Origin of the sequence: Entomohabitans teleogrylli (assembly GCF_001484765.1) — a bacterium.
Taxonomy (GTDB): domain Bacteria; phylum Pseudomonadota; class Gammaproteobacteria; order Enterobacterales; family Enterobacteriaceae; genus Entomohabitans; species Entomohabitans teleogrylli.
Window position 1 is genome coordinate 115,343 of record NZ_LLXO01000012.1, and the last position, 114,422, is coordinate 229,764.

Genomic DNA, 114,422 nt, shown 5'->3' on the forward strand with positions numbered 1-114,422 from the left:
AGTGTTGGTAGTTATATTGATCTTTAGTGATCAAACCCTGGCGTAAATAGGTATCATAGCTAGCTAGGTTGTCACGCATTTTTTTTAACCCTGTCTGGGTATTCGCCAGCATACGAGTTGTTTCCCGCATGGAGTCATTGAATTGCCGGAGTTGCTCGTTTAGTGCATCCAGGGTTTCATCTTTGTTGTGAGCTATTTTTTCAATGATCTCTTCAGCATTAGTGATCTTTTCTGTAATCACTTTTGCCATAGCATCGCTGACATTACCTGTTGAAGTATGCCTGGAAATGTCCAGTTCATATAGCGTGGCTCCTTTTTTAACTTTCTCTCCAGGCTGAACATATTGCTGGACTATGAATCCTTGCTGAGGAGCAAAAACGTTAATAGAATGCGGAAGAGTAATGATCTCTCCACGAACATCAATACGCTGTGTGTAACTACAAAAAGTTAAAGCAAGAATAAGCACGAGAAGAAATGTGAAAGAAAGCAAAGCGATTAACCAGGCAGGCATACCTGCAAGAAGTAACGCTTTTCCTTTCCAGTGATATTTCTTATATTCGATCGCTTCCCTGCGATAGATATTATTTGCCATTGAGTTATCACTTAAAATTTTGACAGGAGAAAGAAAGCCCCATAGGGCCTTTTATTTACTATGGGAGAATTACTGAGACCATGGAACAAATTTGCCGTTAATGGTGTTTTCCAGGGAAAGGATTACTATCTCTAATGCTTTATCCCAACCGACGGAAAGTCCTGCTGCTCCGGCTATCATTCCACCAGCGATAAAGCCTCAGATGGCACCCACAGCATTACCGATCAGACCGAAGCCCAACAGACCCCCGTTAGCGCCGGACTGAGTACCACCGATCAGCGTACCAAATACTGCTCCGGCGACTGCACCCAGAGCAGAAGCTGCAACATTTCCCAGAATACCATTCAGTGCCAGAGGAGCACCGCCAGCGATCTCTTCCATTTCAGACACAGTTAATTCTTTCATGTACTAGTCCTTTAATATATATTGAAATTACAGATGGATTTATAGATAAAGGTCGTTAAGGTCTGCTGTAATATATTGACAAATAATTCGCCACGCAATAGGCGAGCAGAGTAAATCTGTTTTATAGGAATAGAGAGTGATATTTATTTTTTGTATGAAAAAACGATAATAATATATTTTGTGAATTTTTTTAAGAATACTTAAATACTGCACTGAATAGGCTATGTGTGTTTTGATAAATCTGTCCTCCAGCAATCTCGGAGGACAGAGGGTAAAGAACAATATGATTTTATCAGAAGATAATGCTTCTTTAAAAATATTGTATTTATTTATTAGTTAGTGTGAATTTATTGAGACCATGGAACAAATTTGCCGTTAATGGTGTTTTCCAGGGAAAGGATTACCACCTCTAATGTTTTATCCCAACCGCCTGCAAATGCTGCAGCACCAGCAATCATTCCGCCGGCGATAAAGCCCCAGATGGCACCCACAGCATTACCGATCAGACCGAAGCCCAACAGACCCCCGTTAGCGCCGGACTGAGTACCACCGATCAGCGTACCAAATACTGCTCCGGCGACTGCACCCAGAGCAGAAGCTGCAACATTTCCCAGAATACCATTCAGTGCCAGAGGAGCACCACCAGCGATCTCTTCCATTTCAAACACGGTTAATTCTTTCATGTGCTAGTCCTTTAATATATATTGAAATTACAGATAGATTTATAGATAAAGACCATTACGGTCTGCTGTAATATATTGACAAATAAGTCGCCACGCAATAGGTGAGCAGAGTAAATCTGTTTTATAGGAATAGAGAGTGATGTTTGTTTTTTGAATGAAAAATCGATAACGATATTTTTTGTGAATTTTTTAAGAATACTTAAATACTGCACTGAAGGGGCTATGTGTGTTTTGATAAATCTGTCTCCCAGCAATCTCGGAGGACAGAGGGTAAATAAAAATATGGTTTTATCAGAAGATAATGCTTCATTAAAAAAATATTGTATTTATTTATTAGTTAGTGTGAATCTACTGAGATCATGAAACAAATTTGCCGTTAATGGTGTTTTCCTGGGAAATAACTACCACTTATAACATTTTATCTCAACCGACGGAAAGTCCTGCTGCTCCGGCTATCATTCCGCCGGCGATAAAGCCCCAGATGGTACTCACAGCATTACTGATCAGACCGAAGCCTAACAGACCCCCGATAGCGCCGGACTGAGTACCACCGATCAGCGTACCAAATGCTGCTCCGGCGACTGCCCCCAGAGCAGCAGCTGCAACATTTCCCAGAATACCATTCCGTGCCAGAGGAGCACCACCAGCGATCTCTTCCATTTCAGACACAGTTAATTCTTTCATTTGCTAAACGCGGAATAGTAGTTCACTTTGGGGGAACTCAGCCCGGATTGTGCGAACTGATCAATCGCCAGATATCCCAAACCACCAACCGGACTGAGTGATGCCGATCATAGTACCAATTTCCCGCGACGAATGACGCCAGATGTAGAAAACGATCCATAAAACGCGTGACAAAAACCATGCTCGCAGGTTGACAGCCCTGCTGATGTTGCATCGGGGTGACGGTGTCAGTGATGTTGCGAGAATACTTTGCTGCATCCGTTAATCCATAGGGCGCGGGATAAACTGGTTTACACATTCAGGTATTGAAGGTCTGAAATCTTTATCCGCAGGACGTTCACGTCGCAGGCCCTTTGAGCATATCTGCACACTGTTACGTGAACTGATAAAGCACTCTCCCGGCGATTTTGGTTATCAGCGTTCACGCTGGAGTATGGAACTGCTGGCTATAAAAATAAAACGAGTGCTCACACCGGGGCAGAATGAAAAATATTATCAGGCTGGCGTACTACACAGCGGTACGGGAAAAGTTAGCTACGTAGGTCATTAAGCTGCTCTACCACCTGAAAGCATCGTACCGTAGGGTAAGTGCTGCCACGCTCATCGTGGATAACTACATCATCCACAAAAGTCATGAAACCCAGCGCTGGCTGAAAGCAAACCCGAAGTTCATTATAATTTACCAGCCAGTTTACTCACCTTGGGTGAACCACCTTGAGCGATTATGGCAGGCGTTTCATGACACAATAACCCACAATCATCAGTGCCGTTTAATGTAGCAACTGCTGAGAAAAATTCGCCATTTTATGGAAACCGTCAACCGATTCCCGGGAGGGGAACATGGGCTGGCAAAAGTGTAGCGGTATCAGGCGCAGCTATTTAGCTGATGCTTATTATTTATGTTTCCGCATAATACAATATATAAGATGCAAGTAAGACCTGATGAGTTAAGTATAGAATGCATTCTGATGTTTATATGGCGAATTTTTCGAAAATTGGATGGTCGTTGGAGGATAAGAGATTTAAAATAGAATAAATTTGGCCTTTATGTGATTGTAAGGTTAATCATCCCCCGATAATCTTCGGGGGATATAATATTAAGAATGAATTCTTTCTGATATGCTATTTTTCTTGGACAACAACTTCCAGCAATGCCCTGACATCACCATGGCTAATATCATTAGATAACTTATAGTAATCAGCCTCAAGTTTTATTTCTTGGCTTGCTTTGGTATTAAATATTTGATAGGAGCTAAAGTCATAAAATTTTATGGGAGTAGTGCCAGTACTACCACCTTTAATGATGAACCCCACATTTTTTGCACCACCGGCTGATGGACTTAGCATATTGTTTAGTACACCATCACTAGAGGATGAGTTTCCTGATATTGGGTTGAACCAGTAAATATAGCTTTTGCCTTGTGAAGCGGAAGGGCAGGTCATATCCATAAAAAACTGTTTTTGTTTACCAGTCTTACTACTGCCACTGGAAGATGCTGCTCTTAGCTGAGCAATATCAATCTCCTTCAATTCTACCGGATTGCCCCCTCGTAATGAAATATTACAGGATGATGCTCTGTACTGAATGCTTTTAATCTGAAAATCTGCTCTCATCAAAATAGGTTCAAGCATGCCCGGACTCATAACCTGGTGCATGGCACCTACAGAAAAAACAATATTAACTAACCTTCCTGACGTTTGAGATGTGTTTATCGGTCCCGTTTTTATAAGCCAGACAGGCATCTGCCGCATATTACCATCATAGGCTTTTTTGGGAACAGGGCTTATTATTCCTGCTGCCGTAGGTACTGGGCGCGGTACGGTGCTATATAATAAGTCACCGATCTGAAAACCAATGCCATCGATACCTGTTTCATAGACGGGTCTTCCTTGAATACCTGTTATACCAGGGACTTCAGGGCTCTGTATCTGGACTCGATAAACATCAGGGTCGGCAGATACCACATCACAATCATAATAAGTTTTTACGAAATCAACACCTACGGCATTGGCATAAAGTACACTACCAATTGGAACGGTATTATCTGATAATATCTTTAGTTGAGTTGATGTAAATGATAAGTCAAGGTTTTTAATAGTGCTGCTTGGATATTTACAGTTACCTGCAACCTGAGTGCTAAATAAAAAGATACTGATTAAAAAAATGAGCTTATTCATTGCGTCGTGCTCCCTGAAAATTGATTAGCGGCAGACCGCGTTTGTTTGCTCTATTGCCCCACCGTTACTGGTCAGGCTATATGTCGCTTTACATTGCTGGCCGAGGCTTTTACCCCATTGAACAGAAAGTTCCCCGCTATCTTTTAGGCCAGACATATATACCAAACCACCGTCACTTACCATACTTGCCTGCATCTCCGGTGCATTTGTTGACACGACAGTTGCACCATAAGGCACATTTTTACCCGAAGACGTTTTCAGAATAATAAACGCACGTCGACCGATGTTGCCGCTAAAACTAGCTCGGGTGATAGCTCCACGAGTAGGAACGACTTTTTTACTGGTTTCTGGTAACTCCATATTTTCTGCCAGGGTGGTACTATCCAGAGTAATTGTAGAACGGCGATATGGCGTCAGATAAGGAACTACGGCATATCCCCGAAAATCAGTAGATATTGTTGGGTCGCTCGCAAGTCGGATATTATTTAATCCAGGAGCCTGAACCAGAGCTGCAGTATCAGACATTTCCTGTCCAAGCGTAACTCCATCAGCATGTACTAGTACACCACCATTAAGTCCGTAGTTAATTAGTTGGCTATCTTTATTGTAGCTATAACTGGCATTCATTGTACCGTGAGTACCACGGTAGGTACCTCGTATACCACCGCTGGTACTTTCGCGGTTGCTATATCCTTCCTGAATACTCCAGTCCAACTGATTGTTTTCCAGGGCAGTACCACTCAGGGAAACATATTGGTCTGTAGAGCCAGGATTACTGGAGTTTAACTGGTAGCCAACATAAGTATTCTGAATCCAGCTACCTAATGGGACAGTAATATTTAATGAGAACAAGTGATTGTTCTGTGATTCTCTGTCAGCATTTCCATTTTTCCATGAATAGCGGCTGTAACTATATCCCAAATAATAGTTAACATTACGCCAGCCACCGTTATAACCTACGCTAAAGGAATTGTTGCGGCGACCACCATCCCAATAATCTTCAAAAATACCACTTAAGGATAGACTACCCAGTCCGGCTCCAAGGCTTTGATTGATTGTTAGATTCGTTCGATTGCGTACTGAGCGCCATCTCGTATTTACATTATCATCATTATAAGTTTCTAATACTTCGGAAAGAGTATTAAACCCTTTGGTAGAGTAGCGGTAACCAGCGATAGAAATATTAGTTCCTGTCTGCAGAATATTTTTCCCATATCGAATTCGCCAGGATTGACCTGAGGTTTTTTCAGAGTTTTTTCTTGTTGACCATGCCTGAGTGACATCTGCGGAAACAGCACCAAAATCGCCCATGTTATGACCAAGGCCCATAGCCAGTGACTGATATTTCGAAGCTATCTGCATTCCTCCATAGGCTGTGATATTGCTATGCAGTCCATAGCTGATCGTCGCTTGGGTGAATGGCACTTCATCAGTATTATCGTCATAAGGGCGATATTGTCCGGAGGTTAATTCGTATTCTACCTGACCTTCTCTAAGCATAAGTGGTAAGGTAGCAAAGGGCACAATGAAGTTTTGTTTGGTTCCGTCTGACTCTTCTACAGTCACATATAGGTCGCCGTTACCCCCGGTAGGATACATATCGGCAATTTCAAATGCTCCAGGTGCAACAAACGCCTGGTAAATCTGGTAACCATTTTGCTTAATGACAACCCGGGCATTAGTTCTGGCAATGCCTCGAACTACAGGAGCATATCCCCGTAGACTATCAGGTAGCATTTCTGGATCGGTTGCAAGTTGTACACCGGTGAATGGAACACTATCAAAAATGCTTGATAATGAATTACTTTCACCAATAACTAAGTTACTTTTTAGGGCGACAATGTTACGTTGGGCATATAGATATACTGAGTCCCAATTGCTTTCATCCCCGTTAACTTTGCTCCATGTACTGAGATTGCGGAAACGCCATGGACCGACATTCAGACCCGACTGAAGGTTTAGACCATAATTTTCCCCCTCTGTTTTATAGTCTTTAGCACCACTAAATTGATAGTTAGCTATTAATGCATTAATACCATCATCATATTCTTCCGGAGAAATAAAGCCTTGTGCAACCGAGGTCAGTGCAGCCTGTGGGATGGAAACCATCAATTGCTGAGTGTTGAAATTAAGTTCAGTTTTGAAATCGGGGATAACATTTGTATTACTGCATCCATTGGTATTTTCTTTTAGATCAGGAAATGCACTGGTTCGAAGACCATAACTAGATAGTTTTTCCAAACTAAAGCAAGGAATCAGATTTGATTTTTTGTGTGTAGTATTCTTATCATCTGATGATTCGATAAATTTAATGTTTGTTGTTTCTTGATAATTCTGATTTAATAGTATTTCAACGCGATATTCTCCAGGCGCTTGCACATTCCTTGTTTCATATATTGATAAATCAGGTACTGATAAAGCATCGTTTTCTTCAATAGAACTTATAAATGCAGGGTCAAAAAACTCACGAGCGAAAGAGTTGCAGCTAATCCCTACCAGCAGCATCGGTGAAAGCGCAATGAATAAAGGGGATAAATTAAAAAAAATGGTCTTCCCTTTTCTATTTAATGTAGGCATATTCCTTTACCCTGCTAATTTACTAATTAAATGAAAATTAGATCCCGAAATTATTTAGGGGACCAGTACCACCATGATCGTTCACTATCTGCCATGATATGTTTGAACCAGTGATCCCTACAGGTAGGGTAAACTCTTTTGAAGACATTGCTTCAACATGCAATACTACTTCTCTTATCTCTTTACCATTAATTTTCACTGAATCGAAGTAAAAGAAAAAAGGAGTAGGGTTCTTTAGAGTTATTTTATTATTCGTTCTACGCCACTCTAGTTTTTTAGACTCTTCGTTAATAGATAATTCCTGTATTGCTTTAGGCCGATAAATTAATCTCATTCTATGACGGACAGCTAATTGCAATGTATTACTATCAGCGTGGTTATCATCCGAAGGGGGGATTGACATTACGTTGAAAAAATATACTGACTCCCTGTCTTTCGGTGCATTTGATATGTTTACTGTAGGGAATATACGAATAGTATTGTTTTGTTTCGCCTCAAGTCGGAACAGAGGAGGCGTTGCCATAAAGTTTGGTGCTTTCCCTTTTTCCGCTTCAATCCATGATTTTATAAGATAAGGCGTGTCGTCTTTATTATCTAATTGAGCACTGATCTCACGAGATCCTTCTTTGTAAAGGTAACGCGTCGATTCGATCACCACACCAGCATAGGCAGTTACACTAGTGAAAAGCACAATAACTGTTGCCAGTTTAAATAATGACTTACGCATAGTTCTCTCTCAAATAAATACAAATCAAAGGAGCCTGCAAACAGCAGGCTCTGAGTGCTAATTACTAATTACGGATAAGTAATAGTGAAGGTTGCTACACCTTTAACATCACCTTTAGTTACAGTTGCGCCTGGCAGTTTTACATAGCTGACTTTGTAGGTCAGAATGGTTGGAGTACCTACAGTATAAGCTTCAGTCATTGTTGAAGCTGCAGAGCCGTCAAATTTAACACGTGCGCTGTTACGAGTCATGCCCAGACCAACACCCGCAGCCGGAGCAGCCGCTTCGTTGTCAAGGATATCGTTACTGGTACTGTTAGTACCAGTAACCGTTACTTTCAGGCCAGTTGCCGGAACACCAGCATTCATACAGTTTTCTACTTTATAAACAATATCTTTAGCGTGAGCCGGAGATAATGTGTTATTCGCCAGTTGGTTTGCAGTTGCATCGGTAATATCATCCAGTACAACAGTACCACCAGTAATGGCGCCACCAGGTGTTACATCACAAGAGTTGTTTGCGTCAGTGACTTTACCATGGATAACTACCTGTGCTGTATTCAGAGCAAACGCTTGACCACTCAGTACCGCAGTTGCGGCAACCAGTACAGCAAGAATACTTTTTTTCATTTCTTTAGATCCTAAAAGTTTTAATTCGTCCTTAAAAGTAGACGCCACCGCCGCTGAAGGTTCGAATGGTCGCTACCCACTGGTGTCAGGATAGATAACATTTCTACTGATGAGTAAGAAAGATGCTTCCACCTTGAAACACGTTGCGCATGGTATTTTGTTTTTTATTCGTTTTCGTGTGAAATTTATTGAATTTTAACTTCATATTTTTATTTTAGTATGTGATTTTGTTTTTTATTTATTTTTTATATAATTTGTTTTCATGGTGTAATCACCTGGAGCACATAGTAACGTGACATGGATAAATAAGATAAGTGGTCATATTCTGAATGCAATTAAAATGTATGAACTTATTGATATCCATCCGTATAATAGTTTTATGAAATGCTTCATGCATGTATAAGTGAACCTTATCGTTCATGGATAGGGTTATTTTTAATAGATTTCTGGGGGATGAGATGTCATTAAGCAGTATTGTTATAGCTGATGAAATAATTTTTTATGTGAATGAAAATCGTCTGATTTCTCTGCATTCTGGCGGAGATGAAATTATCCTCAATGATCCTACGGCGCGCTGTTTTCAGTTGCTGATTGAACGGTATGGAAAGGTAGTTTCAAGAGATGATTTTCTTGAAGAGGTATGGATGTCGAAAGGTATTGTTGTTTCACACAATACTTTCTATCAGAACATCTCCTTGTTAAGGAAATCACTAAAGAAAGCAGGAGTGACGCAAGATATTATCATTACTGTTCGGCGTAAAGGATTCACCCTCGCGCCAGGGACAGTAGTAAACTATGTGAAGATGCTTTCACCTGAGCAACTGGAGAGTAATGCAGAAAAAAATGGTGATGTAGTTGTAGAACTATTCAGTGATGAATTAGTTAAAGATATGAAAAGCCTCCCTGTTGACAGCATAAAGAAAGGAGGAAGAGAATATCCCCTGTGTTTGGCGAAAGTAACGGTGTTGCTGTTAATTTTGTTTTCTTTTCTTGAAGTTATCTCATTGTATTTAAGACATTTTTAATTAAAAGTTTTTGAGGTTTTTGTGTTCAATCTCGTGTGGTTTATGATGTTTATTTATAATGAAAAGGCATGTTGATAAGCTAATGAATACATCAAAAAAATAGTTTTTTGCAGGATTAATTAAACATAAAAACAACAAATTTTTCTTGCTAATTGCTTTCAGTGAATTTTTTAATAGTCTGATCTTTATCATTATTACTGCTGTTTTAGTTTCAGATCTATAGGGGTTTTATTGGGCTCACCGCCTATTTCCCGCGTCAATGTGGGAACCAGGTAGCCTGAAATACGTGCCAGCAATTGTCGCATGATTTGTTGTGCTTCTTCATCGCTGACCAAAAAATGCGCGGCGCCCTGTACTTTATCGAGAACGTGCAGGTAATAAGGCAGTATCCCGGTATCGAATAGCGCATTGCTGAGGCGAGCCAGTGTATCAGCACTATCATTTACACCGCGCAGTAGTACGCTTTGATTCAACAGGGTAATGCCTGCCATCCGCAACATGCGCATTGCTTTTGTGAATTCATCATCAATTTCGTTGGCATGGTTGATATGGCTCACCAGTAAAACCTGCAAGCGGGACGCCGCCAGGCGATCCACCAGCGTTTGTGTGATTCTGGCGGGAATGACTACCGGAAGGCGACTGTGAATCCGCAGACGTTTAATGTGCGGGATGGTTTCCAGTTGTGTGATAAGCCAGTCCAGTTCATGGTCTTTCGCCATTAACGGATCGCCGCCGGAGAAAATGATTTCATCAAGTTCGGTGTGCGTTGTGATGTAATCCAGTGCTATCTGCCAGTTGCGCTTATTACCCTGATTTTCCCCATACGGGAAATGGCGTCGGAAGCAGTAGCGGCAGTTGACCGCACAACCGCCTTTCACAATCATCAGCGCGCGGTTGCGGTACTTATGGAGTAACCCCGGCACCTCATTGTGCTGTTCTTCCAGTGGATCGGTGCTGAATCCCGGCGCAGTAAGAAACTCCGAGCGAGAGGTTAATACCTGACGTAACAGCGGATCGCCTGGATTGCCTTTCTCCATTCTGGCGATAAAAGCTCGCGGCACTCGCAGGGGAAACAGCTTGCGAGCTTCGCGGCCTGCCTGCAGCTCCGGGTTTGCTTCTATATTTAAAATACGCAGCAATTCGTCCGGATCGGTTACAACATCGGCAAGTTGCGATAACCAATCTTCTCTGGATGGGGCGTTTAGGGTTACAATGTGTGCCATTTTTTGGCTTAGCTACCAGTTAACAATTTCAGAGGGCCTTATGGCGACTTATTCTAGCAACGATTTTCGTGCCGGTCTTAAAATCATGATGGATGGCGAACCGTATGCGGTCGAATCCAGCGAATTCGTTAAACCGGGCAAAGGGCAGGCATTTGCCCGCGTCAAACTGCGCCGCCTGCTGACCGGCACCCGCGTTGAGAAGACGTTTAAATCCACCGATTCCGCAGAGGGTGCGGACGTCATGGACGTCAACCTGACTTACCTGTACAACGACGGTGAGTTCTGGCACTTCATGAACAATGACACTTTTGAACAGCTGGCTGCTGATGCTAAGGCGGTAGGCGATAATGCAAAATGGCTGCTGGATCAGGCGGAATGTATCGTTACTCTGTGGAACGGTCAGCCGATCTCCGTGACGCCACCTAACTTTGTGGAACTGGAAATCATCGATACCGATCCGGGCCTGAAAGGCGATACTGCTGGTACCGGCGGCAAACCTGCCACTTTGAGCACTGGCGCCGTGGTTAAGGTTCCGCTGTTTGTCCAGATTGGCGAAGTCATCAAGGTTGACACTCGCTCCGGCGAATACGTTTCTCGCGTGAAGTAATTCGTGAGGTTTGCGGCGTGGCACTGTTCACGCCGCCGCTCATTCGAGGGCAGGGAAGATGAACCGAATCGTAACCTTTCTTTTTCTGGCGATGCTCAGCGGCGCGTTACTGAGTGGCTGCAACACGACACGTGGCGTGGGCGAAGATATTAAAGAGCTGGGTGGAATCATTTCCGACGCCGCCAGCTGATTTTCCTTTCTTTTAATAGCTCCTTTCGGCGCTGGCCGCAGTTTTTGGCTATGCTTTAAGAGGCATACACCAATAATCACGCCATAGAAGGAAGAGACTATGATCAAAAAAGCCATTGCCGCGTTTTTCTCTGTACTTGTGTTTTCATCGCTGTTGACCGCATGTAACACCACGCGCGGCGTAGGCGAGGATATTCAGGAAGGTGGTTCGGCGATATCCGGCGCTGCCACGAAAGCCCAGCAGTAATCGGGCTAAGCGGCACGGCGTCGTGCTGTGCCGTTATTTTATTGTGTTAACGTAACTGGCGGTTTTGGCCTTCGCTTGTTCTCTATTTTGCAGTAGTTACGTAATGTGAATTGCTCTGTTCATAGTCAATCAGGCAGCGATTGCGTTTGCTGGATGCTTGAAAATACCGCGCTGTCAGGTGAGAATCGAAACCTGCATTCAAACCTTACGGGACGACCCGTAAGCGTATCGACAAGCGGGGACGGCCCCATCTGTTCAGGGGAAACACTATGTCCTGGTTCATTCTTTTTATCGCTGGTTTACTGGAAGTCGTTTGGGCGATTGGCCTGAAGTATACCCATGGTTTCAGCCGTCCGGGGCCCAGCGTTGTCACTATCACCGCAATGATCATCAGTATTCTCCTGCTTGCCTGGGCGATGAAAACCCTGCCTGCGGGCACGGCTTATGCGGTATGGACCGGTATTGGCGCCGTAGGGGCGGCGACGGCGGGCATCCTGCTGCTGGGGGAATCCGCCAGTCTGGCGCGTATTGCCAGCCTGGCCTGTATCGTTGTCGGCATTATTGGACTTAAGTTAAGCAGCCATTAATCCTTTTCCTGCTTCACCCACCGTAATTGGTTAATAGCGAATCCCTGGCGGGCCGCCGCGCTGAGAAGCTCCTGTTTCACGTCTGCATTGATTGCCGGAGTGCGCGACAGGAGCCACAGATAATCGCGGTTTGGCCCGCATACCAGTGCATAACGATATTCGTTATCCAGGGCGATGACGTTATAGCCGCCGTAGAAGGGGCCGAAGAAAGAGACTTTCAGCGCCGCCCGCGTCGGTTTACCGGTGAATTTCGCTTTTCCGGTGCTTTGCTGCCAGCGCTGTTTATTCGGGTCGAAACCGCGATTAACCACCCGCAGTGTGCCGTCGTTGTTCAGGCTGTAGGTCGCGGTGACCTGTTCAAGACCTTTCTCAAAGCGATTTTCCAGCCGGGCGATTTCATACCAGGTGCCCAGGTAACGTTGCGCGTCAAAGTTTTCCACTACGGTAACGCCGCGTGGCGGCGTGGGGGACTGGCAGGCGGTAATCAGAACGGCGGCGCTAATCACTGTTACAATCGGCCATATTTTCATGGTGATTTCCCGGTTATTTTCTGGCTAAGTGTAGAACAGGATCCCGGCAGTCAGGGATCGGCAGTGAATTTATTATCATGATGTGCGTTTGAAGGAGAACAATGTGGCGTGTATTTTTTGTCAAATAGTCGCCGGGCAGGCTCCCTGCCATAAGATTTGGGAAGACGATCGCCATCTGGCCTTTTTATCTATTTTCCCCAATACCGAAGGGTTTAGCGTGGTGATACCGAAACAGCACCACCCCAGTTACGCCTTCGATCTTGACGATCGCGTTTTGACGGAATTAATGCTGGCGACCAAAAAAGTGGCCCGGCTGCTTGATAGCGCTTTTCCGGATGTTGGCCGCACCGGGATGTTTTTTGAAGGTTTTGGCGTGGATCACGTGCACAGCAAGCTCAGCCCTATGCATGGCACTGGCGATCTGGCGCAGTGGCAGCCGATTGAAAGCCGCCAGACCACGTTTTTTAGCCAGTATCCGGGTTATCTGTCGTCTCATGACTGTGGGCGGGCGGATGATGAGAAACTGGCTGCGTTGGCTGCTCATATCCGCGCTTGCGATTGCTGAACGACCGGTGACGTTAATAAAAAAGGCCCGCCGCGGCGAGCCTTTGACATCAATGAACAGATTAGATCGATACAATACCAATCAGCGTGACGACAGTCAGAATCGCTGCCAGTCCGTAGAATACCCACTTCCCGGAAGGGACATGGATTTTCAGGTCGTGCATACCATGGTGAATACGGTGCAGGCCGCACCACAGAGGCAGAACGATCATCAGGAAGATGAACAGCCGGCCGATCCAGCTCTGGGCGAAGGCCAGAACACGCTCATAGCTTAGCGCGTCTCCCGGATATAGCCCCAGTGGCAGCATAATGCCAATCAGCAGAACAATCACCGGCGCGACGATAGCGCCCCACATGCCGCCGGCGCCGAACAGACCCCAGAATACGGGTTCATCGGAACGTTTAGGATTTTGATTAATCACGGCGCCTCCTTACCAGAACAGAGCGACAAACAGAACGATTACGGTGACAAGAATCGTCACGGCCCACAATCCCTTAATGATGGGTTCCGGCCCCATCTTTTCATCTTTCACGATGATATTGGCCGCTTTCGGCGCCAGTTCAAACCAGGTTTTGGTATGCAGTAGCGCTGCCGCCAGAGCGATCAAATTAATGATCACCACGATGGGATTTTGCAAGAACCCGACAAACCCGGCCCAGGATTCCGGGCCATTCTTCAGGGAGAACAGTCCGCAGAGTAAAACAATACTGAACCAGACCGCCGGAACAGAGGTGCCTTCACGCAGCATATAGAAGCGATAGAAGCCTAACTTCTGCCACCAGTTGGGGGCCATGGTCCGTACATATGGCTTACGTTTCGTCATCATCATGCACTCCTTAGCGTGGTTTCAGGGTGGCGATCAGGAAATCTTTCGCACTTTCGACTTTACCCTGCTGAATGGCAGCGGCGGGGTCGACGTGCTTCGGACACACCTGAGAACAGAAGCCCACGAAGGTACAGGTCCAGACGCCGTTCGGGCTGTTCAGTTGCGGCATACGCTCTTTCTGACCATGATCGCGGCTATCCAGATTGTAACGGTGCGCAAGGGTAATCGCAGCCGGGCCAATGAATTCCGGATTCAGACCAAACTGCGGGCAGGCCGCATAGCACAGACCGCAGTTTATGCAGCCGGAGAATTGGTGATACTTCGCCATTTGCGCCGGCGTCTGCTTGTTTGGACCCTGATCGGGCGTGCGTGGATTGCCGATAATGTAAGGCTTGATAGTCTCGAGGCTCTCAATAAAGTGGGTCATATCGACCACCAGATCGCGCTCAATCGGGAAGTTGGCCAGCGCTTCCACCTTCATGCCGTTGGGGTAATCGCGCAGGAAGGTTTTACAGGCCAGTTTTGGCACGTTGTCGACCATCATGCCGCAGGATCCGCAGATTGCCATACGGCATGACCAGCGGTAACTCAGATCGGGCGCCAGATTGTCTTTGATGTAACCCAGCGCGTCGAGCAGAGAGGTCTGCTCATCCCAGGGAACATCATAAAAGGCGCTTTGCGGGGCGTTATCGGTTTCCGGATTATAACGCACCACCTCGATTTTCATGGTTTTCATCTCAGCCATTCGCCGTCTCCTTCTTCTCGGCTTCTTCTGCTTCAGCGCCGTAGACGCGTTTTGCCGGCGGCAGTGTGGTGATCTTCACATCGCTGTATTCCAGGCGCGTTGTACCATCCGCATCGCGGAAAGCGAGTGTGTGTTTCAGGAAGTTGACGTCATCACGCTCGGTACATCCTTCGTCCAGACGCTGATGGGCGCCGCGGGACTCTTTACGCGCCAGTGCGGAGTGTGCCATACATTCAGCGACGTTCAGGCCGTGGCCCAGCTCGATGGTGTACAGCAAGTCAGTGTTGAAAACGCTGGAGTTGTCGGTAATGCGTACGCGCTTAAAGCGCTCCTGCAATTCCGCCAGCTTGTCGACGGTTTTTTGCATTAGCTCCGGCGTACGGTAAATACCGCAGCCTTCTTCCATGCTGATACCCATTTCATCGCGGATCTTCGACCAGTTTTCGCTGCCTTCCTGGTTCACCAGTGCCTTCAGGCGCTGTTCAACATCATTAGCCTGGGCTTCCAGCGCCGCGTCATTGGCTTCCGGCGCGGTAGCAGCGCGTTCGATGGCCTGCTCACCGGCCAGACGGCCAAACACCACCAGTTCGGCGAGGGAGTTGGAACCAAGGCGGTTTGCGCCATGCAGCCCGACGGAAGAACATTCGCCAACCGCGAACAGGCCATTAATCCGGCTTTCACACTGCTGGTTGGTTTCGATGCCGCCCATGGTGTAGTGAGCGGTGGGGCGCACCGGAATTGGTTCTTTAACCGGATCAACGCCCACGTAGGCTTTCGCCAGTTCACAAATAAAGGGCAGACGTTCAAGCAGTTTTTTCTCGCCGAGGTGGCGCAGATCGAGATGAACGACATCGCCGCGCGGAGTGGAGATCGTGTTGCCTTTACGCCACTCGTGCCAGAAAGCCTGGGACACTTTGTCACGCGGGCCGAGTTCCATATATTTGTTTTTCGGTTCGCCCAGCGGCGTTTCCGGACCCATACCGTAGTCCTGGAGATAGCGATAACCGTTTTTATTCACCAGAATACCGCCTTCACCGCGGCAGCCTTCAGTCATCAGAATACCGGAGCCCGGCAGGCCGGTGGGGTGATACTGTACAAATTCCATATCGCGCAGCGGTATGCCGTGACTCAGCGCCATCCCCATACCATCGCCGGTAACAATGCCGCCGTTAGTGTTGTAGCGATAGACGCGCCCGGCGCCGCCGGTCGCCAGCACGACGGCGTTAGCGCGAATTTGCACCAGCGTACCTTCCATCATACTCATGGCGACCAGGCCGCGGGCGTGGCCATCATCTACCAGAATATCCAGAACAAAGTGCTCATCGAAACGCTGAATCTGGGGGAATTGCAGGGAGGTCTGGAACAGAGTATGAAGCATATGGAAGCCGGTTTTATCTGCGGCGAACCATGTGCGTTCGATCTTCATACCACCAAAACGCCGCACGTTGACAGCGCCATCCGGCTTACGGCTCCAGGGACATCCCCACTGCTCAAGCTGGGTCATCTCTGTCGGACAGTGGTGAACGAAATAGTCCACGACGTCCTGCTCGCAGAGCCAGTCTCCTCCGGCAACCGTGTCATGAAAATGGTATTCGTAGCTGTCGTGGTCCTGAGTGACAGCTGCGGAACCGCCTTCGGCAGCAACGGTATGGCTACGCATTGGGTAGACTTTCGATATCAGAGCAATTTTTGCCTGAGGGTTAGCCTGCGCCGCCGCAATTGCGGTTCGCAGACCAGCTCCGCCAGCACCAATAATGGCGAGATCGGCTTGAAAAGTTTGCACGACATTCCTCCAGTTTTTTTGTTGTTCCACAATGATGTTCTGCTCAAAGGTATAGACCACCGAGGAAGATGCTGCTCATTGCGGAATGGGTTCCACTGCTCCTTCATGGGGACAGTAGTATAACCGGGGGGATCCTGTGGAAATTTGACGCGTTCGATTATTTTGTTGTTCTCGATCCTGAATTATCACCTTTGTTGATGATTTTGTGGAATGAATCATTGTTTTGAATAAATGTATCTTTGTCGTTTGACTGTGCAAAATTTGTCTCTGTGGCTGGATCCGAGTAGACTTCCGGGCCTTGTCTGAATCAGGAGAAAAGATTATGAGCGAAGCGGCCCTCTGGCAGCCGAGCGCTTCCATCCCCAATTTACTTAAGCGCGCTCAATTGGTTGCGGAGATACGACGCTTTTTTTGCGACCGCGGCGTACTGGAGGTGGAAACCCCTTGCATGAGCCAGGCAACGGTAACGGATGTACATATGTTTCCGTTCGAAACCCGTTTCGTCGGTCCCGGTCACTCCTCAGGCATGAATCTCTATTTGATGACCAGCCCGGAATACCACATGAAGCGCCTGCTGGCCGCCGGATGTGGTCCGATCTACCAAATCTGCCGCAATTTCCGTAATGAAGAGATGGGGCGGCACCATAACCCGGAATTTACCATGCTGGAGTGGTATCGCCCGCACTACGACATGTATCGCCTGATGAACGAAGTGGACGATCTGTTGCAGCAGGTGCTGGAGTGCGATGCGGCGGAAAGCCTCTCCTATCAGCAGGCGTTTTTGCGTCACCTTGAGATCGATCCGCTGTCGGCGGACAAAACCCAACTGCGCGAAGTGGCGGCGAAGTTGGATCTCAGTAATATTGCTGATGTGGAAGAAGATCGCGACACGCTGCTGCAACTGCTGTTCACGATGGGCGTGGAGCCAAAGATAGGCAAAGAACGCCCTGCTTTTATATACCACTTCCCGGCCACCCAGGCGGCGCTGGCGCAGATCAGCGCGGAAGACCATCGTGTGGCGGAGCGGTTTGAGGTTTACTTCAGGGGAATTGAGCTGGCGAATGGTTTCCATGAATTGACCGATGCCCGGGAGCAGCAGCAGCGTTTCGAGCAGGATAATCGTAAGCGAGCGGCTCGCGGCTTACCGCAGCAGCCGATCGATCACCACTTACTGGAAGCCTTGCAGGCGGGAATGCCGGATTGTTCCGGCGTGGCGTTGGGTGTGGATCGCCTGATCATGCTGGCGCTGAATGCGGAACGCCTGTCAGAGGTGATTGCCTTTACGGTGGATCGCGCCTGATAACCGCGACCGCTGGCGATGTAAAAAAGTAAAACGCCCTCCGACCGGAGGGCGTTGCGTTTATAAGCTGCCAGGCGTACGGGTACGTCTTCCTGCCGAACTCAGCGTCTGGCCGCTTTTCTTGCCGCCGAGGCTTTCCAGGCGCATCTGGAAAGGCGGGAACGGCATATCGATACCGTGTTCGCGGAATCCCTGCAGAATCAACTGATGCATCTCATGGCGCAGCGGCATACGGTGCCCCATTTCCGCAGCATAAATACGCAGTTCGAAGATCTGAATCCCCTGCTGCAGATCCACCAGGAAGGCCTCCGGAAGCGGATTATCAATGACCAGCGAGCAGCGGCGTGCGGCGTTGAGCAGAATCCGGGTGACTTCTTCCGTATTGGCATCTGATGGCGCTGGTACGGTCAAGACCACACGAGTCACCGAGTCGGATAGTGACCAGTTGATGAACTGCTCGGTGATAAATGCCTTGTTCGGCACGATGATCTCTTTGCGGTCCCAGTCGCTGATGGTGGTGGCGCGGGTGTTGATTTTGGTCACGCTGCCAGTGAGATCGCGGATGGTAACGGTATCGCCAATGCGAATCGGTTTTTCAAACAGAATAATCAGACCGGAAATAAAGTTGGCGAAAATCTCCTGCAGCCCAAAACCAAGCCCGACGCCGAGCGCCGCGACCAGCCATTGCAGTTTTGACCATTCGATACCGATCATCGAGAAACCAACCAGACCGCCAATCAGCATCAGGAGATATTTGGTGATGGTGGTAATGGCATAACCGGTACCGGGCGTTAGATCCAGATGCTGAAGGATCGCCAGCTCCAGCAGCGCCGGAAGATTGCGCACCAGCAGCGTGGTGACAATAAACACCAGAATGGCGATCAGCACCGCCCCCAGCGTGATGGGTTCGAGGCTTTCCACCCCCTGCACGGTTGAGGTGACATCCCACAGCGAAATGTTCTCCAGGAAACCGAAGGCGGAGTGAATTTCCGACCACAGGAAAATCACCGACAGCAGGGCGATGAGTGTCAAAATGGAACGCACCAGGCGCAGCGACTGGGCGCTAATGACGTCGAGATCGACTTCCGGCTCTTCTATGGTCTCGGCGCTGCCTTCCGTACTGTGTTGATGGGCCGGTTCTTCTTCGCCCCTGGCGCGCTGGGCCAGCATCTCGGCGCGGCGGTGTTTGGCGCGATCGAAAGCCAGACGGCGTCGCTGAATCAACATCCAGCGACGAATAACATGATAAACCACCAGCAACAGGAACCAGATAGCGACCGATGTATCAAGGCGCGCCAGTAGCGCCTGCGCCGTGGCGAGATAGCCGACTGCCGCCGCCAGCAGCGCCAGTAGCGGCGCGCAAAGTATCAAATTCCACAGCAGGCGGTTAATCACATTGTCGCCGTTGCCTTCTTTGTCGAGATAGAGCGGAATACCAGCGCGTTTCAGGCTCAGCGTGACTATCGCCAGCGCGCCGCAGATCAGGATAAAGCACAGGCGCCCCAGGGTACCGGAGAACTCCCGATCGTTGAGGTTATCGAACATGATGAGCGCCATAATCAGCGGCACGATGAAAAAGATGCTCATCAGATAGTAACGCATCGCCCGGACCACCCGTTCGCGCGGCCAGCCAAAATGTACCACGAACAGGCCGTTGGGACGGGCGAAGGTGGCGCAGATCATCACCACCCACAGTAGCGGTACTGTGGCGGTGACGCCATTGCCGATGGCGACGGCTATCGGATACAGCCAGGATTCACCGAGACCGAACCCCAGGGTGGCCCACAATACCGGCAGCGGCGAGGCCACCAGAATCGACCAGAACAGGGTACGGATGGTCAGGAAAAAGTGATCCTGAGTGACTTTACCGACCCGGGCGCTGGAGCGTTCGAGGAACGCGGTGAAATGGCGCCGGGAACTGATGCTGAAACCCACCAGAATCAGGGCGCCGAACAGCGGCAGCAGCGTTTCCTGGCTGGTCAACATCATCATGGTGGCTTTACCCAACTGGCTGAATGTATCCAGCGACAGCAGGCTCTGGAGATCCTGAACCACCTCAACCGGCCAGCCGAGGGATAATGGACTGACATCGGCGGTCCAGAACAGATAGCGATGGGTGGCTTCATTCACCTCTTTGAGAGCGTCTTCCAGTTGGCTGTTGGCCACCCTCAGTTTAGTTAATTCCAGTATCAGAGTATCGCTGCCCTGGAGCAGCGAATTGAGCAATGATCGCTGAGTGCGCAACTGGGCGTCGAGAATCCGTTTTTGCTCGCTGGTCAGTTCCGTGCCGTCAGGTTGCCGCATTTGCTGGAGTTGGGTTTGTTTGCTGAGCTGCTCTTCATAACGCAGTCGCTCAACGCGTAACTGAGCCAGTTCGGTATCTAACTGCTGTGGTTTGGGCATTTCCGGCAATCGCGCCACCTGGGCGCGCAGCGCTTCGCCGAGCACATTGGAAACTCCCAGCCACTGCGACTGTTCGCGAAGCGTCGTTAGTGCCTGACGAACCTGCTGTGTCTGGCTGGCCGCCTGGCGCTGTTGAGAGGCGACCAGGTCCTGACGCTGGGATTGTTGATTCAGGGCCAGCGAAAGCTCACGGTTATTTTTGAATTGCTCGACAATTGCGGGCGGGAGATCGGCGCTGTTTTCAGCCAACAGCTCGGTACTCTCCAGCGCCCGCTCCGCCTCTTTCTGGCGCAGACTACTGAGCTGATTACGTAGCGCCTGAAGATAGGTATCCAGTTGCGCGCTCTGTTTCTGCGCTACGCCAGCGCGCTGGCGCGCCAGTTCCTGCCGGTTACTGGCGGAGAGTTGCGCCAGTTCCAGTTCATTGACCAGCGCCTTCAGGCGTGCCGATTCAGCCTGTTGCGCATAAAGTTGTGCCTGAGCGAGCGGGGTGGAGGCCGTGGCTGACAGGGCGGCGCGACGTTCGATTTCGCTTAACTGGCGGCGCGCGTCGGTTTGCTGCTGGGGGAGCTGAGCCAGAGAGTCTGCAATATCGCGTGCCCGCTCCTGCTCCTGTTGCGCCAGACGGCTTTTGTCCAGTAACTGACTGCTGACCTGGAGAATTTCCTGATTGAGGGCGTCAATCGTCAGGCCGTCCGGGACTTTACGCGGCTCTTCCGGCACGCCGGCCAGTTGCTGGCGCAGGGTTTGCGTCAGAGTGGGAAAATCGTCGATAACCTTCTGATATTGTTCGACGCGCTCCAGCGAGGCTTTACGCTCTTCCAGCGCGTTCAGAGCCGACTGCAGCGCATCGACAATTTCTGTTTGCTGGGGCTGGTTTTTGGCATTTTTCGCCTGCTCCAGCTCCTGGGTGATTTGTTTGGCGTCGGGGGCCGTCGCGGCATAGGCCCCCAGGCTGAGGCACCAGGCCATCAGGACAGTGATAATCAGGCGCACGTCAGTCTACCTTTATTATTAATTAAGGCGCCGGTTGCCCGGCAGGGGAGTCATCCGGTGTCTCCAGCGGCGTGGATACCGCAAAGGCCAACGGTTCGCCAAGCCGTGTGACGGACAGGCTTTCCAGATGGCTGGCCAGGGTTACTTTACCCGGCGTGAACAGGTTAATCACCGTCGAACCCAGTTTGAAACGTCCCATCTCCTGGCCTTTCAATAGTGCAATAGAGCCTTCTTCTTCGCCGGCCGGCCAGGTCCAGCGTTTGATAATACCTTCACGGGGCGGCGTAATGGTGCCAGCCCAGACCGTTTCGATGCTGCCGACAATGGTGGCGCCGACCAGAATCTGCACCATAGGACCAAATTCGGTATCGAACAGGCAGATGACCCGCTCATTACGGGCGAACAGATTGGGGACATTTTGCGCAGTCAGATGGTTTACGGAGAACAGATCGCCCGGGACATATATCATTTCGCGCAGAATGCCGTTACAGGGCATATGGACGCGGTGATAATCCCGGGGAGAAAGATATGTGGTGACAAAGGTGCCGTCGCGGAATTTTTCCGCCATCCCGTAGTTGCCCGCCAGCAGTGCCTCCAGGGTGTAATCGTGGCCTTTGGCCTGCATGATTTTGTCATGAGCAATGGCGCCCAACTGGCTGATGACGCCATCGGCGGGCATTACCAGCACATTAGGATCGGTATTGACTGGCCGCACCTCTTCACGCAATGGGCGGACAAAGAAATCATTAAAGGTACGGTAGCTGGCGGTGTCTGACCGCTGTGCTTCATCCATGTTGACCTTGTAGTATTTGACGAACAGGTCGATGACCAGTTTGGTCAGCCAGCCGGCGCGCTTTCTTGCTCCCCAACCCGCAAGGCGGGTAAGCCACAATTTTGGCAAAATGTACTGGAGAGAAAGTTTAATGTTGTTTAACAAGGTAGCCTCCAGGCTAAATGGTTTCTGTTATTCCGGGCCTGGCGTTACCAGCCAGACCCGGGATAAAGGTGGTGTTGACGTAACTCAGCTTAGTGATCAGTCGTCAGTTTCCGAAAAGCTTTTACGCGTTTTTACCTGCGCCATGCTTTCCAGAATGCGGTGGTAGTTTTCAAACCGGCTTTCGGCGATATCACCACGCTCGACGGCTTCGCGGATTGCGCAGCCGGGGTCGGTATCATGGCGGCAGTCGCGATATTTACAGTGGCCCAGATAGTCATGGAATTCGACAAAGCCGCGGGTAATTTGTTCCGGCTCAAGGTGCCACAGGCCAAATTCCCGTACCCCGGGGGAGTCGATAACATCGCCGCCGTGCGGGAAGTGGTAAAGGCGCGCTGCCGTGGTGGTGTGCTGGCCAAGACCGGACACGTCGGAAACATCATTGGTGAGGATCTGTTCGTCAGTCAGCCCCAACAGCGCATTCAGCAGGCTGGATTTTCCGACCCCGGATTGGCCCGCGAAAATGCTGATCCGCCCGGTAAGAGCGGCCTCAAGATCCTCCAGGCCATTATGACGGTGGCTGGAAACCATCAGTACCCGGTAACCGATATCGCGGTAGATATCCATCTGCTCATTGACGAATGCCATACCCTCGTCATCCAGCAGATCGGTTTTGTTGAGCACCAGCAGTGGTTCGACTTCCAGCGTTTCGCAGGCTACCAGATAGCGATCGATGATATTCAGGGATAGCTCAGGCAGGATCGCGGATACGATCACGATTTGATCGATATTGGCGGCAATAGGTTTTACGCCGTCGTAGTAGTCCGGGCGCGTCAGGACTGAAGTCCGTTCGTGGACGGCTTCGACAATACCGCTGATGGTTACCCCTTCCGCGACCTCTTTCGCTGGTCGCCAGACTACGCGATCGCCGGTAACCAGCGAGCGGATTGTACGGCGGATATTACAGCGATGGATGGTCCCGTCAGCGGATTCGATATCCGCATGCATACCAAAACGGCTGATCGCCGTACCTTCGCGCGGTTCACCAAACAGATTATCGTCGTAATCAGCCTTCTCCGCGGTGTGTTTAAGCCGGCGCTGGTGGTTTGCTTTCACACGGCGTTGCTGACCTTTGGAGAGTTTATTTTTACTCAATCGTGCTGGCTCCTGGTCGCCCCTGACGGGCAAAACCTCTATGATACACACAAGGCGGCCTCCCGCAATTGCTCATCACAGGTAAGCGGCGGGGACAGCATAACTTTATACGATTTCTCGATCATTACCGATGAGAAAGCCGCAAAAGAAGAGGGCGGAGTCTGATTATGAGTGCAAGTGAAAACAATCTGATCTGGATTGATTTGGAAATGACCGGGCTCGATCCGCAACGCGATCGCATTATTGAGATTGCGACGCTGGTTACTGACGCGAATCTGAATATTCTCGCGGAAGGGCCGGTGATTGCCGTGCATCAGAGCGATGAGCAACTGGCGCTGATGGATGACTGGAACGTTCGTACTCACACCGGCAGCGGTCTGGTTGAGCGGGTAAAGGCCAGTCAACTGGACGACCGCGCCGCTGAACTGGAAACGCTGGCGTTTCTCCGTGAGTGGGTGCCGCCGGGTATTTCCCCGATTTGCGGCAATAGTGTCGGCCAGGATCGGCGCTTTCTGTTCAAATACATGGCGGAACTGGAAGCCTATTTCCATTACCGCTATCTGGACGTGAGCACCCTTAAAGAACTGGCCCGGCGCTGGAAGCCGGATATTCTGCCCGGTTTTAAAAAGCAGAATACCCACCAGGCGCTGGACGATATTCGCGAGTCTGTGGCTGAACTGGCGTATTACCGGGAAAATTTCATAAAACTGTAAGTCACAGGGGGGCGCAGGGAATGCGGACCCGGGGACGTAAATGGCGGCTGAATTGCCGGTAAAATCGTCATTTTGTCGATTTTACCGGCAAACAGACAAAAAGCAGGAGAATTTACGTTTCAGGGCTTGCAGCGGGCATGAATTCTCGTATAATGCGCCTCCCGTAACGATGCAAAAATGCAGTGTTACGCTAAGCGGGAATAGCTCAGTTGGTAGAGCACGACCTTGCCAAGGTCGGGGTCGCGAGTTCGAGTCTCGTTTCCCGCTCCAGTCTCTTTTCATTGTCTACCGGGCAGTGCTACGTAAAATTTGACCATTCGCGTCAGTAATAATTTCCCTTGTGAATTCCATAACCTGTTCGTCGTTATGATTGGCTTTTTGCCGGCAGAATAACGCAGCGTTACTGCCATGGTAGAGAAAGGGGCCGGGATCGTCTCCGGCACCCATTTGGTTTGAGACTGCGCTTAGACTTCTTCTGCCTTCTTTATATATGTCTCAATACGGTCAAAATTCAGATAGCGGTAAGTATCCGCTTGTTCAGCATTCACCCCGGCCATTGCCTGGTGATACTGTTCTACTGTCGGTAGATGCCCGCCGATCGCCGCGACTGCCGCTAACTCCGCGGAGGCCAGGTAAACCTGGGCGCCGGTGCCCAGCCGATTGGGGAAATTGCGCGTTGAAGTTGAGACCACGGTTGCGCCCTCCGCCACTCGCGCCTGGTTGCCCATGCAGAGTGAACAGCCGGGCGGTTCGGTACGTACGCCGCTGCGTTGATAAATCGCGTAGTATGCTTCCTGTTCCAGTTGCTGTGCATCCATACGAGTGGGCGGCGCCAGCCACAATTTGCAGGGTAAAGCTTTCCGGTTCTGCGCCAGTAACTTACCCGCGGCGCGGAAATGGCCGATATTCGTCATACAGGAACCGATAAACACTTCGTCGATCTTACGTCCGGCGACCTCAGACAGCAAACGCACATCGTCGGGATCGTTTGGCACGCAAAGAATTGGTTCGTTAATCTGCGCCAGATCGATCTCCAGTACCGCGGCGTATTCCGCATCTTCATCACGTTCCAGCAACTGCGGATTTGCCAGCCACAGTTCCATTTCGCCGATGCGCCGTTCCAGCGTTTCGCGATTCTGATAACCTTCAGCGATCAACCACTTCAACAGCGTGACGTTAGAACGCAGATACTCTTCAACTGGTGCTTTATCCAGGCGAATCGTGCAACCTGAAGCCGAGCGCTCCGCTGATGCATCGGCCAGCTCAAATGCCTGCTCGACTTTCAGGTGCGGTAGCCCCTCGATCTCCAGAATGCGTCCGGAGAAGATGTTTTTCTTCCCCTGTTTTTCTACCGTCAGTAAACCTGCTTTTATGGCGAAATAGGGGATAGCGTGCACCAGGTCGCGCAGCGTGATCCCGGGCTGCATCTCGCCATAGAAGCGCACCAGTACCGATTCCGGCATGTCCAGAGGCATCACGCCGGTTGCTGCGGCGAACGCGACCAGACCGGAGCCGGCTGGAAATGAAATCCCCACCGGGAAACGGGTGTGCGAATCGCCGCCGGTACCGACGGTATCCGGCAATATCATCCGGTTCAGCCATGAGTGAATGATGCCGTCGCCAGGGCGCAGAGCGATGCCGCCGCGTGCGGTAAAGAAATCGGGCAGCGTTTGCTGCATGGTTAAATCCACCGGTTTCGGATACGCGCTGGTGTGGCAGAATGATTGCATGACCAGCGGCGCGCTGAAGGATAAACAGGCAAGGTCTTTCAGTTCATCGCGCGTCATAGTACCAGTGGTATCCTGTGAGCCCACCGAATGGATTCGTGGCTCGCAATATTGTCCAGGGCGCACGCCAGCTAAGCCGCAGGCGCGACCGACAATTTTCTGCGCCAGGGTAAAACCTTTTTGGTATTCCGGTGGCGACGACTGGCGAAACAGTAAGCCTTCCGGCATTTCTAATGCTTTACGCGCTCTGGCGGTCAGATGGCGGCCGATAATCAGTGGGATACGGCCTCCGGCGCGCACTTCATCCAGCAGCACATCAGTCTTCAGATTGAATGTGGCGATCGGCTCGCTTTCGCCGTGCCGGCACACCTCGCCGCGTAGCGGCCAGATATCTATCACATCACCGCTATTCAGGCGGCTGACATCCATTTCAATGGGCAGTGCGCCCCCGTCTTCCAGGGTATTAAAGAAAATCGGTGCGATTTTACCGGCCAGTACTACACCGCCGCTACGCTTATTCGGTACTGCGGGGATGTCATTGCCCATGTACCACTGCAGGGAATTAGTCGCCGATTTACGTGATGATCCGGTACCGACCACATCACCGACATAAGCCAGCGGATACCCCTTTTTTTTCAGTTCGTTGACTTGCCGGAGCGGGCCCACTTTACCTGGTTCATCCGGTTCGATACCGTCACGGGGAATTTTCAGCATCGCCAGGGCGTGCAGCGGAATATCCGGGCGCGACCAGGCTTCCGGCGCCGGGGAGAGATCGTCAGTGTTGGTTTCGCCAGGCACTTTAAACACGGTGACGGTGAGCTTTTCCGGTAGCGGGCAGCGGGTAATAAACCAGTCGGCGCGGGCCCACGCCTCCAGGACGGCGTGAGCATGGCCATTGCCCTGCCTGGCTTTTGCCTCTATCCGGGAAAAATTATCAAAGATTAACAGGGTATGCGACAGCGCTTTCACGGCGTCGGGGGCTAAACGGGGGTTGTCCAGGGCGTCAATCAGCGGCTGTACGTTGTATCCTCCCAGCATGGTACCCAGCAACTCAATGGCCTGTCTGGCGTCAATTAGCGGCGAACTTAGCTCACCGCGCGTCAGATGCGCCAGAAATTCCGCTTTTACCTGCGCGGCCTCATCGACTCCCGGCGGTACTCGTTGGCTAAACAGATTGAGGATAAACGCTTCTTCTCCCGACGGCGGCGTCTGCAGCAGCGCGGTCAGCGCCCGGGTTTGTTCTGCATTCAGCGGCGCTGGGGGTATTCCCTGCGCCTCACGCTGTGCCGCCGCGCGGCGATATTCGGTAAGCATGCTCCACTCCTTCAATAGTGTAATGAGGCCGGATAGCCGTTTGCACGCGCCATGCCCGCCGGAAAGTGTGAAAGAAACCAGGTGATTATCAGTAAGTCGGCGCTGCCGCCGGGGCTCAGCCGCCGGGCGATACATTGGCTGTCAAAATCGGTCAGTTTGCGCAGGGCATGTCGCTGACGCATGCCGCCAGCGGCGAGCAATTCTCCGGCACGGCGCTGTATCCAGCGCAGCCCTTCGATACCGCCGCGGGCGATAACGTTGGTGTCGTGATTGACGTGGATCAGACGTAATAACACTTCCAGGAGCGCAATATCCTCGCTGACCCCGCGGGCGCGAAATGCCCGCAGCGTTGGCAGGCCGACTGTCATCACGGTTTGAAAACCGGAGGCCGCCTCACCGCGTGCGCCGCTGATGCCATATTGATGATAAATCCGCTGTCCGGCGGTCTTGCGCTGGGCGCTGTGTTGCAGTTCGCGCTCCACAATACCGCAGCAAATCCGCGCAACTTCCTGGCTGAGACGCTGCTGAGTCAGCGTCTCACTGCGCCCGCTGAGTGCGCCGATTGCCGTACAGAGCAATCCCAGGGCGAAAATGGTGCCCTTGTGTGTATTGACGCCCGCGGTAGCGGCCAGCATCGCTCTTTCGCAGGAAAAACCCGGTACGCGTATGCGCGCCAGCAGTGTTTCTCCCGGCAATGTTGCGCCGGTTAATCCGGCCTGCATAAACGCCGGTAGCCAGTCGGCGATGACTGTGGCGCTGCGCTGGAAGTCATCAAACGACATGTCGCTATGCGCGCCGCTGTTGGCGCTGTCCACGAGTCCGGGTTTGGGCGTGAGGGCAACCTCAGTCAGCATGGCCTGTAGCCCAAGCGTTGCACAATGTGCCATCCATGCCGGTCGGCAATGACCTGAAGGGAGGGGATGTTCTATTGCTGATGGCGCAGTGATCATGCCGTCCTCTCTTTATGCCTGAACCTGGTACACCACATCAATCACTGAGCCATCGCGATAGCGCACCACCGCGACAGGACGTCTGGTAAAAGCGATGGGGTCAGGTTCTCCGGTTAGCTCTTGCGCGCGCCGTTCCAGCTCTTCAATGGCTACCACCGGTAGACCTGCACAGCTCAGGCGTTCCGCTAATTCAGGGCGGGCAGGGTTAACGGCGATACCCTGATCGGTGACCAGTACATCAACGCTGGTACCGGGTGTAATACAGGTAAGCACTTGCTTCACCAGGGTAGGGATCCGCCCGCGTACCAGCGGGGCGACAATCACTGCCATTTTGGCGCAGGCGGCGGTGTCGCAGTGGCCGCCGGAGGCGCCGCGCATCATCCCGTCGGAGCCGGTCAGTACGTTGACATTGAATTGGGTGTCAATCTCCAGTGCGCTGAGCACCACGATATCCAATTGATCCACCGCTGCGCCTTTACTGCCGAAATTGGCGTACTGGTTGGCGCTTATCTCTAAATGCCCGGGGTTGCGCGCCAGGGACTGCGCTGCCTCACTGTCAAAGCTTTGTACATCAAGCAGCTTCTCAATTAACCCCTGTTCATGGAGTTTCACCATGGTGGAAGTAATACCACCCAGTGCGAAGCGAGCGCGGATGTTCTTACGCGTCATCTTGTCTTCCAGAAAGCGGGTTACCGCCAGCGAAGCGCCGCCGGTGCCGGTTTGCAGCGAAAAACCAGGGCGAAAGTAACCAGAATGTTCAATGACGTCTGCGGCGTAACGGGCTATCAGTAATTCACGTGGGTTGGAGGTCATGCGGGTGGCGCCGGCGCCGATTTTCGCCGCGTCTCCCACTTGATCCACTTTCACCACCAGGTTGACCTGATCCTGGTGAATGCTGGCGGGTTTATGTGGAAAAGGTTCAATGGCTTCGGTGAGCATTACTACGCAGTGGGCGTAGGCTGCATCGGTTTGAGCGTACCCTAAAGAACCGCAGCAGGCGCTGCCCTGATAGCCGTTCGCGTTGCCAAATTCATCGCATGCGGGAACCCCGAGAAACGCGACATCAATTTTTAACTCGCCGGATTGAATTAAATGGACCCGGCCGCCGTGGGAATGGATTTGTACCGGTTCCGCCAGCGCGCCCAGAGAAATCGCTTCCGCCAGCGGCCCGCGCAGGCCAGAGGTATATATTTTTCTCACTACCCCGTCCTGAATATGCTTGATTAACGGGGAGTGGCAATCAGTGAGGGAACTGGAGGCCAGGGTGAGGTTTTTAAATCCCATATGCGCCAGGCGTTCCATCACCAGATTAACAGTTAAATCGCCGCCGCGAAAAGCATGATGGAAGCCAATAGTCATCCCATCACGCAGGCCGCTGCGACGGATGGCCTCTTCGAGTGAAGCGCATAACTTGCGGTTACGCGGTTTACTCGCCAGCTCATTGGCTTTGGAAATCGGCACCCAGGCTTCGGCCAGCTCATTACACATACCTACACGATCGCTGCGTGAAATTGTTTGATTACTCATACTTTTCCCTCACTCATTACGCATGCCGGACAACTGCGCACGCTGCAGTACCCACTGCGCACGGGCAATGATTGGGCTATCAACCATCTTGCCGTCTAATGACACCACTCCTGAGCCGGCACGCTCTGCGGCTTCTGCCGCTTCAATCACCCGACGGGCAAATTCGCACTGGCTGTGGGTTGGCGCAAAGATGTTATGTAACAGTTCAATCTGGCGGGGATTAATCAGCGATTTACCGTCAAAGCCCAGTTGTTTAATCAACTGCGCTTCGCGGATGAATCCCTCTTCGTTACTGGCGTCGCTGTAGACGGTATCGAACGCGGCGATACCAGCGGAACGCGCCGCCTGCAAAATGGCGCAGCGGGCGAACAACAGTTCAGTGCCTTCCGGGGAGCGTTCGGTACGCAGGTCACGTACATAATCTTCTGCACCCAGCGCGATGCCGATCAGACGTGGCGAAGCGTGGGCAATGGCGTTGGCCTGGGTGATGCCATGCGCTGATTCAATAGCCGCCAGTAAACCGGTGGAGCCAGGTTCACGCCCGCAGGCCTGTTCAATGCGGGTGATTTCCCGTTCTATATCTACAACGTCCTGTGCGCAGTCGGTTTTCGGCATACGCACTACGTCGGCGCCTGCCCGTACTACCGCTTCAAGATCCTGTAAGCCGAAGCTGGAATCCAGTGGGTTGACGCGTACCACGGTTTCCTGCGTCCGGTAGCGGGGGTGTTGCAAAGCGTGAAACACCAGCATGCGCGCTGCATCTTTTTCACGCAGAGCGACGGAATCTTCGAGATCGAACATAATGGCGTCTGCGTGGTAGATGAAAGCGTTGCTAATCATCGCGGCGTTCGCTCCCGGAACAAACAGCATGCTACGACGGACTTTGTCACTCATTGCAGTTTCTCCCATTCCGCTAATTCACCGCTGGCGCGCATCAATGCGGTTTGCAGACGCGCGCGCAGTATGCAATCCAGCGCGCCTTTGTCGTCTACCATGATCTGAACGCCGCTGACGTCCAGTGAATGGAGTACCTCCGTGACCGTCTGGCGGATCGCATTACCGAATTGCTTGATTACCAGACTGTTGATCACCACATCGATATAGTCGTGGTTCAGCGGCGCGACGCGGATCATCACGTCGCTGGACTCCAGCGTGCCGGCTACGGCTTCACGTATGATTTTCATGATTCTCCCGATAAAACAGGTCTGGACGTGGCGTGCCGCGACGTCCGTAGAGCCTGAAGTTGTTGTAATCGTTGCAGACTGCCTGGTGGCACCAGTTCGGCAATCGCCGCCATATCGTGCCGGGCCAGTAACTTGCGTACCCGGGAAGCGGAAATCGGCTCTCCGCCGCAGGTTTTGCGTGAAATTTCCACGACCTCAACCGGTGGGAAACGTAATTCCGGCGTTTGCAGCCAGTGGTACATATCCCGGTTATAGCGAGCCGTGAGCTGGCAGAACGGCTCTTCGCCGACAAAACGGTGAGTGATACCCAGTGCCGGGGCGATATAATGGCGGAAGATCTTAAGATCGATTTCGGTATGGCAGTGATTGATAATGCTTTGATCTTTAATGAAATAGCAGGGGAATGTAGCGCGCGAAATCAGATATTCCGAACCTGCATGTAGCGTTAAATTGGTGATATGTTGAGTACCGGCTTGCGCCATAGCCAGGCGATCTTCGTAGCTGAATGCGGAAGCATCTTCACGCACCAGCATCAGGTGCAACCAGTCGCAGCGTGCTGCGGCCTGTTCGACCAGATATTGATGGCCCAGGGTGAAAGGGTTGGCGTTCATTACGATGCAGCCGATGGTGTTACCCGGTCGGCGTAGCGATTCCAGTTGCTGTACGTAGCGGTTTAACCGGCAACAACTGTTTTCCATCAGAACGACTGTACCCGGCACGTCGACAATCGGGAAGAACCCACAGTCGCGGAATAAAGTCTCATTGCTGGTTTTGGTGTACAAAAACAGATGGCTGTGGCCGCGTTCATAGGCGAGATGGACTAATTCGGTAGCCAGTTTAAGCGCAATGCCAGCTCCACGCAGCTCGGGACTTATTGCCACGCACTTAATGATATTTCCGGCAATACCGCCGCACGCCACCATCCTTTCGTCATACCAGACCGTGATGAAGACATCGATCGAAATATCAATGCCCAGATCGCTGGCTTTCAGAAAATTGCGGATAGCGGTGAACTCTTTATGTTCACCGCGACCTACGTGGCGGAATTGATACTTATTACTGTTAAACATAAAACGTTTCCGGGAACAGAAATGATGTGGCGCGCAGAGCGACTATTTACTGCGTCGCCGGTTTTCATCACAAAAGATTGAGCGACATCAGGAACTCCCACCACCAGACGCCGAGCGTCATTTGCAGCGCAAAAGTGAGCAGCGTGATCACTAACCCGATAATCCACCAGGATTTGATATCGTTGTAACCTACGCCGAAAATCACCGGTCCCGCGGCCCCACCGTAGTGCGTGACACAACCGCCATAAGAGTTGGAGAACAGGAGCGCCAGAGCTGTCAGCATGACAGGTGCGCCGGAAGCGTTAGCCAGCAAGGCAAATACCGGTACCATGGCGACGATATAGGCACTGCCGGAAGCAAAGAAATAGCGCACAATGATGCTCAGGAAAATGATCACGATAAAGGCGATATCACCGTGATTGCCGAAAGAGATGTTTTGTTCCAGTACCTGCGCCAGCCACTTAAAGAAACCGGTTTTTGACAATAGCGAACTGAGACTGATGATGCCGCCGTACCAGACCAGCGTGTTCCAGCCGCCTCTGTTTTTGAGTACATCATCCCAACTAACAATGCCCAGCAGGATCATCAGACCCATTACGCATACGGCAATTGCCGACGCATCAAGCTTCAGAAAGTCACAACTGATCCAACCCAGCAGCGCCAGCACAAACAGAGCGGTGAGCAGCTTTTCCCGGCGCGACATGGGGCCGAGTTGCCGTAATCCTTCAGCGGCTATCGCTTTGTTATCTACCTTTTTCAACTCGGGCGGATTCATCTTGTAGATGATGTAGGGGATTAACAGCAGCATGATAAGACCCGGCAAACTGGCTGCCAGCGCCCAGCCGACCCAGGTGACGTGTACCTGCATCAGGTCTTCAATCATTTTCAATGCCAGGATATTCCCGGCCATTGCAGTGAAGAACATATAGCTGGTGGTTTTCGTCACCATGTAGACACACAGCATTAAATAGCGCCCAACTTTGCGCGGGGAGCTTTCTGGCTCGGAACCTAATGCAAGAGAAATACTGTTAATGATCGGCAGAACAATACCGCCGGCGCGCGCGGTGTTAGATGGTGTAGCCGGAGATAAGACAAGGTCAAGAAAAGCGGTAACATACCCTAAGCCCAGGGTAGTACCGCCGATTTTGCCGATCAGAATATAGGCGATACGTTTGCCCAGCCCGGTTAAAACAAAGGCGGCACTGATAGTGAAGGCAGAGAATACCAGCCAGGTGGTGCTGGAGGCATAACCACTCAACACCGCCGACATTTTTAATAAGCCATCGCCCATCACGCTCACCACCACCATTGAGGCTGCCACTGCCAGCAGTAAGAGCACAGGTTCAGGAAAGGGTTTAGTCACCAGCCCGACAATAGCAGCAAGGTAAATACCGGCTAATACCCAGGATAGAGAGGAGAGCCCTTCCGGGCTGGGAAATATCAGAGTCAAGAGCGGAATCAGAAACAGAATACAGAGATTCCGTAATTTAGAATGGTTCATGACGTTATCCTTAAAATAAAGCACACATGCAAAATTCGAAATCTTTACGACTTGTTGGCGGCTCCATGCCAAAACAGAACAACGTCAAATTGGTTGATTATTCAGCCGGTGTTGCGCGATACGTCCGGCAATCTCACTGAGTAATGCGTCAATGGGGTGATGTTTTCCACGTGCGCAAACGTGCCCTGGCTGTGAGCACAGCAAACAGCGACGAACAGGAAAACCTGATTGCGTACGACTTAGTGCCTCACCCTGCTGATTGAATACGTCAAAATCCCACAAACGCCCTAAGAAATGCGTTTCTTCCAATTCAACGGTTACTTTTTTTACTAATTCAGCCGGTGCGTCTATGACATACAACGCTTCCGGTCCGCCGGGTGATAATTGCTTTTGTTTTTCATCTAGGTGCCAGCCTGCATGACCAATCCGTTTTTCGAAAACACTGGTCGCAATTAAAAATAGATAGCGATAATCGGCGCTGTCTTTTTTCTCCCCGGGAATAACCAAGGTTAATGAAACGACGGTGTTACGCCATTTATTTAATAAATGCTTTTGATGTAATACGCGCTGCTCCCGACTTTCCAGTAATGCAGCCAGCGCGATGCTGTTATTTGTGTTCATAACAAGAGCATTGAATCACTCGGGACAATAATCGGGTAAATAAACTTCACCGGTTAATATTTTCCGTGCCGTACGCACTACCGATGCTCGAATATTTTCCGGCCGGTCCCCTGGTTGATCGAGGTTGACCTGAATTTGGCCGCTGGGGTGCTCCACGAAAATCTGTTCACGCCAGCCACCGCCCACCAGTTTTTGTGCTACGGTACCCGGTAATACGCAGGCAGTAGCCAGGCCGATAGCACCGGTGATGGCCAGGGCTTTGTGGCAGCTATGAGGCATAAAGTAACGTACGCTTAACGTCCCGCCATGCAGCGCGGGAGAGAGTAATACCGGTTTCGGGATGACTTTATCGCTGACATCGCCCAGGCCCATGGCTTTGCCCGCCAGGCGACGGATGGTTTCCAGTCTCTGAAGCCATTGCGGGTCGGCATCCAGGCACTTTGGTGTCTCCTGGCCGCTACGGCCAAGGTCTTCAGCGCGGATCATTACCATTGGCATCGCCATGTCCAGACAGGTGACCTCTACGCCGTCGAAAGTATCCGTCAGGTTGCCGGTTGGCAGTAGTTTGCCCGTTTTAGCGCCGGCGGCATTCAGGAAAGTCAGCCCTATTGGCGCCGCCCGGCCTGGCACGCCGTCAATGGCAGTATCTCCCTCATAGGTCACGTGGCCGCCGGGGGTTTGTACATCAGCGTCTACAAAAGTATTGGTATTAACGTTACGGATACGTACCCGGGTCACCGGGTCCTGTACCCTGACCAGCCCATGCTCAATCGCAAAGGGACCCACAGCGCACAGCATATTGCCGCAGTTGGGTGTGGTATCGACGTGGCGTTGTTGTACCGAAACCTGAGCAAATAGATAATCAATATCTGCATCCGGGTGTTTGGATGGTCCAACAATAGCCACTTTACTGGTCTGTGGTGAACCTCCGCCAATACCATCAATTTCTAATTCATGGCCAGAACCCATAATTGACGTCAATATTTCATCGCGCGCTTTCTGGTCCAGAGGTAAATGGTTTAATAACAGTAATACCCCTTTGGATGTACCCCCGCGCATTAGCACGCAGGGAATTCTGTGCATCATAATTATGCCCGCCAGACGATATCTAATAAGTAGGGAGAATAATTACACAACGGGAAAAAACATCTAATAAAAATAATGTTCCGGTTTATGCATGCTATGCATTAATCTGGGAAGATGGTCACAATGATTTTATTTCTCAGTAACATTAAAGGGCATGGAAAATGCGTTATGAATTACAAGGGATAGTGGCTTTTGTCATTGTTTCTGAATTAAAGTGTTTCACAAAGGCAGCGGAAAAGTTAAATATTAGCCAGCCAGCATTAACCCGGCGAATAAAAACCCTGGAAGAAAATTTTGGCATAGTGCTTTTTGAACGTTCGACACGTACTGTTAACCTCACGCCAGCCGGGGTGAAATTTCTTCCTGATGCTCAGAATCTCATCGCTACCTATGAGCAATCAATAATGAATGTACGCGGGCTATCGGGCCAGCAAAACGATCTTGTTACACTTTCCTGTATTCCTACCGCTGCCTTTTATTTTTTGCCGGAAGTTATCAGTCGATTCAATGTTAGCTATCCGAATGTCAGGATCAAAATTCGTGAGCAAAGTGCAAGTGATTGCATGGAAAGCGTTTTGAATGGCGATGTAGATTTTGGCATTAATATGAACAACCTCACAAACCCTAATGTAGAGTTTACGCCGCTAGTGAACGAACCCTTCGTTTTAGCTTGCCGCAGCGATCATGTGCTGGCGAAACAGTCTTTAGTCAGCTGGAACGATCTCTCCAGCCATAAATTGATTGGCGTCCGGCGTTCGAGTGGGAATCGTTTATTAATCGAGAATACCCTGGCTGAGTGCGGTGTCGTGCCACAGTGGTTTTATGAGGTACGGCATCTTTCCACGTCGTTGGGACTGGTGGCGGCTGGGTTGGGTATTGCTGCGCTTCCCAGTCTGGCGCTGCCTAAAGACGCACATCCGACTCTGATATCACGGCCTCTGGTTGAGCCGGTGATACGCCGAACGCTGGGGTTGATTAAACGGCGTGATACTTTCCTGCCGCTGGCTGCGACGCGTTTTGTTGATTTACTGTTGGCGCTGTGGGTTGATCAAAAACAATCTCCCTGGACAATCAGATTTCATTTATAACGTTATGGCTCTGGCCATTACGGGTAGCTCGTGAGTTACGCTCTGTAGAAGACCAAAACTGTGCCGGATGAGTGGCAGGTAAGTAAAGAGTTAACGATATTGATGTAATAATAATCAACCTGGTTTAAGAATGAAGATATTGGGTTGGTGAGAGAGTATTCCGTTGAAGAAACGTCAACGGAAGGAAGCAGAAAACCTCTTGACACCCGGAGGGTGGTTAGTCCAGAATACGGCTCCACATTACGGGTGAGTACTGGAAAATTCTTTTTAAATTGAAGGAGTTGGGACAGTAGTTAGTGGATTAGCTTTCCATTCCGTAAGTTGGAAGGTTTGGTGTTCAGGCGGGAATAGCTCAGTTGGTAGAGCACGACCTTGCCAAGGTCGGGGTCGCGAGTTCGAGTCTCGTTTCCCGCTCCAGAATTTAAAAAGCCGTATGGTCAGCACGCCCTAAGCGGGAATAGCTCAGTTGGTAGAGCACGACCTTGCCAAGGTCGGGGTCGCGAGTGCGAGTCTCGTTTCCCGCTCCAGAATTTGAAAGGCCGTATGGCCAGTATACCCTAAGCGGGAATAGCTCAGTTGGTAGAGCACGACCTTGCCAAGGTCGGGGTCGCGAGTTCGAGTCTCGTTTCCCGCTCCAGACATTCTTCATCTTCAGTTATCAACAGCGTTAACATTGTAATGATCGCTTCTGGTGCTAACCTGTCATATTTTTTTGAACAGAGTTATCCACAGGCCGGAAGAAATTTCGCGGTTAATTAATATGCGATGAATAATTACAGTATTTTTTTAATTCTTTGTTTTTTAAAGCATTAATTTCATTTCAAAATGTTAGTCTGATCACTTGACGAATTTTTGCTCTTTGATACACAAACCTTTTTTATTTTTATTCACAGCCGGCAAGCATCAGGCATCCCGGGGAAGCCCTTTCTCAATTGCCCTGATCAGACGCTGTTTACTCGGGGCCAGTACCTCGATGGTGTTCGTCGCCCGACGGACCAGTAACTGCGCTATGGCCCAGTGGATATGCTCATCCAGAAGTGAGTACTCACCTTTTCTTTGTTCCAGCACCTGAAGCGCGCTTTCACTCCACGGGCCATTCCCCAGTGCGACAGCGATATTGCGTAGCCAGCGCAGATAACCGATCCGTCGGATCGGCGAGCCTTCCGTCACTTTCAGAAAGTGGGCTTCTGTCCAGCAGAAGAGTTCAATGAGCTGGGGGGCGTGCAGGGCATGGCGCGTTGAGAAGTCGGCTTCCCCGGTGATTTGCGAGAAGCGGTTCCACGGGCAGATCAACTGGCAGTCATCACAACCGTAGATACGGTTGCCCACCAGAGGGCGCAGTTCTTCAGGGATAGCGCCTTCCAGTTCAATAGTCAGGTAAGAGATACAGCGTCGGGCGTCCACAGTGTAAGGTTCGACAATGGCTCCGGTGGGGCAGATAGTCATACAGGCCACACAGCGGCCACAGCCTTCTTCTACAGGACTGTCAACGGGTAGCGGGAGATCGATCAGCAGCTCGCCAAGAAAGAACAGCGAGCCTGCTTCACGATTAATTGTTAGTGAGTGCTTACCTGTCCAGCCCAGTCCGGCTTTTTCCGCCAGCGGGCGCTCCAGGAGCGGCGCCGAGTCGACAAAGGGTCTAAAATTCAGCGGTGCGCAATGTTGCTGAATGATTTCACCCAGTTTTTTAAGCCGGTTACGCAGTAGCTTATGATAGTCCCGGCCAAGGGCGTAGCGGCTGATATAGCCCAATTGCGGATTGCGCAGCGTACGCGCAAAGGCGGCGTCAGCCGGTAGATAGTTCATTCTTACGCTGATCACGCGTAAAGTACCGGGGAGCAACTCGTGGGGGCGAGCGCGCAGCATGCCATGACGCGCCATCCACTCCATTTCGCCGTGATACTGTTTATCAAGCCACGCCTGGAGTGCCGGCTCGCTGGTGGAAAGATCGGTGTCAGTGATGCCGACCTGCTGGAAGCCAAGTCCGGCGCCCCATTGTTTTATGTCTTTTGCTAACTGATTAAGATCCAGGGGCTGTGACATGACGGAACATACTCTGAAGAAAAACCCTGCCAGTATACCACATCACATCTGGTTCGCAGACTGGCTGCGGGAGGCCGAAGCTGAGGCTGCCGATAGTCTGGGGCTGACGCTGTATGAATTGATGTTACGTGCCGGAGAGGCGACATTTGAGGTGATTCGCCGTTGTTATCCCGCCTCCCGCCACTGGTTGGTGCTGTGCGGGCATGGTAACAATGGCGGTGATGGCTATGTGGTAGCGCGACTGGCTCAGGCTACGGGGATAAAGGTAACGCTACTGGCTCTGCAAAGCGATAATCCGTTGCCGGAAGAGGCATCACAAGCGCGTGAGGCATGGCTGAATGCCGGAGGAGTGATTCATGCCCCGGATATCGCCTGGTCGGGGGATATCGACGTTATTGTGGATGGTATGTTGGGGACCGGGCTGCGACGGGCGCCGCGTGACGCTATTGCCAGGCTAATCCGTCATGCTAATAGCCACCCGGCCCCGGTCGTGGCCATTGATATTCCTTCCGGCTTGTTGGCTGACAGCGGCGCGACACCGGGGGCAACCATTCAGGCGGCGCATACCATAACCTTTATCGCCCTGAAGCCGGGTTTATTCACCGGTAAAGCTCGTGATGTAGTTGGTGATATCCATTACCGCAGTCTGGGGCTGGATAAATGGCTGCAGGGGCAGGTCGCGCCGGTCGCCCGTTATGATGTTGACTGCCTGCATCATTGGTTAACGCCGCGTCGTCCGACTGCCCATAAAGGGGATCATGGTCGTCTGGTTGTGATCGGCGGTGATGCAGGTACCGCCGGTGCGATCCGTATGGCGGCAGAGGCCGCGCTGCGTGCCGGAGCCGGCCTGGTGCGGGTGCTCACCAGAGCGGAGAATGTCAGCGCACTGCTGGTTGCCCGGCCGGAACTAATGGTGCATGAACTTACCGAACGGAGTTTATCCGATGCGCTGGAGTGGGCGGATGTCGTGGTGATTGGCCCCGGGCTCGGGCAGCAGAACTGGGGAAAAAAGGCACTACAAAAGGTGGAGAACTTCCGCAAGCCGATGCTCTGGGATGCCGATGCGCTGAATTTACTGAGTGCCAGTCCTGATGTGCGCCACAACCGGGTAATCACGCCTCATCCCGGAGAGGCGGCGCGCCTGCTCAATTGCTCAGTGGCAGAGATTGAATACGACCGCCTGGCCGCGGCCCGGAAACTGGTGAAACGCTATGGCGGGTGTGTGGTGTTGAAGGGGGCCGGCACGCTGGTGGCCGATGCGTCTCAGATGGGGATTATTGACGCTGGTAATGCCGGAATGGCGAGTGGCGGAATGGGAGATGTGTTGTCCGGCATTATCGGCGCGCTGCTTGCTCAAAAGCTGGAAGCCTGGGAGGCCGTGTGTGCTGGCTGTGTGGCACATGGCGCAGCGGCGGATGCGTTAGCGGTGAAATTTGGCACGCGCGGTATGCTCGCTACGGATCTTTTTACCACATTATCCAGGTTTGTGAACCCGGAGCTTTTAGAGCTTGAGTCGTTTTCCGGAGCAAGCCAGCGAACATAAATCATTAAGATTAAAAAATGGATATTCATAAATGAAAGAAATGAAGAATATCCATTTTTCTGAGTGAAGATATTCATTGATTTTATGTTTATTCGTTATTTTTATATACTGAATATATCTCTCATTGAACTGGCTGATAATGAACTTACTATCCTGATAAGGATTTTTCTTACTGAGGAAATTTACGTCATGAGAGTATTATCAGTGCTGATTGAAATTTCAGAATATGAATTGCTCACTCTGAAAGGATTAGTTCATTCAGCAAAGCACAGGGAGTGTATTTTTATCTATGACTCATGAACAGCATGCGGCGCCTGAGCTGGTTTCCTCTCTGGTATCAGGTAAAACTGTAATGAGAAGGCGCAGTAGTCTGGCGGTCGGTATCTATCTGCTTCTCACTTTTTTCATTTCAGGCGGTGCCCTGGCGTGGTATTGGTTTTTTCTGAAAGATGTGGAAAAAACGGATGATGCGTTCATTGATGGCCATATTACGAAAGTTTCCTCATCGGTTTCTGGCCATATTACTCGGGTTCTGGCACAGGATAATCAGTGGATAGAGGCCGGGAGTGTACTGATTGAACTGGATGCCCGGGATCATCAGCTCGCACTGGAGCAAGCCCAGGCCGCAAAGGTGGTGGCTATGGCGAGAAACCCGCAATTGAACAGTGAAATTGCCGCACTGGAGGCGAATTTAAGACAAACGGAAGCTCGTTTACTGGTGGCTAAAGCAGAGTATCTGCGTGACAGTGAAGAGTACCGGCGCTACCACCAGTCACGATCCAGTTGGAGCCAGAGTCAGCTAAGTTTGCAGCGTAGCGCCTCCTGGGCCAGTGCTGCCCGGCTGGCGGCGGCAGAACATGCGGTAATGTATAACCAGGCGCTGCTGGAGAAAGGTAAGGCGGGCCTGGTGGAAAATAATGCGTTACTCCAGCAACTGGATGTGGATATCGACAAAGCAAAATTGCGACTGTCTTATACAAAGATAGTCGCCCCGAGCCATGGGTATATTACACAGCGTAATGTGAATGTTGGGGATTATATTACTGCCGGGACTACGTTACTGTCTCTGGTTTCGGATAACGTCTGGGTTACGGCGAATTTTAAGGAAACGCAACTGGCGAAAATGTCTCCGGGGCAAAAAGTCACCGTGATGGTAGATGCATACCCGCAGTATAAATATGATGCCGTTGTCGACAGTATTCAGCGTGGAACCGGGCCGGTGTTCAGTTTGTTGCCGGCGGAAAATGCGACCGGGAACTATATTAAGATTGTCCAGCGTGTGCCGGTAAAAATCACCTTCACAGACCGGCAAATAAATAAAGGACAACATCATCTGGTACCGGGCATGTCTGTCATCCCGTATGTCGATGTTAAATAAACCGGCGGCGCATGAGCTACCGCGCTCCGCTGCCGGGAAACGCAACCCGTGGTTGATGGCGATTGTTGCCTCAATTGCGACTTTTATGGAACTGCTGGATTCAACCATCGCTAATGTGTCGCTGTATCATATCTCGGCATCATTGAGCGTTTCTTATAATGAGTCGCTGTGGGTGTTGACCAGCTATATTGTGGCAAATGCTCTGGTATTACCCATCAGCGGCTGGCTGTCAGGGATGCTGGGACGCAAGCGCTATTATATGTTGAGTATCGCAGGTTTTACGCTGGGATCGCTATTTTGCAGCATTGCGCCAAACCTGGAATGTCTGATTGTGGCGCGGGTTATTCAGGGAATATGCGGCGGCGGCCTGGCGCCAGTGGAACAATCGATGCTAACGGACTCATTTCCGGCGGAAAAGCGGGCGCAGGTTTTTGCATTTTATGGGGTTACAGTGCTGTTTGCCCCGGCGATTGGACCATTTGTCGGCGGATGGCTGACGGAGAATTTATCCTGGCATTGGGTATTTCTGATCAATGTACCGGTGGGCATTTTATCATTGCTTTTGAGTTATTACTTTATAATAGAGCCGCCGCTGTTGGTGGCTGAGCGCCGGCAGCGGCAGGCTGGCGGATGGCGTATTGATTATATCGGATTGAGTCTGGTTGTGGTTGGCTTTGGCGCTCTACAGCTGTTTCTTGACCGTTTCGAAATTTATGATGGTTTCTCTTCCAGTCTCATTATTACTCTGGCTGTCACAGCCGGTTTTTCATTAGGGCTGTTGGTTTTGTGGGAGTGGTTTTGCCCGGCGCCGGTGATGAATATTCATTTACTACGTCACCGTAATTTTGCGCTGAGCTGCGCGCTTATTTTCCTGCTGGGCATGCTGGTTTATGGTTCCACTCAGTTGCTGCCGCAAATGACTCAGGAATTATTTGGCTATACCGCGACGCTGGCTGGAAAAATGCTGGGGATCGGCGGGTTATTTCTTATTGGTTCGGTGACGCTGATGGGCAGAGTTGCCGGCAGGGTGGCCCATCAACAGTGGCTGGTGGCTATCGGTCTGGCGGGTGTCGCCTGGTCAACGTGGCGGTTTTCTGCGCTTAATCTGGATACCGATTTTTCGACTTTTGTATTGGCCAGAATAGTCCAGGTTATCTGGTTCCCCGTTTTACTCATTCCTGTAAGTACTCTGGCTTATGAAGGGCTTCCGGAAAATAGTAGTAATGAGGCGGCGGCGTTTGCTGCATTAATGCGTAATATTGGCGGTAGTGTGGGGATTGCTCTGGTCGCCAATGTCCTGCATATGCGAACTAATCTGCATTACAGTCGGATCAGTGAAAACATTACCGGTGCGACACAATTTTCTCTTCCACTGGACGAGTTGCGTACGCTGGCGCTTTCCCAGGCGCGTATTATGGGGTATATGGATATTTTCTGGCTGCTGGCCGCGATATGTTTGTTATCGATTCCGTTGGCCTTTTGGTTTCGCAGAACGACCACAGTCCGGCGCGTATCCGGGCATGTCTGAGCGTCGGGATTGTTGTATGATGGCGGAAAATGGTCGGCGCAGGTTTCGGTTGCCGCTTGCGCTGGCGGAATGATCTGAATTGTTTTGTGAACCTGTAAGTGAATTGATGAAATCATGATGACTCGTGTGATACCACTGCCCGACGAACCGGCAACACTACAGCTGGGCGAACAGGTTGCCCTGGCCTGCCCGGGGGCAATGGTGATTTATTTGTATGGCGATCTCGGCGCCGGGAAAACCACATTTAGTCGCGGCTTTTTGCAGGCGTTGGGACATGTTGGGAACGTGAAGAGCCCGACCTATACGCTGGTTGAGCCCTACCAGCTCGGTGCGTTGACGGTATATCACTTTGATCTTTACCGGCTGGCGGATCCGGAAGAGCTGGAGTTTATGGGTATTCGCGATTATTTTGCCAGTGATGTGATTTGTCTTGTCGAGTGGCCGCAACAGGGGACCGGTGTGCTCCCTGATCCGGATGTTGAAATTCACCTCAGTTACCAGTCCCGGGGGCGTGAAGCGCGGATACAGGCCGTTTCCCCGGAGGGCGAATCGTTAGTGGCGCGTTTGGCCGTATAACAAGGATAACGGGATGATGTATCGCGTTCAAAAGTGGTTGTTGTCTGCTCTGCTGGTGCTGTGTCTCCCGGCGGGAGCGGCAAATTTGTCTGATATCCAGGTCTCTAATGGTGATAGCCAGGCGCGGATCACTTTTAGTTTCATGGGCGATCCTGATTATGCTTTTTCGCAGCAGAATAAACGCACGGTCGCACTGGATATCAAACAAACCGGTGTTATTCAGGGATTACCGCTACAATTTAGCGGCAGTAATCTGGTGAAAAGTATTCGCGCCGGCCAGGCGCAGGATAGTCAGTCGCTGCGTTTGCTGGTTGATCTGACGCAAAATGGCAAAACCCGGGTGGTAAAGCGCCAGAATGGCGCGAATTACACCGTGGTTTTTACCATTGATGCTGATGTCCCGCCGCCTTCTCCTCCTCCGCGCACAGTTGCAAAGCAGCCCGCGCCAGCAGCGCCGGCGCGTTCTTCAACGCCTGCTCGTAATCCTTTCCGGACTGACAGCGATCGTCTGACGGGCGTGGTGGGATCAAATACCCGGGTACGTACCGCTCAGCCGGTCGCCAGCGGGCAGTCGGACAGGATCACTGTGGCCATTGATGCCGGACACGGCGGACAGGATCCCGGCGCAATAGGGCCCGGGGGCGTCCGGGAGAAGAATGTGACTATCGCGATTGCCCGCAAATTACGTACCTTGTTAAACAGCGATCCGCTGTTTAAAGGCGTACTTACCCGCGACGGCGACTATTTTATTTCGGTGATGGGGCGCTCGGACGTCGCCCGGAAACAAAATGCTAACTTGCTGGTTTCTATTCACGCCGATGCCGCGCCGAATCGTGACGCAACCGGCGCATCGGTTTGGGTGTTGTCGAACCGCCGGGCAAACAGTGAAATGGCCGGCTGGCTTGAGCAGCATGAGAAGCAGTCTGAACTGCTCGGCGGCGCGGGAGATGTTCTGGCGAATAGCCAGGCCGATCCGTACCTGAGCCAGGCGGTGTTGGACCTGCAGTTCGGCCATTCTCAACGTGTGGGGTATGATGTCGCCAGCAGCGTGTTGACGCAATTGCAAAGAGTCGGATCGCTGCATAAGCGGCATCCGGAGCATGCCAGTCTTGGCGTATTGCGTTCCCCGGACATTCCATCTCTGTTGATCGAAACCGGCTTCATCAGCAACGCCGGCGAGGAGCGCCTGCTGGCCAGCGATGATTATCAGCAGCAGTTAGCCGAAGCCATTTATAAAGGACTGCGTAACTATTTCCTGGCGCATCCGTTACAGACGGCGCCGAAAGGGGATAACCCGGAGACCACCGCTACCGGAAGTGCAGCGGCCCGGCAGGTGGCCAGTACTCATTAAGGAGAAGTCATGCCAATTCAGGTTCTTCCGCCGCAGCTGGCGAACCAGATTGCCGCCGGGGAGGTGGTGGAACGCCCCTCTTCGGTGGTGAAAGAGCTGGTGGAAAACAGTCTGGACGCGGGGGCAACCCGTATTGATATTGATATTGAACGCGGCGGCGCCAAAATGATCCGTATCCGCGACAATGGCTGCGGTATTAATAAAGAAGAGCTGGCGCTGGCGTTAACCCGGCACGCGACCAGCAAGATTGCGACCCTCGATGATCTCGAAGCCATTGTCAGTCTTGGCTTTCGCGGTGAGGCGCTGGCCAGTATCAGCTCTGTGTCGCGTCTGACGCTGACTTCCCGCACGGCAGAACAGGCTGAAGCCTGGCAGGCGTATGCTGAAGGTCGCGATATGGTGGTGGTTGTTAAGCCCGCGGCCCATCCGGTCGGCACCACTCTGGAGGTGCTGGATCTGTTCTATAACACCCCGGCCCGGCGCAAATTCATGCGCACAGAGAAGACCGAATTTGGTCATATTGATGAGGTTGTTCGACGCATCGCGCTGGCGCGCTTTGATGTCACGATCAACCTGAGCCATAACGGTAAGATAGTGCGCCAGTATCGGGCGGTACAGAAAGACGGCGGCCGGGAGCGGCGACTGGGGGCTATCTGCGGCGCATCGTTTCTTGAGCAGGCGCTGGAAATTGAATGGCAGCATGGCGATCTGTCTCTGCGGGGATGGGTGGTTCGCCCGGAAGCGCTCAATACAGCGCTATCGGAAATTCAGTACTGCTATGTAAATGGCCGGATGATGCGCGACAGGCTGATTAATCACGCTATCCGCCAGGCGTGCGAAGATCGGCTGGGCGGTAATATGCAGCCTGCTTATGTACTGTATCTGGAGGTCGATCCGCATCAGGTCGATGTGAACGTTCATCCCGCCAAACATGAAGTGCGTTTTCATCAGTCGCGGCTGGTGCATGATTTCATATACCAGGGCGTGCTGAGCGTCCTGCAGCAGGATGTGGTACCGGAACTGCCCATCAGCGAGGGGGCTCAGGAAGAGAGTGCGCGTTGGCAGCCGGAGAATCGTGTCGCCGCAGGGCAGAATCAATTCAATACGGTACCCGTGTCGCCTCGCCCGGAGCGAGCTACTTCTGTCAGCCCGGTTCCGCGAGCGCCCTCTTCGTCGTCCGGGGGGGGATATTCTCAGGGCTCTACCACCTGGCCCCATGCTGAGCCGGGCTACCAGAAACGTCAGGGAGCGCTGTATCAAAAACTGCTGGAAACGCCGACTCAAAAGGAGAGAGTGCCGGGAGACACCGTGGAGGAGCCCTCGCTGGAGGGCCACAACCACAGCTTTGGTCGGGTTCTGGCGGTTCTGGAAGCGCATTTTGCCCTGCTGGAGAACGCCGGCACGCTACGGGTGCTGTCTTTGCCGATCGCCGAACGCTGGTTGCGTATGGCGCAATTGACCCCCGGGGAGGATAAATTGCGCGCCCAGCCGCTATTGATTCCGGTACGCCTGAAGATGGATAGCCAGGAGCGCCAGGTCGTTGAAGCATGGCAGGGGTTACTGGCTTCGATCGGTATTGAATGCCAGGTCGATGCGCAACATGTGACGGTAAAAGCGGTGCCTTTACCCTTAAGACAACAAAATTTACAAAACTTGATTCCTGAACTGGTAGGCTACCTTGCGCAGCAAACGGAGAAAAATCTCACGCGCGTCACCCGCTGGCTCTCAGGGAATTTGCTCAGTGAGCATACCCACTGGAATCAGTCACAGGCGATTGCGTTGCTGGCTGAGGTTGAACGGCTTTGTCCGCAACTGGTGAAGTCCCCGCCCGGCGGTTTGCTGCAACCGGTAGATTTACGTTCGGCGTTAGATGCCCTGAAACATGACTGAAGTAACTAAGGCTGGCCCGCCCAGGGCGATTTTTTTAATGGGGCCAACGGCTTCCGGTAAAACGGCGCTGGCTATTCGTCTGCGGGAACAACTGCCGGTTGAATTGATTAGCGTTGATTCGGCGCTGATTTATCGCGGTATGGATATCGGGACGGCAAAGCCGACAGCCCGCGAGCAGGCCAGCGCGCCGCACCGGCTGATGGATATTCTCGATCCCGCGCAGGCCTATTCTGCGGCGGATTTTCGCCGCGACGCGCTACGTGAGATGGCGGAGATTTCCGCCGCCGGGCGTATTCCCCTGCTGGTGGGGGGAACCATGCTCTATTTTAAAGCTCTACTGGAAGGGTTGTCACCGTTGCCCTCGGCGGATCCGGACATCAGAGCGGAGATTGAAAAACGCGCTGAGCAACAGGGATGGGGGGCACTACATCAGCAGTTGCAGGCGATCGATCCTGTTGCGGCGGCACGGATTCATCCAAATGATCCGCAAAGGCTTTCCCGGGCACTGGAAGTTTTTTTCATTTCGGGTAAAACTTTAACGGAACTGACGCAAACTTCGGGAGACGCTCTGCCGTATCAGGTGCACCAGTTTGCTATCGCCCCGGCGAGCCGTGAACTGCTCCATCAACGAATTGAGCAGCGTTTTCATCAGATGTTGGCTTCAGATTTTGAAGCAGAAGTACGGGCGCTTTTTGCCCGCGGAGACTTGCATACGGATATGCCTTCCATCCGTTGTGTGGGATATCGTCAGATGTGGTCGTATCTGGCTGGCGAAATTTCTTACAATGAGATGGTTTATCGAGGTATTTGCGCGACGCGCCAGTTGGCAAAACGCCAGATAACCTGGCTGCGGGGCTGGCAGGGTGTTCACTGGCTTGACAGTGATAATCCGGACCTGGCATTTGACGACTTGTTAAAGGTTGTTAGTGCGAACCAGCCCTGAAAGTGTACAATTGTAACGTCTCATGCGCGAATTTTTACGTAGTTTTTTTCAGAGCCCGTGGGTTCATGAGTACAAACAACAAACATATAAGGAAAAGATAGAATGGCTAAGGGGCAATCTTTACAAGATCCGTTCCTGAACGCACTGCGTCGGGAGCGTGTTCCGGTTTCTATTTATTTGGTGAATGGTATTAAGCTGCAAGGTCAGATTGAGTCTTTTGATCAGTTCGTGATCCTGTTGAAAAACACGGTCAGCCAGATGGTCTATAAGCACGCGATTTCAACTGTTGTTCCGTCCCGCCCGGTTTCTCATCACAGTAACAATGCTGGCGGCGGCTCCAGTAATTATCACCACGGTGGTAACGCGCAGGCGTCAGGCGCCCAGCAGCAGGACAGCGAAGAGACCGAATAAGGTTGATGGCTGTTGTTCCATGCCGGGGGACCAGGTTATCTGCGTTCCCCGCTGATCTTTCTGGAGGGTTTTCGCTTGTTTGACCGTTATGATGCCGGTGAGCAGGCGGTGCTGGTACACATCTATTTTTCGCAAGACAAAGATATGGAAGACCTTCAGGAGTTTGAATCCTTGGTTTCTTCCGCTGGCGTCGAAGCAATGCAGGTGGTTACCGGTACCCGTAAGGCCCCGCACCCGAAGTACTTTGTTGGTGAGGGGAAGGCAGTGGAAATTGCCGACGCAGTAAAAGCCACCGGAGCATCGGTCGTTTTGTTCGATCATGCGTTAACGCCAGCCCAGGAGCGTAACCTGGAGCGCTTGTGTGAATGCCGGGTTATCGATCGCACCGGGCTGATTCTGGATATCTTTGCTCAACGTGCCCGTACCCATGAGGGCAAACTGCAGGTTGAGCTGGCGCAGTTGCGCCATTTAGCAACGCGTCTGGTTCGCGGCTGGACCCACCTTGAAAGGCAAAAGGGCGGGATCGGGTTGCGTGGACCGGGAGAGACGCAGCTGGAGACGGACCGTCGTTTACTGCGCAATCGTATTAGCCAAATCCTTTCGCGCCTTGAAAAAGTAGAAAAACAGCGCGAACAGGGGCGGCAGTCACGCGCTAAGGCCGATGTCCCGACAATTTCTCTGGTGGGCTACACCAACGCCGGTAAATCCACCCTGTTTAACCGTATCACTGAAGCGCAGGTTTATGCTGCGGATCAGCTATTCGCGACGCTCGATCCCACACTGCGACGCATTGATGTGGATGACGTCGGGGAAACCGTGCTGGCGGACACGGTAGGTTTTATTCGCCACCTGCCTCATGACCTGGTCGCGGCTTTTAAAGCCACCCTGCAGGAGACCCGTCAGGCGACGCTGTTGTTGCATGTTATTGATGCGGCGGATGTCAGGTTGCAGGAAAATATTGATGCTGTGAATAGTGTGCTGGAGGAGATCGAAGCAGACGAGATCCCCGCGCTACTGGTAATGAATAAAATCGATATGTTGGACGACTTTGCTCCGCGTATTGATAGAAATGATGAAAACCTGCCGATTCGCGTCTGGCTTTCAGCGCAAACCGGCGAGGGCATCCCACTGCTTTTTCAGGCTCTGACGGAGCGCCTTTCCGGGGAAATAGCGCAACATACGTTGCGCTTACCGCCACAAGAGGGGCGTCTGAGGAGCCGGTTTTATCAGCTTCAGGCAATAGAAAAAGAGTGGATGGAGGAGGATGGCAGCGTCGGGATGCAGGTTCGCATGCCCGTCGTCGACTGGCGTCGCCTCTGTAAACAAGAACCGACTCTGGTGGGCTATGTTGTCTAGCCGGAGCGGGTTGTCCTGAAGACTTTTCCCCCTCTGGGGGTATCACCGCACAACAAATATGGAGCACAAACATGGCGTGGAATCAGCCCGGTAACAACGGACAGGACCGCGACCCCTGGGGCAGCAGCAATAATCAAGGCGGCAACTCCAACCCCGGGGGAAATAATAAGGGAGGACGCGATCAGGGTCCCCCCGATCTGGATGATATCTTCCGCAAATTAAGTAAAAAATTGGGCGGTATTGGCGGTGGAAAAGGCACCGGTGGTTCAGGTCAGGGGCAGGGGCCCCGTGGTCAGATCGGCGGTCGGGTTGTTGGTATTGTTGCCGCTGCGGCCGTAGTTATCTGGGCTGCCAGCGGTTTCTATACCATTAAAGAAGCTGAACGCGGCGTAGTGACACGCTTCGGTAAGTTTAGCCACCTGGTGGAGCCGGGCCTGAACTGGAAACCGACATTTATTGATGAAGTACGTCCGGTTAACGTGGAGTCAGTCCGTGAACTGGCCACTTCCGGCGTGATGTTGACGTCTGATGAGAACGTGGTGCGCGTAGAAATGAACGTGCAGTATCGGGTAACCGATCCGCAACGCTATCTGTTTAGCGTCACCAGCGCCGATGACAGCCTGCGCCAGGCGACAGACAGCGCACTGCGCGGCGTTATCGGCCGTTACACCATGGATAAGATCCTGACGGAAGGGCGTACCGTGGTGCGTAATGATACCCAGCGCGAGCTGGAAGAGACTATCCGTCCTTACAACATGGGGATCACCCTGCTGGACGTAAACTTCCAGACTGCTCGTCCGCCGGAAGCTGTACAGGCGGCATTTGACGATGCCATTGCGGCGCGTGAGAACGAACAGCAGTCAATCCGTGAGGCGGAAGCTTACGCCAATGAAGTTCAGCCGAGAGCGAATGGTCAGGCGCAGCGTATCCTTGAAGAGGCTCGCGCATATAAAACGCAGACTATCCTGGAAGCCCAGGGTGAGGTCGCGCGCTTTGCGAAGATTCTTCCGGAATATAAAGCCGCCCCGGAAATTACCCGTGAACGTCTGTATATCGAGACCATGGAGAAAGTCCTGAGTCATACCCGTAAAGTACTGGTCAATGATAAAGGCGGTAACCTGATGGTGTTGCCGTTGGATCAGATGCTGAAAGGGGGGAGCCAGCCTGCGGTAAAGAGCGATAGCGGCGCCAATAACCTGCTGCGCTTACCGCCAGCGTCGACGTCCGGTAGTAGTGCGTCAACCTCATCGTCATCGTCCAGTAATAGCGGGGACATTATGGATCAGCGTCGGGCCAACGCGCAGCGCAATGACTATCAGCGCCGGGGGAGTGAATAACAATGCGTAAGTCGATAATTGCTGTCATCATCGTGGTGCTGGTAGTGCTTTACACTTCCATCTTCGTGGTGAAAGAAGGAGAGCGGGGCATTACGCTGCGTTTTGGTAAAGTGGTGCGTGATGATGAAAACAAACCTCTGGTATTTGAGCCGGGTCTGCACTTCAAGATTCCGTTTATCGAATCGGTGAAGACGCTGGATGCACGTATCCAGACCATGGATAACCAGGCGGATCGCTTCGTCACCAAAGAGAAAAAAGACCTGATCGTTGACTCCTATATCAAGTGGCGTATCAGTGATTTCAGCCGTTACTACCTGGCGACAGGCGGAGGCGATATCTCTCAGGCGGAAGTACTGCTGAAACGTAAATTCAGTGACCGTTTGCGTTCAGAAATTGGTCGCCTCGATGTGAAAGACATCGTCACCGACTCCCGTGGGCGTCTGACGCTGGAAGTGCGCGATGCGCTGAACTCCGGCTCGGCCGGGACGGAAGATGAAGTCGCTACGCCAGCGGCGGATGACGCCATTGCCAGCGCGGCGGCGCGGGTGGCGGAAGAGACCAATGGTAAGATCCCGGTGGTCAATCCCAATAGTATGGCGGCGCTGGGTATTGAAGTGGTTGACGTGCGAATTAAGCAGATCAACCTGCCGAACGAAGTTTCAGAAGCGATTTACAGCCGTATGCGTGCGGAGCGTGAAGCGGTAGCGCGTCGTCACCGTTCCCAGGGTGAGGAAGAAAGAGAGAAAATTCAGGCCGGCGCGGATTATGAAGTTACCCGCACGCTGGCTGAAGCTGAACGTGAAGCGCGAATTGTTCGCGGTGAAGGGGATGCGGAAGCCGCAAAACTGTTTGCCGATGCGTTCAGTCAGGATCCTGATTTCTATGCCTTTATTCGTAGCCTGCGCGCCTATGAGGCGAGCTTCAATTCAAACCAGGATGTTATGGTGCTGAGTCCGGAGAACGATTTCTTCCGCTATATGAAGACGCCGGAATCAACCCGTAGATAATAGAAACATCGTTTACAAAGACCAAAAGGCCCTGCTTGCAGGGTCTTTTTTATCCGCTCTGGGTAGGTAATGGTTAGCATGGTTATGGTGTAACCTGGGGCGCGACGGTCTGAGGAATGGCCAGGCATCATGACCTGGTCTTTATCACCAGCCGCGATTCAGCTTCCCTGGAGGGGATAACTTGCGGATATCCGCCTGAGGATGCCGCAGTCGGTAAAACGGGAATAAAAACGGTTGTGCTGAAAGGAAAAGAGATTCACATAAACGAAGTAATTACAGTCTGAAAGGATGCCGCTAGCTACTAATAAAAAAGGCAGATATCCGGTGATATCTGCCTGAAAAACAGTAAAGAGGTGTTAGATCTTGATATCCATGCTCAATACTTTTTCGAACAGACCACCAACTACCGGCAGGTTAGTCAGCATGTTTTCGAGTTGACCACCAAGGTTATGGCCAATGGACGAACCAAAAACCTGTCCCAGAGTAGGGATTGCCTGCTGGATAGTCATACTGGCAGTGAACTGGATAGGCGTGCTATTGTAGAGGGTATTGCCAAAAACGCCGCCAATATTAGCAAGAGCATTCTGCAACCAACCCGCACCACTTACTGCTTCGATTTCAATAATAGATAACTCTTTCATGAATAATTCCTTTTTATTTAATTCCTGGTATGTATTAATATGCTGCGCTTTTAAAAGTACCTGTAAGGCACCAGACTGAAATACTACAAGTATTTTATGTTTAGTGGCAATATGAATGTCTTTTTTCTATGGCGTTTCATGTTGAATTTTTATTGTCCGGGATTTCACATATTTGATTTGCGAATTTGTTATCGGGCTATAATTCATTTTTCTTGTTAGTTGGATGATTTAACGGTTCACCTCTGGTGGCAGATGCTATTATTACAGGCTTTAAATTTTTATGCTGGATGGTAACAGGATTATTTTAGCGTAAGGGATATTGATGATGCATTAATCAGCCGACTGAAAGAGTCTATTGTACGTTAGAATTTTACGTTTCAGGCGCCAGTACAATGGTTAATTAAAGATAATATCTGATTAATCTATGGATTATCGTAACGATTCTTTTTCATCAATAGCGTCAGTTATCGTATTTTATGATGGATTATTATAATTAGTGGCGTTGGCATTTGGGATCATAAAATAGAGATGATGAATACCTCTGACTAAAGGCATCAAGTACGACGAAAACGTTTGGTTGTGCAAAAAATGGCCTTTGGCGCGCCATTTTGTATGCAAAAAATGCTGATCATCATGAGAACCGATGTTAGAATCCATTTTTAAGCAAACGGTGATTTTGAAAATGGGTAACAACGTCGTCGTACTGGGCACCCAATGGGGTGACGAAGGTAAAGGAAAGATCGTCGATCTTCTGACTGAACGGGCTAAGTATGTTGTGCGCTACCAGGGTGGGCATAACGCTGGCCATACTCTCGTAATCAACGGTGAAAAAACCGTTCTCCATCTTATCCCCTCAGGTATTCTTCGTGATAACGTCACCAGCATTATTGGTAACGGTGTGGTGTTGTCTCCGGAAGCGTTGATGAAAGAGATGAAGGAACTGGAAGATCGCGGGATCCCGGTTCGCGAACGTCTGTTGTTGTCTGAAGCCTGTCCGCTAATTCTCGACTACCATGTTGCGCTGGATAACGCGCGCGAGAAAGCGCGTGGCGCGAAAGCTATTGGTACCACCGGTCGCGGTATTGGTCCGGCCTATGAAGATAAAGTGGCGCGTCGCGGCCTGCGTGTTGGCGATCTCTTTGATAAAGCCACCTTCGCTGAAAAATTAAAGGAAGTGATGGAATACCATAACTTCCAGTTGGTTAACTTCTACAAAGTGGACGCGGTGGACTACCAGAAAGTGCTGGACAGCGTGATGGCGATTGCTGATATCCTGACCGGTATGGTGGTTGACGTGTCCGACCTGCTCGACCAGGCCCGTAAGCGCGGCGACTTTGTTATGTTTGAAGGCGCTCAGGGCACTTTGCTGGATATTGACCACGGCACCTATCCGTACGTGACCTCCTCGAATACCACCGCCGGCGGCGTTGCTACCGGATCTGGTCTGGGGCCGCGCTATGTAGATTACGTGTTGGGCATTATCAAAGCCTATTCTACGCGTGTGGGGGCTGGCCCGTTCCCGACAGAACTGTTTGATGAGACTGGCGAGTTCTTGTGCAAGCAGGGTAATGAATATGGCGCGACTACCGGCCGTCGTCGCCGTACCGGCTGGCTGGATTCGGTAGCGGTGCGCCGTGCGGTACAGATCAACTCCCTGTCGGGCTTCTGTCTGACCAAGCTGGACGTGCTGGACGGCCTGAAAGAGGTGAAAATTTGTGTAGCGTATCGGATGCCGGATGGTCGCGAAGTGACGACTACGCCGCTGGCTGCCGATGGCTGGGAAGGTATTGAGCCGATTTACGAAACCATGCCAGGTTGGTCTGAATCGACATTTGGCGTGAAAGATCGCAGCGGCTTGCCGCAGGCGGCGCTGAACTACATCAAACGTATTGAAGAGCTCACCGGCGTACCGGTGGATATTATCTCTACCGGTCCGGACCGTACTGAGACGATGATTCTGCGCGATCCGTTTGACGCATGATGTGCCCGGGGCGTGGTGACGCGCCCCACTTTATCTTTTTCCGCGTTGTTGTTTGCCTGCCGTTTCCAAATAAATTAGCCGCCCGACTGCTGGCTGGTTTATCATCAATACAAGAGTTATCACCCCCCGCGTTGAGCAATCCTTACAGAGGTTGATGTGCAGTTAACGAGTTTTACCGATTATGGCCTTCGGGCGCTGATTTATATGGCGTCGCTTCCCGACGGGAAAATGACCAATATCTCTGAAGTGACGGAGGTTTATGGTGTGTCCCGCAATCATATGGTGAAGATTATTAACCAGCTCAGTCGCGAAGGCTACGTAGACGCAGTGCGTGGTAAAAATGGCGGTATTCGCCTCGGCAAACCGGCGGCATCGATTCGTGTTGGCGATGTGGTGCGCGCGCTGGAGCCGCTCTCATTGGTTAACTGCAGCAGTGAATTTTGCCATATCACTCCCGCGTGCCGTCTCAAGCAGGTGCTGAGCGGGGCGGTTGGCAAGTTTCTGCAGGAACTGGATAACTATACGCTGGCCGATTTAGTCGAAGAAAACCAGCCGCTTTATAAATTACTCCTGGTGGATTGAGATGGTTTCCCGTCCGCCAGATGATGACAACGGAGGAACCGCAATGTCACAAGATCCCTTTCTGGAACGTGAAGCAGAAAAATATGCTAATCCGATCCCCAGCCGGGAATTCATTCTGGATCATCTCTCAAAACGTGAAAAACCCGCGAATCGGGATGAGATAGCCCAGGAATTACATATTGAAGGTGAAGAGCAGCAGGAAGCGCTGCGTCGCCGGTTACGCGCCATGGAGCGCGACGGACAGCTGGTGTTTACCCGCCGTCAATGTTACGCGCTGCCCGAGCGTCTTGATTTACTGAAAGGTACCGTTATTGGCCACCGCGATGGCTATGGCTTTTTACGCGTTGAAGGGCGTAAAGACGATCTGTACCTGTCTTCTGAACAAATGAAAACCTGCATTCATGGCGATGTGGTACTGGCGCAGCCGCTGGGAGCCGATCGCAAAGGCCGCCGCGAGGCGCGTATCGTGCGGGTATTAATCCCTAAAACCAGCCAGATTGTCGGCCGTTACTTTACCGATGCCGGGGTAGGGTTTGTGGTGCCGGACGACAGCCGTCTGAGCTTTGATATTCTGATCCCGCCGGAAGATATCCAGGGCGCCAGAATGGGTTATGTGGTGGTGGTGGAACTGACTCAGCGTCCCACTCGCCGCACTAAAGCGGTCGGGAAAATTGTTGAAGTGCTCGGCGACAATATGGGAACCGGTATGGCGGTCGATATGGCCCTGCGTACCCATGAAATTCCTTATGTCTGGCCGCAGGCGGTGGAAGAGCAGATCGCCGGCCTGAAAGAACAGGTGCCGGAAGAGGCGAAAGCGGGTCGCGTCGACCTGCGTAACCTGCCGCTGGTAACCATTGATGGCGAAGATGCCCGAGACTTTGATGACGCGGTGTACTGTGAGAAGAAACGCGGCGGCGGTTGGCGCCTGTGGGTTGCCATTGCCGATGTCAGTTACTATGTCCGTCCGTGGACGCCGCTGGATAAAGAAGCGCGTAACCGCGGCACATCGGTATATTTTCCATCGCAGGTTATTCCGATGCTGCCGGAGGTGCTGTCTAACGGACTGTGTTCACTGAACCCGCAGGTCGATCGTCTGTGTATGGTTTGTGAGATGACGGTGTCGTCACGCGGCAATCTGTCCTCTTTCAAATTCTATGAAGCGGTGATGAGCTCTCACGCTCGGCTCACTTATACCAAGGTGTGGCATATATTGCAGGGGGACGCAGAGCTGCGTGAGCAGTATCAGCCGCTGGTGAAACATCTGGAAGAGCTGCATAACCTGTATAAGGTCCTGGAGCAGTCGCGCACTGAGCGCGGCGGAATCTCATTTGAAAGTGAAGAAGCTAAATTCATCTTTAACGCCGAGCGGCGCATTGAGCGCATCGAACAAACTCAGCGTAACGATGCTCATAAGTTGATTGAAGAGTGCATGATCATGGCGAACGTGGCGGCGGCGCGCTTTGTGGAAAAACACAAAGAGCCATCGCTGTTCCGGGTACACGATCGTCCAAGTACTGAAGCGATCAACGCTTTCCGCTCGGTGCTGGCGGAACTGGGGCTGGAATTGCCTGGCGGCAACAAGCCGCAGCCGAAAGACTACAATGCGCTGCTGGAATCTATCGCCGATCGTCCGGATCATGAAATGCTGCAGACCATGCTGCTGCGATCGATGAAGCAGGCGATCTACGATCCGGAAAACCGCGGTCATTTTGGTCTGTCGCTAAGCTCCTATGCCCACTTCACCTCACCGATTCGCCGCTATCCGGATCTGTTGCTGCATCGGGCAATCAAGTATCTGTTGGCGAAGAACAGCGGCCACGATGCAGGAAAAGGCACTGATACCGGCGGCTGGCACTACAACACAGAAGAGATGCTGCAGCTTGGCGAGCACTGTTCGATGACTGAACGTCGGGCGGATGAGGCCACCCGGGAAGTCTCCGACTGGCTGAAGTGTGATTTCATGCAGGATCAGGTTGGCCAGGTGTTTAACGGCGTGATTTCCAGCGTGACCGGATTCGGCTTTTTCGTCCGGCTTGACGATCTGTTTATTGACGGTCTGGTGCACGTCTCTTCGCTGGATAACGATTATTATCGCTTCGATCAGATTGGTCAGCGGTTGATTGGTGAATCCAGCGGCCAGACTTATCGTCTGGGGGACCGGGTGGAAGTGCGCGTTGAAGCGGTTAACATGGATGAACGCAAAATTGACTTCTCACTGATCTCCAGCCAGCGTGTGGTTCGCGGTGCCGGTAAGACTGCGCGGGATAAAGCGAAAAAGTCTGCCGGCGGAAAGCCGACCAAACGCCGCGAGGTGGGTAAGCGGGTTAACTTTGAGCCGGATAGCGCTTTTCGTAAGGAAAAGGGTAAGGCAAAGGTGAAGAAGGAGAAGAAAGCCAAAAAGCCTTCATCACAGACCCGTAAAATTGCTGCCGCCACTAAGGCGAAACGCGCAGCAAAGAAAAAAGCAGATCAATAGGGTAGAATCCCCGCCATAGTTTTCCCCGCCGGGCATATTCTGCCTGGCCTGGCGGGGATCGGTATTTTTCCCGGCAGCCAGGCGCGCGGCGCTGCCTGCCGTTTTCTTTCCGCTGTTGCGGAAAGCGTGATTTTCAATCTCCCGACGTGAGTAGATTCATGAGTGAAATGATTTACGGCATCCACGCCGTACAGGCCCTGCTGGAACGTGCTCCGGAGCGTTTTCAGGAAGTGTTTATCCTTAAAGGGCGTGAAGATAAACGGTTACTGCCATTGATTCATGCGCTGGAGGCGCAGGGGGTAGTGATTCAGATGGCGAACCGCCAGTGGCTGGATGAGAAGTCCGACGGCGCGGTGCATCAGGGGATTATCGCCCGGGTAAGACCGGGGCGTCAGTATCAGGAAAACGATCTACCGGCGCTGCTTGAGCAGCATACTCAGCCTTTTTTGCTGATTCTGGATGGCGTGACCGATCCACATAATCTGGGGGCCTGCTTGCGCAGCGCGGATGCCTCTGGGATCCATGCGGTCATTGTGCCGAAAGACCGCTCGGCGCAACTTAATGCGACAGCGAAAAAGGTGGCCTGTGGCGCGGCGGAAACGGTGCCGCTGATTCGGGTAACCAACCTGGCGCGTACCATGCGCTTGTTGCAGGAGGCCAGTGTCTGGATCGTTGGTACCGCCGGCGAAGCGGATCATACACTGTATCAGAGCAAAATGACTGGCCCGCTGGCGCTGGTGATGGGCGCAGAAGGCGAGGGGATGCGCCGCCTGACCCGGGAACACTGCGATGAGCTGATTAGCATCCCGATGGCGGGCAGCGTCTCATCGCTGAATGTCTCGGTCGCCACCGGTGTTTGCCTGTTTGAGGCAGTACGCCAGCGCAGCGCGGGCTGATTCCCACGCTTTGTGATCCTGTTCCGGGCAGAATGAGTGATGCCGTCCATACTTAATGGCACTGCCATTAAAGGGAGAGGGACAGGATGCACTGGCAAACACATACGGTTTTCAATCAACCGGTTCCGCTGAACAACAGCAATCTCTTTCTTTCCGACACCGCGCTGCGCGAGGCGACAATCCGCGAGGGCGCCGGCTGGGACGTTGAACTGCTGGCGAGTATCGGCCAGCAGTTAGGGACCGCTGAGTCGCTGGAGCTGGGACGGCTGGCCAACGCCTTCCCGCCGGAACTGCTGCGTTACGATCCGCGCGGCGAACGTCTCGACGATGTACGTTTTCACCCCGCCTGGCACTTGTTGATGCAGGGGCTGTGCGCCAACCGGGTTCACAATCTGCCGTGGCAGGAGGATGCCCGACGTGGCTCACTGGTTGCCCGCGCCGCGCGTTTTATTCTTCATTCCCAGGTTGAGGCCGGAACCCTGTGTCCGGTCACCATGACTTTCGCTGCCATTCCACTGCTGGAGAAGACGCTGCCGGCTGATTTTCGCGACTGGCTCAAGCCGCTGCTCAGCGACCGTTATGACTCACATTTGGCACCTGGCGCTCAGAAGCGTGGCCTGCTGATTGGTATGGGCATGACGGAAAAGCAGGGCGGATCGGATGTATTGAGCAATACCACCCGTGCGGAACCACAGCAACGGCGCGGTAGCGGCGAACCCTACTCACTTATCGGTCATAAATGGTTTTTCTCGGCTCCCCAAAGTGACGCTCACCTGGTGCTGGCTCAAACCCGGGGCGGATTATCGTGCTTTTTTCTGCCGCGCTTTTTACCGGACGGGCAGCGTAACGCGATTCGCCTGACGCGTCTGAAAGATAAAACCGGTAATCGTTCAAATGCCAGCGCGGAGGCCGAGTTCTGCGAGGCGACGGGCTGGCTGATTGGGGAAGAAGGGGAAGGGATCCGTCAAATCCTGAAGATGGGGGGAATGACGCGTCTGGATTGCGCCCTGGGTAGCCACGGCATGATGCGGCGGGCATTTTCGATTGCGCTTTACCATGCCCATCAGCGGCAAGCGTTTGGTAAGAATCTTGTTGACCTGCCGCTGATGCGCCAGGTTTTGGGGCGTATGGCGCTCTGTCTGGAGGGACAAACGGCGCTGCTCTTCAGACTGGCGCGGGCATGGGAAAACCGTCAGCAGGAGCAGGATCAGGCGTGGTGCCGTCTGTTCACACCGGCGGCAAAATTTACCATCTGTAAAGCGGGTATGCCCTTCGTTGCCGAAGCCATGGAGGTCCTGGGGGGGATTGGCTATTGTGAAGAGAGTGAGTTACCGCGGTTGTATCGTGAAATGCCGGTCAACAGTATCTGGGAGGGTTCCGGCAATATCATGTGCCTCGATGTCATGCGGGTACTGGCCAGGCAGCATGGAGTGATGGATATGCTGACAACGGAATTTGATGACGTTAAAGGGCAAAACCGCCATTTCGATCGTACCTGGCGCCAGCTGCAGCAACGGTTGCGTAAACCCCAGGAAGCAGCCGCCCGCGATGTGACGCAGCGGCTGGCGGCGCTGGCCACGGGAGCGCAACTGCTGCGTTACGCATCACCGCCTGTGGCGGAAGCCTGGTGCGGCATACATCTGGATCGTCGTGGAGAGAAGTTACTGCCGGAAAACGTTATTGCGGATGTCCTGCTCAGAGCGACCGGAGGCGCCGGTTAAAGACCTGGCAGGGCTTCCCGGGCGGGAAAGCCCTGTCGCGGTAATGAATGATCAGGCGTAGAAAATGGCTTTGACGTTCCAGTGATCTTCAGCGGTATTTTCGCGCATCTGGATAATGCGATAATAGCTGGCGCCGTGTTCGTCAGCCTTAAATGCGACAATTCGTTCAATATCTTGCGGGCTACCGTTTACGCCGCTCAGTGAGAAAATACCAATTTCATTCAGGCCCGTGACGCGATCGGCGCTGGCTTCCTCGGCCGAACGCGCTGATGTGCTGATGAGCCCGACAGAGAGCAGAAGTGAAGTTAAAGCAAGCGATCGTTTCATTGTCAGCTCCGTTTCATATTACCCCGAGTTACCGCCGGGCATTCCTTTGCATCACCACATCCTCAGCATTTCTGATATGTGGAAGAGTGTGTACGAAAAATGTTCAACAGGCGCAAAGCAATGTAAATGTAACGAAAACGATCTCGTTGAGTTATTTCCTGTAAAGAATAGCCTGGGCATACCATTGGCCTGACACTACTGTCTCATCGATCAGGAGAATAACGTAATAATCTGCTTTGGCCGCGACGGCTTTTTTATAAATAGCTCGTTCACTGTCGTCTGGCGATCCGCGCCTGATAACCGATATCGTACCCAACCGCTGCAGACCCTGGGTCTGATTGCGTTGGATTTGTTGGGGAGTATCGTTTAATGGCGGCGGCGGTTGAGGTGTTCCCTGAAATACCGAACAACCGCTTAAGATGCCTGCGAGCAATAAACCAGCCAACCGTTTCATCTGCATTTTTAATATCCTGTACTCTATTCTAGATAGAGTCCCGATGAGTGTTAGGGGAATGTTCCCATTTTGTTAGGTATGCCGCGCTTTTTAGCGCCTGATGAGTGAAAAACGTAACACAGCTCTCACCAGGAATATTCTCGCGACGCTTGTCAGCGTCCGGCAAATAGCCCCATAGTACTGGACTGTAACATTCAGACAATGGAGCCGGGTATGATTGAAATTTACACCGAGTCTTTTGCCGGTATTGAGACGCTGCATGCAGTTCCGGCGGGAAAAAAATACCAGCCTCTACCCTGCGTATTGTTTTATCACGGGTTTACGTCTTCCAGAACGGTTTACAGTTATTTTGCCGTAGCGTTGGCCCAGGCCGGGCTGCGGGTCGTGATGCCGGATGCTGCCCGGCACGGCGCACGTTATGACGGGGATGAGAAAACACGGATACGCCAGTTCTGGCAAATTCTGCACCAGAATATGCTGGAGTTTCCCGCCCTGCGCGACGCGCTGGTGGAGGCTCGTCTGGTGTCAGAGGGGCGGCTGGGCGTTGGTGGAGCCTCAATGGGCGGAATGACGGCGCTGGGGGTAATGACTCACTATCCGCAGGCGCGCAGCGTGGCGTGCCTGATGGGGTCTGGCTATTACCTGTCGCTGGCGCACACCCTTTTTCCACCGCTTGAAGTTCACAACCCTGAACAACAGCGTCAGTTTGACGAGATCCTCAGGCCGCTGGCGGCGTATGAGGTGCGCCACCAGTTGGCGAATATTGCCGACCGGCCGCTACTGTTGTGGCATGGCGAAGAGGACGATGTCGTGCCGGCAATGGAAACCAGGCGATTGCAGCAGGCGCTTCAGGCGCAGGGGCTGGATGGTAATCTGACCTGCCTGTGGCAGCCGGGGGTTAAGCACCGCATTACGCCAGAAGCGCTGGACGCGACGGTGCGTTTCTTCGCCACAACGCTGCAGGTTACACCAGCATAACTTTTACGCCCTGATCCTCAAGTTTGCGTACCACTTCCGGCGAGGCCTGCTTGCCGGTAATCACCATGTCTATTTGGTCGGCACGGCTGAAGAGCATTCCGGCCCGTTCGCCGACTTTGCTGCTGTCCACCAGGACCACCAGTTTCCCCACCACATTCAGCATCTTTTGTTCGGCCATCGCGGTAAGCATGTCGGTTTTATACAGCCCTTCGGCGGTCAGGCCTTTGCCGCTGGTAAACATCCAGTGACCGGCGTAAAGCGAGGTTTCATTATCCTGGGTCCCCAGGGTTATGGACTGGCTTTTATTATATTGCCCGCCCATGATCACGACGCTGTCGTGCTCCATGTCGATCAGATAATTTGCCAGCGGTAGATAGTTGGTGATGATTTGCACTGGTTTGCCGCAGATCTCGCGGCCAAGTAAAAACGCGGTGGAGCCGCAGTTGATCACCACACTCTCTCCGGGACTCACTAACTGTGAGGCAGCGCGGGCGATACGCACTTTCTCATCATGATTCTGGGCCTGGTGGATGTTCAACGGCGTCCAGCGCGGGCGCTGCTGAGCGATCGCTTCGGCGCCGTTACGTACCTTCTTCAGTTTGCCGGTTTCATCTAATTTGTTGATATCCCGACGCGCCGTCGCCGGGGAAACGCCGAGACGCGCAATGACCTGCTCAACGGTAACAAAACCCGTTTGTTGCAGCGTATCGAGCAGGATTTGATGACGTTGTGCTTCAGTCATGAGCTTTTCCGATAAAATATGATTTTTTAAGATGATATTTGAAATGGCGGCGGAAGAATACTGAAAAAGCGCGCCCGCCAGCGGATTGCGGCAGGCACGGAGATAGCATCGTTTTACAAAAATGACTTGAACGGCAGATCGGGCTCAATCGTGAAACAGTCGTCAAACCCGCGCGGGTAGTGGTATTCCAGCTTATCTTTATCCAGCGGCCAGGTAAATTTCCCGCCAACCTGCCAGATAAATGGTTTAAACCGGTAGTCCAGGCGGTCCTTTTTCATCTCCCACAACATACGAATTTCCTGCGGGTCAGCCTGGAAGTTGGACCAGATATCGTGATGGAAAGGGATAACGACTTTCGCGTTCAGACATTCAGCCATGCGCAGAATGTCGACACTGGTCATTTTGTCGGTAATACCGCGCGGATTTTCGCCGTAAGACCCGAGCGCCACGTCGATCTGATGCTCATTACCGTGTTTTGCGTAGTAATTGGAGTAGTGAGAATCGCCGCTGTGGTAAAGGTTGCCGCCAGGGGTTTTAAACAGGTAATTGACCGCCCGGCGATCCATCCCATCCGGCAGAACGCCAGCGGCTTTTTCGCCCTGTGGCAGGGTAATTAATGCAGTACGATCAAAGGCATCCAGCGCATGGATTTCGATGTCTTTGATTTTCACCACATCGCCAGGCTTCACGACAATACAGCGCGCGGCGGGGACGCCCCAGCCGATCCACATATCTACACAAGTTTGCGGACCGATAAAGGGAATATCGCTGGCGCAGTTTTGCATTACGGCGGCGGCGACATTGACGTCGATATGATCATTGTGATCGTGGGTAGCCAGGATGGCGTCGACCTGGCGGATAGCGAAAGGATCCATGACAAACGGCGTGGTGCGCAGATTAGGCTGAAGTTTCTCCACACCGGCCATACGCTGCATTTGATGACCTTTTTTCATCAGCGGATTACCGTGGCTTTGTTTGCCTGTACCGCACCAGAAATCCACGCACACGCTGGCGCCACTCTGTGATTTCAACCAGATCCCGGTACATCCCAGCCACCACATGGCGAAAGTACCCGGTGCAACCTGCTCCTGCTCAATCTCCTCATTCAGCCAGGTTCCCCATTCAGGAAAGGTATTCAGGATCCACGACTCCCGGCTGATGGTCTCCACTTTACTCATGATAGTGTTCTCCTTGCATCGTTTTTACTCAAAACAAATCATTAGTAGTCACAATATGAGCATTTGTGATGATGAAAAGCAATATTTATCATTGTTTTTTTCCTGACATTCCCCGGTAAAACGGATTTATGGTTTGGGTAATCTTCAGTGTAGAGTCTGGTTTGTTTTTTATTTAATTGATATTAAATGATTTATTATTTGTTTTAATAACCATTTTATTTTTGAGGGAAATAAAATGCGTGCTGTATCACATTTAATCAAAAATAATCTTTTTGTGATTATTGCTGATTGTTAGAGTGAGGGCACATTGCTTACGGTGGTTTGCAGGCCGGTATCGGAAACTGTCGAATACGAGGGAACATTATGGAGATTCTCTACACCATTTTTACCGTCTTTTTTAATCAGGTGATGACCAATGCGCCGCTGCTGCTGGGAATTGTCACCTGCATCGGTTATATCCTGCTGCGCAAAAACGCCAGCGTGATCATTAAGGGCACCATTAAAACCATCATCGGCTTTATGCTACTGCAGGCCGGGTCCGGCATTCTGACCAGTACGTTTAAGCCAGTGGTGGCGAAAATGTCTGATGTCTATGGCATCAATGGCGCCATCTCCGATACCTATGCGTCAATGATGGCGACAATTGAGCGTATGGGGGATGCATATAGCTGGGTGGGATATGCGGTCCTGTTAGCTCTGGCGCTGAATATCGGTTATGTCTTTCTGCGCCGGATAACCGGCATTCGCACTATCATGCTTACCGGCCACATTATGTTTCAGCAGGCCGGTCTGATCGCTGTTTTCTTTTATATTTTCGGCTATCCGATGTGGACCACCATTGTCTGTACTGCGGTGCTGGTCTCCCTGTACTGGGGAATTACCTCCAACATGATGTATAAGCCGACTCAGGCGGTGACGGAAGGGTGCGGCTTCTCCATCGGCCATCAGCAACAATTTGCCTCGTGGCTGGCTTATAAACTGGCGCCTTATCTGGGTAAAAAGGAAGAGAGCGTCGAGGATCTTAAACTGCCCGGCTGGCTGAATATCTTCCATGACAATATTGTTTCTACCGCCATTGTGATGACGATTTTCTTTGGCGCCATTCTGGTCTCCTTCGGTCTGGATACCGTGCAGGCGATGGCTGGTAAAACCCACTGGACTATTTACATATTGCAAACCGGTTTCCAGTTTGCGGTGGCGATTTTCATTATCGTCCAGGGGGTCAGGATGTTTGTGGCCGAACTGTCGGAAGCGTTTAACGGCATCTCGCAGCGCTTGATCCCGGGGGCGGTTCTGGCTATCGACTGCGCGGCGATTTATAGCTTTGCCCCTAATGCTGTGGTCTGGGGTTTTATGTGGGGCACTATCGGGCAACTGATCGCCGTCGGGATCCTGATTGTCTGCGGCTCTTCGATTTTGATTATCCCCGGCTTTATCCCGATGTTCTTTTCTAACGCCACCATTGGCGTGTTCGCTAACCACTTTGGTGGCTGGCGAGCGGCGCTGAAAATCTGTCTGGTGATGGGGATGATTGAAATTTTTGGCTGCGTCTGGGCGGTGAAACTCACCGGCATGAGCGCCTGGATGGGCATGGCCGACTGGTCGATTCTGGCGCCGCCGATGATGCAGGGCATGACCCTCGGCCTGTGGTTTATGGGCGTCATTATTCTGATTGCCCTGGCATATATGGTCTTCGCCGGCCGCGCGCTGCGCGCCGAAGAAGATGCGGAAAAACAACTGGCAGAACCTTCTGCGCAATAACGCAATAAGGAGTTCCGATTATGACCGTACGTATTCTCGCTGTTTGTGGCTGCGGCCAGGGTAGTTCGATGATCATGAAGATGAAAGTGGATCAGTTCCTTACCCAGCAGGGCGTGGATCACAGCGTCAACAGTTGTGCTGTAGGCGAGTACAAGAGCGAGCTCAGTGGCGCTGACATCATTATCGCCTCCACCCATGTGGCCAGCGAAATTACCGTGTCTGGCAACAAATATGTGGTGGGCGTGCGCAACATGCTGTCGCCGGCCGATTTTGGCCCGAAGCTGATGGAGGTGATTACTGCTCATTTCCCACAGGACGTGAAATAAGGACGCGCCATGAAATTACGTGATTCGCTGGCGCACAACCATTCTATTTGTTTGCAGGCGGAAGCGGCTACCTGGCAGGAAGCGGTAAAAATCGGCGTTGACCTACTGGTGGCAGCCGATGTGGTCGAGCCGCGCTACTACCAGGCCATACTCGATGGTGTGGCGCAATTCGGCCCGTATTTTGTGATTGCCCCCGGGCTGGCTATGCCCCACGGTCGCCCGGAAGAGGGGGTAAAACGCACCGGTTTTGCGCTGGTCACCCTGAAAACCCCGCTGTCGTTTAACCATGAGGATAACGACCCGGTGGATATCCTGATTACCATGGCGGCGGTGGATGCTCAGACCCACCAGGAGGTGGGGATTATGCAAATTGTTAACCTGTTTGACGACGAAGAAAACTTCGATCGGCTGCGCGCCTGCCGTTCTGAACAGGATGTGCTGGATTTAATCGATCGCGCCGCCATGGCGCAGGCAGAATAAGGAATCATTATGTCTCAACAATTACCTATGCTCCAGGTGGCGCTGGACAACCAGACGCTGTCCCACGCCTATGCTACCACCCGTCTGATTGCCGAAGAGGTGGATATCATCGAAGTCGGCACCATCCTTTGTGTTGGCGAAGGGGTGCGGGCGGTGCGCGATCTTAAAGCACTGTATCCCCACAAAATCGTTCTCGCGGACGCCAAAATCGCCGATGCCGGCAAGATCCTCTCAAGGATGTGCTTCGAAGCGGATGCCGACTGGGTAACGGTGATTTGTTGTGCCGATATTAATACCGCTAAAGGCGCTCTGGATGTGGCGCGGGAGTTTAACGGCGATGTGCAGATTGAGCTTACCGGTTACTGGACATGGGAACAGGCGCAGTCGTGGCGCGAGGCCGGGATCGGCCAGGTGGTCTATCACCGCAGTCGCGATGCTCAGGCCGCCGGTGTGGCGTGGAGCGAATCAGATATCAGCGCTATCCGGCGTTTGTCCGATATGGGGTTTAAGGTGACGGTAACCGGTGGGCTGGCGCTGGAGGATCTGCCGCTGTTTAAAGGTATTCCAGTTCATGTCTTTATCGCCGGGCGCAGCATCCGCGACGCGGCGTCTCCGGTGGAGGCCGCCCGTCAGTTTAAGCGCGCAATCGCTCAGCTATGGGGCTAAGGGGCGGCTATGTTGCAAAAAACTGTCCCGCTGGGGATTTATGAAAAGGCGCTTCCCGCCGGGGAGTGCTGGCGGGAGCGCCTGAGCCAGGCGGCCAACCTGGGGTTTGACTTCGTAGAGATGTCGGTGGATGAGTCCGATGCTCGCCTGGCGCGCCTTGACTGGAGCCGCGAACAGCGGCTGGCGCTGGTGCAGGCGGTGGCGGACACCGGGGTACGCGTTCCTTCCATGTGCCTGAGCGCCCATCGGCGCTTTCCGCTCGGCAGCGAAGACGATGCGATCCGCGAACGGGGGCTGGAGATCATGCGTAAGGCGATCCGCCTGGCGCAGGACACTGGTATTCGGGTCATTCAACTGGCCGGATATGATGTCTATTATCAGCAGGCGAATGACCAGACCCGGAGCCGCTTTCGCGATGGACTGAAACAAAGCGTTGAGATGGCCAGTCGGGCTCAGGTGACGCTGGCGATGGAAATCATGGACTATCCGCTAATGAATTCGATCAGCAAGGCGCTGGGCTATGCGCACTATCTGAATAATCCCTGGTTCCAGCTGTATCCGGATATCGGCAATCTTTCAGCATGGGATAACGATGTGCAGATGGAGCTGCAGGCCGGGAGCGGTCATATTGTCGCGGTGCATGTCAAAGATACTCGCCCCGGGGTATTTAAAAATGTCCCCTTCGGCGCCGGAGTGGTGGATTTCGAACGCTGTTTTGGCGCCCTGAAACAGAGTGGCTACTGTGGGCCGTATCTGATTGAGATGTGGAGTGAAAGCGCACAAGATCCGCTGGCGGAGGTTAAAGCCGCCCGGGAGTGGGTACTGGCGCGTATGGTCCGCGCCGGGTTGATGGAGGCCGCGTGATGGAAGCGTTGAAACAGCAGGTCCTGGAAGCGAATATGGCGTTGCCGCGTCATGGGCTGGTGACATTTACCTGGGGAAATGTCAGCGCGATTGACCGTCAGCGGGGCTGCATCGTCATCAAGCCCAGCGGCGTGGCTTATGACGTCATGACGGCGGACGATATGGTGACGATTGATATGACCGGAAAGGTGATTGCCGGGAAATGGCGGCCATCTTCCGATACCGCTACCCATCTGGCGCTGTATCTGCGCTACCCGGATATCGGCGGTGTGGTGCATACCCATTCGACCCATGCCACAGCATGGGCGCAGGCGGGGCTGGCGATTCCGGCGCTGGGCACCACTCATGCGGATTACTTTTTTGGCGATATCCCCTGCACGCGGCCATTAACGGAGCGGGAAGTCGCGCAGGAGTATGAATTAAATACTGGCAGGGTCATTATTGAGACGCTGGGATCGAGCAATCCTCTGCATACGCCCGGTATTGTGGTGTATCAGCATGGTCCCTTTGCCTGGGGACGCGATGCGTGCGATGCGGTACACAATGCGGTCGTACTCGAAGAAGTGGCGCGAATGGCGTGGATAGCCCGGGAAATAAATCCGCAGCTCAAACCGATTGACAATTATTTAATGGATAAACATTTTTTGCGTAAACATGGGCCGAATGCTTATTATGGCCAGAAATAATTAATCATTAAATTTGTGCAGATTTTTTCAACGGTATTTAATTATCGTAGTAGCGTTGTGACCTGAAATTAGTAAAGTTTTTTTTGTGAGTTTTTGCAATCTATTGATTGTCTTCGGGTTATTTAATCCGTATTATCTAATAACGCCCGATTTTTCATTTTACCGGTCTGGCTTGTGACTTTATGCGTTACAGTTGATGATTAATCGGGCGTCATTTTCAAATAAGGCCAGTTGTCACTGGCCTTATTATTTATAATGCATCAGCGGTAAATGTCGGCGCTGGCATGTATATTATTATTGCTTCCCGGCTCATGCATCAATATCACATGATAATAACCCGCGTCTGTGGCATCGGCTGCTGCAGAGAGTGCCGCTTCGGCTTCATCCGCTGTGGCGAAATTATGATTAATGTAAATTACGCCCAGGCTATGTACGTCATCCATATTACGAGCCTGCTGGCCATCAATTTTTATTGCGGCAACTGCCGTTGCGCTGAATAGTAATAATGTGGTGAAGATTACTGTTGCGATAGTTTTCATGGTGTTTACTCCACAGGTTACCCCGGTTTCTGGCTGCTATCTCCTTACTGCTGTCTGATTTCTGAAATTAAGTATAGTCGTTTTTGACAGCGCTAATAGCGACAATGTTTGATGATGATTGTCAAAAAAATCGTGGCAGGTCGATTTCTCCCACTCCCTAAAATGGAGTTTATTTTTAAGGTGTTACGTCGTCATCTGCCGTGATCGGAATTCATGAATGGCGACAGACTTTTGACCTGCTATCTGAAAAAACGCGTAGCCGGGATAACGCGCTCTCCCTGCGGGAAAATTTTCAGTACAATCCTTGTGCTATAGCGCGCAGGCTCACAGGGAGGGGGAGTATGAAGCTGGTGAAAAAGAGCAGGCTGGTCTCTTTACAGGGAATGGCAGAAAAAGTCTATGAAGTCGAACTGTGCGAGTTGCAGAACGGCGATGACAACCGCTTTGTGGTGAATTTTCGCTATGGACGGCGCGGAGGCACGCTGCAGGAAGGGACCAAAACCCCCTCGCCAGTCGATGGCGCGCTGGCGGACGCCATTTTTAATAGTGTGGTGGTAGCAAAGATCAACAAAGGCTATCAGGAATCCGGCGTTCGAACGTTAGCCGGTACTCATTCTTCTTTCTCCTCTTCACTGCGCACCTTTCTACGCCGTATCGATCAAAACAAAGACAGCGCGCAGCGCGGGCGCATGATCTGGCGTCTGCCCCAGCAGTCGGACGCCATGCTGGCCGACTGGCTGGAAAAAGGGTTGAATCCGCAGCATAGCTGGCAGGAGAACTATTCCCGGCTCTGGGGGCTGGGCCGCGTGGCGACCAGCCGCAATCTGACCCGGGTCAGCGCATTTCTGGAAAACGAACTCCCCCACCTGCGCCATCTGGCCGCGGAAGTCATGTTCCGCCTTGGCGATGATGACGCCGTCGCCACATTGAAGCAGCAAAATCTGGCGGCGATGCCTCCGGCGCTGGTGGAGGCTATTGCCGGGAATGACCGGGCGACGCTGGACATTTTATTGCCTCAACTGGTGGTAGCGCAGAATCCGCAGGCCAGCGATGTGTTGCGGCGTATCTACCTGGCGGCGCTGGACAGCGTGCCGCTGTATCAGAGCCTGCTGTGTCTGCTGGATAATCTGCCGCTGAGTCCCGGTCTGTTCCGGGGCGTGCGCTATCTGTTCAAAATGGCCGAATTCCGTCTCGATGGGCCGCTGTTTGCGCTGCTGGCCTGGCGTTTCGACACCACCCGGGAGTTTTACGCCTGCCAGGATGATGGCGTTTATCTGGCGGATGTCGGTTATATCAGGCCCAGTCAGGAGCTGACGCGGGACGACAGCCGCCTGGCGTATTCGCGCAAAACCCGTGACTATTTGCGTCGCCGCAGCTGGCGGGCCCTGCGGCGCTTAGGTGTGCGGGAAGATCCGCGCTATGTAGATATGGCCTGTGAGGTGCTGCTGCGCTATCGCGCCGCTATATCTGAGCCCTGGGATGCGGACGATGACGATAGCGGTGATTATCCCTTGTCGGTCTGGCAACACTTTGAGGATGCGCATTTTTTTGCCTGGAACGCGATTTTACGGTCTAACAATCCGCAGTTTCGGCGTCATATCCGCAAACCCCTGTGGGAACAGAGCGATAAAGTGGCGGGTGATGGCCGCACAGAGGCATTTCCCGGTCTCTGGGATCGGCGTCCGGATGCGTTGTTGCGCCTGTTGATCCACTGCGACAGTGAACCGGTTTGCCAGTTCGCGCTGCGCGCCCTGAAAGATAACCTGACATTTTGTCGCGCGCTGGCGGAAGAGGATGTGTTGCGGCTGCTCGCCCGACCTTACCCGAAGATCATTGATTTTACGATTTCGCTGCTGGCCGGGCGTGCGCTCAGCCCTGCGCTGCTGGTGGCGTTGATAAACAGCGGCCACCCGCAGGCGGTTACCCTGGCACTGACCCATCTGGGGAATATCTCCACGCTGTTTGCCGACAGCGCTCTGGCGGCACAACTGCTGTTAATTGATAACGCGATGTTACGCGGCTGGCTTAGCGGGCGGCTGAATCAGGAACGCCCTGGCGGCATCGCGCAAACCGCCGTTCAGGAGGCGCTGCTGCAGCGCGCCGGCGCCGCGGATACCACCTTCGGTGAAGAGCATGCTTTATGGCTGGCCGCTCATCTGGCCAGCTACTTCAGCCAGGCGCCGGTCCCGACGCTGGCGATGCTGGGTGAACTGCTTGAGCAGCGCGATGATGGCGTACAACTGTTGGCGGCGCGTCTGCTGGTATCCGGACCGTATTCCTTAAGCGATATTCCTGAGCCGCTGGTGGCGCGTATTCACCACTCCTCCTGTGCGGCGATACGGGCCGCTGGCGTTGCCCTGTTGGGTAAGCAGAGCGTTGAAGGGCTATTCAGCCAACTGGCGCTGATTGTCGATCTGATCATGTGCGGTGAAGCGCCGGAACAGCAGGCCTGCTACGGTTTACTGGCGCAACTGACGGCGCCTTATCCCCAGGCGGTTTTCGATCAACTGTTCCCGCTGTTGTTTAAAAAGGAGCGGCTGGAGGGCCAGCATCAGGCGCTGCTGGCATTTATGACGCAGCAGCTCCAGGAACCGCTGGCGCGACTGGATAAAGACACCCTGTGGCGTCTGCTCCATGCGCGTTCACTGGCGGCTCAGGCGCTGGGATACGATGTATTGCAACGCCGTTCGCCGCTGGAGTTCAGTATCAGACAGTGGGTAGCGCTGGCCGGCCATGCCGACTTGCGGGTGCGTGACTATGCGCTGCGGGCGTTTGAACAGTATCCGCAGGTTGTTCGGGAGCATAGCGCGGATGCGCTGGCGCTGCTGGAAAGCGAGTGGCAAACGACTCGCGAGGCCGGTTTCGATTTTTTCCGCAGCCATTTTGCGGCGGAAAACTGGACGCCGGACCTGATCGTCAACCTGTGCGATAGCGGCCGTGAAGATGTGCAGGCATATGGTCGGGAACTGTTGCAAACCTTCTTTCAGCGCCAGCAGGGCGAACTGTATCTGCTGCGTCTGAGTGAGCATCCTTCCGCCACGGTTCAGACGTTTGTGACCCGTTTCTTCCACGACTATGCCGCCGGCAAACCGGAGATTATTCTGGCTCTGAAGCCCTGTTTCCTGGCCATATTGTCGCAGGTTAACCGCGGGCGCCTGGCCAAAGATCGGACGCTGGCATTTTTGACCGAACAGGCGCAGACCAGTCCACAGGTACTGGAGATGGTGTGTGAAATCTTCACTCGCCTGTCGTTGACGGTGGTGTTTAAGGACAAGGCGCCGCTGATTGGCGCCATGCTGGCGTTACGTCAGCGGCATCCCGATCTGCCGCTGCCGCTGGCGATTTCCGCGAGACCGGTAAAGGGAAACTATCATGCAGGTTAATTATCGCTACCAGGGAAAAAGCCGCTTAACCGACGATGGCGGCCAGACCAGTCTCGCCTTTGTCCCGGACAGTTTGCGTCAGCCGGCGTTTTTCGTCGGCGAACTGAAAAACAAACTGGCGTTTCGTGAAGCTATCTCGGCGCTGCATAACGTGGTTATCTCCGATATGCGTTTTCAGCCCAAAAACCGCGACGAGTACCAGCGCTGGCTGGCCGCAGAAGAGCAGCGGCTGCTGGCGGAGTTCCTCGGTACCAAAGCCAGTCTGCAACAGGAGACAGGGAAGGTCGTCGCGGAGTTAGCGACGATGAGCCAGCAGGAACAGCATCTTTTGGCGCCGTTTCGCCGGGCGCAGAACGCCTATTTTAATTACCTGTATAAAAAGGATATTGACGCCTGGTATGTGCTGGATCCGGTGATCACCGTCCACCCTGATGAAGTGTTCTTTGAATGTTTCTCAGAAGATGAGTCCAGCTACGGCAAGCTGAGCTGCCACTACGAGGTGTTTGATAATATCAGCGACCACGCTTACGGCACGACCAACATCGACTACTCGGAAGGGCTGTATCAGGCCTTCCAGAAGATCCGCAGCTATCGCCAGACGCAACTGAAAATTGATCCGGACGGATTCGCGCTGCATACCGATGGCAGCGAGTTTGAAGAGAAGAAAATCTCACTGCCGGACAGTTGGGTACGCGGCTTTTTGCAGGTCAGTTCCGCCATGACCCTGCCGATGGTCACCTTCACCCTACAGCCAGGGGATATTTACAATCTCTGCTACCTGCTACGTCGCCGCAAAGAGCGTCACGGTCCGCGGGCGCTGCGGTTTATGCTGCAGCCTGGCCAGCCGGTAAAAGTGATGCTTGAACCCTGGGGAGAAGTGTTGACCTGCCCACGTTCGCTGTACAGTGGCGATCAACCGCGGGAAATCCGCATCTGGGGGCGGCGACGCCTGCATATTCTGGAACGTCTGATTCCGGTGGCGAATCGGTTTGACATCAGTTTGCTGGGGGACGGCATGCCCTCTTTCTGGGTGGCGGATCTCGGAGATATGCGTTTCACCCTCGGTCTGTCCGGCTGGAGTGCTAACGACTGGTCCGGACAGGGGAATTTCGATTTACTCGCCCCCCGCCAACAGGTAGATAACCAGACGCTGGAACGGGTTTATCAGGCGCTGAGCGCGAGTTGGGCGGAGTCCAGCGCCTCGCTGGCCGCCCGGCTGGGGCTGGATGAGGATGTCGTGAAGGCGGCGCTGGCGGGTTACAGTCAGCATGGCCAGGTGCTGTATGACCTGGGGAAAGACGTTTATCGCATCCGGGCGCTGTGTCGCGAGCCGATTGCGCTGGATCGTCTGCGCTTCGCTCATGAGCGCGAAGAGAAGGCCAGTAACTTTGTTATGGCGAATCTGGTAAAGGTGACTCGTTGCGAAGGCAATGAGCAGGGCATGGCGATAGAGGGTGAAGTGCTGGACAACGCAGTGCGTTATCCGGTGGCGCTGTGCCTGGACGGCGATCGGCGGCTGGTCGAAGGGCATTGCGCTTGCTTCTACTTTCATCAGCATCGTCTGCGTCGCGGCCCGTGTGAACATCTGCTGGCGTTGCGCCAGGCGGCCAGGGAGCAGGCGTCATGACACTGTTGGCGATATCAGACGATTTTGCAGTTGAAGCATGCGGGCAAATCCATATACTGGGTAACAATAGCGGCGTGGCGACTCAACCTTGCATCCCGGATGGTGGATCGCCATTCAGGTTTTATGACTACCCACGCGTCACTGATGCAATCTTCACTGGGCAGAGTCTCGGTACCCGTCACCATTGCGGTATGACTTCACAGAAGTCAATAGGTGACGGGTACCGGACTCTGCGTCGAGTTGATTCCCTCAGTACCAGGAACTCTTCGAAGGCATTTTCCGCCACGCCGCTACCCTTCTCCGCGTTTCCTCGTGTTTATTCCGCTTATCCCGCATTACGTCCAGGGAGTGTACGTTATGTCTGAATCACCTAAGCTGACGCGCCAGGAGATTTATCAGCGCATTCGCGAAACCAGCAAAGAAGAATATATCCTCGCGGAAATGATCCGCCTCGGATTCTGGGATGGCGACCAGGAGAAACCGGGGCTGACGGAAGCGTTTATCGCCCGCCGCGCTGAACTGGAGAAAAAGTTGCGTGCGCTGGGCGTCGAGCAAAATCTGTACCGCGATCCGCAAAAGGCGCTGGACGAGTTGCATAAGGCGCGTAAAAAAGCGGCGCTGGAAAAGCGCGAACAGACTCGCAAAGCGCGGGCGGAAAAGCGCTGGCAGCGGGCGCTGGCGTGGCATCAGACCCAGCAGTCCGCCATCACCTGGCTCGGGGAGGGGGTCTCTTGCGGCCTTGAGAATTGCGAACAGGATACTGCGCGCCTGCAAGGTCAAAACTTGCCGCTACTGCCTGACAGCCTGGCGCTGGCCAGCGCTATGGGGATCTCCCTGAATGAATTACGCTTTCTGTGTTTTCAGAAAGCGGTGTCGCAGGTTAACCACTACCGGCATTTCGCCATCGCCAAGAAAACCGGCGGCGAGCGCCATATCTCCGCGCCGATGCCGCGCCTTAAGCGGGCCCAGTACTGGCTGCTGGAAAATGTGCTGCAGCGTGTCGCCGTTCATGAGGCGGCTCACGGTTTTGTCGCCGGACGCAGTATTCTGAGCAACGCGCTGCCGCATGTGAATAAAGCAGTGGTGGTCAATCTTGATATGGAGAACTTTTTCCCGACCATCAGCTACCGGCGGGTGAAAGGGGTTTTTCGCCATCTGGGCTATTCAGAGCAGATAGCGACCGAAATGGCGCTGCTCACTACCGAGCCGGAGGTGGAGTGCGTCACGCTGGATGATGAAAAATGGTTTGTGCGCCAGGGAGAGCGTTTTCTTCCCCAGGGGGCGCCCACCAGTCCGGCGCTATCGAATATCCTGTGTCGGCGTCTTGACAGCCGTCTGAACGCCATGGCGCAAAAACTGGGGTTTACCTACACCCGCTATGCGGACGACGTCACTTTTTCCTGCGCCGGTCGGGACGGGAATGTTCAGCAGTTGCTGTGGCGCTGTAAGCAGATCATTCAGGATGAAGGGTTCCGGGTTCATCCGGCGAAAACCCGCGTGATGCGTAAACCGCAAAAGCAGGAAGTGACCGGGGTGGTGGTCAATGAAAAGCCGTCGGTAGACAAAAAAACGCTGCGGCGCTTTAGGGCATTACTGTTTCAAATTGCCAGAGACGGCATGGAAGGCAAGTGCTGGGGCAGCGGCGAACTGATGGCCAGTGTTGAGGGGTATGCGAATTTTGTGGCGATGATTGCGCCGGAGAAGGGCATTGCGTTGCAAAAGCAGGTCACCGATCTGAAGCGCCAGTATGGCTATGAGGTGAAACCCGGACGTATTACGGCCCTGAACCGCAGGCTGTTTCGCGCCAGGGCAGCCCGCGGCGAGGCGCCGCGCGACAACTGGTGGCAGGCGCAGGGGCGGCCGCAGCCGCAACTGGAGTATGTCGAGCCGCCGCAGAAGAGGGTAGAGGCGAGCGACGCCGCCGTACGTTTCTCCAGGCGGGGCCATGGCGGTGAGAGCGAGGCGCCGCGCCGTCGCCATTCCGTGCTGTGGTGGCTGTTTCTGGCGCTGGTGGTCTGGCTAATTCTGCGCATACTGTAAATTGCCCGCCAGGCCTTGCGTTTACCAGGCGGCGTAAGTAGAATGACGCGTCAATTTTTCAGCCGCCTTTCAAACACGTTCCTTGCCTCCCCGGGCCGCGGCTGACCCAGACAGGAGGCTGAATAATCCGTAAGGAGCAATTCGATGCGTCATTACGAAATCGTATTTATGGTTCATCCTGACCAGAGCGAACAGGTTCCGGGCATGATCGAGCGTTACACTGGTGCTATCACCGGTGCTGAAGGCAAGATCCATCGTCTGGAAGACTGGGGCCGCCGTCAGCTGGCTTATCCGATCAACAAACTGCACAAAGCGCACTACGTTCTGCTGAACGTTGAAGCGCCGCAGGAAGCGATCGATGAGCTGGAAACTAACTTCCGCTTCAACGACGCCGTTATCCGCAGCATGGTTATGCGTACCAAACACGCTGTAACTGAAGCTTCTCCGATGGTTAAAGCGAAAGACGAGCGTCGCGAGCGTCGTGACGATTTCGCTAACGAAACCGCAGAAGATGCTGGGGATTCTGAAGAGTAATTACTGATGGCCAACCGTCTGGCGCTGTCCGGCACCGTGTGCAGGGCACCCGTTCGTAAGGTCAGCCCATCAGGAATTCCACACTGCCAGTTTGTGATTGAACATCGCTCTGTGCAGGAGGAAGCCGGGTTTCACCGGCAGGCGTGGTGCAGAATGCCGGTTATTGTTAGCGGGCAGGAAAACCAGGCCATTACTCACAGTATAACGGTCGGTACGGTAGTTACCGTTCAGGGGTTCGTGAGTTGCCACCAGGCGCGCAACGGGCTGAGTAAACTGGTACTGCATGCCGAGCAGATTGAATTGATAGATTCTGGAGACTAGCCAAATGGCACGTTATTTCCGTCGTCGCAAGTTCTGCCGTTTCACCGCGGAAGGCGTTCAAGAGATCGACTATAAAGATATCGCTACGCTGAAAAACTACATCACCGAAAGCGGTAAGATTGTCCCGAGCCGTATTACCGGTACCCGTGCAAAATACCAGCGTCAGCTGGCCCGCGCTATCAAGCGCGCGCGCTACCTGTCTCTGCTGCCGTACACTGATCGTCATCAGTAATCGGCCACGGTCCACTAATACGAGACTTTGAGAGGATAAGGTAATGCAAGTTATTCTGCTTGATAAAGTAGCAAACCTGGGTAGCCTGGGTGATCAGGTCAACGTTAAAGCGGGCTATGCTCGTAACTTCCTGGTTCCGCAGGGCAAAGCTGTGCCGGCTACCAAAAAGAACGTTGAGTACTTCGAAGCACGTCGCGCTGAGCTGGAAGCCAAACTGGCTGACGTTCTGGCGGCTGCAAATGCTCGCGCTGAGAAAATCAACGCGCTGGAATCAGTAACCATCGCCTCTAAAGCGGGTGACGAAGGTAAACTGTTCGGTTCCATCGGTACCCGCGATATCGCTGACGCTGTAACCGCAGCTGGCGTTAACGTGGCCAAGAGCGAAGTTCGCCTGCCGAACGGCGTTCTGCGTACCACTGGCGAGCACGAAGTTGACTTCCAGGTACACAGCGAAGTATTTGCTAAGCTGATCGTCAACGTTGTAGCTGAATAATTCGTTATTCGCTGAACGTCGAAACGCCGGCCTGTGCCGGCGTTTTGCTTTTCCCTGCCATGATTTTTCTTCTTTTCCTACCTTCGTTTCAAAATTGCCGACCTGGCAGTAGTGATTATTTTTTGTTTAGCAGATAATAAAATTGAAACGCAATTTTATATCTGGTGAATGGAATGGATACGATTTCAGTCTTTGCCCGCAGAAATGTGGTGTTTGCCTGTGCGACGCTATGCTGTCTGCTATGGGGAAGTGCCTACCCGGGCATTAAAGGTGGGTATGAAATTTTCCACATTGCCGCCCACGACATCCCGTCGAAAGTGGTTTTTGCCGGCTGGCGGTTTTTGTTCGCCGGGCTGGTACTGTTGGTGTTAGCGGTATTGCAGGGCAAAGCGATCGGCCGCCTGCGTCCGGTTCAGTATGGTCAGTTGATGGCCCTGGGGCTGTTTCAGACCACGGTGCAGTATGTTTTCTTCTATATCGGGCTGGCGTTCACCACCGGGGTTAAAGGATCAATCATGAATGCCACCGGGACCTTCTTCAGCGTGCTGCTGGCGCACTTCATTTACCAGAATGACAAGTTGAGTTATCACAAAGCTTTGGGCTGCATCGTTGGATTTTCCGGCGTGATGGTGGTGAATTTTAACAGTCAGTTGATGGATTTCAGCTTTAACTGGCTGGGGGACGGATTTGTGGTTTTGGCGGCGTTTGTGCTTTCTGCTGCAACGCTGTACGGCAAGCGTATTTCCCAGACTATCGACCCGACGGTGATGACCGGCTATCAGCTGGGATTCGGTGGGCTGGTACTGACCGTTGGCGGCTATGCGGCGGGGGGCGATTTGACGATTCACGGCTGGGAATCGGTGGCGATTCTCGGCTATCTGGTGCTGCTGTCGTCCGTTGCCTTCGCCCTGTGGAGCATTTTGCTGAAATACAATCGGGTGGGGATGATCGCGCCGTTTAATTTCCTGATTCCGGTTTCTGGCGCGGTACTGTCGGCGATTTTCCTCGGTGAGAATATCCTGGAGTGGAAATATGCGCTGGCGCTGGTACTGGTGTGTGGCGGGATCTGGTGGGTGAATAAACCAAAAGTAATCGGCAATGGTGGCTGAAGCGTCACCTGTTGCCTGCTCAGATTGTGAAGTCTGACGCATTCTTCCTGGTGTCGCCCTGGCAGATCGTGCCAGGGCGTTGGTTATGTCAGTCCGTCATCATCAGCAGGGTTTCGCCCTGCTGGACGATTTTTCCTTGCTGGTTAAATAGCTGCAGAGCAAAGGTGACAATCCCCCTGTCAGGTCGCCGCGTCGGGCGTTTTTTAACGACAGTGATATGGGCAAAAATACGATCTCCCGGCAGCAGCGGTGTGCAGAATGACCAGTTCCAGTTTAATGTTGCGACGGCTTTTAAACGCACGCAGGAGCGGTTTTTCAGGCCATCAGTTAGCGCCAGGCCTAATAAGCCGTGAGCAATCCGCCCGGGAAAACCTTTCTCCCGGGCAAATTCGTCGTCCATATGAACATCAAAAAAATCTCCGCTGATGCCAGCAAAAGCAACGATTTGTGATTCGGTTATGTTGAGGGCTGGAGTCTGATAGTAATCCCCCGGTTGTAGCATGGCGTAGCCATATTCACCTGCTGTGAGCTCGGTTCCTGAGGGAAGGGACGTTTCCGGTTGAGTCATGTTCTTTTCCTTTTTTCAACACATTGAGATGTGGATTATTTCGTTGAAGAAACATCATGCTAATGATTTTTTGGTACAGATATTTATCTTCCGGGTTGAATATAAAACTTGTTTCTGACGCTTTTTTTCAGAACCGGGATTGGTCATCAAATGAGAACACAATAGATAGCTCTGCTGGTTAATGCTTTATGGTTGCGTGGCTAACTCTCTTTGTTCAACCAGCTTTGGCGGCTTAATAACAAACCACAGAACCAGCGCGCCGATAATGTCTAAAAAAGCCAGGACGATAAAGAAGGTGGAGAATCCAATTGCGGTAACAAAAGCGCCAATGAATATATTGAATATAAGCTGCCCGGTATAACCACAACCGCCGGAAAGACCCACCACGGTGGCGACCTCATCTTTTTCAAACAAATCTGCACCCATGGTTGCAACAACGGTCGATAAACATTGATGAGAAAAAGCGCCGATACTGATTAGCAATACGGCGATATAAGGGTTAGTCACAATACTGACAAGGCCGATCGACATCATTGTTATGGCGGCGAAAGTGAAGGTGATGCGTCGTGAGTTAAGAAGACTGATACCCCGGTCATGGAAAAATTTAGCGATAAACCCGCTGGAAAGACAACCAATATCACCCAATAAAAAGGGGAGCCAGATAAACATGGCAATATCTTTCAGACTGAAGTGAAGGGTTTCAACAAAGAAAACAGGTACCCAGAAATTAATTGTTCCCCATGCCGGTTCGGCCAGGAATCGGGTGATGCCAATACCCCAGAAATTACGTTTTTTCAGAACGTGGAGAATGGAAACACGGTTATTTTTATTGGCATCTAAGTGTTTTTCCTGCCCGGATTCAATATACTCACGTTCTTCATCAGATAATCCTTTGGCATCTTTGGGGTTTTTATAGAAGATAAACCATACTAAAGCTGCAAATAATGCCAGACTACCGGAAACCAGAAACGCAAACTGCCAGCTGTGGAACATAATGCACCAGGCAATGAGCGGCGGGGCCAACATTGCTCCCAATGACGTTCCGGTGTTGAAAAAACCAGCGGCAATGCCGCGTTCTTTAGCCGGAAACCATGTGGAGACTGTCTTGATACCAGAAGGGAAGACTGAAGCCTCGCTGATACCCATAATACCGCGCATAAAGGCTAAACCCTGCCACGAGCCGGCTAATGCATGGCCCATGGTGGCAAGGCCCCATATAATAATACAAATACCGAAACTGAGTTTTAAGCCGATTAAATCGATAAAAAATCCCATTATGGGCTGGCCTATGGTATAGGCCAGCTGGAATGCGCTGACAACCCATGAGTACTGTTCTTTTGTTATTCCCATGGTTTGCATTATCGTTGGTGCGGCGACGCCTAATGCCGTCCTGTCCAGATAGTTAATAACTGTGATGAAACATACAAGGACAATAATATGCCATCTGTAGTGTTTGATTTTTTTCATGGTTAACCCTTTGATATTGTAATGGTACTGCTGTGTGAGTTTATGAAATATCTAACCCTGCCCTGATTAAGTTACCCTGACTATAAAATTCAGTGCCTGAAGTAAAATTTAAGTTATCCTGATTGATATATATTGCCGAGAAGAAAGTCGGGCCATTTCTTCTCAAAATAATTATTTTTTACATCAGGGATGTCGCGTAATTTTTTCTGGCTGATAATAAATTTCTTCTGGAGAAATTGAATTGTTAATTTTTTATTTCTATCGTTTGCCTGCTCAGGGCGAAAGCGCCATTGTTCCGCAGGGCCCTGTCGGGTTAATGGCAAACAATCGCCTTGTTTGTCGAGAATAATCCGCGCGCCGCGACTGCCCCCGCCATTGGCGACATAATGATTTAACATCGCCAGTACTGCGGCAGAGGTCAGGGCCATGTGCCGCCACATAAATAACTCCGTTACTTCGGCGGTATGATGAATCGTCAGGCCATGGTGAGAAATCGCCTCTACGAGTCGCCAGGCATCACTGCTCGCCTGGCTTATTTCGTCAGCATGGCATATAAAGCCTGCCGAATCGGACATCCGCGCCTGGATCTGTTTTTTTATCGTGATTATCGACTGGCCTTCCGGATTAGCTAATGCCTGCTCAATGATGTTTCTGATAGCGGCTAATTCAGCACCAGCCTGTCGTCTGACATCGTAATGAGGTGTCTGGCGAGCGGTGTTCGCGATGTAGCGCGCCAGCCGCACTGCGAAAACCTGGCCGGCATTCAACGCCGCGCCGCCGGGGCGTGTAACGCCGTGGGTACCTGCGACTTCGCCGACAGCGAAACAGCCTGGCAGAGAGGTTTGTCCCCAGATATCCACTTCAATACCGCCGTTCATATGCTGGTTATTCATGGCGAATTGCAGGGGGGCCTGCGCCAGATCGTAACCATGCATTTTATATAAGGCGATGGATAGTGGATTCATTTGTCTGAGACGATCAATCGGCCGTTCACCCAGCGCCTCGTTATTCTCCAGATATGCACGTACATCCTCATCCAGTCGCTGTAACGAAAAGGGCTCATCTCCTGTTACCGGCAATGGATTACGCCTGAAGTCCATAAAAACATGGCGGCCCAATTGTTGCTCTTGTGCCACAGCCATATCCAGCAGGCTGGAGCCAAAATCCATCACTCTGGTGGCGTGGAATGGCCATTGATAACCTTTGCGGAAGATATTCGACGCCAGCTCTTGTGTGGTGCGATAGTAGTTCGCCAGAAAATTGTGTTCATTTCCCTTGTCATCCACCGAGTAGATATACGGAATGACTTGTACGTAAGTGCCGGACAAATTCCACGGAAAGGCGCTGCGCGGTGTTCCAATACCGAACTGGCTTTCGGTGAGGTTGGTCAGTGTTAGCCCTTCTTCCAGCGCCAGCCCCAGCGAACCGAAACATTTTTTCGGATAAACGCTGTCGCGGTAGAGTTCGCCAGGACCGCCCGTTGCCAGTACGACGTTGGGTGCTGTCACCAGCGCCAGTCCCCATGGATTATGTCGCCGTGAGCCGGTCGCCAGAATAGCGCCGGCAACGCGTTCTGTACCATCGTCGTTGCGCTGGCGCAGGAGTTTAATCACCGTGGCGTTGTTTAACACCGGGATATTGAGCCGCTGTACTTCTTCGAGCAGTACCTTGACCATGAGCCGCGAGGTTCGTGGACCACAGGAGGTGGCTCGCCCGGCTTCATCGTGATCGGTCTGATAGCGCAGAATCGCGCCCAGGCGATCCTCGGGTAATTCCAGGCCCAGATACTGTAGACCGCCCAGGGTATGTAGCGAACCGACGGCTTCCACATAAGCGGTGTCGTAATCCATTGCCCCTCCGCTGGCCAGCGCCTGTGCCAGCTTCAGAAAGTTATCGCCCTTTCCGGCGGTGGCGGCGGTAAACAGCGTCTGTTTATCCGATCCTGAGCAGGCAGAGGTGCCCATGTATAAGCCGGCGGTTGCCAGCAGGGTATTCTGATGGCGGCGCTCTAATTCCACTGCCGCGCGTAGACCGGCAGCGCCGCTGCCGATCACCAGCACATCGGCTTGCCGGATCGGATAGTTCACACCGTCGATATTCACCACCGAGACGGGCTCTGCCGGCGTAAATCCTTTTGGAAAAGAGACATGTGTCAGGGCGTCAAGAATGGCATCATTAATTTGGCTCATGATGCCCCTCCATCGGCGTGAACAGCGCGCTGTCCATCAGACGCGGCTGTTTTATGAGCGGTTGGAACGCCATATAAGGCAAAATATCGCGTTCGATGTCGATGCCGGGAGCGATCTCCGTCAACTCGACGCCTTCCCCGGTCAGCCTGAAGACCGCTCGTTCAGTGATGTAAAGCACCTCCTGACCGCGCTGTCGTGCATATGCGCCGCTGAAGGTAATTTTTTCTACCTGAGCCACCAGCTTCGGCACCTGGCCTGGCTGGACGATTTGCAAACCATCCTGGGTGACATTGATTTTGCTGCCCCTGGCGTCAAATGTGCCGCAAAAAACCACTTTATGGGCATTTTGTGCAATTTCAATAAAGCCGCCCGGGCCAATAAGATTGCCGTTGAGATGCGAAACGTTGACATTGCCTTGTTGATCCATCTCTCCCATGCCGAGGAAAGTGATATCCGCGCCGCCGCCGCTGTAGAAGTCAAATTGATCCAGCGAGGGGATAATCGCATCGGCATTTCGCGCGCAGCCAAATAGCGCGTCATCAAGCATCATGCCGTTATGTACCCCCTGTTCGACGCTCAGCCATAGGGTGTTAAATGGCACACCTTCACGCAGGGCTATGCCTGGAATGCCGCCGGGCATCCCAAAACCAAAGTTGGTGGATGCGCCAGCGACCAGCTCGCGCGCGGCGCGGCGGGCAATCAGCCGACGAACGGGATGAGAGACCAGTTCAATAGAGTTTTGTGAGCAAAGACGGCGGTGTTGGCCGCTGATGGTCAGATCGTAACCACCCAGGTAAGTTTGCGGCTGGTCGTGGTATTCCACGATACCGTTAACCAGAATGCCTGGTATTTTTACCGAACGCGGCGTTATGGAACCTGTTTCGAGTATATCGCGTACCTGAACGAAAACTTTTCCCCCGCTGTTATGCGCAGCCAGCGCCATAGAATAGCAATCCAGGTCAACCGCTTCCTCTTCCAGGCTGATATTGCCGCGCAAGTCAGCATAGGTGCCGCGTAAAATGGCGTAATCCACCTTAAACGGTCGATAGCGCAATTTTGTTTCGCCATCAATTTCGATTAATTCCACCAGATCTTCGGTGCTGCGGGCATTGGATTTGCCTCCGCCATGGCGCGGATCGACAAAGGTTCCCAGGCCGACATGGGTAATCAGGCCGGGTCGGCCGGCGCCGATTTCACGTAATAACGTCTGGATCACGCCACTGGGAAAACACCAGGCCTCAATCTGCTGGCTTTTAATCAGCGCCTGCATTCTTGGTGACCAGGTAAAATGCCCGGCAATGACGCGTTTCAGCATCCCGGCGTGAGCAAAACGGTTGGTTCCTTTACTATCACGATCGCCAATACCTAATGAATGTACCAGCGTTAGGTCGCGAGGATGTCCGGTTTCCAGAAAACGTTTTTCCAGCGCCTGTAGCAGATAATCGGCTTCTACCATCCCTCCACCATTACCGCTGATGGCAATGGTTGCTCCATCCTGAATGGTGGCGACCAGCGATTCGGCCGTCATTAACTTATTCATATACTGTTCCCTGGTGATGGTTTTTTAGATAACTTATTGATTTTGAAAATTAATGTCACATTTTTGCCCAAAGACGCGAGTCGCCTGCTGGCAGTCCTGCGTTGCGGACATTAATCCAGCCAGTAACTGGTGCTGATACTCGGTATGTTTATTTTCCAGCGTTAAAATGAGCTGTTTAATATGCGCCAATGCCGCCGGAGCACATTTTTCCAGGTGAGTTAATTGATTGGCTATCCAGTCGCCTGTTTGATCCTGATCGACAATTTCGTTAATTAAGCCGGTGGTCAGCGCTTGTTGCGCGGTGAGGCGTTTGCCTAACATCAGCATCTGGCGGGCGAGATTCGGGCCTACCTGATTAAGCAGACGTTCAATCCCCATCCAGCCGGGAATCATGCCAAGTGTAACTTCCGGGGTGGAAAATGTTGCATGGGGACGTGCGATACGAATATCGCAGCACAGGGCAAGTTCAATACCTCCACCGATAGTGTGACCGTTGATATTCGCTATCGTCAATTGAGGAAGGTTACGCAGCCGACTAAATACCTGGTTGCCGCGCTTAATCCATTTTCTGCCCATATTTAATGGCGAATAGCCTGACCAGGATTTAATATCGCCGCCGGCGCAGAAAAATTGCTTACCGTTAGCGGTTAATTCGACTAAACGTAGTGTGGCGCTGTTTTCGATGTCATCTAAGTAATGATCGAGGAGTTCAATCATCTCTTCATTAATGGCATGACATTTATCTTCGCGATTCAGCGTCAGGCAACAGGAGGTCGCCGTTCTGCTGAACAGAATGGGTTGGCCGCTCATGATTAATCCTTAACAATAGTGCGCGATACGATCGACGCTAATATCCAGAATGTGGTTGATATCTTTTTGCCACCAGTACGAGGAAAAAATTTCCAGCTCGATTGCGCCATTAAATCCTGTGTTTTCTACCCACTGGCGAATGGCTGGAATATCAATAACCCCATCGCCAGGCATTCCCCGCCCGTTAACCAGATCATTGGTCGGCACCAGCCAGTCGGAGACGTGGAAAGCGAGGATGCGCTTTCCGGCGCGCCGGATCTGGCTGGCGAGGTCGGGATCCCACCAGACGTGGTACACGTCAACCGCGACGCCAAGCCCAAATTCACCATCGGGATCCAGCTCATCGCACCAGTCCAGCGCCTGGCGCAGGGTACACAGGCAGGAGCGATCGGCGGTGGTCATCGGATGCAGGGGCTCCAGGGCGAGTGGTACCCCCACAGCGCGCGAGTGCGGCAATAGCTGGCGAATACCTTCTTTCACCTGATTACGTGCTTCATCCAGGTCTTTGCTACCCTGCGCCAGGCCGCCGACCACCTGGATATAACAGGCGGCGTTAAGCTGGGCGGCATCGTCCAGCGCCCGCTGGTTGTCGGCAATCGCCCGGCGCCGCTCCGCGAGCGTGGGCGCAGTGTAATAGCTGCTGCGGCACAGGCCGGAAACTGCCATATTGTTGGCCGCCAGTTGGCGGGCAATATCCGGCAAATGTTGATTTTCCAGCTCCCGTCGCCAGGGGGCGATAGCGCCGATGCCGCGCTGCGCGCAGGCGTCAATGATGGCGGGCAGCGGGCTGTTAAATCCCAGCGTCGCGGTGTTGATGCTGTAGAGGTCAGGGCGCTGGAGTAGGTTTCTCATCGGCCACCTCAGAAACGCGGCATGCTCAGCCCGCCGTCGATGGCGACAGGCTGACCACAGGTGTAGATCATTTTTCCTTCCGCCATCGCCCGTACCGTAGAAGCAATGTCTTGCGGATAGCCCCAGCGTCCCCAGGGGACCAGTCCATTGGCGATTAATTCATCGTAATAAGCGGTTGCGGGAATAGTCATATCGGTTTTGATCAGACCCGGGCGGATCTCGTAGACGCCGATATGATCCGCGCACAGCCTGGCGGCAAACAGCCGCGCGGCGGCGGAAACAGCGGTTTTGGCGATAGTGTATTCGCCACGGTTCATTGCCAGCATCACGGCGTTGATGGAACTGACAAAAATGATTGAGCGGTGCGGCAGCTCGCCATGCGGTTTTGGTTGCGCCAGCAGACGCTTGCTGAATGCCTGGGCGAGGAAGAACGGCGCGCGGGTGTTGATGGTGATGTTTTCATCGAAGCTGTCGGGCTTCAGGTCGAGAATATCGCCGCGTTTCTTCACTGAAATACCGGCATTATTGAGCAGGCAATCCAGACGCCCCCATCGATTTTGCGCGGCATCAAGCATCTCCTCATGAAGCGTAAGATCGCCAATATTTGCCGGGAAGATAATTACGTCAGCACCTTCCGCTATACATTCCTGCTGCGTCGCGGCAAGTTTTTCAATGCTATCGCTGTCGGGGCGATCGTTAATCAGTAGATTGAATCCTGCTCGCGCTAACTCAACGGCGCAGCCTTTACCGATACCGCGAGCGGCGCCAGTGATAACGGCGACAGGTCTGTCAGATGTCATCTTTAAACCTCATTAATCATGTCGTTTTATAATGGGGACTAAGATGCCTTTAGATTAAATCTGGATCAACCATCTGGTTGGTTGATGCGTGAGAATGATCACGAACGTTTTTTTAACATAATGAATTATATCTATTTTTTATCTGAGTGGTCAGTTGTGTGTAGGAAGGGGCCGTTAGGGAATGTATGCCGGCCCGGAAACGGGCGCTGGTTTCATTCTCTGGCATCCATGCCTGGATTGGTTCAGCCGTGGCGGGTTGATGCCATGCTGAAGGGATCGTTACGCAGTGGCGCTTTCGGACTTTCCTTTCTCCCGCCCGGGGAGGAGGATTTAACGCCTGACCGGTTTTTGTATGAAAAACGCTCATAATCTTGTCCTGAATGAGTATATAATAGGGAAGCAAGATTATGGTGAGGAATTAAGATGTATTTTGATACCAGCAATGTGCAGAGCCTGAAAGAAAAGCTGCTATTGTGCGCGATTAATGAATTTGCTGAATATGGTTATGAAGGTGCCAGAGTAGATAATATCGTGAAAGCAGCTAATTGCAGTAAGCAAACTGTTTATCACCATTTTGGTAATAAAGAAAATTTATTTATTGAAGTTCTCGAATATAGTTGGAATGATATTCGTGAAAAAGAAAGGCACATTGATTTTTCAGGACTTTCTCCGGTGCAGTCAATGGAGAAGTTTATTGATTTCACATGGGATTACTTTGTGCAAAACCCATGGTTTATAAAAATCATTCATTCTGAAAACCAGAGCCGTGGTGAGCATTATAAAAAATCATTACGCTTGCCAGAGATCAATCATTCGCATCTGGAGTTAATGGAAGGATTACTGGAAGAGGGAAAAAAGCAAAATATTTTTAAACAGGATATTGATCCACTCCAGGTGAATATTAGCCTTGCCGCTTTGGGGGGGTATTATATCCTCAATCAACATACGCTGGGGCTGGTTTATCATATTAATATGGTATCCCCCGAAGCCCTGGAGACCAGGCGCAGAGTCATCAAAGAGACGCTGCTGAGCTGGCTCCTGGTGGCAAAATGATGCAATGTGCGGGCACTATTGCGCCCGAATAAAATTGCCGCCCGGCTGGCGGGTAAACAGCGCCTGCTGACCATTGCCGATATCCACCATCAGGCCCGTCACTACGCCGCGGCTATCCTGGCGAATCTGCACCACCTGGCCGGAGCGTAAGTTGCTCAATGGCTTACCCGCTCCTTCTACCTGCGCCATGGCGTATACGTCGGCTGGCGGCAGATTATGATCGCGAAATACCTGAGCCAACGTCTTCCCCGCTTCGATCTGGTAACTACGCCACTGTTGCTGCTCATTGTTATTCTGCGCGGCTGGCGGCGGGCTATCATCCGGCTGCTCTTCCTGCACCGGTTGCGGATCAATCGGCGCAACCGGCTGGTTCGCGGTGGGGTCGGGAGAGACTATCTCCGGCTGAGCCGCAGGCGGCTGTCCGGGGAGATTAAGCGGCGTTTCGCGGGTTACCGCGGGTCCGGAAGGCGTATCGGGAGAGGGCCACAGAAAGCCCACCACCATAACCAGCGCGGCGATAATTATCCCGCGGCGGTGCGGCGGCGGCAGGGGATCCATCAGCCGGATGTTGTCCGGCGCGTGCCAGATTCGCGTCAGCAAAGGTTTGATAGCAAATCGTACAGGCATGCTTTCCTCCTGTTGCGCATGAAGCGGTTGGCCTGATGGTCTGTGCCGCCGGCGCTGGTATCAGACGGCAGGAACCTCGCCAGTGATGAGATTGTTCTCATCGCTTCCTCATTATTTTTATTGCTGGCCGGCCACCTGGCGCAGCCATTACCAGTATAGCCTGCTAAGCCGTTGATGCCCGAGGTATTGTCCGGTTCCGTGATGTTATCGGATTTATCGACAGCGTCGCGGTTATTGTTTCCGTTTCCCGGGGATTTGTCATCTTTCCTTATCCAGCATTTTACCCTGTCAGGATGGGCTGTTATGCTGCCCGCTACTTTTGTACACCATAAAAGGTAAATCCATGACAACTCCTTCTTTTGACAGCGTTGAAGCACAGGCAAGTTACGGGATCGGTCTGCAGGTCGGTCAGCAACTGCGGGAATCCGGTCTGCAGGGGCTGCTGCCGGAAGCGCTGGTCGCCGGTCTGCGCGATGCGCTGGAAGGCAATGCGCCGTCAGTTCCGGTAGATGTGGTGCACCGCGCGCTGCGTGAAGTACACGAGCGTGCGGACGCGGTACGCCATGAGCGCCAGCAGGAGCAGGCGGCGGAAGGCCAGAAATACCTCGACGAAAACGCAAAGCGCGAAGGAGTGAACAGCACCGAATCCGGCCTGCAGTTCCGGGTAATTACCCAGGGTGAAGGCGAGATTCCGGCCCGTAAAGATCGCGTGCGGGTGCATTATACCGGGAAGCTTATCGACGGTACGGTATTCGACAGCTCCGTGGCGCGCGGCGAACCGGCTGAATTTCCGGTCAGCGGCGTGATTCCGGGCTGGATTGAAGCGCTGACGCTGATGCCGGTGGGCTCGAAGTGGGAACTGACCATCCCGCATAATCTGGCGTATGGCGAGCGTGGCGCCGGGGCGTCGATTCCGCCGTTCAGCACCCTGGTGTTTGAAGTCGAACTGCTGGATATTCTTTGATGAAGTCTGAAAAACCCGCTACGGCGGGTTTTTTTATAACCAAACTGTGCTGAAGCGCGATTTTATCTTGCATATGCCTCCGTTCCAGGTATTTTTGTGAGTGGAATCGCGTTATTGAATTTATTTCATACAAAATCAAAACATAAAATTAACATATTATCTTAGCGCGCTAATTTCGCGGAAACTGGACAGTACACCCTGGCGTGGACTGTCCTTGCACTCTGCGTCACACGCCGTAACCAAAGGCCATCAGAGCCTGAATAAAACACAACACATATACAGACAGGAAAGTTAAACATGGTAGATCAGGTCAAAGTCGCCGCAGAGGCGGCGGAGCCAGCGCCCACAGAGCGCACGCTACGGCGTAATCTCACAAACCGGCATATCCAGCTCATCGCAATTGGCGGCGCTATCGGGACCGGTCTGTTTATGGGCTCCGGTAAAACTATCAGTCTCGCCGGTCCTTCGATCATTTTTGTTTATATGATTATCGGCTTCATGCTGTTCTTCGTGATGCGGGCGATGGGCGAATTGCTGCTGTCGAATCTGGAGTACAAATCGTTCAGCGATTTCGCCGCCGATCTGCTCGGGCCGTGGGCGGGGTATTTCACCGGCTGGACTTACTGGTTCTGCTGGGTGGTGACCGGTATGGCCGACGTGGTGGCCATTACCGCTTATGCCCAGTTCTGGTTCCCGGGGCTGTCGGACTGGGTCGCTTCGCTGGCGGTGGTCCTGCTGTTGCTGGGGCTGAATCTGGCCACGGTCAAGATGTTCGGCGAGATGGAGTTCTGGTTCGCGATGATCAAGATTGTCGCCATTGTGGCGCTGATCGTGGTCGGTCTGGTGATGGTGCTGACGCACTTTACCTCCCCGAACGGCGTGGAAGCATCGTTTGCCCACCTGTGGAATGACGGCGGCTGGTTCCCGAAAGGGATTAGCGGGTTTTTTGCCGGCTTCCAGATAGCGGTCTTCGCCTTTGTGGGGATTGAGCTGGTGGGAACCACCGCGGCGGAAACCAAAGACCCGGAAAAATCCCTGCCGCGCGCCATTAATTCAATTCCTGTCCGGATCATCATGTTCTACGTGTTCGCGCTGATTATTATCATGTCGGTCACGCCGTGGAGCTCGGTAGTGCCGGAAAAGAGCCCGTTCGTTGAGCTGTTTGTGCTGGTGGGGCTGCCGGCGGCGGCCAGTATTATCAACTTTGTGGTACTGACTTCGGCGGCGTCTTCAGCGAATAGCGGCGTCTTCTCTACCAGCCGGATGCTGTTCGGCCTGGCGCAGGACGGCGTGGCGCCGAAACTGTTCGCTAAGCTGTCTAAGCGCGCGGTACCGGCCAAAGGGCTGACCTTCTCCTGCATGTGTCTGCTGGGCGGCGTGGTGATGCTGTATGTGAATCCTGACGTGATCGCCGCGTTTACTATGATCACCACCGTATCGGCGATTCTGTTTATGTTCGTCTGGACGATTATTCTGTGTTCTTATCTGGTGTATCGTAAAAACCGTCCGACGCTGCATCTGCAGTCGATTTATAAAATGCCGCTGGGTCGTTTGATGTGCTGGGTTTGCATGGCGTTTTTTGCCTTTGTACTGGCGCTGTTGACGCTGGAAGAGGATACCCGCCAGGCGCTGATCGTTACGCCGCTGTGGTTTATTCTGCTGGGGGTGTGCTGGATTTTTGTCGGCAAGAGACGTCCGGCGATGCTGGATAAATAACCCGGCTGAGACAGGAAAAAGGGGAGGCGTCTGCTGGCGTCTCCCCTTTTTAATGATGGTCGCTGGCTCAGCGTTCCCCGGCCAGGGCGCGTGGGAACAGCACATTATTCTCAAGGCTGATGTGGTTCATCAGGTCGTCGGTCATCTCGTTGATGCCGTTATACAGCGCCTTCCAGGTCGTGCAGGCTTCCGGCGGCGGCGTGATGTTGTTCGTAATGTGTTTGATCACCTCCAGCAACTCTCCTGCTTCGTCGTGCTCGCTCTCCATCACGTTAATCGGGCCGCCGGCCTGAGCGCCCATCCCCTGTTTAATCATCGGGAACAGGATTTGCTCTTCTTTCATCATATGGCTGCTCAATTCCTGATACAGCAGGGTGAGGTATTTCTCCAGGCCGCGCGGCACGCTGGGCTTGTCGGCGTGTACCCGCTCCACTTTGTGCGCCTGCAAAATAAGCTCCGGCAATTGCTCACGGTGCCGGTCATGGTAGCGCGCGATGATATGATCGATGATCGCCGCCAGCGGCGCCTGGCGCCAGTCATGCTCCGGCGGCTGTTCGGCCAGCGTCGCCAGCTCGGCTTCAATGGCGGCGATATCCAGATTCTGACGCGTGGCCGCACGCAGCAGAGTTTGCCGACCGCCGCAGCAGAAATCGAGATTGTATTTGCGAAACAGTGCCGAGGCGCGGGGAATGGAGAGCGCCAGTTCACCTACAGGTTGATCGCGAAAGGCCATAGCAGATTCCTCATTAACAATATAAGATGCATTTTAAATGCATCTTATATGAAAAACCATAACCCTTTGTGGTCAGATTATGAATCTGCGCTACGGCATACTGCGGAAATCTGTTTCTGCGGCTTTGCGCGTACGGCAATGATGACGCCGACGATCAGGCAGCCAATGCCGCAAAGGGTCAGCGGCGGTGGCCAGCTCTGGCGCAGCAGAAAGGCGTACAGCAGCCCGGCCAGCGTTTCGAAGACAATCAGCGGGCCGACCAGCACTGTAGGCAGGCGCTGGCTGGCGATATTCCAGCACAGGCTGCCCAGCCATGAGCACAAGACAGCGATAGCCAGCATCAGGGTGATAAACACGACCGGTCGCGGGCCGAAAGGAAGAGCGAAAGCGGGTTGGTCAGCCGCCAGCCAGCAGCATACCGCGCCATAGCCGATGAGGGAAAAAGGCAGCGTCGCCAGCCCCTGGGCGGTGGCCCACATCATCGGCGGTTTATCGGGGTTTTCCCGCAGCCATTGGGCGTTGCGCAGGGCATACCACGCCCAACAGGCGACGGCAAGCAGCGCCAGTACGATGCCGCTGCCGTAGCGCCCCCAGCTAAAATCCGCCAGGCCGTGCTGCAGTTCAGCATAGTTCACCATTGCCAGTCCCAGAGCCAGAATGGCCAGCGCAGGCGCCAGACGTCGCCACGGCAGTTTCCCGTCCCGCTGGCTATAGAGCAGGTTGGCGCATACCGGAATCACGACTGGCAGAGTCCCGATGATCATAGTGGAAACCGGCGCGCCGGTCCGCTGGATGGCGCTGGCCAGGCAGAGGTAATAGACGATATTGCCGATGCAGGAGAGTTTCAGCGCCGTCCGCCAGTCCCGGCGGCTTAACTGCCGCAGTCGCCTCCGCCCCAGCCAGCCAAGGGGCAGGGCAATCAGGCCCAGCGCCAGATAGCGGCCAAACGACTGCAACGCCGCCGGATATTCCGGCACGATTAGCGGTCCGACGAAAATTAATCCCCACATCAGCCCTGCCAGCAGAGCGTACAGTACACCCGTGAACATACCACCTCGATTCGGTTTGGATCGGCATCGCCAGTCTGGAGAGGAAAAAGCGCCGCGTATTGTATCAGCTTGCGCTTTACCGGCTGCCTGGTGCAGGTTCGCACCGGCGGTAAATCGCAGTCAGCGGGCGACCTGCTTCTGGTAGCGCACTGGCGTGATGCCATAGCGCCGGGTAAAGGCCCGGGTCAGGTGCGACTGATCGGTCAGACCTGTCGCCGCGGCGACTTCTGCCGCCGCCATGCCGTGGCTGAGAAACTGTTTAGCGCGCCACAGGCGGATGGCCATCAGCATTTGATGAGGGGTCACGTGGTAGTGGTGTTTAAACTGGCGCTGAAAATGCCAGGGGCTGAGCGATGCCACATCGGCCAGCGCCTGTAAAGAAATGGGCTGCATATAGTTATCGTGCAGATACTCCCGCACCCGGTCAAAGCGGTGCGGCGCTTCAGATGGCAGCGTTTTTCCCTGACGGGCGCAGGGGCGGATGGTCTCTACCAGGTTGAGCAACATGCTCTGCTGCGCCAGCAAATCCGGGGTATGCCAGAGTCCGTTGATCAGGTTCAGCAACTGGCGGGCGCGGCGCGGATCGTGGCGCACCACGTCGCTGAACCACCAGTTTGCTTCGCCGGTTAGCTGTTGCAGCATTTCCGGCTCCAGATAGATCATCCGGTAGCGCCAGCCGTCGGCGGTTTCCGCCTCGCCGGTATGCAGTTCATCGGGATTCATCATCACCAGCGAATTGGCGGCGGCGACGTGACAGGCGCCGCGATAGCGAAAACGTTCGGCGCCGTACTCGATAGCGCCGATGCCGAACGCCTCGTGGGTATGGGGTTCAAAGGCATAGCGGGAAATATGGGCGTGATACAGCTCCACGCCCGGCAGTTGCGGCAGATGCCGAAAACGGGCGCTATCGCGCTCATCGATAAACTGCTCCGGAACCCCTTGCACCCGTGTTTCTCCACGTCAGGACATCCCCTTATTATAGGGATGTCCTGATACGGCGCTATCGATAATCGCCGCCATCAGCCATGCAGGCTGGCGCGCAGGCTCTCCGCCATCGGCGTGGTGGGGCGCCCGATCAGCGCGCTGAGCTGGCGGCTCTCGTCAAACAGACCGCCCCGGGCGGCGCCGGCATCGGAATTCGCCAGCATCGCCGCCAGCCCTTCCGGCAACCCGGCGCCGAGCAGGGCGGAGCGGAAATCCGCTTCTGACAGATTCTGATAAGTCACCGTCTTACCACTCTGACGGCTGACTTCGTCAGCCAGTTCGCTCAGCGTCCAGCCCTCATCGCCGGCCAGCTCATAAACTTTTCCGGCCTGGTGTTCCAGCTTCAGCACTTTGGCGGCCGCGGCGGCATAGTCGGCGCGCGACGCGGAAGCGATGCGCCCTGTGCCGGCGCTGCCGATAAAGACTCCGTGCTGCAGCGCCGCCGGAACGCTGGCGAGATAGTTTTCGGTATACCAGCCATTGCGCAGCAGCACCCGGTCAATGCCCGATTCTGCCAGCAGTTTTTCCGTCGCGATATGTTCCGTCGCCAGCCCCAGCGGGGAACTGTCGGCGCGCAGCAGGCTGGTATAAGCAATCAGTTTAACCCCCGCCTGCTGCGCCGCGCTTATCACGTTGCGATGCTGCTCAGTGCGCTTGCCGACTTCGCTGGAGGAGATCAGCAGCAGTTTCTCCACCCCCTGCAGAGCCTCGGTCAGCGCGCCAGGATCGTTGTAGTCCGCCTGGCGGGCCTGAACACCACGGGCACTCAGGTCGGCGATCTTTTGCGGCTGGCGAACGATGGCGACAATTTCAGCTGGTGCGGTATCGCGCAGCAGGTTGTCAATGACCAGCCGACCCAACTGGCCGGAAGCACCGGTAATAGCAATCATGTGAACTCTCCCGTATTGGTATCTGTTGCCGCACTCTAACAACAATGCTAACTTTTAGTAAGTACGTACAAAAAGGTTAGTATGGAAATTGCTATCATGAGCGAAAATGTCATACCGCTGAGCGAACAACTGCGCAGCGGCAATTTATTTGCCGGGAAATGTCCGTCCCGGGATGTGTTGAAACATGTCACCAGCCGCTGGGGCGTGCTAATTCTGGTGGCGCTGCGCGATGGTACCCACCGTTTCAGCGATCTGCGCCGGCGCATTGACGGCGTCAGCGAAAAAATGCTGGCCCAGACGCTACAGTGGCTGGAGGCCGATGGTTTTGTTAACCGGGTGGCTTATCCGGTGGTACCGCCCCATGTGGAGTATAGCCTCAGCGAGCTGGGCTATCAGGTCAGCGATAAAGTCGCGGATCTGGCTGACTGGATTGAGAGCAATTTGCCGCAAGTGCTGGCCTCCCGCCGCCAGACGGGGCAGGAGGCTGAGACGCGTTAGCGCGGCGTGGTCAGGTCGATACGGTAAATGCCGAACCCGATATCGTCGTTGCCGACGAACTGCATCGGGTACTGGCCCTGCTCTTTAATGAAGGCCGCCGCCTTGTCGCCTGGCGATGTTTCAAAACGAATATCCAGCTTTGTGGCGCTGTTAATCGGCGCCAGCCGCCAGTTGTTATCCGCCGCCGGGTGGATTTCTCCCTGGGCTTTAATCCAGTTGGCGAGCACGCTGCGGTTTTCATCCGGCGCATCAAAAGCGATATGACCATCGCCGGTGCCGGCGAATTTCCCGCCGTACGCGCGATAGTTATTGGTGGCGACCAGGAAAGTGGCGTCAGGGTCGACAGGTTTACCGTTGAAGGTCAGGTTCTTGATACGTTCCGCCTGCGGATTTAGCGACTGGCATTCGCCGTCGTAACGGGCCGGCTGGGCGACATCAATCTGGTAATTGACCCCGTCAATCACGTCGAAATTATAGGTACGAAAGCCCTCCCAGTTGAGCAACGACTGCGGCTGACTGCTGGTCGGGTCAATTTGGTTGAACTGCCCGGCGGAACACTCCAGCCACTCTTTGACCTCTTTACCGCTCACTTTCACCACCGACAGCGTATTCGCATACTGGTAAAGATCGGCGGCGTTGCGGAAGGTTAACTGGCCTTTTTCCACCTCGACAAAGCCGGCGGGATCGTTTTTCCTGCCGCCGACTTTAAACGGCGCGGCGGCGGATAACACCGGTAAGTCCGCCAGATCCGGATCGCCCTGTATGTATTTCTTCACATAATCGCGCTGGGCGTTATTTACCACCTGTACCGTCGGGTCGTCCTGAATCAACGCCAGATAGCTGTACATCACGTCACTGCTGCTGCCGATTGGTTGAGCGACAAACTGGCGTGTTCCTTCGTGATCGTGCCTGAGGATTTCGCGCAGCTTATCGTCCTGCGCCGCCAGCGATTTTTTGGCGATCGGATCATAAATCGGCCGCGCTTCGGCCCGGGCGTCGGTCACTTTCCAGCTACCCTGGTCGTTGTTGAGCACCAGATCGACCACCCCCAGATGATCTCCCCACATGCCAGGCATCACCGATGGAACGCCGTTGATAGTGCCTTTTTCCAGATTCACGCCTTTAATGCCGGCAAAGTTTTTACCCGGGAAAACGCCGTGGGCGTGGCCAAACAGAATGGCGTCCACGCCGGGTACTTCGCTGAGGTACCAGACGGAGTTTTCCGCCATCGCTTTATACGGATCGCTGGAAAAGCCGGAATGGGCGATAAGTACCACCAGATCGGCCCCTTTAGCGCGCATTTCCGGCACATAGTGGTGGGCGGTTGCGGTGATGTCATTGACGGTCACTTTACCGTCGAGATGCGATTTATCCCAGTTGACTATCTGCGGCGGGACAAAGCCGATATAGCCGACGCGCAGGGTCTGAGGTTTCCCGTCGCGATCGGTAACCGGCGTTGCCTTGATGATATAGGGTGTAAACAGCGGTTTTTGGGTTGCGGCGTCGATCACATTGGCGTTCACATACGGGAATCTGGCGCCGGCCAGCGCCTGTTGCAGGTAATCAAGACCGTAGTTGAATTCGTGATTTCCGAGGCTGCCTACCGCGTAGTCAAGGGTGTTCATCGCCTTGTAAACGGGATGCGTCTCACCGTTTTTTAATTTACCGGCGGCAATATAGTCAGCAAGGGGGCTACCCTGGATCAGATCGCCGTTATCGACCAGTACGCTGTTAGTGACCTGTTGACGCGCCGCGTCAATCAGGGTGGCGGTACGGACCAGCCCGAATCGCTCTGTCGGCGTATCTTTGTAGTAGTCGAAATCCATCATGTTACTGTGTAGATCGGTCGTTTCCAGAATGCGGAAATCAACGGTTGCGGCGTTGACAGAGGCGGATACCAGTGCGGCAAGCAGTGTTACGCTAAACTTATTGATCATAACTCATCCCTGGTTGAGAACCTGATAGCAAAAAACAGATGTATTTGCGTTGCAGTTACATACAGAATTGTGAATGTTGCCAGATTATGTATTCAGGAAACCGGAATCGGTTCACAGATAGCGGAAACCGTATTGCTGAGGTATAAAAACCCTATTGGGAAAACAATAGCTTAACCATATCCGCTGTGCGGTTTCTGCAAAATGATGTGAGGTGGACGATGTTAGAAAAAATTTGCCAGTTGGCGCGTGAGGCGGGGGACGCCATCATGCGCGTTTATGACGGAACGCAGCCGCTACAGGCCAGTCATAAGAGCGACAGCTCGCCAGTGACGGCGGCGGATATTGCTGCCCATGCGATCATTATTCAGGGGCTGGCGGCTATTACCCCTGACATTCCGGTTCTGTCGGAAGAAGATCCCCAGGACTGGGAGGTTCGCCAGCGCTGGCAGCAATACTGGCTGGTGGATCCGCTGGACGGCACCAAAGAGTTTTTAAAACGTAACGGCGAGTTTACCGTCAACATTGCGCTGATTGACGCAGGCAAAGCGGTGCTGGGGGTGGTTTATGCGCCAGTACTGAAGGTGATGTACAGCGCCGCGCAGGGCAAGGCCTGGAAAGAAGAGTGCGGAGTGCGTAAACAAATTCAGGTGCGCGATGGCCGGCCGCCGCGGGTGGTTATCAGCCGCTCCCACGTCGACGATGAGCTGAAAGAGTATCTGCAGCAACTGGGGGAACACCAGACCACCAGCATTGGCTCTTCCCTGAAGTTCTGCCTGGTGGCGGAAGGGGAAGCGCAACTGTATCCGCGTTTTGGGCCGACCAATATCTGGGATACCGCCGCCGGTCATGCGGTGGCGGTGGCGGCCGGGGCCCACGTCCACGACTGGCGGGGGCGGACGCTGGACTACACGCCGCGGGAGTCCTTCCTCAACCCCGGCTTTCGGGTCACTATTTACTGAGTAATTGCTGCAGCAGGGTAATCACCTGCTGCACCTCCTGCTGCGAGAGCGCGCCGTCTTTGGCGAACTGCACGCGCCCGTCTTTATCCAGCACGACAATAGCCGATCCGCCGGATTCCAGATGCCATGCGTTTTTGGCGGCGCCGTTACTGTCGACAATAAACTGCGACCACGGATACTGTTTTTTATTGCCCTCGATACTGCTGCGAACAAACATACCGGTGCCGACAATCGCGTCATCGGTGTTGACGATGGTGGTGGTCTGGTAGCGATCGTGCGGCAGGTTAGCAGCCTTAATAGCTTCGACCAGCGCGGCGTTCATCTCTTTGGCCGATGAGCGGCCGGCGATGTGCTGGATGACGCGTACTTTGCCCGGCAGCCGGGCGCTGTTCCATGCCTGGTAGCTGAAGCTATCGTTTTTCAATACCAGCTCCCCCTTGTCGTTAATCCCGATCGGCGGGACGCGCTGATGGGTTTCGAAGTTATGGGCCGCCGCCATCAGCGGCATCAACAGCAGAGAGAGCGCCAGTGTGGTGCGCAGGGTCATAGGTGACTCCTTATTATCGTTGCAGGTGATCGGACCAGATGGTCCCGACTCAAAAAGCATACGTGGTGTTTCCGTGCTTTTCCCGCAATCGCGGTGCCAGTTTGTGCCGGAACGCACACATTCAGAAAAATTCGAATAGTTATACTGATGGCCGTCAGGAACTGAAAAGAAAACTCTGTGGAAGTGTCATCAAAAGGTAAAAAACGTTATGCACACTGGTGTTCTCTGGTTTCCAGGCTATAGTTTTCTGGCAGCAACATTTTGTGTCTTATCGGTAGGTCTGATTGTGGACCTATACAGGCGCAACACTTAGCAGGAGTTAAAAAACAATGAAAATTTTCCAGCGTTACAATCCGCTCCAGGTTGCGAAGTACGTGAAGATCCTGTTCAGAGGACGGTTATACATCAAGGACGTTGGCGCTTTTGAGTTTGATAAAGGGAAGATTTTGATCCCGAAAGTTAAGGACAAGCAGCATCTTGCGGTGATGTCGGAAGTCAATCGGCAGGTTATGCGTTTACAGACCGAGATGGCTTAAACCGCGGCAGGAAGCAAAATAAACCAGCACCCGGACAGGCGTGCTGGTTTCAGTTTAGCGGCTCAGGTCAGAAACGCCCCTGAACCCCGACATGGCCTTCATACCCATCCATTGCACCTTCAAAACTCTTCAGGTACTTAGCATCCATATAGAAAGTGGTTTTTCTGGCCACGCTGACGCCAACGCCTGTTTGCCATCCGATGTTGTCAACATCCGGACGTATTCCGGTGCGGCCCACCTGTACCGAGGGGGCATCGGCGAAGTTGCCTGCCACATCCGCCGTAACCCACGGTTTAAATAACCCGATAGCCTCGTCAGACGCGCGACGCCCTGACTGCGGGCAGGGTTTTTGTGCCTGATGTCAGCGTCGCTATCTGATAATTATTTATTTTCTGCGGAGGGCAGCTCAGGCGGAAATGTCGCCGGACGCGCATCAATACGGGTCACCAGCAACTGGTCAATGCGGTAGTTATCAATATCCACCACTTCAAACTTGTAGCCGGAGAATTTCACCGAGTCAGTACGTTTGGGAATTTTACGCAGCATATACATCATAAAACCGCCAATGGTCTCGTAGTTTCCGGACTGCGGGAACTCGTCGATATCCAGTACCCGCATGACATCGTCGATAGGCGTACCGCCCTCCACCAGCCACGAATTCTCATCGCGGGCGACAATCTGCTCTTCCATCCCCTGGCCGACCAGATCGCCCATCAGGGTGGTCATTACATCATTCAGGGTGATGATCCCGACCACCAGCGCATATTCATTCATGATCACCGCGAAATCTTCCCCGGCGGCTTTAAAGCTTTCCAGCGCCTCCGACAGTGTCAGTGTATCCGGCACAATCAGCGCATTGCGAATATGGACGCCGCTGTTGAGGGCCAGGCTCTGGTTGCCCAGCACCCGGTTAAGCAACTCTTTAGAATCCACATAGCCGACGATATGGTCGATGTCATCCCGACAGACCAGGAACTTTGAATGGGGATGTTCGGCGATTTTGCTCTTCAGGCTCTGTTCGTCTTCGTGTAAATCAAACCAGATGACGTTTTCCCGGGAGGTCATGGAAGAGGGAACGGTGCGCGATTCCAGCTCAAAAACGTTCTCTATCAGCTCATGCTCCTGCTTGCGCAGCACGCCGGCCAGCGCGCCGGCTTCCACCACGGCGTAGATATCGTCGGAGGTGATGTCGTCTTTGCGCACCATCGGCAGTTTGAACAGGCGGAAGATGATGTTCGCCATGCCGTTAAAGAACCACACCAGCGGGCGGAAGACCAGCAGGCAGAAGCGCATCGGATTGATGATACGTAAAGCGACTGCTTCAGGCGCAATCATGCCGATGCGTTTCGGGGTCAGGTCGGCAAACAGAATAAACAGGCCGGTGACCAGCGAAAACGAAATAATAAAGCTCAATTGTTCGGCTAGCTCGGTGGAGACAAAACGCTCCAGCACGCTCTGAAAAGCCGGGGAGAAGGCGGCGTCACCGACAATACCGCCGAGAATCGCCACCGCGTTGAGGCCAATCTGCACAACGGTAAAGAAAGTACCGGGATTTTCCTGCATCTTCAGGATGCGCTGGGCATTGATGTTGCCCTCATCGGCCAGTAGCTTCAGTTTGATCTTACGTGAGGCGGCAAGGGAGATCTCTGAAAGCGAGAAAAATGCGCTGACGCCGATGAGGAAAAGTATTACTAAAATACTGTTTAACATAGTTTATCCGGCCTTCTGGCCAGATCCTCGGAAGGAAAGTTGATGAGTCCGTGTGGTTATCATCCGCAATGATTCGCGTGGCAGGCTGGCGCCGGTTCAGCGGCGTCTCCGTGGGAGCGAACAGCTCAGGCGCCTGCGACGTGAAGCATGACGGAGCATACTTATAACAACCGATCCGCAGGGGAGGGACCGGCGATTTCTCGGGCTAGTATAGCTTAAGCGCGGGCGGTGCTGCCAGAGGGGCGGCTCGCCACCGGACGCGACGCCCGTAAAGGAGGGGAGGAGCGAGGATGGCTGCCGGCAAACGGGCATGAAAAAGCCGGCCCGTTACCGGCGCCGGCGTGTCGATTTATGGCAGCTTTCAGCCGGCAGTCGCCGTTTCCGGCGGCAGGCAAACGCCGATACCACCGATACCGCAGTAGCCGTAGGGATTTTTATGCAGATACTGCTGGTGATCGTCTTCCGCATAGTAAAACGGGCCGGCGGGGGCGATTTCAGTAGTGATATGACGTTCATCCCCCGATTTAGCCATCGCCTGCTGGAAGCGCTCCAGGCTGGCGCGGGCGGCCTTTTCCTGCTCCGGCGTCAGAGTATAAATCGCCGAACGGTACTGGGTTCCGCTGTCGTTCCCCTGGCGCATGCCCTGGGCCGGATCGTGATTCTCCCAGAACACATGCAGTAACTGCTCATAGCTCACGATGGCGGGATCAAAAACCACGCGCACCGCTTCCGTGTGACCGGTCTGGCCGGAACACACTTCCCGATAGGTTGGATTCGGGGTATAGCCGCCGGCATATCCCGCCGCGGTGCTGTAAACCCCGGGGAGTTGCCAGAACAGACGCTCCACGCCCCAGAAGCAGCCCATGGCAAAGATAGCCGTTTCCATGCCCTGCGGCACGTTAGTCATCGAATGGCCATTAACGGCGTGTAATGTCGCGACAGGCATCGGCGTGTTACGGCCGGGTAACGCCTCTGAGGGGGGTACAAGGTGCGATTTATCAAACAAGCTCACAGTCAGGGCCTCCCGGTGAAATGAGAAAATTCCGAACAACCGTTGCACGGTTGTAACCAGGCGTGTAATTGCAGAGAATACTTCGGCAAAATACCGCTAGATTTAAACATAAGAGATATTGAGGCCCCGGGCCACTTTTCAACCCGACTATTGGGTTTTCTTGTGCCGCAACGCGGCAGGATAGAACTTCCCTCCAGGGGGGCGGGAACAAGGATATTCAGGAGAACACGTGCCACGAATCCATAGATTATTCCTTGCCGGCTTATGCCTGGTGAGCGGCATGGCCGACGCGGCCAACGTGCGTCTGCAGCTCGAAGGGCTGACCGGCGAACTGGAAAAAAACGTACGCGCACAGCTTTCAACGATTCAGAGTGACGAAGTGACGGCAGACCGGCGTTTTCAGGCGCGCGTGGATGATGCGATCCGCGAGGGGCTGAAAGCGCTGGGATACTATGAACCGACCATCACCTTTGATCTGCGTCCGCCGCCGGCTAAAGGCCGTCAGGTGCTGGTGGCGAAGGTCTCTGCCGGCGAGCCGGTGCTGATCGGCGGTACCGATGTGGTGCTGCGCGGCGGCGCCCGCACTGATGAAGACTATCTGGCGCTGCTCGGCAAGCGGCCGGCTATCGGTACGGTGCTTAACCACAGCGACTACGACGATTTTAAAAAAGGGCTGACCAGTGTCGCCCTGCGTAAAGGCTATTTCGACAGCGAATTTAATAAAAGCCAGTTGGGTGTCTCTCTGGAGCGCCGTCAGGCATTCTGGGATATCGATTACGACAGCGGTCAGCGCTATCGCTTCGGCGCGGTCACCTTTGAAGGTTCGCAGATTCAGGAAAGCTTCCTGCAGAATCTGGTCCCCTTTGAGCCCGGCGATGAATACTCTTCCGCCGATCTGGCGGAACTGAACCGCCGGCTGTCCGCCACCGGCTGGTTTAACTCAGTCGTGGTGGCGCCGGAGTTTGAAAAATCCCGCCAGACCAAAATTTTGCCGCTACACGGCGTGGTGACGCCGCGCACGGAAAACTCCATTGAAACCGGCGTCGGCTACTCTACGGATGTTGGACCGCGGGTCAAAGCCACGTGGAATAAACCGTGGGTGAACTCCCGGGGCCATAGCCTGACATCGAGCATCAGCCTGTCGGCGCCGGAGCAGATCCTCGATTTCAGCTATAAAATGCCGCTGCGCAAGAGTCCGCTTGAGCAGTATTACCTGGTTCAGGGGGGTTACAAACGTACCGACCTGAACGACACCAAAGCCGATTCCACCACCCTGGCGTTGTCTCGCTACTGGGAGTTGTCCAGCGGCTGGCAGCGGGCGATTAACCTGCGCTGGAGCCTCGACCACTTTACCCAGGCAAACGTTACTAACACCACCATGCTGCTGTATCCCGGCGTTAGCCTGAGCCGCACCCGCTCGCGCGGCGGCCTGATGCCCAACTGGGGCGATTCTCAGCGCTATTCCGTGGATATATCGGACACCACCTGGGGATCCGATGTGGACTTCCTGGTGTTGCAGGCCCAGAACGTGTGGATTCGTTCGCTTTACGAACGCCACCGCTTTGTGGCGCGCGGCAACCTCGGCTGGATTGAGACCAACGACTTTGACAAAGTACCGCCGGACCTGCGTTTCTTCGCCGGTGGCGATCGCAGTATTCGTGGTTACGACTACAAATCCATTTCACCGAAAAATGACAACGGTAAGCTGACTGGCGCCTCGAAGCTGGCCACCGGATCGCTGGAGTACCAGTACAACGTGACCGGTAAATGGTGGGGGGCGATGTTCGTGGATGCCGGTGAAGCGGTCAACGATATCAAAAAGAGCGATTTTAAAACCGGCGCCGGCGTCGGCGTGCGCTGGCAGTCGCCGGTAGGTCCGATAAAACTCGATTTCGCAGTGCCGGTGGGCGATAAAGACGAGCACGGTTTGCAGTTCTACATCGGTCTGGGGCCTGAATTATGAGTTTATGGAAGAAGATTACCCTCGGAGTACTGACCGTACTGGTATTACTGCTGTGCAGCGTGGCGTTTTTGCTCGGGACCAGCACGGGTCTGCAACTGGTTTTTAAAGCGGCCAATCGCTGGGTTCCGGGGCTGGAAATCAGCCAGATGACCGGCGGCTGGCGCGATCTGACTATCCAGGGGCTGCGCTATCAGCAGCCGGGGATCGACGTTAACGCCGGACGTATTCATCTTGAGGTGAAACTCAGTTGCCTGACCAGCAGCAGCCTGTGCGTGAATAATTTCTCGCTGTCCGATGTTAATGTGGCGGTGGACAGCAAAAAAATGCCGCCTTCCGCGCCGGTCGAGGAAGAAGACAGCGGGCCGCTCGATCTCAGTACTCCTTATCCCATTACCCTGAGCCGGGTGGCGCTGAATAACGTTAACCTCAAAATTGATGATACGACGGTGTCGGTGATGGATTTCAGCACCGGTCTGAGCTGGGAAAGCCGCAACCTGACGCTGACCCCTACCCGTCTTTCCGGTTTGCTGGTGGCGCTGCCGAAAGTGGCTGAGGTGGCTCAGGAGCAGGTGGTGGAGCCGAAAATCGATAATCCGCAGCCTGATGAACCGCCGCTGGGCGAGACGATGCGCGCCCTGTTTGCCAAACCGCTGCTGCCTGAAATGGCCGATGTCAATCTGCCGGTGAACCTGACCATTGAGCGTTTCCAGGCCGAGCAACTGCGCCTGACCGGCGATACGGATATTACGGTGCGTAGTCTGCTGCTGAAAGTCAGTAGTGTGGACGGCCAGATGCGCCTTGAAACTCTGGACGTCGATTCCAGCGAAGGGACGCTTAACGCGACCGGCAGCGCCGAGCTGCGCAATAACTGGCCGGTGGATATCACCCTTAACAGCACGCTGAATGTCGAGCCGCTGAAGGGTGAGAAGGTGAAACTGAAGATTGGCGGCGCTCTGCGCGATAAACTGGATGTCGGGGTGAACCTTTCCGGCCCGGTGGATATGGTGCTGCGCGCGCAGACTGAACTGGCCGAAGCCGGGCTACCGCTGAATCTGGAAGTTATCAGCCAGCAACTGTACTGGCCGTTTAGCGGCGAGAAACAGTTCCAGGCGGATGATGTGCGGCTGAAGCTGAGCGGCAAAATGACCGACTACACCCTGTCGTTCCGTACGGCGGTGAAGGGCCAGGATGTTCCGCCAGCGACGATTACCCTGGATGCGAAGGGCAATGAGCAGCAGGTGAATCTCGATAAGCTGCGCGTCGCAGCGCTGCAGGGCAATATCGATCTCAGCGCGTTACTCGACTGGCAGCAGGCCATCAGTTGGCGCGGCGAACTGTCCCTGAAAGGGATTAATACCGCGCAGCAGTTCCCGGACTGGCCGGCGAAGCTGGATGGTATAGTGAAAACCCGCGGCAGCCTGTACGGCGGTAGCTGGCAATTAGATATTCCGGAGCTGAAGCTGAACGGTAACGTGAAGCAGAATCCGGTAAAAGTCGAAGGCCAGTTAAAGGGCAATAACTATTTGCAGTGGACTATTCCGGGCCTGCACCTGGCGCTGGGGCGCAACAGCGCCGATGTTAAAGGTGAACTGGGGGAGAAAGCGCTGGCGCTGGATGCCACTATTGACGCGCCGCATCTTGATAATGCGCTGCCGGGGCTGGGCGGTAATGCCAAAGGCGTGATCAAAGTACGCGGCGATGTGAAAGCGCCGCAACTGCTGGCGGATGTGACCGCCAATAATCTGCGCTGGCAGGCGTTGACGATAGCGCGCGTGCTGTTGAAAGGGGATGTCACCTCCACCGATCAAATTGCCGGCAATCTGGACTTACGTGTTGATCGCATCGCGCAGCCGGGGCTGGATATCCGCCAGGTGGCGCTGGAGGCGAAAGGGAATGAGAAACAACACCAGCTCCAGTTAAACATTCAGGGGGAGCCGGTTTCCGGGCAACTGGCGCTGAGCGGCAGCTTTAATCGCGCAGAGGAGCGCTGGCGCGGCGAGCTGACCAACACCCGTTTCGCCACCCCGGTGGGCCCGTGGTCCCAGAGTCGGGCCGTGGCGCTGGATTACCGTAACCAGGAACAGATGATTAGCGTCGGGCCGCACTGCTGGACCAACCCCAACGCTGAACTGTGCGTGCCGCAAACCATTGAGGCCGGCGCTAAAGGCCATGCGGCAATTACCCTTAACCGCTTCGACCTGGCGATGCTCAAGCCGTTTATGCCGCCGGAAACTCAGGCGGCGGGCGTCTTCAGCGGTAAGGCGGATGTTAGCTGGGATAGCACGGCGGATGGGCTGCCTCAGGGGCAGGTCACACTGTCCGGCCGCGGCGTGAAGGTGACTCAGGAGGTTAACGGCGCCGTACTCCCGGTGGCGTTCGATACCCTGAACCTCAATGCCGACCTGCGCAATAACCGCGCCCAACTGGGCTGGATGATACGGCTGGTCAATAACGGGCAGTTTGACGGTCAACTGCAGGTCAGCGATCCGCAGGCGCGCCGTGATCTTGCCGGTAACGTCAACATCAGTAACTTTTCTCTGGGGATGGTGAACCCAATCTTCACCCGCGGGGAAAAGGCCTCCGGAATGCTGAACGCCAGATTAACGCTGGGCGGCAATGCCGCGAGCCCGCAACTGTTCGGCGATCTGCGTCTCAGCGATCTGGATATGGAAGGCAACTTTATGCCTTTCGAGATGCAGCCTAGCCAGATATCCCTGCGTTTCAATGGGATGAATTCCGTGCTGCAGGGGATGGTGAACACCCGGCAGGGGCAGATCAGCCTGAACGGCGACGCCGACTGGAGCCAACTGGAAAACTGGCGGGCGCGTATCGCCGCTAAAGGTAGCCGGGTAAGGATTACCGTGCCGCCGATGGTGCGGCTGGATGTGTCCCCGGATGTGGTGTTTGAGGCGACCCCGAGCCTGTTTACCCTTGATGGCAGCGTGGACGTCCCCTGGGCGCGTATCGTGGTGCATGAGGTGCCGGAAAGCGCGGTAGGGGTTTCCAGCGACGAGGTGATGCTGGATAAAGATCTTAAGCCGGAGAAAGAGCAAACGGCGTCGATTCCGATTAACAGCAATCTTTTGATCCATGTCGGCAATAACGTGCGGCTGGATGCGTTTGGTCTGAAAGCGCGCCTGAACGGGGATCTCAAAGTCGCCCAGGATAAGCAGGGACTGGGGCTGAACGGCCAGATCAATATTCCGGAAGGGCGTTTCCACGCTTATGGCCAGGATCTGATTGTGCGTAAAGGGGAACTTCTGTTCTCCGGTCCGCCGGATCAGCCGATACTCAATATCGAAGCCATCCGCAACCCGGAAGCCACCGAAAACGACGTGATTGCCGGGGTGCGGGTCACCGGCACGGCGGATGAACCGAAGGCGGAAATCTTCTCCGACCCGGCGATGTCCCAGCAGGAGGCGCTCTCTTATCTGCTGCGCGGCCAGGGGCTGGACAGCTCCGGCAGCGACAGCGCGGCGATGACCTCTATGCTGATCGGAATGGGGGTTGCACAAAGTGGCCAGGTTGTGGGTAAAATCGGTGAAACCTTTGGCGTCAGTAATCTGGCGCTGGACACGGCTGGGGTAGGGGATTCTTCCCAGGTGGTGGTCAGCGGTTACGTATTGCCGGGTTTACAAGTGAAGTATGGTGTGGGTATCTTTGATTCCCTGGCGACATTGACGTTACGTTATCGTCTGATGCCTAAGCTGTATCTGGAAGCGGTGTCTGGCGTAGATCAGGCACTTGATCTGCTCTATCGATTTGAGTTTTAGCAATGCGAATATTTGTTTATGGCAGTTTACGGCGCAAACAGGGGAACAGCCACTGGATGACCAACGCTCAGTTGCTGGGAGACCATAGCGTCGAAAATTATGCCCTTTACAGTGTGGGTCATTACCCTGGCGCGGTGCCCGGAGAGGGTTCGGTGTACGGGGAGGTGTACCGTATCGATGCTTCCACGCTCGCTGAACTTGACGCGTTGCGCACCAAAGGTGGTGAATATTCACGGCAATTGATTCAAACGCCTTACGGGAGTGCATGGATGTACGTGTATCAGCGTCCGGTAGCAGGGTTACCGCATATCGAAAGCGGCAACTGGCTGGACAGGGATAAATCAAAATCATGATGACAGGACGCCACCTTCGGGTGGCGTTTCTGTTACTGGCACGACATAAGGGATATCTGGTACCGCGGTTCAGGGTTAATTCAGCGCGGCGGTATGGTAATGAGTGAGACGTGTATAGCGCGGCAGACGAACAAAGCTATCGCGCCACGGGGCGAAAACCGGTTTGTCCTGCACTTCCTGATAACGCCGCCACGTCTGGCCGCCGTCGCGGGACAGATACAGATGCGCGCCGTCGCCAATACCTTTCTCCAGCGCCAGCACGGTCCGGCCGGCATAAATTTCCCCCAGCCTGTCAATATGTTCCATAACCAGCCTGAGGCTATCGTCGCTTTGCAACTGATACAGACCGTAACGCGTTGGCCGATCGCTGGGCCGGGTAAGGAAAATCTCCCCCTGCGGCGATTGCGCGAGGCTGTGGATATCGGTAGCGAGTAGACGTTCCTGGCTGTCGGAAATGATCTGGTAAAGAAAACGCCGATCTCCCCGGCCATCCGGCAGCGAAACGGTGATGTCCGCCAGTAACCGTTGGTGGTTATCCAGGTACCAGTGCAGGCGATACAGCGTGACCCCCGGCTCGCTGGCGCGGGTGGCAAGAATGTTGTTGCGCCTGAGCAGCGGGCGAATGTCCGCCATGGTTTGCCAGCTTTTCCCCCGGTCAGCAGAGACAGACAGCGTGTAGTTACCGGCCGCCCACAGTTTTCCGGCATCATCGAAGGCAATCAGCTTCTGCGGGTCAATCCGCGCTTCGCTGTCTGACTTCGGGAACTGCCATTCCGCCAGCGGCTGCCATTTTGCTCCGCCATCCGGGCTATACCAGGCGGCGCTATCATAGTTGAAGGGGTTGGTAAGGATCAGGATGCACTCGCCCCGCGGCGCACAGACCCGGGAGTGGACATCCCCCAGCCACTGAGCCGCCAATTGCAATTTCCCCTGATTATCCAGATGCATGATGCTGGTCAGCGTTGGGTTGAGCCGGTCTGGCTGGTTATAACGATTGAACACCTCAAACTGGTTCTGCGTATTGCTTATCAACTGATCCGGCGGCGCCAGACGGGCATTCAGCAACCGCGGCATCAGCGGCTCAAGCCGCGACAGGGGGGGGCGTAGTGGCGGATGACTCGCCGGCGATCGCGGTCAAGCTCGTAATTTTCGACGCTGAACAGCGGCTCGCTGCTGAGAAGCAGGGCGCCATCTTTAAAACTGTTGATAGTCAACTGCTCTGATTTTATCGGCACCGGACTACTGACCGGCTGCGCTTGCCACGGTACTTTGGGCAGAAACAGGTTAAAGATAAACATCCCGGACCAGAGAAAAGCGGCGAGGGTTACCAGCGCCAGAAACAGCAGCCGGCGTTTCAGGGTGTTAAACATTAGGCCAACTCCCGGATAATCACGCTGGCCCCGGCCTGGCCGGTAAAACGGTGGATTACGCCGCGCAGGGTAAACCAGTCGTCGACGCCGGAGGACAGAACCCGGGTGGCCAGAAATGCCAGCTCAAGAAAAACCAGAATACTGCCAACGCACAGCAGCGAGAGAGCAAACAGGTCCAGCACCATTGCGGCGGATTTCCAGCTATCCAGGAGCGCCAGCGAACCAGAGGTCAGCGTCTCATACAGCTCCATACCGAGCACGATTAATGGCAGGAAGAGGGAAAAGCCGTACAGTAATTTATACATCAGCGCCATCTGCCGATCACCGGGATGAAGAACGTGGTTTTTCAGGTACAGGCCGCCATCGCTGGCGTTATACAGGGCCTGAACTTCATGGTCGCTACGGCGCCAGACCGCGACGACATGGTCATCGCTGGCGATAAACGGTGGATGGCGGCGGCGGAAAATGGGGTGTAGCTGCTGGACGAAATCGATAATTTGCCAGTGCAGGGATAAGGGGGTGCCGTCGCACTGGAATGACACACCGTGATAATCGCGCTGAAAACGCCCGCTGCCGCGCGACCAGGCGCTGAAATGGGGATTTTTGACTTGCCCTTCCACAACGCGATAGCGATCCGGCAAAACGGCATCCCGGAGAAACGGGATCAGGCGCTGCCGGGCGGCGCCCGGCGCAGTACCCGGCTGCTGGCAGAAAGCGTAATTCCCCTGCCTGGCCAGCTCGAGCTTGTTCAGCAGATCGCGCATCCCCGGGTGTAGCGCCAGGGCGCCGCGATGCAGCAGCATGGCGAGTCCAATACCCGCCGCCATCAGCCCCGCCAGGGCGATCAGGGTGCAGACGATCGCCAGCCAGACATTCTGGTAGGTAAACATCGGCCAGACGGCGGCGGCGCAGACCAGAGAGCCTGCCAGCAGCAGCAGGAACTTATTGGTTAAAGGCTCTCTGGTATGCCCCTGTTCGATCAGGGTAGCGCCATCGCTGAGCCAGTGGATCCAGTAACTGCCATCCTGCATCCGGTGGGCGCCGATATGCAGCGGTCCGCCAGTTTTCAGGCGCGAGAAGCGTTCGGGATCGCGAAAGAAACGTTTATCGGTGTAGAAGGCCCGATCGTGGCTCGCCAGGCGCAGCAGGTTCTGTTGCTCAGATGCGCCAACGCTAAATCCGGTAAAATGCAGTGTGAAGTAATGAATGTTTTTCACGGGATTCCATTCTCCGTGGGGCAGCGACATTCCGTTGTCGCGAACCGGCAGGGCGGAGATAGCCTCCCTGCCGGAAAGTTTTATTTCTTCGCAGCGCGTTCGAAAGAGGAGACGATCTCCGCTTTAGCGGCGTCGGCATTATCCCAGCCGTCAACTTTCACCCACTTACCTTTTTCCAGATCTTTGTAGTGTTCAAAGAAATGGGTGATTTGGGCGCGCAGCAGCTCCGGCAGGTCGTTCACATCTTTGATGTGATCGTACTCTTTGCTCAGTTTGGTGTGCGGTACCGCAACCAGCTTGGCGTCTTCGCCGGCTTCGTCGGTCATTTTCAGTACGCCTACCGGGCGGCAGCGCACTACTGAACCCGGCTGCAGCGGGTATGGGGTCGGCACCAGCACGTCAACCGGGTCGCCGTCCAGAGACAGAGTGTGGTTGATGTAGCCGTAGTTGCACGGGTAGAACATCGCTGTCGACATGAAGCGGTCAACAAACAGTGCGCCGCTCTCTTTGTCGATTTCGTATTTGATCGGATCCGCGTTAGCCGGGATTTCGATGACAACGTAGATATCTTCCGGCAGATCTTTGCCTGCGGGAACGTTGAGTAAACTCATGTCTGTTTCCTTTACGAGTGTGGCAAACAAGTGCCGGGTATTATAGCCAACTGAAACTGAATGTCCTGCTCTGTTTTTTGTCGTCTTGTGGTTTGGCGGCGCGTTCAGAGCGCTTTTTGCAGGCTAAAAATCCATAACTCCGACAGGTTTATGAATAAAAATATGAAAACGTTTTCATTCTGAAAAATCTACTGTTGCGCCATTGAAAAAAAACGCCTTTTACGCCCGACCGCGAGCGCTTCTGGCAGGCTGCTTTGACCTCTGCCGTCTCCCTGGGCTTTTTATGACTTTTCTGAAGTGTGATGTAACGCATCCGGTTACATTGCTCATTGTCTATAGTTTTTCCCGATGGTGATTCTTTGACCAATAATCATCCCGGGAGGATGTCTTATGTGGAAGCGCTTACTTCTTGTTACCGCCGTTTCGGCAGCCATGTCGTCTATGGTCGCCGCGGCGCCTCTGACCGTGGGTTTTTCCCAGGTCGGTTCTGAATCCGGCTGGCGGGCGGCGGAAACCAGCGTGGCAAAGCAGGAGGCGGAAAAACGCGGCATTACGCTGAAAATCGCTGACGGCCAGCAAAAACAGGAAAATCAGATTAAAGCCGTACGCTCATTCATCGCTCAGGGCGTGGACGCTATATTTATTGCGCCGGTGGTGGCGACCGGTTGGGAGCCGGTGCTGAAAGAGGCCAAAGAGGCGGAGATCCCGGTGTTCTTGCTGGATCGCTCCATTGATGTGAAAGACAAATCGCTGTACATGACCACCGTCACCGCCAATAACGTCCTCGAAGGGGAGCTGATCGGCGACTGGCTGGTGAAAACCCTTGATGGCAAGCCGTGTAATGTCGTGGAGCTGCAGGGAACCGTGGGGGCCAGCGTGGCTATCGACCGGAAGAAAGGCTTTGCCCAGGCCATCAGTAAAGCTTCCAATATCAAAATCATTCGTTCCCAGTCCGGCGACTTTACCCGCAGTAAGGGTAAAGAGGTGATGGAAAGCTTTATTAAGGCCGAGAACAACGGCAAAAACATCTGCATGGTTTACGCCCATAACGATGATATGGTCATCGGCGCCATTCAGGCCATTAAAGAGGCTGGGCTGAAGCCGGGCAAAGATATTCTCACCGGCTCTATCGATGGGGTGCCGGATATTTATAAAGCGATGATCGACGGCGAAGCCAACGCCAGTGTTGAGTTGACCCCGAATATGGCCGGCCCGGCCTTCGATGCGCTGGAAAAATACAAGCAGGATGGCACCGAGCCGCCGAAACTGACTCTGACGAAATCGACCCTGTATCTGCCGGATACCGCTAAAGAAGAACTGGAGAAGAAGAAAAACATGGGCTACTGAGCCTGTTGCGGGGGCGAGCCAGGCTCGCCCCGGTTCTCTTGCCAGTGAAACAGGAGTCCGGTAATGAATGGGCATAACGGTCAGGAAATTTTGCGCACCGCCGGGTTGTGCAAATTTTTCCCCGGCGTGAAGGCGCTGAATCAGGTGGATTTTTCCCTTAACCGTGGGGAAATTATGGCATTACTGGGTGAGAACGGCGCCGGCAAGTCCACCCTGATCAAAGTACTGACCGGCGTGTATCAGAAAGACAGCGGGGAGATTTTCCTCGAAGGGCAGTCGGTGGCGCCGCGCCACACCGCCCATGCCCAACAGTTGGGTATCGGTACTGTCTACCAGGAGGTGAATCTGTTGCCGAATATGTCGGTGGCGGATAACTTATTTATTGGCCGCGAGCCGCGACGCTTTGGTTTTATTTGTCGCAAAACGATGGAGCGCAGAGCGCAAGCGTTGATGGCGTCTTACGGCTTTCAACTGGATGTGCGCGAGCCGTTGAATCGCTTTTCGGTAGCGATGCAGCAAATTGTCGCCATCTGCCGGGCTGTCGATCTTTCGGCAAAAGTCCTGATCCTCGACGAACCGACCGCCAGCCTGGACGCCAAAGAGGTGGAGATGCTGTTTACCCTGATGCGCCAGCTGCGCGATCGGGGTGTCAGTCTGATCTTCGTCACCCATTTTCTCGATCAGGTTTACCAGGTCTGCGATCGGATCACCGTATTGCGCAACGGCGGCTTTGTCGGTACCCGTAATACCCGGGATCTGCCGCAGATCGAACTGGTGAAGATGATGCTCGGGCGCGAACTGGAGGCCCATGCCCTGCAGCGGGCCGGGCGCACGCTGCTGAGCGACAAACCGGTGGCGGCGTTTCACAACTATGGCCGCAAAGGGACGATTCAACCGTTCGATTTGCAGGTCCGCCCCGGCGAAATTGTCGGGCTGGCGGGGTTGCTGGGTTCCGGCCGTACCGAGACGGCAGAGGTGATTTTTGGCATCCACCCTGCCGACAGCGGCACGGCGTGGATTAAAGGCAAGCAGCGTAAACTGCGCTCACCGCATCAGGCGTCATGTCTGGGGATTGGTTTCTGCCCCGAAGATCGAAAAACAGACGGTATCATCGCCGCCGCCTCGGTGCGGGAAAATATCATTCTGGCGCTGCAGGCTCAGCGCGGCTGGCTGCGCCCTATTCCGCGTAAAGAGCAGGATCAGATAGCCGGGCGCTTTATCCGTCAGTTGGGGATCCGCACGCCGGGGCCGGAGCAACCGGTGGAGTTTCTCTCCGGCGGCAATCAGCAAAAAGTACTGCTGTCGCGCTGGCTGCTGACGCGTCCGCAGTTTTTGATCCTTGATGAACCGACGCGCGGGATCGACGTTGGCGCCCATGCGGAAATCGTGCGTCTGATCGAAACGCTGTGCGCTGACGGGTTGGCGCTGCTGGTGATCTCCTCCGAACTTGAAGAGCTGGTGGGTTACGCCGATCGGATAGTGATCATGCGCGATCTGCAACAGGTGGCGGAGCTCCCGCTGGAGCGGCTGTCGGTGTCGGCTGTCATGAATGCTATCGCGGCCTAAGGAGTCACAG

Annotated in this window: 105 protein-coding genes, 4 tRNA genes and 1 pseudogene (1 of these 110 cut by a window edge); 56 read left to right on the plus strand and 54 right to left on the minus strand. The window is 53.5% G+C overall.

What is annotated here, in order from left to right; translation table 11 throughout:
• The 4 genes from AQ981_RS14580 to AQ981_RS14595 form a co-directional block, all read right to left on the minus strand.
• Nucleotides 1-592 carry the start of an HlyD family secretion protein gene (locus tag AQ981_RS14580; protein WP_058912476.1) on the minus strand. Its footprint begins 701 nt before the window's first position, so the window shows 592 of its 1,293 coding nt (coding positions 1-592); its start codon is at nt 590-592; the stop codon falls past the left edge of the window.
• Between the two features lie 198 nt (nt 593-790).
• Nucleotides 791-997 (minus strand): hypothetical protein, encoded by a 207-nt coding sequence (locus AQ981_RS28545; protein ID WP_420809761.1) that lies wholly within the window; start codon nt 995-997, stop codon nt 791-793.
• Nucleotides 998-1,344: 347 nt separating this feature from the next.
• Nucleotides 1,345-1,680, minus strand: a complete 336-nt coding sequence (locus tag AQ981_RS14590; protein ID WP_058912477.1) for a hypothetical protein — start codon at nt 1,678-1,680, stop codon at nt 1,345-1,347.
• Nucleotides 1,681-2,103: 423 nt separating this feature from the next.
• Nucleotides 2,104-2,364 carry a Blp family class II bacteriocin gene (locus tag AQ981_RS14595; RefSeq protein WP_121500671.1) on the minus strand — a complete coding sequence of 87 codons (261 nt, stop codon included), beginning with the start codon at nt 2,362-2,364 and terminating at the stop codon, nt 2,104-2,106.
• 142 nt (nt 2,365-2,506) lie between these two features.
• On the opposite strand from AQ981_RS14595, the pseudogene AQ981_RS26145 reads away from it, so the two are divergent.
• A pseudogene (locus AQ981_RS26145) lies at nt 2,507-3,224 on the plus strand (transposase).
• A gap of 262 nt (nt 3,225-3,486) precedes the next feature.
• Here AQ981_RS26145 and AQ981_RS14600 read toward each other — a convergent pair.
• The 4 genes from AQ981_RS14600 to AQ981_RS14615 all read right to left on the minus strand — a co-directional run bounded on the left by AQ981_RS14600 (nt 3,487) and on the right by AQ981_RS14615 (nt 8,475).
• Nucleotides 3,487-4,542, minus strand: a complete 1,056-nt coding sequence (locus AQ981_RS14600) for a fimbrial protein (RefSeq protein WP_058912478.1) — start codon at nt 4,540-4,542, stop codon at nt 3,487-3,489.
• Between the two features lie 24 nt (nt 4,543-4,566).
• Nucleotides 4,567-7,119 carry a fimbria/pilus outer membrane usher protein gene (locus tag AQ981_RS14605; protein ID WP_058912479.1) on the minus strand — a complete coding sequence of 851 codons (2,553 nt, stop codon included), beginning with the start codon at nt 7,117-7,119 and terminating at the stop codon, nt 4,567-4,569.
• Between the two features lie 37 nt (nt 7,120-7,156).
• Nucleotides 7,157-7,846: a fimbrial biogenesis chaperone gene (locus AQ981_RS14610; protein ID WP_058912480.1), complete on the minus strand. Its 690-nt coding sequence runs from the start codon at nt 7,844-7,846 to the stop codon at nt 7,157-7,159.
• A gap of 68 nt (nt 7,847-7,914) precedes the next feature.
• Complete coding sequence (locus AQ981_RS14615; RefSeq protein ID WP_058912481.1) at nt 7,915-8,475, minus strand: fimbrial protein; 561 nt, start codon at nt 8,473-8,475, stop codon at nt 7,915-7,917.
• Nucleotides 8,476-8,933: 458 nt separating this feature from the next.
• On the opposite strand from AQ981_RS14615, the gene AQ981_RS14620 reads away from it, so the two are divergent.
• A complete protein-coding gene (locus AQ981_RS14620) occupies nt 8,934-9,500 on the plus strand; it encodes a winged helix-turn-helix domain-containing protein (protein WP_058912482.1) in 567 nt (188 codons plus the stop codon).
• Between the two features lie 194 nt (nt 9,501-9,694).
• Here the strand turns inward: AQ981_RS14620 and epmB are convergent, their stop codons facing one another.
• Complete coding sequence (epmB, locus tag AQ981_RS14630) at nt 9,695-10,723, minus strand: EF-P beta-lysylation protein EpmB (RefSeq protein WP_058912484.1); 1,029 nt, start codon at nt 10,721-10,723, stop codon at nt 9,695-9,697.
• A gap of 40 nt (nt 10,724-10,763) precedes the next feature.
• On the opposite strand from epmB, the gene efp reads away from it, so the two are divergent.
• The 4 genes from efp (at nt 10,764) to sugE (ending at nt 12,353) form a co-directional block, all read left to right on the plus strand.
• Nucleotides 10,764-11,330: an elongation factor P gene (gene efp, locus AQ981_RS14635; RefSeq protein WP_058912485.1), complete on the plus strand. Its 567-nt coding sequence runs from the start codon at nt 10,764-10,766 to the stop codon at nt 11,328-11,330.
• A gap of 58 nt (nt 11,331-11,388) precedes the next feature.
• Nucleotides 11,389-11,520: an entericidin A/B family lipoprotein gene (locus tag AQ981_RS14640; RefSeq protein WP_058912486.1), complete on the plus strand. Its 132-nt coding sequence runs from the start codon at nt 11,389-11,391 to the stop codon at nt 11,518-11,520.
• 99 nt (nt 11,521-11,619) lie between these two features.
• Nucleotides 11,620-11,766, plus strand: a complete 147-nt coding sequence (ecnB, locus tag AQ981_RS14645) for a lipoprotein toxin entericidin B (RefSeq protein WP_058912487.1) — start codon at nt 11,620-11,622, stop codon at nt 11,764-11,766.
• Between the two features lie 269 nt (nt 11,767-12,035).
• On the plus strand, nt 12,036-12,353 hold the full coding sequence (gene sugE, locus AQ981_RS14650; RefSeq protein ID WP_058912488.1) for a quaternary ammonium compound efflux SMR transporter SugE: 318 nt from the start codon (nt 12,036-12,038) through the stop codon (nt 12,351-12,353).
• Here sugE and blc read toward each other — a convergent pair.
• Nucleotides 12,350-12,883: an outer membrane lipoprotein Blc gene (gene blc / locus AQ981_RS14655; protein WP_058912489.1), complete on the minus strand. Its 534-nt coding sequence runs from the start codon at nt 12,881-12,883 to the stop codon at nt 12,350-12,352. The two genes, sugE and blc, sit on opposite strands and share 4 nt — an antisense overlap.
• Before the next feature lie 103 nt (nt 12,884-12,986).
• Here blc and AQ981_RS14660 point away from each other — a divergent pair, with 103 nt between their 5' ends.
• Complete coding sequence (locus AQ981_RS14660; protein ID WP_058912490.1) at nt 12,987-13,448, plus strand: HIT family protein; 462 nt, start codon at nt 12,987-12,989, stop codon at nt 13,446-13,448.
• 61 nt (nt 13,449-13,509) lie between these two features.
• On the opposite strand, the gene frdD is transcribed toward AQ981_RS14660, so the two are convergent.
• The 4 genes from frdD to frdA are packed head-to-tail and all read right to left on the minus strand — an operon-like array spanning nt 13,510 to nt 16,802.
• Nucleotides 13,510-13,869, minus strand: coding sequence for a fumarate reductase subunit FrdD (frdD, locus tag AQ981_RS14665; RefSeq protein ID WP_058912491.1), 360 nt, complete (start codon nt 13,867-13,869; stop codon nt 13,510-13,512).
• 9 nt (nt 13,870-13,878) lie between these two features.
• Nucleotides 13,879-14,274, minus strand: a complete 396-nt coding sequence (gene frdC, locus AQ981_RS14670; protein ID WP_058912492.1) for a fumarate reductase subunit FrdC — start codon at nt 14,272-14,274, stop codon at nt 13,879-13,881.
• A gap of 10 nt (nt 14,275-14,284) precedes the next feature.
• Nucleotides 14,285-15,019, minus strand: coding sequence for a succinate dehydrogenase/fumarate reductase iron-sulfur subunit (locus tag AQ981_RS14675; RefSeq protein ID WP_058912493.1), 735 nt, complete (start codon nt 15,017-15,019; stop codon nt 14,285-14,287).
• Complete coding sequence (gene frdA, locus AQ981_RS14680) at nt 15,012-16,802, minus strand: fumarate reductase (quinol) flavoprotein subunit (protein WP_058912628.1); 1,791 nt, start codon at nt 16,800-16,802, stop codon at nt 15,012-15,014. Before frdA ends, AQ981_RS14675 begins: the two co-directional genes overlap by 8 nt.
• Nucleotides 16,803-17,124: 322 nt before the next feature.
• On the opposite strand from frdA, the gene epmA reads away from it, so the two are divergent.
• The gene (gene epmA / locus AQ981_RS14685; RefSeq protein ID WP_058912494.1) at nt 17,125-18,102 is read left to right on the plus strand and encodes an elongation factor P--(R)-beta-lysine ligase; all 978 of its coding nucleotides are present in this window, start codon (nt 17,125-17,127) and stop codon (nt 18,100-18,102) included.
• A 60-nt stretch (nt 18,103-18,162) separates the two neighbouring features.
• Here epmA and mscM read toward each other — a convergent pair whose 3' ends face one another.
• The 3 genes from mscM to rsgA all read right to left on the minus strand — a co-directional run bounded on the left by mscM (nt 18,163) and on the right by rsgA (nt 23,590).
• Nucleotides 18,163-21,501 carry a miniconductance mechanosensitive channel MscM gene (gene mscM, locus AQ981_RS14690; RefSeq protein WP_058912495.1) on the minus strand — a complete coding sequence of 1,113 codons (3,339 nt, stop codon included), beginning with the start codon at nt 21,499-21,501 and terminating at the stop codon, nt 18,163-18,165.
• A gap of 22 nt (nt 21,502-21,523) precedes the next feature.
• Entirely contained in the window at nt 21,524-22,438 is a 915-nt protein-coding gene (asd, locus tag AQ981_RS14695; protein ID WP_058912496.1) for an archaetidylserine decarboxylase, read from the minus strand.
• A gap of 96 nt (nt 22,439-22,534) precedes the next feature.
• Nucleotides 22,535-23,590, minus strand: coding sequence for a small ribosomal subunit biogenesis GTPase RsgA (gene rsgA / locus AQ981_RS14700; protein WP_058912497.1), 1,056 nt, complete (start codon nt 23,588-23,590; stop codon nt 22,535-22,537).
• Between the two features lie 167 nt (nt 23,591-23,757).
• Between rsgA and orn the strand changes: the two genes are divergently transcribed.
• Together orn and AQ981_RS14710 are read left to right on the plus strand one after the other, a co-directional pair.
• Nucleotides 23,758-24,303 carry an oligoribonuclease gene (gene orn, locus AQ981_RS14705; RefSeq protein ID WP_058912498.1) on the plus strand — a complete coding sequence of 182 codons (546 nt, stop codon included), beginning with the start codon at nt 23,758-23,760 and terminating at the stop codon, nt 24,301-24,303.
• 194 nt (nt 24,304-24,497) lie between these two features.
• Nucleotides 24,498-24,573, plus strand: a tRNA-Gly gene (locus tag AQ981_RS14710).
• A gap of 194 nt (nt 24,574-24,767) precedes the next feature.
• Here the strand turns inward: AQ981_RS14710 and acnB are convergent.
• The 9 genes from acnB to AQ981_RS14750 all read right to left on the minus strand — a co-directional run bounded on the left by acnB (nt 24,768) and on the right by AQ981_RS14750 (nt 35,280).
• Nucleotides 24,768-27,344, minus strand: coding sequence for a bifunctional aconitate hydratase 2/2-methylisocitrate dehydratase (gene acnB / locus AQ981_RS14715; RefSeq protein WP_058912499.1), 2,577 nt, complete (start codon nt 27,342-27,344; stop codon nt 24,768-24,770).
• Between the two features lie 11 nt (nt 27,345-27,355).
• On the minus strand, nt 27,356-28,231 hold the full coding sequence (gene citG, locus AQ981_RS14720; protein ID WP_071608906.1) for a triphosphoribosyl-dephospho-CoA synthase CitG: 876 nt from the start codon (nt 28,229-28,231) through the stop codon (nt 27,356-27,358).
• A 75-nt stretch (nt 28,232-28,306) separates the two neighbouring features.
• On the minus strand, nt 28,307-29,821 hold the full coding sequence (gene citF, locus AQ981_RS14725; protein ID WP_082683205.1) for a citrate lyase subunit alpha: 1,515 nt from the start codon (nt 29,819-29,821) through the stop codon (nt 28,307-28,309).
• A 9-nt stretch (nt 29,822-29,830) separates the two neighbouring features.
• Nucleotides 29,831-30,715 (minus strand): citrate (pro-3S)-lyase subunit beta, encoded by an 885-nt coding sequence (citE, locus tag AQ981_RS14730; protein WP_058912501.1) that lies wholly within the window; start codon nt 30,713-30,715, stop codon nt 29,831-29,833.
• Entirely contained in the window at nt 30,712-31,005 is a 294-nt protein-coding gene (gene citD, locus AQ981_RS14735) for a citrate lyase acyl carrier protein (RefSeq protein WP_058912502.1), read from the minus strand. Before citD ends, citE begins: the two co-directional genes overlap by 4 nt.
• Nucleotides 31,002-32,075, minus strand: coding sequence for a [citrate (pro-3S)-lyase] ligase (citC, locus tag AQ981_RS14740; RefSeq protein ID WP_058912503.1), 1,074 nt, complete (start codon nt 32,073-32,075; stop codon nt 31,002-31,004). Before citC ends, citD begins: the two co-directional genes overlap by 4 nt.
• Nucleotides 32,076-32,142: 67 nt before the next feature.
• Nucleotides 32,143-33,576 (minus strand): anion permease, encoded by a 1,434-nt coding sequence (locus AQ981_RS14745; RefSeq protein WP_058912504.1) that lies wholly within the window; start codon nt 33,574-33,576, stop codon nt 32,143-32,145.
• Between the two features lie 84 nt (nt 33,577-33,660).
• Nucleotides 33,661-34,197 carry a citrate lyase holo-[acyl-carrier protein] synthase gene (gene citX / locus AQ981_RS26150; protein ID WP_071608907.1) on the minus strand — a complete coding sequence of 179 codons (537 nt, stop codon included), beginning with the start codon at nt 34,195-34,197 and terminating at the stop codon, nt 33,661-33,663.
• A gap of 15 nt (nt 34,198-34,212) precedes the next feature.
• Nucleotides 34,213-35,280, minus strand: coding sequence for a 4-oxalomesaconate tautomerase (locus AQ981_RS14750; protein ID WP_058912630.1), 1,068 nt, complete (start codon nt 35,278-35,280; stop codon nt 34,213-34,215).
• Between the two features lie 164 nt (nt 35,281-35,444).
• Here AQ981_RS14750 and AQ981_RS14755 point away from each other — a divergent pair, with 164 nt between their 5' ends.
• From AQ981_RS14755 to AQ981_RS14770, 4 genes are all read left to right on the plus strand, one after another.
• Nucleotides 35,445-36,371, plus strand: a complete 927-nt coding sequence (locus AQ981_RS14755; RefSeq protein ID WP_058912505.1) for a LysR family transcriptional regulator — start codon at nt 35,445-35,447, stop codon at nt 36,369-36,371.
• 341 nt (nt 36,372-36,712) lie between these two features.
• Nucleotides 36,713-36,788, plus strand: a tRNA-Gly gene (locus tag AQ981_RS14760).
• Nucleotides 36,789-36,822: 34 nt separating this feature from the next.
• Nucleotides 36,823-36,898 (plus strand) — tRNA-Gly (locus AQ981_RS14765).
• A gap of 34 nt (nt 36,899-36,932) precedes the next feature.
• A tRNA-Gly gene (locus tag AQ981_RS14770) sits at nt 36,933-37,008 on the plus strand.
• Nucleotides 37,009-37,274: 266 nt separating this feature from the next.
• Here the strand turns inward: AQ981_RS14770 and queG are convergent.
• A complete protein-coding gene (gene queG / locus AQ981_RS14775) occupies nt 37,275-38,414 on the minus strand; it encodes a tRNA epoxyqueuosine(34) reductase QueG (RefSeq protein ID WP_058912506.1) in 1,140 nt (379 codons plus the stop codon).
• Between queG and nnr the strand changes: the two genes are divergently transcribed.
• The 11 genes from nnr (at nt 38,413) to hflC (ending at nt 51,734) form a co-directional block, all read left to right on the plus strand.
• Nucleotides 38,413-39,957 (plus strand): bifunctional ADP-dependent NAD(P)H-hydrate dehydratase/NAD(P)H-hydrate epimerase, encoded by a 1,545-nt coding sequence (gene nnr, locus AQ981_RS14780; RefSeq protein ID WP_058912507.1) that lies wholly within the window; start codon nt 38,413-38,415, stop codon nt 39,955-39,957. The genes queG and nnr overlap by 2 nt on opposite strands.
• Before the next feature lie 352 nt (nt 39,958-40,309).
• Nucleotides 40,310-41,335 carry an HlyD family secretion protein gene (locus tag AQ981_RS14790; RefSeq protein WP_161969170.1) on the plus strand — a complete coding sequence of 342 codons (1,026 nt, stop codon included), beginning with the start codon at nt 40,310-40,312 and terminating at the stop codon, nt 41,333-41,335.
• Entirely contained in the window at nt 41,319-42,863 is a 1,545-nt protein-coding gene (locus tag AQ981_RS14795; RefSeq protein WP_071608908.1) for a DHA2 family efflux MFS transporter permease subunit, read from the plus strand. The genes AQ981_RS14790 and AQ981_RS14795 overlap by 17 nt, the downstream gene beginning before the upstream one ends.
• Nucleotides 42,864-42,977: 114 nt before the next feature.
• Nucleotides 42,978-43,439 (plus strand): tRNA (adenosine(37)-N6)-threonylcarbamoyltransferase complex ATPase subunit type 1 TsaE, encoded by a 462-nt coding sequence (gene tsaE, locus AQ981_RS14800; protein ID WP_058912511.1) that lies wholly within the window; start codon nt 42,978-42,980, stop codon nt 43,437-43,439.
• A 13-nt stretch (nt 43,440-43,452) separates the two neighbouring features.
• Complete coding sequence (gene amiB, locus AQ981_RS14805; protein WP_058912512.1) at nt 43,453-44,790, plus strand: N-acetylmuramoyl-L-alanine amidase AmiB; 1,338 nt, start codon at nt 43,453-43,455, stop codon at nt 44,788-44,790.
• A gap of 9 nt (nt 44,791-44,799) precedes the next feature.
• The gene (mutL, locus tag AQ981_RS14810; RefSeq protein WP_058912513.1) at nt 44,800-46,680 is read left to right on the plus strand and encodes a DNA mismatch repair endonuclease MutL; all 1,881 of its coding nucleotides are present in this window, start codon (nt 44,800-44,802) and stop codon (nt 46,678-46,680) included.
• Nucleotides 46,673-47,623 (plus strand): tRNA (adenosine(37)-N6)-dimethylallyltransferase MiaA, encoded by a 951-nt coding sequence (gene miaA / locus AQ981_RS14815; RefSeq protein ID WP_058912514.1) that lies wholly within the window; start codon nt 46,673-46,675, stop codon nt 47,621-47,623. The genes mutL and miaA overlap by 8 nt, the downstream gene beginning before the upstream one ends.
• 102 nt (nt 47,624-47,725) lie before the next feature.
• Complete coding sequence (gene hfq, locus AQ981_RS14820; RefSeq protein WP_058912515.1) at nt 47,726-48,034, plus strand: RNA chaperone Hfq; 309 nt, start codon at nt 47,726-47,728, stop codon at nt 48,032-48,034.
• A gap of 75 nt (nt 48,035-48,109) precedes the next feature.
• On the plus strand, nt 48,110-49,390 hold the full coding sequence (gene hflX, locus AQ981_RS14825; protein ID WP_058912631.1) for a ribosome rescue GTPase HflX: 1,281 nt from the start codon (nt 48,110-48,112) through the stop codon (nt 49,388-49,390).
• A gap of 71 nt (nt 49,391-49,461) precedes the next feature.
• Nucleotides 49,462-50,727 (plus strand): FtsH protease activity modulator HflK, encoded by a 1,266-nt coding sequence (gene hflK / locus AQ981_RS14830; protein WP_058912516.1) that lies wholly within the window; start codon nt 49,462-49,464, stop codon nt 50,725-50,727.
• A gap of 2 nt (nt 50,728-50,729) precedes the next feature.
• Nucleotides 50,730-51,734 (plus strand): protease modulator HflC, encoded by a 1,005-nt coding sequence (hflC, locus tag AQ981_RS14835; RefSeq protein WP_058912517.1) that lies wholly within the window; start codon nt 50,730-50,732, stop codon nt 51,732-51,734.
• A 356-nt stretch (nt 51,735-52,090) separates the two neighbouring features.
• On the opposite strand, the gene AQ981_RS14840 is transcribed toward hflC, so the two are convergent.
• Entirely contained in the window at nt 52,091-52,375 is a 285-nt protein-coding gene (locus AQ981_RS14840) for a hypothetical protein (RefSeq protein ID WP_058912518.1), read from the minus strand.
• A 682-nt stretch (nt 52,376-53,057) separates the two neighbouring features.
• Here AQ981_RS14840 and purA point away from each other — a divergent pair.
• From purA to AQ981_RS14865, 5 genes are all read left to right on the plus strand, one after another.
• Nucleotides 53,058-54,356 (plus strand): adenylosuccinate synthase, encoded by a 1,299-nt coding sequence (gene purA / locus AQ981_RS14845; RefSeq protein WP_058912632.1) that lies wholly within the window; start codon nt 53,058-53,060, stop codon nt 54,354-54,356.
• A gap of 156 nt (nt 54,357-54,512) precedes the next feature.
• Complete coding sequence (gene nsrR, locus AQ981_RS14850) at nt 54,513-54,938, plus strand: nitric oxide-sensing transcriptional repressor NsrR (RefSeq protein ID WP_058912519.1); 426 nt, start codon at nt 54,513-54,515, stop codon at nt 54,936-54,938.
• Between the two features lie 43 nt (nt 54,939-54,981).
• On the plus strand, nt 54,982-57,414 hold the full coding sequence (rnr, locus tag AQ981_RS14855) for a ribonuclease R (protein ID WP_058912520.1): 2,433 nt from the start codon (nt 54,982-54,984) through the stop codon (nt 57,412-57,414).
• Between the two features lie 158 nt (nt 57,415-57,572).
• Nucleotides 57,573-58,310 (plus strand): 23S rRNA (guanosine(2251)-2'-O)-methyltransferase RlmB, encoded by a 738-nt coding sequence (gene rlmB, locus AQ981_RS14860; protein ID WP_058912521.1) that lies wholly within the window; start codon nt 57,573-57,575, stop codon nt 58,308-58,310.
• An 86-nt stretch (nt 58,311-58,396) separates the two neighbouring features.
• Nucleotides 58,397-60,031, plus strand: coding sequence for an isovaleryl-CoA dehydrogenase (locus tag AQ981_RS14865; RefSeq protein ID WP_058912522.1), 1,635 nt, complete (start codon nt 58,397-58,399; stop codon nt 60,029-60,031).
• 51 nt (nt 60,032-60,082) lie between these two features.
• On the opposite strand, the gene AQ981_RS14870 is transcribed toward AQ981_RS14865, so the two are convergent.
• Complete coding sequence (locus AQ981_RS14870; protein ID WP_058912523.1) at nt 60,083-60,358, minus strand: YdgH/BhsA/McbA family protein; 276 nt, start codon at nt 60,356-60,358, stop codon at nt 60,083-60,085.
• Between the two features lie 151 nt (nt 60,359-60,509).
• The gene (gene bsmA / locus AQ981_RS14875; protein ID WP_058912524.1) at nt 60,510-60,818 is read right to left on the minus strand and encodes a biofilm peroxide resistance protein BsmA; all 309 of its coding nucleotides are present in this window, start codon (nt 60,816-60,818) and stop codon (nt 60,510-60,512) included.
• A 207-nt stretch (nt 60,819-61,025) separates the two neighbouring features.
• Here bsmA and yjfP point away from each other — a divergent pair, with 207 nt between their 5' ends.
• A complete protein-coding gene (gene yjfP, locus AQ981_RS14880) occupies nt 61,026-61,790 on the plus strand; it encodes an esterase (RefSeq protein WP_058912525.1) in 765 nt (254 codons plus the stop codon).
• Here the strand turns inward: yjfP and ulaR are convergent.
• The gene (ulaR, locus tag AQ981_RS14885) at nt 61,777-62,532 is read right to left on the minus strand and encodes an HTH-type transcriptional regulator UlaR (protein ID WP_058912526.1); all 756 of its coding nucleotides are present in this window, start codon (nt 62,530-62,532) and stop codon (nt 61,777-61,779) included. The genes yjfP and ulaR overlap by 14 nt on opposite strands.
• 113 nt (nt 62,533-62,645) lie before the next feature.
• Nucleotides 62,646-63,710 (minus strand): L-ascorbate 6-phosphate lactonase, encoded by a 1,065-nt coding sequence (ulaG, locus tag AQ981_RS14890; RefSeq protein ID WP_058912527.1) that lies wholly within the window; start codon nt 63,708-63,710, stop codon nt 62,646-62,648.
• Between the two features lie 363 nt (nt 63,711-64,073).
• On the opposite strand from ulaG, the gene ulaA reads away from it, so the two are divergent.
• From ulaA to AQ981_RS14920, 6 genes are read left to right on the plus strand one after another with little or no spacing between them, the layout of a single operon-like run.
• Nucleotides 64,074-65,471, plus strand: coding sequence for a PTS ascorbate transporter subunit IIC (gene ulaA / locus AQ981_RS14895; protein ID WP_058912528.1), 1,398 nt, complete (start codon nt 64,074-64,076; stop codon nt 65,469-65,471).
• Nucleotides 65,472-65,491: 20 nt separating this feature from the next.
• Nucleotides 65,492-65,797, plus strand: coding sequence for a PTS ascorbate transporter subunit IIB (gene ulaB / locus AQ981_RS14900; protein ID WP_058912529.1), 306 nt, complete (start codon nt 65,492-65,494; stop codon nt 65,795-65,797).
• 9 nt (nt 65,798-65,806) lie between these two features.
• A complete protein-coding gene (gene ulaC, locus AQ981_RS14905; RefSeq protein WP_058912530.1) occupies nt 65,807-66,277 on the plus strand; it encodes a PTS ascorbate transporter subunit IIA in 471 nt (156 codons plus the stop codon).
• A 9-nt stretch (nt 66,278-66,286) separates the two neighbouring features.
• A complete protein-coding gene (locus AQ981_RS14910; RefSeq protein ID WP_161969171.1) occupies nt 66,287-66,943 on the plus strand; it encodes a 3-keto-L-gulonate-6-phosphate decarboxylase UlaD in 657 nt (218 codons plus the stop codon).
• A gap of 9 nt (nt 66,944-66,952) precedes the next feature.
• Entirely contained in the window at nt 66,953-67,807 is an 855-nt protein-coding gene (locus AQ981_RS14915) for an L-ribulose-5-phosphate 3-epimerase (RefSeq protein ID WP_058912532.1), read from the plus strand.
• Complete coding sequence (locus AQ981_RS14920; protein ID WP_058912533.1) at nt 67,807-68,493, plus strand: L-ribulose-5-phosphate 4-epimerase; 687 nt, start codon at nt 67,807-67,809, stop codon at nt 68,491-68,493. The genes AQ981_RS14915 and AQ981_RS14920 overlap by 1 nt, the downstream gene beginning before the upstream one ends.
• 260 nt (nt 68,494-68,753) lie before the next feature.
• Here AQ981_RS14920 and AQ981_RS14925 read toward each other — a convergent pair whose 3' ends face one another.
• Entirely contained in the window at nt 68,754-69,032 is a 279-nt protein-coding gene (locus AQ981_RS14925) for a YdgH/BhsA/McbA family protein (protein ID WP_058912534.1), read from the minus strand.
• A gap of 341 nt (nt 69,033-69,373) precedes the next feature.
• Here AQ981_RS14925 and AQ981_RS14930 point away from each other — a divergent pair, with 341 nt between their 5' ends.
• The 8 genes from AQ981_RS14930 to AQ981_RS14965 all read left to right on the plus strand — a co-directional run bounded on the left by AQ981_RS14930 (nt 69,374) and on the right by AQ981_RS14965 (nt 78,771).
• Nucleotides 69,374-72,415 carry a hypothetical protein gene (locus tag AQ981_RS14930; RefSeq protein ID WP_058912535.1) on the plus strand — a complete coding sequence of 1,014 codons (3,042 nt, stop codon included), beginning with the start codon at nt 69,374-69,376 and terminating at the stop codon, nt 72,413-72,415.
• Nucleotides 72,405-74,042, plus strand: coding sequence for a hypothetical protein (locus AQ981_RS14935; protein WP_058912536.1), 1,638 nt, complete (start codon nt 72,405-72,407; stop codon nt 74,040-74,042). The genes AQ981_RS14930 and AQ981_RS14935 overlap by 11 nt, the downstream gene beginning before the upstream one ends.
• A gap of 357 nt (nt 74,043-74,399) precedes the next feature.
• The gene (locus AQ981_RS14940) at nt 74,400-76,082 is read left to right on the plus strand and encodes a reverse transcriptase family protein (protein ID WP_058912537.1); all 1,683 of its coding nucleotides are present in this window, start codon (nt 74,400-74,402) and stop codon (nt 76,080-76,082) included.
• A 144-nt stretch (nt 76,083-76,226) separates the two neighbouring features.
• On the plus strand, nt 76,227-76,616 hold the full coding sequence (rpsF, locus tag AQ981_RS14945; RefSeq protein WP_058912538.1) for a 30S ribosomal protein S6: 390 nt from the start codon (nt 76,227-76,229) through the stop codon (nt 76,614-76,616).
• 6 nt (nt 76,617-76,622) lie between these two features.
• Nucleotides 76,623-76,937 carry a primosomal replication protein N gene (priB, locus tag AQ981_RS14950; RefSeq protein WP_058912539.1) on the plus strand — a complete coding sequence of 105 codons (315 nt, stop codon included), beginning with the start codon at nt 76,623-76,625 and terminating at the stop codon, nt 76,935-76,937.
• A 4-nt stretch (nt 76,938-76,941) separates the two neighbouring features.
• Nucleotides 76,942-77,169, plus strand: a complete 228-nt coding sequence (rpsR, locus tag AQ981_RS14955) for a 30S ribosomal protein S18 (RefSeq protein ID WP_000135199.1) — start codon at nt 76,942-76,944, stop codon at nt 77,167-77,169.
• A 43-nt stretch (nt 77,170-77,212) separates the two neighbouring features.
• The gene (gene rplI, locus AQ981_RS14960; protein ID WP_058912540.1) at nt 77,213-77,662 is read left to right on the plus strand and encodes a 50S ribosomal protein L9; all 450 of its coding nucleotides are present in this window, start codon (nt 77,213-77,215) and stop codon (nt 77,660-77,662) included.
• 173 nt (nt 77,663-77,835) lie between these two features.
• Complete coding sequence (locus AQ981_RS14965; protein WP_058912541.1) at nt 77,836-78,771, plus strand: DMT family transporter; 936 nt, start codon at nt 77,836-77,838, stop codon at nt 78,769-78,771.
• Between the two features lie 88 nt (nt 78,772-78,859).
• Here AQ981_RS14965 and AQ981_RS14970 read toward each other — a convergent pair whose 3' ends face one another.
• From AQ981_RS14970 to AQ981_RS15000, 7 genes are all read right to left on the minus strand, one after another.
• A complete protein-coding gene (locus AQ981_RS14970; protein ID WP_058912542.1) occupies nt 78,860-79,339 on the minus strand; it encodes a MaoC family dehydratase in 480 nt (159 codons plus the stop codon).
• Nucleotides 79,340-79,525: 186 nt separating this feature from the next.
• Nucleotides 79,526-80,806, minus strand: coding sequence for an MFS transporter (locus AQ981_RS14975; RefSeq protein WP_058912543.1), 1,281 nt, complete (start codon nt 80,804-80,806; stop codon nt 79,526-79,528).
• 113 nt (nt 80,807-80,919) lie between these two features.
• Nucleotides 80,920-82,995, minus strand: coding sequence for an FAD-dependent oxidoreductase (locus tag AQ981_RS14980; RefSeq protein ID WP_058912544.1), 2,076 nt, complete (start codon nt 82,993-82,995; stop codon nt 80,920-80,922).
• On the minus strand, nt 82,982-84,535 hold the full coding sequence (locus AQ981_RS14985; RefSeq protein ID WP_058912545.1) for an acyl CoA:acetate/3-ketoacid CoA transferase: 1,554 nt from the start codon (nt 84,533-84,535) through the stop codon (nt 82,982-82,984). The genes AQ981_RS14980 and AQ981_RS14985 overlap by 14 nt, the downstream gene beginning before the upstream one ends.
• 33 nt (nt 84,536-84,568) lie before the next feature.
• Nucleotides 84,569-85,345 carry an enoyl-CoA hydratase/isomerase family protein gene (locus tag AQ981_RS14990; RefSeq protein WP_058912546.1) on the minus strand — a complete coding sequence of 259 codons (777 nt, stop codon included), beginning with the start codon at nt 85,343-85,345 and terminating at the stop codon, nt 84,569-84,571.
• 9 nt (nt 85,346-85,354) lie between these two features.
• Nucleotides 85,355-86,197: a sugar phosphate isomerase/epimerase family protein gene (locus AQ981_RS14995; RefSeq protein WP_058912547.1), complete on the minus strand. Its 843-nt coding sequence runs from the start codon at nt 86,195-86,197 to the stop codon at nt 85,355-85,357.
• 8 nt (nt 86,198-86,205) lie between these two features.
• Nucleotides 86,206-86,997, minus strand: a complete 792-nt coding sequence (locus tag AQ981_RS15000; RefSeq protein WP_058912548.1) for a 3-ketoacyl-ACP reductase — start codon at nt 86,995-86,997, stop codon at nt 86,206-86,208.
• A gap of 423 nt (nt 86,998-87,420) precedes the next feature.
• Between AQ981_RS15000 and AQ981_RS15005 the strand changes: the two genes are divergently transcribed.
• Entirely contained in the window at nt 87,421-88,050 is a 630-nt protein-coding gene (locus tag AQ981_RS15005) for a TetR/AcrR family transcriptional regulator (protein ID WP_058912549.1), read from the plus strand.
• Between the two features lie 15 nt (nt 88,051-88,065).
• Here the strand turns inward: AQ981_RS15005 and AQ981_RS15010 are convergent, their stop codons facing one another.
• Entirely contained in the window at nt 88,066-88,677 is a 612-nt protein-coding gene (locus tag AQ981_RS15010; RefSeq protein WP_058912550.1) for an OapA family protein, read from the minus strand.
• A gap of 343 nt (nt 88,678-89,020) precedes the next feature.
• Here AQ981_RS15010 and fklB point away from each other — a divergent pair, with 343 nt between their 5' ends.
• Nucleotides 89,021-89,641, plus strand: a complete 621-nt coding sequence (gene fklB, locus AQ981_RS15015) for a BamJ family beta-barrel-assembly machinery protein (RefSeq protein ID WP_058912551.1) — start codon at nt 89,021-89,023, stop codon at nt 89,639-89,641.
• Nucleotides 89,642-89,938: 297 nt separating this feature from the next.
• Entirely contained in the window at nt 89,939-91,357 is a 1,419-nt protein-coding gene (gene cycA / locus AQ981_RS15020) for a D-serine/D-alanine/glycine transporter (protein WP_058912552.1), read from the plus strand.
• 67 nt (nt 91,358-91,424) lie between these two features.
• On the opposite strand, the gene ytfE is transcribed toward cycA, so the two are convergent.
• The 4 genes from ytfE to AQ981_RS15040 all read right to left on the minus strand — a co-directional run bounded on the left by ytfE (nt 91,425) and on the right by AQ981_RS15040 (nt 95,013).
• Nucleotides 91,425-92,090 (minus strand): iron-sulfur cluster repair protein YtfE, encoded by a 666-nt coding sequence (gene ytfE / locus AQ981_RS15025; protein WP_058912553.1) that lies wholly within the window; start codon nt 92,088-92,090, stop codon nt 91,425-91,427.
• Nucleotides 92,091-92,167: 77 nt separating this feature from the next.
• Nucleotides 92,168-93,139: a DMT family transporter gene (locus AQ981_RS15030; protein ID WP_058912554.1), complete on the minus strand. Its 972-nt coding sequence runs from the start codon at nt 93,137-93,139 to the stop codon at nt 92,168-92,170.
• 120 nt (nt 93,140-93,259) lie between these two features.
• Nucleotides 93,260-94,084, minus strand: coding sequence for an AraC family transcriptional regulator (locus AQ981_RS15035; RefSeq protein WP_058912555.1), 825 nt, complete (start codon nt 94,082-94,084; stop codon nt 93,260-93,262).
• A 74-nt stretch (nt 94,085-94,158) separates the two neighbouring features.
• A complete protein-coding gene (locus AQ981_RS15040; RefSeq protein WP_058912556.1) occupies nt 94,159-95,013 on the minus strand; it encodes an SDR family oxidoreductase in 855 nt (284 codons plus the stop codon).
• A gap of 96 nt (nt 95,014-95,109) precedes the next feature.
• Between AQ981_RS15040 and AQ981_RS15045 the strand changes: the two genes are divergently transcribed.
• Nucleotides 95,110-95,511 carry a winged helix-turn-helix transcriptional regulator gene (locus tag AQ981_RS15045; protein WP_058912557.1) on the plus strand — a complete coding sequence of 134 codons (402 nt, stop codon included), beginning with the start codon at nt 95,110-95,112 and terminating at the stop codon, nt 95,509-95,511.
• Here AQ981_RS15045 and AQ981_RS15050 read toward each other — a convergent pair.
• Complete coding sequence (locus AQ981_RS15050) at nt 95,508-97,445, minus strand: bifunctional 2',3'-cyclic-nucleotide 2'-phosphodiesterase/3'-nucleotidase (RefSeq protein ID WP_058912633.1); 1,938 nt, start codon at nt 97,443-97,445, stop codon at nt 95,508-95,510. The two genes, AQ981_RS15045 and AQ981_RS15050, sit on opposite strands and share 4 nt — an antisense overlap.
• 221 nt (nt 97,446-97,666) lie before the next feature.
• Here AQ981_RS15050 and cysQ point away from each other — a divergent pair, with 221 nt between their 5' ends.
• A complete protein-coding gene (gene cysQ, locus AQ981_RS15055; RefSeq protein ID WP_058912558.1) occupies nt 97,667-98,407 on the plus strand; it encodes a 3'(2'),5'-bisphosphate nucleotidase CysQ in 741 nt (246 codons plus the stop codon).
• Here cysQ and AQ981_RS15060 read toward each other — a convergent pair.
• Nucleotides 98,397-98,954 carry a YtfJ family protein gene (locus AQ981_RS15060; RefSeq protein ID WP_058912559.1) on the minus strand — a complete coding sequence of 186 codons (558 nt, stop codon included), beginning with the start codon at nt 98,952-98,954 and terminating at the stop codon, nt 98,397-98,399. The genes cysQ and AQ981_RS15060 overlap by 11 nt on opposite strands.
• 329 nt (nt 98,955-99,283) lie before the next feature.
• On the opposite strand from AQ981_RS15060, the gene AQ981_RS15065 reads away from it, so the two are divergent.
• Complete coding sequence (locus AQ981_RS15065) at nt 99,284-99,490, plus strand: DUF1107 domain-containing protein (RefSeq protein ID WP_058912560.1); 207 nt, start codon at nt 99,284-99,286, stop codon at nt 99,488-99,490.
• Between the two features lie 67 nt (nt 99,491-99,557).
• Here AQ981_RS15065 and AQ981_RS15070 read toward each other — a convergent pair whose 3' ends face one another.
• The 3 genes from AQ981_RS15070 to msrA all read right to left on the minus strand — a co-directional run bounded on the left by AQ981_RS15070 (nt 99,558) and on the right by msrA (nt 102,212).
• A complete protein-coding gene (locus AQ981_RS15070; RefSeq protein WP_121500673.1) occupies nt 99,558-99,797 on the minus strand; it encodes an autotransporter outer membrane beta-barrel domain-containing protein in 240 nt (79 codons plus the stop codon).
• A 74-nt stretch (nt 99,798-99,871) separates the two neighbouring features.
• The gene (gene paeA / locus AQ981_RS15075) at nt 99,872-101,200 is read right to left on the minus strand and encodes a polyamine export protein PaeA (RefSeq protein ID WP_058912562.1); all 1,329 of its coding nucleotides are present in this window, start codon (nt 101,198-101,200) and stop codon (nt 99,872-99,874) included.
• A 361-nt stretch (nt 101,201-101,561) separates the two neighbouring features.
• On the minus strand, nt 101,562-102,212 hold the full coding sequence (msrA, locus tag AQ981_RS15080; protein WP_058912563.1) for a peptide-methionine (S)-S-oxide reductase MsrA: 651 nt from the start codon (nt 102,210-102,212) through the stop codon (nt 101,562-101,564).
• 280 nt (nt 102,213-102,492) lie between these two features.
• On the opposite strand from msrA, the gene tamA reads away from it, so the two are divergent.
• From tamA to AQ981_RS15095, 3 genes are read left to right on the plus strand one after another with little or no spacing between them, the layout of a single operon-like run.
• Nucleotides 102,493-104,175: an autotransporter assembly complex protein TamA gene (gene tamA / locus AQ981_RS15085; protein ID WP_249226321.1), complete on the plus strand. Its 1,683-nt coding sequence runs from the start codon at nt 102,493-102,495 to the stop codon at nt 104,173-104,175.
• The gene (gene tamB, locus AQ981_RS15090) at nt 104,172-107,948 is read left to right on the plus strand and encodes an autotransporter assembly complex protein TamB (protein WP_058912565.1); all 3,777 of its coding nucleotides are present in this window, start codon (nt 104,172-104,174) and stop codon (nt 107,946-107,948) included. The genes tamA and tamB overlap by 4 nt, the downstream gene beginning before the upstream one ends.
• Before the next feature lie 2 nt (nt 107,949-107,950).
• Nucleotides 107,951-108,301, plus strand: a complete 351-nt coding sequence (locus tag AQ981_RS15095) for a gamma-glutamylcyclotransferase family protein (RefSeq protein ID WP_058912566.1) — start codon at nt 107,951-107,953, stop codon at nt 108,299-108,301.
• Between the two features lie 75 nt (nt 108,302-108,376).
• On the opposite strand, the gene AQ981_RS15100 is transcribed toward AQ981_RS15095, so the two are convergent.
• The 4 genes from AQ981_RS15100 to ppa all read right to left on the minus strand — a co-directional run bounded on the left by AQ981_RS15100 (nt 108,377) and on the right by ppa (nt 111,499).
• Nucleotides 108,377-109,375: a beta propeller repeat protein gene (locus AQ981_RS15100; RefSeq protein ID WP_058912567.1), complete on the minus strand. Its 999-nt coding sequence runs from the start codon at nt 109,373-109,375 to the stop codon at nt 108,377-108,379.
• A complete protein-coding gene (locus AQ981_RS15105) occupies nt 109,375-109,671 on the minus strand; it encodes a hypothetical protein (RefSeq protein ID WP_058912568.1) in 297 nt (98 codons plus the stop codon). The genes AQ981_RS15100 and AQ981_RS15105 overlap by 1 nt, the downstream gene beginning before the upstream one ends.
• On the minus strand, nt 109,671-110,888 hold the full coding sequence (locus AQ981_RS27315; protein ID WP_071608910.1) for a hypothetical protein: 1,218 nt from the start codon (nt 110,886-110,888) through the stop codon (nt 109,671-109,673). Before AQ981_RS27315 ends, AQ981_RS15105 begins: the two co-directional genes overlap by 1 nt.
• 80 nt (nt 110,889-110,968) lie before the next feature.
• On the minus strand, nt 110,969-111,499 hold the full coding sequence (gene ppa / locus AQ981_RS15115; protein WP_058912569.1) for an inorganic diphosphatase: 531 nt from the start codon (nt 111,497-111,499) through the stop codon (nt 110,969-110,971).
• A 390-nt stretch (nt 111,500-111,889) separates the two neighbouring features.
• Between ppa and ytfQ the strand changes: the two genes are divergently transcribed.
• Both ytfQ and ytfR read left to right on the plus strand, forming a co-directional pair.
• Nucleotides 111,890-112,846 carry a galactofuranose ABC transporter, galactofuranose-binding protein YtfQ gene (gene ytfQ, locus AQ981_RS15120; RefSeq protein ID WP_058912570.1) on the plus strand — a complete coding sequence of 319 codons (957 nt, stop codon included), beginning with the start codon at nt 111,890-111,892 and terminating at the stop codon, nt 112,844-112,846.
• Nucleotides 112,847-112,909: 63 nt separating this feature from the next.
• A complete protein-coding gene (gene ytfR, locus AQ981_RS15125) occupies nt 112,910-114,412 on the plus strand; it encodes a galactofuranose ABC transporter, ATP-binding protein YtfR (protein WP_058912571.1) in 1,503 nt (500 codons plus the stop codon).
• Nucleotides 114,413-114,422: the final 10 nt, after the last annotated feature.

What these genes read in the sequence shown, in the direction of transcription:
- rlmB (WP_058912521.1), top strand. Translation starts at nt 57,573, where the DNA reads ATGAGTGAAATGATTTACGGCATCCACGCCGTACAGGCCCTGCTGGAA.
- orn (WP_058912498.1), top strand. Translation starts at nt 23,758, where the DNA reads ATGAGTGCAAGTGAAAACAATCTGATCTGGATTGATTTGGAAATGACC.
- AQ981_RS14640 (WP_058912486.1), top strand. Translation starts at nt 11,389, where the DNA reads ATGAACCGAATCGTAACCTTTCTTTTTCTGGCGATGCTCAGCGGCGCG.
- AQ981_RS15045 (WP_058912557.1), top strand. Translation starts at nt 95,110, where the DNA reads ATGAGCGAAAATGTCATACCGCTGAGCGAACAACTGCGCAGCGGCAAT.
- AQ981_RS14915 (WP_058912532.1), top strand. Translation starts at nt 66,953, where the DNA reads ATGTTGCAAAAAACTGTCCCGCTGGGGATTTATGAAAAGGCGCTTCCC.
- queG (WP_058912506.1), bottom strand. Translation starts at nt 38,414, where the DNA reads ATGTCACAGCCCCTGGATCTTAATCAGTTAGCAAAAGACATAAAACAA.
- amiB (WP_058912512.1), top strand. Translation starts at nt 43,453, where the DNA reads ATGATGTATCGCGTTCAAAAGTGGTTGTTGTCTGCTCTGCTGGTGCTG.
- epmB (WP_058912484.1), bottom strand. Translation starts at nt 10,723, where the DNA reads ATGGCACACATTGTAACCCTAAACGCCCCATCCAGAGAAGATTGGTTA.
- AQ981_RS14610 (WP_058912480.1), bottom strand. Translation starts at nt 7,846, where the DNA reads ATGCGTAAGTCATTATTTAAACTGGCAACAGTTATTGTGCTTTTCACT.
- AQ981_RS15010 (WP_058912550.1), bottom strand. Translation starts at nt 88,677, where the DNA reads ATGCCTGTACGATTTGCTATCAAACCTTTGCTGACGCGAATCTGGCAC.
- AQ981_RS15065 (WP_058912560.1), top strand. Translation starts at nt 99,284, where the DNA reads ATGAAAATTTTCCAGCGTTACAATCCGCTCCAGGTTGCGAAGTACGTG.
- AQ981_RS14940 (WP_058912537.1), top strand. Translation starts at nt 74,400, where the DNA reads ATGTCTGAATCACCTAAGCTGACGCGCCAGGAGATTTATCAGCGCATT.
- tamA (WP_249226321.1), top strand. Translation starts at nt 102,493, where the DNA reads ATGGCCGACGCGGCCAACGTGCGTCTGCAGCTCGAAGGGCTGACCGGC.
- AQ981_RS14620 (WP_058912482.1), top strand. Translation starts at nt 8,934, where the DNA reads ATGTCATTAAGCAGTATTGTTATAGCTGATGAAATAATTTTTTATGTG.
- AQ981_RS15000 (WP_058912548.1), bottom strand. Translation starts at nt 86,997, where the DNA reads ATGACATCTGACAGACCTGTCGCCGTTATCACTGGCGCCGCTCGCGGT.
- AQ981_RS14755 (WP_058912505.1), top strand. Translation starts at nt 35,445, where the DNA reads ATGCGTTATGAATTACAAGGGATAGTGGCTTTTGTCATTGTTTCTGAA.
- AQ981_RS15100 (WP_058912567.1), bottom strand. Translation starts at nt 109,375, where the DNA reads ATGCCGCGGTTGCTGAATGCCCGTCTGGCGCCGCCGGATCAGTTGATA.
- AQ981_RS14745 (WP_058912504.1), bottom strand. Translation starts at nt 33,576, where the DNA reads ATGAACCATTCTAAATTACGGAATCTCTGTATTCTGTTTCTGATTCCG.
- citC (WP_058912503.1), bottom strand. Translation starts at nt 32,075, where the DNA reads ATGTTTAACAGTAATAAGTATCAATTCCGCCACGTAGGTCGCGGTGAA.
- cysQ (WP_058912558.1), top strand. Translation starts at nt 97,667, where the DNA reads ATGTTAGAAAAAATTTGCCAGTTGGCGCGTGAGGCGGGGGACGCCATC.
- citD (WP_058912502.1), bottom strand. Translation starts at nt 31,005, where the DNA reads ATGAAAATCATACGTGAAGCCGTAGCCGGCACGCTGGAGTCCAGCGAC.
- AQ981_RS14985 (WP_058912545.1), bottom strand. Translation starts at nt 84,535, where the DNA reads ATGAATAAGTTAATGACGGCCGAATCGCTGGTCGCCACCATTCAGGAT.
- AQ981_RS14675 (WP_058912493.1), bottom strand. Translation starts at nt 15,019, where the DNA reads ATGGCTGAGATGAAAACCATGAAAATCGAGGTGGTGCGTTATAATCCG.
- fklB (WP_058912551.1), top strand. Translation starts at nt 89,021, where the DNA reads ATGACAACTCCTTCTTTTGACAGCGTTGAAGCACAGGCAAGTTACGGG.
- tamB (WP_058912565.1), top strand. Translation starts at nt 104,172, where the DNA reads ATGAGTTTATGGAAGAAGATTACCCTCGGAGTACTGACCGTACTGGTA.
- AQ981_RS15005 (WP_058912549.1), top strand. Translation starts at nt 87,421, where the DNA reads ATGTATTTTGATACCAGCAATGTGCAGAGCCTGAAAGAAAAGCTGCTA.
- nnr (WP_058912507.1), top strand. Translation starts at nt 38,413, where the DNA reads ATGACGGAACATACTCTGAAGAAAAACCCTGCCAGTATACCACATCAC.
- AQ981_RS15105 (WP_058912568.1), bottom strand. Translation starts at nt 109,671, where the DNA reads ATGTTTAACACCCTGAAACGCCGGCTGCTGTTTCTGGCGCTGGTAACC.
- AQ981_RS14595 (WP_121500671.1), bottom strand. Translation starts at nt 2,364, where the DNA reads ATGAAAGAATTAACTGTGTCTGAAATGGAAGAGATCGCTGGTGGTGCT.
- yjfP (WP_058912525.1), top strand. Translation starts at nt 61,026, where the DNA reads ATGATTGAAATTTACACCGAGTCTTTTGCCGGTATTGAGACGCTGCAT.
- citE (WP_058912501.1), bottom strand. Translation starts at nt 30,715, where the DNA reads ATGAGTGACAAAGTCCGTCGTAGCATGCTGTTTGTTCCGGGAGCGAAC.
- rpsR (WP_000135199.1), top strand. Translation starts at nt 76,942, where the DNA reads ATGGCACGTTATTTCCGTCGTCGCAAGTTCTGCCGTTTCACCGCGGAA.
- AQ981_RS15030 (WP_058912554.1), bottom strand. Translation starts at nt 93,139, where the DNA reads ATGTTCACGGGTGTACTGTACGCTCTGCTGGCAGGGCTGATGTGGGGA.
- ulaR (WP_058912526.1), bottom strand. Translation starts at nt 62,532, where the DNA reads ATGACTGAAGCACAACGTCATCAAATCCTGCTCGATACGCTGCAACAA.
- AQ981_RS15060 (WP_058912559.1), bottom strand. Translation starts at nt 98,954, where the DNA reads ATGACCCTGCGCACCACACTGGCGCTCTCTCTGCTGTTGATGCCGCTG.
- epmA (WP_058912494.1), top strand. Translation starts at nt 17,125, where the DNA reads ATGAGCGAAGCGGCCCTCTGGCAGCCGAGCGCTTCCATCCCCAATTTA.
- rpsF (WP_058912538.1), top strand. Translation starts at nt 76,227, where the DNA reads ATGCGTCATTACGAAATCGTATTTATGGTTCATCCTGACCAGAGCGAA.
- AQ981_RS14965 (WP_058912541.1), top strand. Translation starts at nt 77,836, where the DNA reads ATGGATACGATTTCAGTCTTTGCCCGCAGAAATGTGGTGTTTGCCTGT.
- AQ981_RS15095 (WP_058912566.1), top strand. Translation starts at nt 107,951, where the DNA reads ATGCGAATATTTGTTTATGGCAGTTTACGGCGCAAACAGGGGAACAGC.
- rnr (WP_058912520.1), top strand. Translation starts at nt 54,982, where the DNA reads ATGTCACAAGATCCCTTTCTGGAACGTGAAGCAGAAAAATATGCTAAT.
- AQ981_RS14990 (WP_058912546.1), bottom strand. Translation starts at nt 85,345, where the DNA reads ATGAGCGGCCAACCCATTCTGTTCAGCAGAACGGCGACCTCCTGTTGC.
- ulaG (WP_058912527.1), bottom strand. Translation starts at nt 63,710, where the DNA reads ATGAGTAAAGTGGAGACCATCAGCCGGGAGTCGTGGATCCTGAATACC.
- AQ981_RS14790 (WP_161969170.1), top strand. Translation starts at nt 40,310, where the DNA reads ATGAGAAGGCGCAGTAGTCTGGCGGTCGGTATCTATCTGCTTCTCACT.
- AQ981_RS14925 (WP_058912534.1), bottom strand. Translation starts at nt 69,032, where the DNA reads ATGAAAACTATCGCAACAGTAATCTTCACCACATTATTACTATTCAGC.
- ulaC (WP_058912530.1), top strand. Translation starts at nt 65,807, where the DNA reads ATGAAATTACGTGATTCGCTGGCGCACAACCATTCTATTTGTTTGCAG.
- citF (WP_082683205.1), bottom strand. Translation starts at nt 29,821, where the DNA reads ATGAGTAATCAAACAATTTCACGCAGCGATCGTGTAGGTATGTGTAAT.
- rplI (WP_058912540.1), top strand. Translation starts at nt 77,213, where the DNA reads ATGCAAGTTATTCTGCTTGATAAAGTAGCAAACCTGGGTAGCCTGGGT.
- AQ981_RS14795 (WP_071608908.1), top strand. Translation starts at nt 41,319, where the DNA reads ATGTCGATGTTAAATAAACCGGCGGCGCATGAGCTACCGCGCTCCGCT.
- AQ981_RS14840 (WP_058912518.1), bottom strand. Translation starts at nt 52,375, where the DNA reads ATGAAAGAGTTATCTATTATTGAAATCGAAGCAGTAAGTGGTGCGGGT.
- ecnB (WP_058912487.1), top strand. Translation starts at nt 11,620, where the DNA reads ATGATCAAAAAAGCCATTGCCGCGTTTTTCTCTGTACTTGTGTTTTCA.
- acnB (WP_058912499.1), bottom strand. Translation starts at nt 27,344, where the DNA reads ATGCTTACCGAATATCGCCGCGCGGCGGCACAGCGTGAGGCGCAGGGA.
- ulaB (WP_058912529.1), top strand. Translation starts at nt 65,492, where the DNA reads ATGACCGTACGTATTCTCGCTGTTTGTGGCTGCGGCCAGGGTAGTTCG.
- hflK (WP_058912516.1), top strand. Translation starts at nt 49,462, where the DNA reads ATGGCGTGGAATCAGCCCGGTAACAACGGACAGGACCGCGACCCCTGG.
- ytfE (WP_058912553.1), bottom strand. Translation starts at nt 92,090, where the DNA reads ATGGCCTTTCGCGATCAACCTGTAGGTGAACTGGCGCTCTCCATTCCC.
- AQ981_RS14935 (WP_058912536.1), top strand. Translation starts at nt 72,405, where the DNA reads ATGCAGGTTAATTATCGCTACCAGGGAAAAAGCCGCTTAACCGACGAT.
- miaA (WP_058912514.1), top strand. Translation starts at nt 46,673, where the DNA reads ATGACTGAAGTAACTAAGGCTGGCCCGCCCAGGGCGATTTTTTTAATG.
- blc (WP_058912489.1), bottom strand. Translation starts at nt 12,883, where the DNA reads ATGAAAATATGGCCGATTGTAACAGTGATTAGCGCCGCCGTTCTGATT.
- AQ981_RS14590 (WP_058912477.1), bottom strand. Translation starts at nt 1,680, where the DNA reads ATGAAAGAATTAACCGTGTTTGAAATGGAAGAGATCGCTGGTGGTGCT.
- AQ981_RS14930 (WP_058912535.1), top strand. Translation starts at nt 69,374, where the DNA reads ATGAAGCTGGTGAAAAAGAGCAGGCTGGTCTCTTTACAGGGAATGGCA.
- paeA (WP_058912562.1), bottom strand. Translation starts at nt 101,200, where the DNA reads ATGTTAAACAGTATTTTAGTAATACTTTTCCTCATCGGCGTCAGCGCA.
- mutL (WP_058912513.1), top strand. Translation starts at nt 44,800, where the DNA reads ATGCCAATTCAGGTTCTTCCGCCGCAGCTGGCGAACCAGATTGCCGCC.
- AQ981_RS14920 (WP_058912533.1), top strand. Translation starts at nt 67,807, where the DNA reads ATGGAAGCGTTGAAACAGCAGGTCCTGGAAGCGAATATGGCGTTGCCG.
- hflC (WP_058912517.1), top strand. Translation starts at nt 50,730, where the DNA reads ATGCGTAAGTCGATAATTGCTGTCATCATCGTGGTGCTGGTAGTGCTT.
- AQ981_RS14970 (WP_058912542.1), bottom strand. Translation starts at nt 79,339, where the DNA reads ATGACTCAACCGGAAACGTCCCTTCCCTCAGGAACCGAGCTCACAGCA.
- AQ981_RS14605 (WP_058912479.1), bottom strand. Translation starts at nt 7,119, where the DNA reads ATGCCTACATTAAATAGAAAAGGGAAGACCATTTTTTTTAATTTATCC.
- AQ981_RS14865 (WP_058912522.1), top strand. Translation starts at nt 58,397, where the DNA reads ATGCACTGGCAAACACATACGGTTTTCAATCAACCGGTTCCGCTGAAC.
- AQ981_RS14600 (WP_058912478.1), bottom strand. Translation starts at nt 4,542, where the DNA reads ATGAATAAGCTCATTTTTTTAATCAGTATCTTTTTATTTAGCACTCAG.
- AQ981_RS14980 (WP_058912544.1), bottom strand. Translation starts at nt 82,995, where the DNA reads ATGAGCCAAATTAATGATGCCATTCTTGACGCCCTGACACATGTCTCT.
- ulaA (WP_058912528.1), top strand. Translation starts at nt 64,074, where the DNA reads ATGGAGATTCTCTACACCATTTTTACCGTCTTTTTTAATCAGGTGATG.
- purA (WP_058912632.1), top strand. Translation starts at nt 53,058, where the DNA reads ATGGGTAACAACGTCGTCGTACTGGGCACCCAATGGGGTGACGAAGGT.
- ytfQ (WP_058912570.1), top strand. Translation starts at nt 111,890, where the DNA reads ATGTGGAAGCGCTTACTTCTTGTTACCGCCGTTTCGGCAGCCATGTCG.
- efp (WP_058912485.1), top strand. Translation starts at nt 10,764, where the DNA reads ATGGCGACTTATTCTAGCAACGATTTTCGTGCCGGTCTTAAAATCATG.
- AQ981_RS14870 (WP_058912523.1), bottom strand. Translation starts at nt 60,358, where the DNA reads ATGAAACGATCGCTTGCTTTAACTTCACTTCTGCTCTCTGTCGGGCTC.
- bsmA (WP_058912524.1), bottom strand. Translation starts at nt 60,818, where the DNA reads ATGCAGATGAAACGGTTGGCTGGTTTATTGCTCGCAGGCATCTTAAGC.
- AQ981_RS14615 (WP_058912481.1), bottom strand. Translation starts at nt 8,475, where the DNA reads ATGAAAAAAAGTATTCTTGCTGTACTGGTTGCCGCAACTGCGGTACTG.
- ytfR (WP_058912571.1), top strand. Translation starts at nt 112,910, where the DNA reads ATGAATGGGCATAACGGTCAGGAAATTTTGCGCACCGCCGGGTTGTGC.
- frdC (WP_058912492.1), bottom strand. Translation starts at nt 14,274, where the DNA reads ATGATGACGAAACGTAAGCCATATGTACGGACCATGGCCCCCAACTGG.
- AQ981_RS14910 (WP_161969171.1), top strand. Translation starts at nt 66,287, where the DNA reads ATGTCTCAACAATTACCTATGCTCCAGGTGGCGCTGGACAACCAGACG.
- AQ981_RS28545 (WP_420809761.1), bottom strand. Translation starts at nt 997, where the DNA reads ATGAAAGAATTAACTGTGTCTGAAATGGAAGAGATCGCTGGCGGTGCT.
- citX (WP_071608907.1), bottom strand. Translation starts at nt 34,197, where the DNA reads ATGAACACAAATAACAGCATCGCGCTGGCTGCATTACTGGAAAGTCGG.
- cycA (WP_058912552.1), top strand. Translation starts at nt 89,939, where the DNA reads ATGGTAGATCAGGTCAAAGTCGCCGCAGAGGCGGCGGAGCCAGCGCCC.
- AQ981_RS15040 (WP_058912556.1), bottom strand. Translation starts at nt 95,013, where the DNA reads ATGATTGCTATTACCGGTGCTTCCGGCCAGTTGGGTCGGCTGGTCATT.
- AQ981_RS14750 (WP_058912630.1), bottom strand. Translation starts at nt 35,280, where the DNA reads ATGCACAGAATTCCCTGCGTGCTAATGCGCGGGGGTACATCCAAAGGG.
- citG (WP_071608906.1), bottom strand. Translation starts at nt 28,231, where the DNA reads ATGGCACATTGTGCAACGCTTGGGCTACAGGCCATGCTGACTGAGGTT.
- tsaE (WP_058912511.1), top strand. Translation starts at nt 42,978, where the DNA reads ATGATGACTCGTGTGATACCACTGCCCGACGAACCGGCAACACTACAG.
- ppa (WP_058912569.1), bottom strand. Translation starts at nt 111,499, where the DNA reads ATGAGTTTACTCAACGTTCCCGCAGGCAAAGATCTGCCGGAAGATATC.
- AQ981_RS14995 (WP_058912547.1), bottom strand. Translation starts at nt 86,197, where the DNA reads ATGAGAAACCTACTCCAGCGCCCTGACCTCTACAGCATCAACACCGCG.
- priB (WP_058912539.1), top strand. Translation starts at nt 76,623, where the DNA reads ATGGCCAACCGTCTGGCGCTGTCCGGCACCGTGTGCAGGGCACCCGTT.
- AQ981_RS14975 (WP_058912543.1), bottom strand. Translation starts at nt 80,806, where the DNA reads ATGAAAAAAATCAAACACTACAGATGGCATATTATTGTCCTTGTATGT.
- sugE (WP_058912488.1), top strand. Translation starts at nt 12,036, where the DNA reads ATGTCCTGGTTCATTCTTTTTATCGCTGGTTTACTGGAAGTCGTTTGG.
- hfq (WP_058912515.1), top strand. Translation starts at nt 47,726, where the DNA reads ATGGCTAAGGGGCAATCTTTACAAGATCCGTTCCTGAACGCACTGCGT.